The following is a 115,343-nucleotide window of genomic DNA, read 5'->3' on the forward strand; positions in this document are numbered from 1 at the left end:
CTTCTCCATCGGTGTGGCTTATGACAAACACTGCGCGATGGGGATTTGCTTTCTGGATGAATTCCCTTGCCTCTTCGCAGAAAGTGGCTATTCCACATAATCTGGGAGGATATGAGCTAATCATGATAATGGGCTTATTTCGCAATGGCAAATCCCTCATTGGTGTTTTCAAATTTGTTGGAAAATTTGTTCTCTAATTTGTCCTCAGCCTCCACAGAAATCTGTACGCTCCTGATCTGGTACATCGTCATAAAGGAAAGAAAGCATGCCAAAGTTGATTCGGCGCCCTGATTACGGTTGGGTCCATCAGCATGGAGTCCGTCGCAACAACCACCTGTGCGGTGATCGTAGAGAGGTACGTTGAGATCGTTTCTTCCTAGGAACCATTCCAAACACAGCTGGGCTTTATCTATCCATCGGGGGTCCTTAGTAATGTTGTAAGCCTCTCTACAGGCGACAATGATATTGAAGGCCTCTATGGGCTGCTGATCAAAACGGGCCTTTGGACCTCCTTTGCAGTACCAACCGTTGTTTCCAATGGGAACAAAGTGCCCTTTTGAATCTGTCTGGATATCGATGAGCCATTCCAGTGAACGTAGACCAGCTTCTACCATATCCTGTCTTTGCATGGCGTGTCCCGATATAAGTAACGCGTGGGAGATCCTTCCATTCGCGTATGTCACTTTTTCTTCGATCCATGGCCAACCGTCGGAGGCATTTTGCTGATACAACTGAAATAGTTTTTCTGCAACTGTATCTCTTATACGACGTACTTCACTCGCCCCGCCGAATCTCTTCAAATATGCATTTATGCCCGTTAGTGCGAAGGCCCAAGCCCTAGGTGAGCTAAAATCCTTCAATGCAGGTAAAGCCATCTCAAATAGCATTTGTGCTGCACACCGAATGTCATCAGAATCGGAAATAGCAACTGTTTCTCCAAGTGCCCAAAGAGCACGACCGTGGCTATCTTCTGACCCGACTTCTTCCATCCATTGTCTGTCGTATCCCATGAAATTACGGAAACAGCGTTTCTCTTTATTGAAGGCATGGAGCAGGAAACTTAGGTAAGTGCAAGCCAGGTTCGTAACCGTGAGGCTATCAGCTATGAGATCGTTTGCCATGAGAACTGCAATTAAAGCTCGGGCATTGTCATCCGTGCAGTAACCGTAGTATCGGTCGGGCACGATATACTTGGCATGCTGCATGATGCCTACGTTGTCCGTTAGTCTAATTATGTGATCCAGCTTTATCTGTGGTATTTCCCGAGGTATTGCTGCCATGGTTTTGGTCTGGAAAACAGGTCGCGGGGTTCTTTCCCTTTCCTGTTTCACTTCACTCAGTACTTCGAGATACTTTCTCGCCACTTCTTTCCATACCATATTCCTGCAAAAAGTGTAGGCCCGCTTACGGACTGCGTGACGTTCTACTTCGTTTTGGAGAAGATCATTTACCTGCTCTGCAAGTGCTTCTGGATTCTGAAAGGGGACGAGGCGTCCCCGTCCTTGGGCAAGCATCTCCTCGGCGTACCAGTAAGGAGTGGAAATGGTTGCTTTTCCACATCCTAGGGCGTAAGCCAAAGTGCCTGAGACAATCTGTTCTTTGTTTACATATGGTGTCACGTAGATATCTGCTGTGCCTAAGAATTCGCACAGTTCTTTCAAGTCTACGAATCGGTTGTGAAAGATGATATGTTGAGCAACGTTGTTTTCCCGCGCTTTTCTCTGGAGAAACAGGCGATAAGCCTCACCTTGTTCTCTCTTTATATGCGGATGTGTTGCTCCAAGCACTATGTAAACAACGTCGGGGTGCTCTTTAACTATGTAGGGTAGGGCGTCTATCATGGTTTCGATTCCTTTACCTGGTGAAAGCAGACCGAAGGTAAGTATGACTTTACGCCCTTCAACACCAAACTGATCTTTGTAGAAATTTGGATCTATGAAGGGCACATCTGGGATTCCGTGATGTATCATCACAATCTTCTCTCGCGGAACTTTGTAGACGTCCATCAGGATGTCAATTGCTCTATTACTCATGACTACGAGTTTATCCGAAAATTGCGCTATGTGTTTCATTACGCTTAACTGACCTGGAGACGGTGAGCTTAAAACCGTATGAAGGGTTGTTATCACAGGCATTCTGAGTGTGGCCAGTAGCTCCAGTATGTGGGAACCGTACTCTCCTCCGAAAATTCCGTATTCATGCTGGAGACAAACAACGTCCACTCTGTTCATATTTAGAAAATCGGCGGCTAATCTGTACTCATCTAGCGCCCATTGATTCACTTCAAATCGTACCTGGGGTGGATATTGATAACCTTCGGGAATGTCATTCATAACTACCGCCCAGCATTCAAGGTAGGGATCTTCCTCCTTGAGAGCAGTGAGAAGATCGGTGGTGAATGTAGCAATGCCACAACGGCGTGGTATGAAGTTGCCTATCATAACTACTTTGCGTAAATTAGACTGATAAATCGAAGACTTCAGCATAGTGTTCCTCCTTGCGCATAGTAATGAGGAATCGTGTGTTTACACTACTAAAAGTGGAAGAACTCTATGCTTTATGATAGGCTCCAAGTGCAGTATGTCAAGGGTCGGCATACGAATTTGCAATTAGAGAAGAGTAGGACAAAGTTAAAATTGAACTTCACCCCCTTCACTCTCTAAGGGTTAAATTTCAGCGTCACATCTTAGACATCTACAGGCTTCTTTTATAGCTTTTTCTTTAGTGTACCCCAATTCCACCTCCGAGAAGTTCCTTTTTCTTTCAACGATAGAAAGTTCCGGCATTTTTTCCTGTGGTGATTCTATAGTTTCCTCATCTATTTCGAAGGGAATTTCTATTTTCTCTTCTTCTGGTTCCTCCCAGGGAGGTTCCCCTTTTGCCTTTCTTATCTCGGCATCGATTTCCTGGGCAGCCTGTTTACCAGCTGCTATTGCTTCAATTACCGTTGCGGGCCCTGTCACCGCGTCTCCGCCTGCGTAGAAGCGTGCTGATGTGGTTTTTGTTTTACTTCCAGTTTGGATCTCAAACAGGTTCCATCTATTTGTAGTTATACCACTTTCGGAGGGGACAAAAGATAAATCCGGTGACTGACCAATTGCGGCTATTACTGCGTCCACCGCTAGGGTAAATTCAGAACCCTTGATGGGGATAGGTTTACGGCGCCCGCTGTTATCAAAATCTCCCAATCGCATTCGCTCACAGGTGATACCTGTTACTTTTCCATCCTTTCCCTCAATCCTGAGGGGGGCCACAAGGAACTCTATTTTGATACCCTCTTCTTCTGCAGCTTTTACTTCTTCCTCTGCTGCCGGCATGTCTTTTCGTTCTCTGCGGTAGAGAATAGTGACTTCAGCACCGAGACGAAGGGCGACCCGTGCGGCATCTATAGCCGAGTTTCCTCCACCCACGACAGCCACTTTTGATCCCAAGGTCTTCTCCTTCTTCAACCACTGTTCTTCGTGTAGATTGAAATCTCTTAAGAATTCCACGCCACCGTAAACACCGTTCAGGTTCTCCCCCGGAACACCTAGTCTTTGGCTTTTATGAGCACCCGGTGCCATAAAGACGTAGTCATAATTCTCACTTATCTTTTCAAAGGGGATGTCTTTTCCTATGCGGGTGTTGCATATAATGTCCACGCCGAGAGCCTTAATATTTTCTATTTCCTTAGCCAATATCTCTCGTGGCAGTCGGTATGAAGGAATGGCCCATCTTAACATTCCACCTGGTTCTGGCAGCTCTTCGTAGACGGTAACTTTGTATCCTCTAATGGCGAGCTCACGCGCAGCGGTAAGTCCCGCCGGTCCAGCACCCACAATGGCGATACGCTCTTTCCGAGTTACAGGTACCGGTTGAACCACCGGAGGCTTTGCGTTGTCTGTGATGAAGCGCTTTAGATATTTGATTGCCACAGGTGCATCCAACTTCCCTCTCCTGCATTTTGATTGGCATTTGTGATCGCAAACCCTACCGCATACTGAGGGGAACGGATTTGTCCTTAAAAGTACCTTATATGCATCGTCGAAGCGTTGAGCGCGGATCAGTGCGATGTAAGCGGGAATATCCATTTCTACCGGACAAGTATGTTGACAGGGTGATTTAAACAGGGCTCCGCACACGGCAGCGTCGCAGTGGCGATATTTGATGTGATCTTCGTATTCTTTTCTGAAATAGCGAATAGTACTTAAAACTGGATTCGGTGCTGTTTGGCCGAGCCCGCATAGTGAAGTGGCCTTAATAGTTTGAGCCATTTCTTCCAAAAGTTCAATATCTCCTTCTTTGCCTTTACCAAGCGTAATGTTTGTGAGTATCTCCAACATACGTCTAGTTCCCTCACGGCAGGGAACACACTTGCCACAGGACTCATCTTGGCAGAATTCCATGAAGAATCTTGCCATGTCAACTGCACATGTGTCTTCGTTCATAACGATGAGCCCGCCGGAACCCATAATAGCGCCAAGTTCGGTTACCGTTTCGTAGTCGACAGGGGCGTTTAGATGCTGGATAGGAATGCATCCACCGGAGGGTCCCCCTAGCTGGGCCGCTTTAAATCTTTTCCCCTTGGGGATTCCCCCTCCAATGTCGTAGACTATGGTTCCCAGTGTCGTTCCCATGGGGACTTCCACTAGTCCTACGTTATTTACGTCTCCTGTAAGGGCGAACACCTTAGTTCCTTTGCTTTTCTCCGTACCCACGCTTGCAAACCAATGAGCGCCATGGCGGATGATAAGGGGAACGTTGGCAAATGTCTCAACATTGTTCAGGATGGATGGTTTCTGCCAGAGACCAGAAACGGCGGGAAAAGGTGGACGCGGTCTTGGCATGCCCCTTTTCCCTTCGATGGAAGTCATAAGGGCCGTCTCCTCACCACAAACAAATGCACCTGCCCCTTGATAGATCTCTATATCGAATTCAAATCCGGTTCCTAAGATGTCTTTACCTAAAAGACCAAGTTCCTTGGCCTGGGTAATGGCTATATTTAGACGATGGATGGCGAGGGGATATTCAGCACGACAGTATATATATCCCTGTTTGGAACCAATGGCTTTTGCCGCAATTATCATTCCTTCAAGAACAGCATGAGGATCTGCCTCAAGAATAGAGCGATCCATGAAAGCCCCAGGATCACCTTCGTCTGCGTTACATATGACGTATTTTATATCGCCTGGCGATGAAGCACAGAACTTCCACTTCAGACCCGTTGGGAAGCCTGCTCCTCCCCGGCCCCTGAGACCGGAAGCGGTAATTTCACTTATTATTTCTTCAGGGGTCATATCAGTAAGTGCTTTCGCGAGTGCCAGATAACCATCTCGCGCTATGTATTCTTCGATATTTTCAGGATCGATTAGACCTCTATTTCTTAGTACACGCAGTTCTTGAAGGGCAAAGAAAGGGATGTCACGCATTCTAGGTATAACTTCCTCTGTAGATGGTTCTTTATATAGGAGTCTTTCAAGAACCCGTCCTTTAAGGAAGTGTTCCTCCACCAGTTCAGGGATATCTTCGGGTTTAACCGTCATGTACACAATACCCTCGGGATAAACCACCAAGATGGGACCCATTGCGCAAAAACCGTTGCAACCAGTTTCAACGACTTTGATTTCTCTGGTGAGGTTTTTCCTTTCGAGTTCTTCGATCAACTTTTCTCTGATCTTGATGCTACCTGACGCATGACAACCTGTACCACCACATACAAGCACATGGGAACGAAACACTCTCATTTTTGATTTTGACCTCCTTTGCTATTTTTCCGTCTCTGTCCCTCTTGCCAGTGCAAAGGGTGTCTGAATCTCACCCCCCAAGATGTGTCTTCTGAATACCTGCCGCATTTTGTTCGCATTCATAAGTTCGTATTTAATGGGTTCTTGACCGCGAATCTCCACAGTAACAATTGGTTCACGACTGCAAAGACCTATACATCCCGAGGTTGTAACAATAATATCCGTTGCCCCTGCCTCCTCAATTTCCTGCATAAGTGTATCAAGTACTGTTTTTGCCCCTGCTGCAAGTCCACATGTTCCCATATGGACGGTGATCTTCACTCGTTTGCCATCTTCTCGGAGGGAGGTTTGGGCCTGTATCTTTTCTTTTATCTTTTTCAAATCTTCAATGGTTATTTTAGCCATGGCGTTACCTTTCTTTTCTTTACGAATATTGGCTTAGTATGTCTTTTACTTTTGCGGGTTTTACGCGGCCGTGCACGTCTTTGTCCACCAATATAACAGGGCCTAGACCACAGGCTCCGAGACAACGCACCGTTTCAAAGGTGAATTTTCTGTCGGGCGTTGTTTCTCCTTCTTTGATTCCGTATGTTTTTTCTATGGTTTCGGCAATTGCTCTGCCTCCTCTAACATAGCAGGCCGTGCCGAGACACACCCTCACAGTGTGACGCCCTCTAGGGGTTGTGGTGAAAAATGAATAGAATGTAACCACTCCATAAACACGGCTGGGAGGTAACTTCAGTTCTTTTGCGATTACCCTTTGAACCGAAACGGGGAGATATTCTAAAGCTCCCTGTGCTTCTTCAAGCAAGGGTATAAGCCCACCTGGCTTACCTTTGTATTTTTCTATAATTTCTTTTAGCTTGAGTACCTGATCTTCCGTAAATTCGCCGAGTAGTTCCTGATATCCGTTTTTCATGTGGTGCCCTCCTCACTGACATATGAGACCCTATTCAGGTTTCTGCCCCGATTTTTCGCAGCCCTTCGTAAACACACTTTCTTATAAATGTCAACACTTCAGTCCTGTTTATGGGAATGTCATCCAGTATTTTTCTTATTTCTTTTGTGCTGAACGAAAAGCGTTCATCATCGCATATGTGTTCGTATTCGATGTCCATCTCAGGGTTTCCGGCTACGATGGCCATTATGACACCGGCCATATCTCCCATGGGTTGACGATCTATGTGGCTTTTTTGAAAGGAGAACTTCAGTTTTGTTCCCACATTTGGTGATGAAAATATCTCTAGAGTTCCTCCTGTCTGTTCTGTCGCTTGATTTATCATTGCCAGACCTAGACCGAATCTCCTCTCTTGCTTGGTGGTAAAAAAGGGATCTAGCGCTTCCTTTAGTGTATTCTCGTCCATGCCTCTTCCGTCGTCTTCAATCTCAACCTGTATGATGTCTCTTTTAGTGTTTTCCTCAACCTTTATGCGAAGATTTTTTGCTCCTGCTCTTGCGGAATTTTCTGCGAGATCTAGGATATGGAGGGCTATCTCCTGCACTAATAATCTTCCTCCACGTATCTGCCTTTTTTATTTTGTAGCGCCTTTGCTATCTCGTTGAATGTGGCTTTTTTAACATTGATGACTGTCGAATGCTTTCCTATGTCTTTTAGATAATGAGCGTCCGATGATTCTATAAGAGGAAAATGGTTTAACTCTGGATATTTTTGGCGAAAGCTTTTTCGGTTGCCTCCTGTAATCTCCAAGGCGTCAAAGTTCATTGTTTCGTCTATAAAACCTAGTTGTCCTATCACTCCAAACGCCTGTCGGTCCACATGGGAGGCGATTGCAAGACCTTTGAGGTGATGTATCATATTCACAACGTCTTGTAGTGAGAGGGTTGTGGCGCCGAGGAGAAATCTATCATTTATCTTTTCCACAAAATCTTTTTCGTTAACCACCGCTTGGCATCCGAATAGTTCCTCGTTGTTTTGTCCTGGCAGATGATCATATATGTACCTTTGGAAGGTTTGAAGTTGATAGATGGATTTGAATATCCCTAAGACGTGAACTTCCTCTTTTGTAGTCACCTCGATACCTGGCAGAATAAGGATACTTTCCCCTTTTGCGGCTTTCTGAACGTACTTTACGTTTTCTGATGCGTTATGGTCGCATATGGCAATGACATTGAGACTTTTTTCAATGGCTTTTTTAACAATTGCCCGGGGGGTCATGGAGAGGTCCGCACATGGGGACAAACAGGTATGAATATGAAAATCACATAGGAGACGATCGAGCATATTAAAGAATAATGCCGGTGATTTAATGTCCCAGTAACTTATAAAGTTTGCCGCCAAGCTCGAACGCGGACAAACTGGACGTCAAAATGGGTATGCCCTCTTTTTCGGCTTTTTCTATGGTTTCCCTTGTGGGTTCTAACCCATTGCAAATAACAATGGCAGTATGATCTTTGAGTGACGCTACAGCCACAATGTTCTGGTGCGTCTGACATGTTATCCATAAATCGCCTTCCTTGCTTGTTGCCATTACATTGCTCAAAAGGTCGCCGATATGACCTCCTTTTACAACGCTATTTCCTTTTTCCTTTCCACATCGGAACTGAAGATCCAGTTCTTTTGCAATAGTTTCAAGAGTTTTCATGTTTTTCCACTGCCTTTTAAACTAAATTTATTACCATTTTTAATCTGGTTCCCCGTCCGTATTCGGATTTTATTCTGAAGAAATTAGAATAATTCTGTATGTTTGGCAGTCCCATACCCGCGCCGAACCCCATTTCGCGGATTTTATCCGTTGCCGTGGAGTAACCTTCCTGCATGGCGAGTTCAATATCAGCGATACCTGGTCCTTCATCTTGGGCTTCTATTATTATTGAGTCTGGCATGACCTTTATGTTGATTGTGCCAATATATGCATAAGAGACGATGTTTATTTCTGATTCGTAGGTAACAAGTACCGCTCTCCGGACTATTTCAGGGGGGAGATTGAATTTTTTTAAGATATTTTTGACTTTACCAGCTACTTGTCCTGCTTTGTCGAAATTACCTCCCTCAACTGTGAAAGTCTGGTCAAGAATGACCGTTCCGGAATTTTGATTGTTCATTTTATTCAACTTTCTGGATACAACCGACTATGCCTCTGGTATAAAGACGTCCGCAAGATTCGAAGAGGATATACTTCGTGGCGAGTAGTGGAATATGGAGTTCTTCTGCCAGCCTTATCGTTTCAATTGGTGGTCTTTTTCCGCGAACAAATATTATCGCGGCGATATCCATAACATCTGCGGTTCTTACAACCTGAGGGTTTGTCAGCCCTGTGAGAAGCATACTACCTGGTTTGGCAAACGCAAGTACATCGCTCATTAAATCAGCGCCAAATCCAGTGGAAACTTCTTTCTCTAATTGATCGTGGCCGACGAGAACATCAGCCTCTAGTATTTCTTTTACGTCGCGAAGGGTTAGCACTTTACCTTTCTGTTTCGGTGGACTTGATGGTAAGGGTTACCATAGGAGTGCGACTCTGTCAATTGTAATGTATACGACAGGTTGTTAATTGATGATGCTAAAACGAACTTTCTTCTTCCGGCAGGTATTTTCCCATTTCAGGAGGTACGCTGATAGGGTATTTCCCTGTAAAGCAGGCAAGGCAAAATCCTTTTGGATCAAGTGTTGTCGCCTTAAGCATACCTCTCAAACTCAGGTAGTATAGAGAATCGAGACCAATGTATCTTGCAATTTCTTTGGTGTCTTTCTCCGCAGCTATTAGCTCGCTTCTGGAGGAAAAATCTATCCCGTAGGGGCAGGGGAAGCGTGTTGGTGGACAACTGACAGCCATGTGTATCTCTCTCACTCCTATGCTTCTTAGATGTTCCACTCTGCTTTTGCTTGTGGTGCCTCTCACTATAGAATCATCGATAATGAGTATTTTTTTGCCCTTTAAAATGGATTTAACCGGATTAAGTTTAATCTTTGTGTCGATATCACGGATCCGCTGCGATGGTTGGATAAAAGTCCTACCTACGTAGTGGTTTCTTATCATACCCATTTCAAATGGTATATGACTCTCTTCGGTATAGCCGAGTGCTGCATAAGTCCCTGAATCAGGGAACGGCATGACTAGATCAACGTCTGGACGGTATTCCTGGGCCAGATACTTCCCCAGGTTTTTTCTAACGTTGTAGACGTTTACTTCGAATATTGTGCTATCCGGACGGGCAAAATAGATCAGTTCGAATATGCAAAACGAACGTCCCTTTTCTTTAAATGGTTTGAGGCTATTCAATCCTGAAGAATCAATGATGATAATTTCTCCCGGTTCCACATCCCGCACGTACGTCGCACCAATAAGGTCAAGCGCACAAGTTTCAGAAGCTACTATCCAGCCGCCATGGAGTTTCCCTAAACATAGTGGGCGAAAACCCCTAGGATCACGAATGGCAAACAGTTTATCCTCTGTGAGTAAAGTGATACTATATGCTCCCCTTATCTCTTCAAGGGCTTTGATAAGCGCTTCCTCTAATTCATTTCTCAAATTGTGAACCATTAGGTGGAAAATGATTTCGCTATCCACAGTGGACTGGAAAATGGACCCCTTTCTTTCCAGTTTTTTTCGTAGTTTTTTGGCGTTTACGATGTTTCCATTATGAGCCAGGGCGAGGGATTGGTTTCTGTGATGTATTACGATTGGTTGTGCGTTCGCGAGAACTGATAGACCTGCTGTTGAGTAACGGGTATGTCCAATGGCTATGTGGCCGTGTAATTTACAGAGGATTTCTTCATTAAAAACTTCGGATACAAGTCCCATACCTTTGTGGGAAGCTATCCGTTTCCCGTCTGCCACCGCAATGCCTGCACTTTCCTGACCACGGTGTTGAAGGGCAAATAATCCGAGCATGGCTAGGCGTGCTGAGTCTAAAGGTCCGTATACACCCACTATTCCACATTCTTCCCGTGGTTTATTAGGGCTGTGGAAACTCTCAACTCTTATCATTGCTATCTGAGTGTGTGTGATATTACATATGAGTTATTAATTTGTAATATTCCTGAAGCGACTTTACGTTCCATTTTTTGTGTCTCAATGCGGAAAGTGCTTCCGTTAAAGCCCATGCACCAGCTATGGTTGTGAAGTAAGGAATGTTATACATAAGTGCGCTTCGGCGGATGTGGTAGCCATCGAGTGATGACTTTCGTCCCATCCCTGTGTTAATGACTAGATGTATGTCTCCGTTTTTAATGTGATCTACAACATGAGGACGACCTTCACTTATTTTGGGGATAATTCCAACCTTTATCCTATGTTCACGAAGTACCTGCCCTGTTCCCCGCGTAGCCAAGATGGAATAACCCATTTTTCTAAGTTTTTTAGCTATGGGTACGATTTTAGTTTTGTGAGAGTCGTGTACGCTAATGAACACCGTTCCACGAAGGGGGAGGTTCATGCCTGTTGCCATCTGTGATTTGGCGAAAGCTATACCAAAGTCGCTTCCTATCCCCATGACTTCCCCTGTTGATTTCATCTCCGGACCTAGTAGTACATCTACGTTTGGGAATCTTTTAAATGGGAAAACAGCTTCTTTAACGGAAATGTGTTTTGGCCATACTGTTTTTGTAAAACGGAGTTCCTCAAGGGATTTCCCCAGCATGATCTTTGTGGCGATCTTCGCAAGAGGTATACCAGTAGCCTTACTGACAAATGGTACCGTCCGCGAGGCCCGGGGATTCACTTCGAGTACATAAACATCGCCGTTTTTAATGGCGTATTGAACGTTCATAAGGCCGATTACATTCAGTTCTTTCGCAATGAGTTTCGTTTGCCTTTCGATTTCAGCAATTATTTCGCGAGGTATAGTTATGGGTGGTAGAACGCAAGCACTGTCTCCGGAATGGATACCTGCTGCCTCGATATGTTCCATAATGCCGCCAATTACTGTGACTTTTCCATCACTAATCGCATCCACGTCAACTTCAATTGCATCTTCGAGAAATTTATCTATGAGGACGGGACTGCCTGGCGAGACAGTGATTGCTCTCTCCATGAATGTGGTAAGTGTATGAGGATCGTATATGATATCCATCGATCGTCCACCCAGTACGTAAGATGGCCTTACCAGAACAGGGTACCCTATTTTTTTGGCAACTTTCAGTGCGGAATCCACATCGTTAACTGCGTCACTATCCGGCTGTTTGAGCTTAAGTTTTTGGACTATTTCCCTAAAAAGTTCCCTATTTTCCGCACGATCGATACTTTCTGGCGATGTTCCAAGAATTCTGATATCCCGGAGAGCAAGACCTTTGGCGAGATTAAGTGGTGTCTGACCACCGAATTGTACAATGACTCCCAGAGGATTTTCTTTCATAACGATGTGAATAACATCCTCCAATGTGAGAGGTTCGAAGAATAACCTGTCGGATATGTCGTAGTCTGTACTTACTGTTTCCGGGTTGGAGTTTACCATTATACTTTCAATTCCTTCTTCTCTTAGGGCAAGTGATGCGTGAACGCAACAGTAATCGAATTCAATACCCTGACCTATTCGATTTGGTCCACCACCAATAATGAGCACCTTTGGTTTTGTTGATGGGATGATTTCGTCTTCCATTTCGTAGGTAGAGTAGTAATAAGGGGTGACTGCTTCGAATTCGGCCGCACAGGTATCCACCTGTTTGTAGACTGGAACGATGTTTTCCCTTATGCGCATTGATTGGATTTCCGTTTCAGATTTCTTCCAGAGCTCACCGATCCTCTTGTCGGAAAATCCCATTTTCTTTGCTTCTCTAAGTGCTGTTGCCGAAGGTTCAACTTTTTCAAAGTTTCTTTCTGCCACCACCAGTTCTCTAATTTGGTACAGGAACCAGGGGTCTATTCCGGTTAGCAATGAAATTTCCTCAATTCCCATACCCAAGTTTATAGCTTCCGCTACATAAAAGATGCGCATGGAATTAGGGGTACGGAGTTTGTTTATGAGGAATTCTTTAGTGAACGATGGTTGAGATGGGAGGTTTAGGAGTATATCGAATTTACCTATTTCAAGAGATCTTATTGCTTTTTGCAGGGCTTCCTTGAAGGTTCTCCCAATGGCCATGGTTTCTCCGACTGATTTCATAGAAGTTGTGATCACGTCTTCAGTTTCGGGGAATTTTTCAAACGTCCACCGAGGGATTTTTACCACACAGTAGTCTATGGTTGGCTCAAATGAAGCCTTTGTTTTTTTTGTAATATCGTTTGTGATTTCGTCTAGGGTATAGCCTACGGCCAATTTGGCGGCTATTTTGGCGATGGGATAACCTGTAGCCTTCGATGCAAGAGCTGATGAGCGTGAAACCCGAGGGTTCATCTCGATAACCATCATTTCTCCCGTTTTGGGATTAATGGCAAACTGGACATTAGAACCTCCTGTGTCCACACCGATTTCCCTCATAATAGAGATGGCGGCGTTCCTCATTTTTTGGTATTCCACATCTGTTAGTGTTTGGGCTGGTGCAACAGTTATGGAGTCACCAGTGTGAACACCCATAGGATCTATGTTTTCAATGGAACAAATAACAACTACGTTGTCTGCTCTATCTCTCATCAACTCAAGTTCGTATTCTTTCCAGCCTACAAGGGATTCCTCCACCACTATTTCGCCTGACATACTGGCTTCAAGTGCGACTTTTGCAGCATCCAGGAGTTCTTCTACGTTGTACACGATCGCACTTCCTGTACCGCCCAATGTAAAAGACGAACGAAGAATAAGGGGGAATTTCATTTCTGTTAACAGTGACTTTACTTCACTTATGTCTTTTACGATTTTGCTCTGCGGAACCTTCAACCCGATAGCTTCCATTGATTCCCGGAAGAGTCTTCTGCTTTCCGCTTTACGAATGGCCTGAAGTGAGGCCCCTATTAACTGGACTCCATATTTTTCAAGAATCCCGTTTTCGGCCAAGGCGACCGCTGTATTTAATCCAGTTTGACCTCCTACCGTGGAAAGTATCGCATCGGGATGTTCACGTTTGATTATTTTTTCCAAAACTTCGGGAGTTATGGGTTCAATGTAGGTTCTATCTGCCATTTGGGGATCAGTCATTATAGTAGCGGGATTACTGTTGATGAGGATCACCTCATACCCCTCTTCCTTGAGGGCTTTGCAGGCCTGCGTGCCCGAGTAATCAAACTCACATGCCTGGCCAATTACGATGGGGCCTGAACCGATGATGAGGATCTTTTTTAGATCATTTCTTTTGGGCATTTGTTCCTCTGTTTTTTATCAAGTCGATAAAGATTTCAAAGATGTACCTTGTATCGTGCGGCCCGGGGGCTGCTTCAGGATGATACTGGACACCTATGGCCATGATCTCTGGGAAGTATATACCCTCCACAGTTTCGTCATTGAGGTTCATGTGTATTATGCTGCTTTTTTGAAGGGAAACGGGGGTCACTATGAAACCATGGTTCTGGGAGGTTATCTCAATTTTTCCTTTCAATTGATTCAGCACTGGTTGATTGAGACCACGGTGACCAAATTTTAGTTTTTCTGTTTTTCCACCCAACGCCAACCCTAGAATCTGGTGGCCGAGGCATATGCCAAAAATAGGAACTATTCCCAATAGTTTTCTGACTGTATCCACTACGTAAGTTAGTGCTGCTGGATCACCGGGACCGTTGGAGAGCAGCACACCGTCCGGTTCGGAAGACAATATCTCTTCTGACGACGTATGCGCAGGAACCACTAGTACTTTACAATCCAGTGCCTCTAAACAGCGGAGAATGCTGAATTTAACCCCACAATCAACAACGACAATTAAGGGTCTTCCCAACTGTTTGGAGATGCTTTTCAGATCATATTCTATCCATTTTCTGGTTCCCCGTTCCCATAAGTACGGTTTAGGAGTCGTAATGGGAGACACAAGATCTTTTCCTACAAGGCTAGGGTAAGCCTTAAGCTTTTCAAGGAGTGCGTTTACATCTGTGGTTTCTGTGGAGATTGCCCCTTTCATGGCTCCTTTATCGCGTATCCTGCGGGTCAAAGCTCTCGTATCTATGTCCTCTATACCGATTTTCCCATGTGCTTCTAAAAACTCACCTAGTGTTCTCTGGGAGCGCCAGTTACTGGGATAAGGTTGGTATTCCTTTACTATGAATCCTTCCATGTAGATTGTCGCTGATTCCATGTCTTCATCGTTAATCCCGTAATTACCTATTAACGGGTAGGTCATCGTTACGATCTGTCCGTAATAAGAGGGATCTGTGAGGACTTCCTGATAGCCGGTCATCCCGGTGTTAAAGACAACTTCCCCGAAAACCTCTCCTCTTCCAGCAAATGCTTTTCCCTCGAAGACGCTCCCGTCTTCAAGGACAAGCAAAGCTGGAAGAGTGAGTTTTTTCATGTTCATTCGTTTTAACTATTATAGCATCGGCAGGTATTTTTCAATCTCATACTGACTCACGTGTGTTCTAAAACGGTCCCACTCAACCTTTTTGTTTTCGATGAATTTATCGAAAATATGATCACCAAGGGCTTCACGAACTAGATCGCTCTTTGAAGTTATCTGTAAAGCTTCGTAGAGGCTTCCAGGAAGGGATTCTATACCAGCTTTTTCCCTTGCTTTTTCATCCATTTCAAAGATGTCCTCTTCTATCGGATCCGGCAGTTCATATTTCATTTCTATACCTTTTAGGCCCGCAGCAAGCATCACTGCAAAAGCCAGGTAGGGGTTGCAAGCCGGATCGGGAGATCTGAACTCTATTCTGGTTGCCTGTTCTTTTCCAGGTTTATACATGGGAACACGAATCATCGTTGACCTGTTACGCCGTGCCCAGGATACGTATACAGGAGCTTCATATCCAGGCACGAGACGTTTGTAGGAATTGACCCACTGGTTGCATACCGCTGTGATTTCTCGAGCATGTTTTAGAAGGCCTGCAATGTATTGTTTTCCCACTTCTGAGAGGTGATACTTGTCTTGTGGATCGAAAAAGGCGTTTTTATTTCCCTTGAAGAGGGATTGATGTGTGTGCATCCCGCTTCCGTTCTGTCCAAACAGAGGTTTGGGCATGAATGTTGCGTAGACCCCGTTTTGCCTTGCTATTTCCTTAACAGCTGTTCGGTAAGTCATAACTTTATCAGCCATAGAAAGAGCATCGTCGTACCGTAAATCTATCTCGTGTTGGCTGGGGGCAACCTCGTGATGGGAGTATTCAACCCTTATTCCCATGTCTTGAAGCGCAAACACTGTCTGTCTGCGAAGGTCTGTTCCTCTGTCAATTGGCAGCCCGTCAAAATAGCCACCTTTATCTAGGATCTGGGGAGAATCGTCACTCACAAAGTAGAAGTACTCGAGTTCAGGACCTACGTAAAAAGTGTAACCTTTCTCTTCTGCTTTTTTTAACGCTCGTTTTAATGCATATCTAGGATCGCCCTCGTAAGGTGTTCCATCAGGATTGAGTATATCACAAAACATGCGTGCAACAGGCCTGTCCATTGGTCTCCACGGGATAATCTGAAATGTTGTAGGATCTGGTCGAGCGATCATATCGCTTTCCTCTATCCTGCAAAATCCCTGGATGGATGAACCATCGAACCCCATTCCTTCTTCGAGTCCTTCTTCCAGTTCGGAAGGTGTAATGGCGAATACTTTCAACATTCCGAGTATATCGGTGAACCAGAACTGGATAAAACTGACCTCACGCTCTTTGACAACTTTTAAAACGTCCTCTTTTGTTTTGCATGCTAACATTGGTAAACCTCCTTGTGTTATTTGGGTAAAAGCAATAGGTTGTGATCATTCCACCGGTGTGTTTTCTATGAGACACCAAACTCCTGTGGGACACGCGTTTACGCAAAAACCACAGCCTATGCATTTTTCATCGTTTGTTTGGTATTCGAATTCGTTGCCATTCTTTTGGGTTCTCGTTATTGCCCCCTGGGGACATATCGATTCGCAAACACCGCAATCACGACACACACCACAGGAAGCACAGTTTTCTGCCCATAACTCTAAACTGTTGATTGTAGGATTGCGCGCCTCTAAGTACTCCAGTTTTACCCTTTTGGGATCCACTGTAAGTTTTTGTTCAAAAATTTTCCTCTTATCCCTGATGATACCGTCGATTATTTCTGCGACAAACCGACCGGCCCCTATCGCTTCTGTTAGAAGACCCTGTCTCACTACATCACCAATCGCAAACACCTGGGGATCACTGGTTTGATAGTTTTTATCCACTACGATGAAACCTTTCGAAGTAGGTATTTCTGGGGGTAGAAAATCGAGATCTGGTTGATCGCCTATGGCTACGACAACTGTGTCTGCAGCGATGAAGCTTCCGTCTTTTAAGAATACGCCTTCATCGGTTATGCGATCTGTGAAACAAGGCCAGCGGAATTGGGCACCCACTGCTTCCGCCGCTTTACGTTCCTTGCCGAAGGAAGCAGGTTGCTGTATATCTATTAACGTGACTTCTGTGGCTCCTCCGCGAATGGCCTCCACGGCCACGTCACAACCCACGTTACCGGCACCGATCACCACCACCTTTTTGCCCACTTTGATGTTTCCTTGTTTACTCTGTTTGAGAAAGTGCGTTGCAGGGATGCTCTTTTCAATTCCAGGTACGGGAAGCATCCGGGGCTTCTGAGCTCCTGCAGCGATTATGACAAATGTGTATTTTTCCTTAAGCATTAAGAATTTTTCTTTAGTTACGTGGAAATTGGTGTGAATACGTATCCTCTCCTCTATTCGTTTCAACTCATGTGCGACAACTTCCTCTGGTATGCGACTCGTGGGAATTAGGGATGTGATTTTTCCTCCTATTGTTTCTGATTGTTCGAAGATTTCAGGTTCATGGCCTTTCATCCAGAGTTGCCAGGCGACAGACAAACCAGCTGGACCTCCCCCAATGACGGCTATCTTGTGACCACTTTTGGGCAAGGGTGAAGGCGGCTGTGCCTCTAAGCTCGCTTTGCCAAGAACTGTGACATCCACCGGCGAAAACTTCATTGTTTTTCTTGTGCAGTTTTCCATGCACAAATTTGGGCAGAGATGCCCGCAGACTGTTGCGGGGAACGGAGTGTAGTGTAGAGATAGATCAATGGCTTCTTTTACGAGACCCTTGCGAATTAATTCCCACCTTTTTTGGACGGGTATTCCAGTGGGACAGTTTGCTTGACACGGAGGGAAATACTTACCGTTTTCCCAGACTGGGATGAACCTCCGTAGATCTCCAGTGGTAATCACCTCTATAGAACTTTTATCTATGTCTATAATATCACCTATTAGTCCACCTGTTCCTAGTTCTCTCTCCCAAACTTCTTCACGAAACTGCTTTATATTTTTTGCTATGTTCTGTTTCCTCTCATGGGGTTTTCTGGCTACCAGGACGAGCCAGTCGTTTCTTTTGGTACCCAGTTCATGGAAGAGCTCTGGCAATCCGATGATCTTTAGGAAATTCTGTAAATTATTAGAAAGCCAGTTCCACTCCTCATCATCCGGTTCCTTTATCATTGCATCTTCTTCGCTGTATCCTTTGTGTTTCCCACGGAAGAAGATCTTGCCACCAACCATTCCCACACAGGGACGATGACCCAAGATGTTGTCAACTCGGTCCGTGTTCCATCCACATATTACGGCAATCCCCCCTGCCATAAACTCAGCAAATGCGTCACCCACACTACCTAGGACCCAAAGTTCTGGTGGATCGTAGCGTGGGTTATGTTTTGTCATCGTCATACCCCGAGCACCAATATCACCGGCTACGAATATCTTCCCCTGCGCCATGGCGTTACCTGTTCCATTCGAGGCGTGACCTCTTATGACAATTTGAGCACCAGTATTTAACCACCCTACGTCGTCTGAGGCTGGCCCGTCCACTTCTATAAACGTATTGGGAGCTCCCATTGATCCTAGCCTTTGACCAGGTGCACCAGATATCTTTAGGAATACCTGATCCCTACCGGCAGACCATAAGCGACCACCTATCCCATGTTGACCGTACGCTATTACATGGATTTTCCGATGTCCTTCTTTAACTGCATTTTGAATGCGCTCCTCCAATACCCGGGAATCGACGCGCATTCCGTTCTCCATACCCGAAATTGTAATTGTATACTGGTTCGGTTCTTCTTTTTGTCTCATGTCTAAACTACATATTTTATTTCCAGCCTCTTTGCGGCATGGTAGTCTGAAATCCCAATGGCATCGGACATACCTATGGGAAGTGAAGTTGAACGCCCTAAGGGTGCTACGATTTTTTTTAGTTCGGTGTCAAAGCTGACAAATATGTCTACTGTGCGTTCCGCAACCTTTTCAGGGTCTAGACGTCTGTACAGTCTTGGATCCTGAGAAGTGATGCCTTTGGGACATTGACCTGTATTACAGATGTTGCAACGGTCATTTTCTGAGCCTACGCAGCCCCCTGCAGCTTGGAGTATGTACTTGCCTACCTGGACACCGCTTGCACCCAACATGATGAGTGCTGCGGCATTAGCAGCTAGGTTTCCTGTTTTTCCAACTCCACCGGCGGCGAAGAGAGGAATTTCATTTTGTTTGCCCACTTTAACGAGATTTAAGTAGGCATCACGTATATTACTCGCTATGGGATGGCCCATGTGATCAAGAGAGACGTTATATGCCGCGCCTGTTCCGCCATCCTCGCCGTCGATGGCTAGGGCGGCGGCGTATGGGTTTCTTGTGAGGTTGTTTAGCACTGCCAGAGCGGTGCTTGTTCCTGAAATTTTGGGATACACCGGCACCCTGAAACCCCAAGCCATGGCCATTGACTGGATCATTTTCGCTACAGATTCTTCTATGGAATACATCGTTTGATGTGTTGGTGGACTTGGCAAGCTAACGCCGCGAGGCACCCCCCTTATTGCGGCGATTAGTTTATTCACCTTGTACCACTCCAGTAACCCACCATCTCCGGGCTTCGCCCCCTGACCGTACTTTATCTCCACTGCACATGGGTCCTCCACCATGTCCGGTAGTGCATGGATGATCTCGTCCCAACCGAAATATCCACTTGCAACCTGGAGGATGAGGTATTTCAAAAAGCGGGATTTCAGAAGTCTTGGAGGACAACCTCCTTCTCCGGTACACATCCTTACGGGCATGCCCAGTTCTTCGTTCAGGTAAGCAACGCCCATCATAAGGCCCTCCCACATGTTTGGTGAAAGTGCACCAAAGGACATGCTACCAATGATGAGAGGATAAATTTCCCGAACCGGTGGTATCCAACCGTCTTCGCTTTGAATCCTGATCATCTCTTCAGGTGGAAGAATTCTCCCGAGAAGCGTGCGTAGCTCGAATTCGTGACGTCCCGCATCGAGAGCAGGGTCGGTTAACATGGAGATACGGATGAATTTTATTTTGTCGAGAGTACTGTCGGTCGCGTTTCTTCTACCCCCCCTTCTTCGCGGTGAACCACCCAGGTTGTTGTGAAAACGCCATTTATCAATTTCCTCACTATGAACGGGGAAGATAGCGTTATTAGGACAGACCAGGTTGCACATGCCACATCCGTTACAGGCGCGATTTGGGTCGGTATGTTGATCTATGCCGTAGTAAATTCCGTAAACATTGGAGGGCCTCTGCAAGAGACCGATAGAGATATCTATGACCCTTTTTCTGTGCACGGCAAGTTCTATAGCCCTTACGGGGCAAACCGCTGTGCACCTGCCGCAGAGAGCACATATCTCTTTATTCCAGATGATTCTCCACGGGAGGTCTCTTGTCCCCAGTGTTGACGGGGCAACTTTTCCCACTGGCTCCATTTTTCGAGTTTCCTCCTGTCTTTTCTTACAATTGCCATGTCGTACTTGAGTGGTTGGAAGTCTTTCTCTTTATCACGGTGCGGTATTGCTGCTTCCAATCCACACATTTCTGATGAAAAAACAAATATTCCCGGTATTCCTCCTGCTACACCCGGACGCAATTTCTTGCTATCCTGGACCATGAACAGTGTTTTATCGGGTGTGCAGCCTATGACACAGTTTGGACCATCGATAATGAGAGGGCGACATGCTATCTTTAGCATGCGCAGCCAATTACCATCTTCGTGCTGTCTCAGTTCCTCATCTGTTAGTGGTGTTATAATGTGCTTGAACATTTCCAAACTTAGCCCAAGATGCTTCATCGTGTAATGCAGAATGTGGGTAAACACCTCAGAATCTGAATAGTATCCGGTGTATCCTGGGAAATCCCGCGATTTCAGAAATTCTTTTATGGGTACGAAAGCTGTATTCTCTCCGTTCGTCATTGTAGAGAATCCCTGTATGAAGAAGGGATGACAGGCGTAAATGTTGATGGAATAATTTGTATTCTGACGACCTTGGGCTAAGATAATTCGAGCAGATAGTTCTTTACGATCCAAAGAGAGATATTCCGCGATGGTTAGGGGATCTCCAACCTCTTTGATCATGATCACATCCGGCCAAAAGCTGAAGACAAACATAGAACCATCATCTAATCCCCTCTTTTGAAGGTGAAGGCGGATTCTCAAAAGATGAAATTCTCTTTCTTCGCTCCCAAGTTCATTCCAATTTGGAGGGCAAGAGTAGACCCTTATCAGGTAAAGATCCCTTTTCGGTGTTCCAGGAGGTGGATCTCTTCTTGGGTATATAGAGATTTCATCCACCAAATTAAATTGATGTTCGTTCATGAAAGAATCGAGATATTTGACACCTTCCCTTGAGAAAGTTCCTGAGAGAATGGGATAATCTCTCAGCTTTTCGAAATCTCCGGACAGGTCCGTCATGAACAAACCCACACCTGACCCGTCGTGTCCCTCGCGCATAACGTCGAGTGCATTAAAGGCAAACATTGGCGAAAGAGGGTTTTCACTTGTGACTGCAAACAATCTGCACATACTGGATCCCTAAGCTATGTTCTCGTTGTTTTGTAATCTGCTAATGTTGTGCCAGGCTTTGCAGATTTATCATTGAAATGAATTTATTAACATTTTAGGCCTTTTTTGGAAGTTACATTTATGGGACTTCTAGTTAGACTGATGGAAAAATTACAAATTTGTATCTTAATTTTTTTCGTTTTCTTTTTTTACAGGTAAAACATGGGAATCTCTACTAATTTTAAGAAAGTAACATTTTTGTTTTCTTTCCTTTCGGGGTGTGCAAAAATGTTTCCAATTCTGGGAATAGTTTGGTGTTTATATATTGCTTTGATTTCTGCGAGGTCGGAACTGCCACGGGTCAATACCCAGTTTTTGGATCTTGTAACGCAGTATTCTTTTGGTTGTTCCCAAGATTCTAGCGGCTTCTGATTGATTTCCATGCGTCTCTTTGAGGGCGTCTATGATAAGGTTGCGCTCTTGCTTTTCTATCACCTGTTTTAGCCGGCCTGAGATTTTCTTTTTTCCTTTTTGAGTATCTTTTGTGGTGTAAGACTGGAGTGATGGGGGCAGGTGAATGGTTTCTATGGACTCACCGTCCGCTAACAGTACGGCCCTCTCAATACAATGCTCCAATTCTCGGACATTTCCCGGCCATGGGTAATTTAGAAGTGTCTCCAGAACCTCAGCTGAGATACGTTTTACAGGTCTATTGAACTCCTTTGCGTATTTTAGGACAAAATAGTCAGCGAGTAGTATTATGTCGCTGCCTCGTTCTCTTAAAGGCGGTAGATATATAGGAAATACATTGAGGCGATAGTATAGATCAGACCTGAATTTTCCTGATTTTACATCGTTTTCGAGATCTCGGTTGGTCGCCGCTATTATTCTCACGTTCACTTTAACAATCCTTGTGGAACCCAGTGGTTGATACTCTTTTTCCTGTAGTACCCTCAATAGTTTAGCCTGGGCACTTGCCGAGAGTTCCCCCACCTCATCGAGGAAAATAGTTCCACCGTCTGCTTCCTCGAAACGGCCTTTTTTACGGGTTACAGCACCAGTGAAGGCCCCTTTTTCGTAACCGAAAAGTTCGCTTTCGATTAGGGTGTCGGGAATAGCCGCACAATTGATGCTTACAAGGGGACCTGATTTTCTCGAGCTGTTTAGATGTATGGCTCTGGCTACCAGCTCTTTCCCCGTTCCTGTTTCCCCGTGTATGAGCACATTTGTACTCGTGTTGGCAACTACGGAGATCTGGCCATAGATTTCTTTCATTGCTTTAGAATTACCGATTAATTCAGGTAAGAGAGATTGGGTTCGGCCTATTATCAATCTCAAACGTCTATTCTCTTCTTCGATTGCCCGAGTGTGAACAGCCCTCGCTATTAGTTCGGCAACTGAGGACAACATGGCCAATTCTTGGTCGAGATTGGATACGTTCTGCGCGACCTTGTCGGCTGATATTACACCTACAACTCGATTGTCGTATTTTATGGGAACGCAGAGGAACGCAAGTTCGGATCTATTGAGGGAACGTCTTGCTCCCGTGCGGTCTAAGAAAAGTGTTTCTTGTCCAAGGTTAGCAACAGCTATGGGACGTCCAGTTTGAGCGACCATTCCGGTGATGCCTTCTCCCGGTCTGTATCTAACCTCCACATTTTCAATATCAACATCATGGGCTACGTCCAGCCAAGCTTCACCTGTTTCCCTATCCAATATGGAGATCATTCCCCTGTTCATTCCTAGTCGGTTGCTCAACTCGTTCAATATTTCTTCCAGCTGGTCTTTTAGGTTCCCCGGTTGTGCCAAAATCCGAGCAATGGCATGTAGAGCGGCAAGTTCTTCGTATGTGTGGATGCTCATAGTCTTGAAATGCATTGAAAAGCAAATTTTTTTAAAATTTTATTTGTTTTTGTACTGGTTGTCAAAACGTATCATATACTTGCGATGAGTCATGCACTTTGTAAAAGTGAATTAGTAATTTTTCATCGGCTTGCCTAATCAAAGGACAGCAAATGGTGTGCCAATGGATGTAACTACCATGTGTCTTAAAGTCTCCGTGATTTTGCGGTTTCTCCTGGGACGATGTTTTAGAAGGTGAAATTTTCATTTACCTTTGATGGCTTGCTATATCGCATGTAAGGTGTTATTTTTAACACAAAGATTTCTCTTGGGTTACTTTTGATGTACGATCTAATAGATGAGTATTTGAATTATCTCACAGTGGAAAAAGGTGCCTCCTCTAATACCCTTGAGGCTTATAGTAGGGATATTATGCGGTTTGTGGATTTTATGGTCAGCAATGGACGTAAGTCTTTGGATGATATTACCTCGGAGGATGTACTGCTGTATCTTTTGTTTCTAGGGTCTATGGGTTTATCCCCTGTTACTGTTAACCGCAATCTTGCTGCTGTTCGAGGGTTTTTCCGGTATCTCCTTGGGGTGGGTAAGGTTAAGGCTTCACCATTTTCCGCGGCAAAGTCGATGAAAATGGGGTTTCGTCTCCCTGGTGTGATCAGCAAGGAAGAGATGTTCCGTTTGCTTTCTACGCCTACGGGGGAGTCGCCTGTTGATCTCAGGGACAGGGCGATTATGGAGCTTATGTACGCCACTGGACTTCGTGTTTCGGAAACAGTTTCATTGGAGCTTAAGAACATCAACTGGCAGGTGGGCTACCTTCATATAACCGGCAAGGGAGGGAAAGAAAGGATCGTTCCGGTGGCGAGATCGGCATTGGAGTGTGTCAGGATATATATAGAGAGAGCCCGTCCCGTATTGCTGCGTGGACGGATAAGTAACGTACTATTTATAAATAAGTCTGGCAGGCCGTTTAGCAGGCAGGGACTTTGGAAAGTAATTAGAAAGTACGCTACGAGAGTTGGTTTGGGGAAACGAGTACATCCCCATACCTTTCGTCATTCCTTTGCAACACACCTTTTGGAAGGGGGAGCAGATTTACGTTCTATCCAGCTCATGCTGGGTCATGCTGATATTTCTACCACACAAATCTACACCCATGTTACAGGTGAAAGAATCAAGGAAGTACATCGTAAATACCATCCGCGGGGATAGTTTTCTTAAGATCTGTGGTTATGAAGTGGTTGAAGTTTTCAGGTAATGTAAAGTTAATAAGGGTATTTTTGATCTTTGTTTTGGTTGTGGTGACTTTCACGGTCTCAGTCCTCGTTTTATTTTCTGCGGGAACTCTTGATTTTAATCTTTCGTTGAAACGAATGGTTGGTGCCTTTTCATCCACGTTTTTAGGAAGAGCCCCGACGGTTTACTTTCTATACGGTGAGAAAAATGGGTTGGAGTTCAAGAGTGATCTGAAAGATCCACTGGAGATCTCATCTAATGATCAGTTTGTCATAAAAGGGGTGGTAACAGATGTACTTTTCGGTGGGGATGTGCGGGTGGAAGTTCCAGGTTTAGTGGATGGTGATTGTGTTGGAAGGTTACTGAAGGGGATCGATTTTGTGAAAAAGAGCATGGAGTTGTCATTGGAAAAAGCAGGGGGTACATTTTCTGAAGGATTCTTCAGGATTTCTGTGAAGCATGGTGGCAGAGAAATTGGTTTTTTGACGGTGAAGGTAGTTATAAAACCTCAAGATATCGTATATTATGCAGCAGGAGTACAGAAAGACGTAAAGGACCAGATTGAATACCTAAAAAAACTACTCGAGAGAGATCCCGACAGGTCTGACCTGCGCAAGTTGCTGGCTTCGTTATATGTTAAAGAGGGTCAGCTTGAAGAGGCGACAAAACAGTTAAAAATGGTATTGCGGGACCGCCCCGATGATAGGGGTGCTCTCATGGCTCTTGCTGAGGCGGAGATGTCGAGGGGTGATTACAAAGAGGCAATTCTTCATTTTAAAAAACTTGTTTCCATGAATCCTAGAGATGAGATGGCCCTTGCGGGTATGGCGACGGCTTATAGAAATATGCGTCAATGGGAGCAGGCTATCCACTACTACCAGGAAGCTCTGCAACTAGCACCGCATAATAGGACTATTCGTATCCTTCTTGCTGAGACCTTCGAATTTGTGAATCGTTGGAATGAAGCGGCGGAGCAGTACACTCTGGTGCTGAAAAGTGATCCTGAGGCGTTGGATGTCATGGCTGCCCTTGCTTCCGTCTATATAAAGTTGAGGAATTACGATGGGGCTATAAATCTGTATGAACGAGTCGCCAGTAAGCGGAAAGATGCCGCCGTGTACGCCAACCTTGGTTTAGCGTATGGAGCTAAGGGGAATGTTGCGGCGGAGATAGAGAGCTATCAGAAAGCCCTAAATTTAGATCCCGCAAACGCTGTTGTTCATTACAACCTGGCCCTGGCGCTAGAGAAGCAGGGAAAGATGGAGGAAGCTTATCGATCTTTTAAAAAAGCGCTTGAGTTGAGACCAGACGATAAAGATACGCTATTGAAGTTGGCTGACATGGAGATGAAACGCAAAAATTACGGTCAGGCCGTTGGATATTATGAAAAGGTTATGGGAAAGTACGGGCTAACCCCGCTGGCTTACGTTAAGGCAGCTCAGGCATACAGCGAGTTGAGGCGCTATGAAAAGGCTGCATCTATGTATGAAAAAGCGGTAAGTATGGGGGTTCGAGAACCAGAAGTTTTGTCCAGTTTGGGCAGGATTTACGAAAGATTAGGTAAGAGCAAAAGGGGAATTAGTTTTTTTGAGAGATACGCAGGTAAAAATCCCCCTGAGGAAATACTAATGCAATTGGTTTCTTTCTACATCGATGAACGCCGCTACGATGATGCCATAAGAATTTACGAAAAGTTGCTAAAGCGAGGATCAAACAAAGCGTCATATTACTGGAATCTGGGTAGATTGTACGGGTTGAAAGGTGATATTGACAGAGAGATCGAGTTTTACAGAAAAGCACTCTGTATTGATGCGGAGGATGACAGCTTGTGGGTGAGTTTGGGTGAGGCTTATGAGAAAAAAGGGATGGTGCGAGAAGCTTTAGAGTGTTATGTTAAGGCGTACGAGTACAATCCAGAATCGGTAAAGGCGATGCGACGCATCCCGGTTCTGCGTATAAAGTTATTGGAGGAGAGGCAAAGTAAGGGATCATGAAGAAAATCGATATGGGAACCTTTAGAATAGGGGGTAATGAACCTCTCGTTTTAATCGCCGGTCCGTGTGTGATTGAGGATGCGTCAAGAACACGGGAAATCGCGTTTGCCCTAAAGGAGATCACGACCCGATTGAATATGCCGTTTATTTTCAAAGCGTCTTACGATAAGGCAAACCGGACCTCGTTTCGGTCTTTTAGGGGTCCTGGTCTGGACAAAGGGTTAGAGATTCTTATCGGAATTAAGGAAGACCTTAAAATCCCTATTATTTCTGATGTTCACCGGTTTGAAGAGATAGAACGTGCGGCTGCGGTTTTGGATGTGGTTCAGATCCCAGCGTTTCTATGTCGCCAAACGGATTTTGTCATGGAAGTTGCTCGGGCTTCAAGAGTTGTGAATATCAAAAAGGGACAGTTTCTGGCCCCTTGGGACGTAGTTCATATAATCGATAAGGTTAAGCACACGGGAAACGAAAATATAATGATTACGGAAAGAGGGACAACATTCGGCTATAATAATTTAGTGGCAGATATGCGTTCACTGAGAATCATTAGAAAATTTGGATACCCTGTGATTTTCGATGTTACCCACAGTGTTCAATTACCGGGGGGCGCTGGAGATTGTTCTGGTGGTGAGCGCGATATGGTACCCGTTCTGGGAAGAGCTGGGGTTGCGGCTGGTGTTGACGGTATCTTTATGGAGGTTCACCCCGAACCTGATAAGGCCTTTTGCGATGGGGCTAATTCCGTTCGTCTTGATGAGTTAGAATCACTTTTGTCGGTAATTTTGGAAATAGACGCAGTCGTTAGAGAAAAGGTAGGTAGAGATGGCTGATAGTAAGTCAATTTCTATGCGGGATGATATTGCTCAAAGATTGAGGAATGTGCGGGTATTGATGCTCGATGTTGATGGGGTCTTAACTGATGGACGTATAGTTATGAATGACAGGGGCGAAGAACTGAAATTTTTTGATGTGCGAGACGGGCATGGGATAAAGATGCTTATCAGGCATGGGATCGAGGTTATTTTCGTAACAGGTAGGGAGGCGCCAGTTGTAGAACACAGAGCAAAGGATCTAGGTGTGAAGGAAGTGTATCAGAAAGTTTGGGACAAATTGAAGGTATTTGAGGAAATCTTAAAGGACAAAGGTTTGGCTGGCGACCAGGTGGCTTTTGTCGGGGATGATATTGTCGATGTACCTGTTTTAAGACGCGTTGGTTTTGCTGTTGCTGTGCGGGATGCACAGCATGAGGTCAAAAATGTTGCTCACTACATTACTAAGAAAAGGGGGGGTAGGGGTGCCGTCAGGGAGGTCTGCGAAATGATTCTTAAGGCCCAGGGGTATTGGGCTGGTATAGAGAAGAAATATGATTTCTATTGAAGGTTTGCTTAATTACGTAAGGGGTGTTATACTTACAAAAAATAAGAGTAGGGTTGTACTGGTTCTAGTAACCGTTCTTGTTGTTTCTGCATTGGCAGTTTTTTTTCTTTATAAGCAGCGGGAAGATGTTGTCACTCCAGAGCCTTTGAACGGGCAGTATGACGTATTCTTTAGGGACGTTGTGTTTACGGAGACGGTTAAAGGTGGAAGCCGATGGGAGGTCAAGGCAGCGGTGGCTAAATTTCTGCAGAAGGAAAATGTTGTTAGTCTGGAGAAGGTTTCTGCGAAACTTCTGATGCCCGACGGTGGTATTTATGTGTTAAGGGGTGATGAAGGGAAGATATTTAGGGAGACGCGAGATATATTTCTGAAAGGAAACGTACTTCTCACTTCGGATAGAGGAGAAAGGATAACTACAGACAATGTATGGTACAGAGTGAGGGAAAAGAGGATCCTTACTGATTCACCTGTAAAAGTGGATAGCGAAAAGGTTAGGATTAGAGGGTCAGGACTGATTGTGGATCTAGCAAGAAGGTCCATTGTGGTGAAAGGTAATGTAAAAGCAACGGTGAAGAGCCAGTAATGACGGTGAGAGCTTTGCGATTATCATTATGTTTTGGTTTTGTTTTTACCCTGCTTTTACTCAGGTTGATAGGTTGTGACACAACGTATGGAGCTGGAGTGAAGGAGGGGGATTCGGAGAGTATTCCAATAACTGTTACGTCCGATAAGATGGAGGTGTTTGAAAAAGATCAAGCGGTAATCTTTACCGGGAACGCCCAAGCTATTCATGGTGACCGTATCTTAAGGGCAGAAAGTATCTCCCTCTTTTACAGAAAGAAGTCACAGGAGAAAAAAGTGGATATTGGGTTAAGTATTGAAAGTGGTGCGGAGTTGGAGAGGATTGTAGCTAAGGGGAAGGTTAGATTGATAAACGACCGGCGGTTGATATCAGGTGATACCGCAATTTATATTCCCGGAAATCAAGTAGTGGAAGTTACAGGAAATGCGCTGATGTGGGATGGGGAGAATGTCATAAAAGGGGATAAAATTACTTTTTACCTTGGGGAGAAAAGAGGGAAGGTCGAGGCGTTTTCCAATGATAGAAGGGTAACAGCTGTGTTGATACCATCCAAAAGGGAAGGTGTCCGGGGTTTTGTGAGGTAACGGTGAGAAGCAGTGAATGTAATGGTCTCTTAGAGGCTAGGAAGCTCTTAAAGGTGTACGGTGGTCGAAAAGTGGTCAATGGTGTAAGTTTGCGAGTAGCTCCAGGTGAGGTGGTTGGTCTTTTAGGGCCGAATGGGGCGGGAAAGACGACAACATTTTACATGATTGTGGGGCTTGTACGGCCGGACGAGGGTACAATCATACTTAATGGAGAGGACCTTAGTGAAACGCCTATGTACAAGCGGGCACGGAAGGGATTGAACTACCTTCCTCAGGAACCCTCGGTTTTCCGGAAACTAACAGTAGAGGATAATATAATGGCGATCCTCGAGACTCTGGACTTATCCCGGGAAGAGCGAAGAAGAAGGTTGAAGGAACTACTTGGAGAACTCGATCTTGTTGGTTTGGCAAAAAATTACGCTTATTCACTCTCTGGCGGTGAACGACGAAGGGTAGAGATTACACGAGCTTTGGTGACCGAACCTCGATTCATGCTGCTTGATGAACCTTTTGCGGGTATCGATCCACTCGCGGTGTCTGAAATTCAGCGAATTATAGAAAAATTGAAATCCAGGGGGATTGGTGTTTTGATATCAGATCACAATGTCAGGGAGACCTTGGCTGTTTGTGACCGGGCCTATATAATACACGAGGGAACGGTGCTTGTGGAAGGAGAACCTGACGAGATTGTCCGGTGTGAACGGGCAAAGAAGATCTATTTTGGAGACAATTTCGTTCTTGTGTAGAGGAGAGATGGTTTACGAACTAAAACAAAACCTGAAATTATCCCAGCAGTTGGTAATGACACCTCAACTCCAACAGGCGATAAAGCTGCTTCAGCTTTCCCGTTTGGAGATTGAACAAGTGATTCTTAGGGAGATGGAAGAGAATCCAGTACTGGAAGAAACACCTACAGAAGATGAGATTTCGGAAGAAGCTGGTCTGGTTGATTTGGGAGCTGTAGAAAAGACAGATGTAGTTGTAAGTGAAAAGACAAGAGAGATAACTGGAGAGGGTGATGGTAAGGACGAGTTTGATTGGGAAAGTTATCTCGAAGATTTCGGTCCTGTTGGGGTGGCCTACGAGCGGGAGGAGGAAGAGAGAAAAGCATGGGATAACTTCTTAACAAAAAGCCCATCCATGTTGGACCATCTGATGTGGCAGCTTAGGTTGTCGCCTTTTACTGAGAGGGAGATGCGGATAGGAGCTCAGATAATTGGTAATCTCGATCCAAATGGTTATCTTGTGGTGACTGTCGAGGAAATAGCGCAGCAAGAGGGTGTGGGTGTAGATGAAGTGGAGGAAGTTTTAAGGAAGGTTCAAGGATTTGACCCCCCAGGTATTGCAGCTCGGGATCTTAAGGAGTGTCTTCTGATCCAGGCGGAAGCACTGGGTATTCGTGAGGGGCTTGTGGGAAGAATAATCCAGGAACACCTTAAGGATCTGGAGACAAAAAACTACGCAATTATTGCGAAAAAACTCAAAGTTTCTGTGAAGGCAGTTCTTGAGGCTGTCTCTATCATAAGTAATATGGATCCTAAGCCGGGGCGGATGTTCCAGGAAGAGAGGGTTCAGACGATAATTCCGGATGTTTTTGTTATTAAATCTGGTGATGATTTCAAGATAGTCCTCAATGAGGATGGTTTACCGAGATTGAGGATCAGTAATTACTACCGGGAACTCATGGCCGGTCTCATAGATAACAGTCCGGATGCAGAGAAGGGTAAAAAGTACATAAAGGAAAAAATTCAATCGGCTACATGGTTGATAAAGAGTATCCAGCAGCGGCAGAGAACGATATACCGAGTGGCGGAGAGTATCGTGAAATTCCAAAGGGAGTTTTTTGAAAAGGGGATTCAATATTTAAAACCCCTAGTGTTGAGGGATGTGGCTTCAGATGTGGGAATGCATGAATCAACCATAAGCCGTGTGGTAACTAACAAGTATATGCAAACGCCCTTTGGGGTGTTTGAAATGAAGTATTTTTTCAGTAGTGGTCTTCCTATGAGTGGTGGAGGGCCTGTTGCTTCAAAAAGCGTTATGGAGGAAATACGTCGCATCATAGGTGAAGAAGACCCTGCGAAACCGTTGAGTGACAGTGAAATAGCCCAGACGCTCAAGAAACGGGGTGTTAATATAGCGAGGAGAACAGTTGCTAAATATAGAGAGATGATGAACATTCTCCCATCATCAAAAAGAAAGAGGATTACTTTAAGATAATGTTTGACTTTTATATCGGAGATAAATATAGGCACCTTTCTTCGAGATAGTTTAATGGAGGGTTCAGATGAAAATATCACTTACATTTAAAAACATAGAAAGCGAAGACTGGTTCCGAAAATACGTGGAGGAACGTTTGGGAAAGCTTTCTAAATACCTTGGTGGACCTGTGGATGTTCATGTGGTTCTGTCTGTGGAAAAATTTAGGAATGTGGCAGAGATCAATCTTTCCGATGATGGTTTGATGTTTTTTGCAAAAGAGGAAGCCAAAGAGATGGTGTTGGCCATTGATGAGGCTGTGGAAAAGATAGAGCGTCAGCTCAAAAAACACAGGGAGAAAGTGAGAGGTTATAAGGTTACAAACCGTAATACCCTGGCAGAAGGGCTGTCCTCACCGGATAGAGAAATGGAGGGTGAATCGAGAATTGTGGAGACGCGGCGGATAGTTTTGGAACCTATGTCACATGAGGATGCTATAATGAAGCTGGAAACGTCAAAGAATCGATTCGTGGTGTTCAGAGATGCGTCAACAGAAGCGGTTTGTGTCCTGTACAAACGGGACGACGGACATTATATGATGATACAAACCGTAGGTTAATATCCTCGCGGGGGTATTTATGGAAATCGCGGAGATGTTAGATAGGAAATGCATCCTAGATGATATGAAAGCCGCTACTAAACGGGAAGTTCTTTATGAACTTTCCGAAACTCTTTTGTCAATCGCCCCTGATCTTGACATCGATGAAGTGGTAAACGTGCTTTTGGAGAGAGAGAAATTGGGTAGTACGGGCATCGGTGATGGGATAGCAATCCCTCATGGGAAGTTAAGCAGATTAGACAGAATTCTCCTTGCTTTTGGCCGAAGCAAACAAGGGGTCGACTTCAATGCTATGGATGGGAGACCTGTCCGCCTTTTTTTTCTCCTCCTTGCACCTGAAAACTCTGTAGGTCTGCATCTTAAAGTTCTGGCCAAGCTATCCCGGATGTTGAAGGATGAGAGTTTTAGAAAGGAACTTTTATCGGCACCGGGTAGTGGAGATATATACAGCATAATCAAGGCAAGGGATGAGCTCAGTTAGCACGTAAGCAAATTATTATTCTGAGATCGCCTAATTTTCGTGAGTAATTTCATGGAACCAATAAAAGTTGTGATTATTACCGGAATGTCCGGGTCAGGGAAAACCACTGCACTTAGAGCGCTCGAGGACATAGGTTTTTTCTGTGTTGATAACCTGCCTGTCGTTTTGCTACCCCGTTTTATCCAAATTCAGTCCGAAGCTGTTGATCGGATCTCCCGCTTAGCTGTTGTAATGGATCTTAGGGAGCGCCGTTTTCTGGAGAAGTATCCAGGGATATTCAAAAAATTGAAAGAGAAAGGTTATGGTGTTGAAATTCTCTTTCTTGATGCTAGCGACGATGCACTTATCCACCGGTTCAACGAGACGAGGCGTCTACACCCTCTTTGTAGAGGTTCTGTTGTAAAAGGTATCAGAATAGAACGGGAGAAACTTGCTTCTCTGAAAGAGATTGCAGATAAGTTGATCGATACCACTTCTTTCAATACACATCAACTGAAAGATGTTGTTCAGAGGATTTTCAGCGATGAGAAAAGCAGACGTCCTTTCTTTGTTAATATTGTTTCCTTCGGATATCGTTTTGGTATTCCCTCTGATGCGGATATAATCTTTGATGTCCGTTTTCTGCCAAATCCTTTTTTTGTTGAAGAACTACGGAATTTTGATGGTCACGATAGTAGAGTGAGGGAATTCGTTATGGAATCTGAAGACGCAAAGGTATTTATCGGAAAGTTGTTCGATATGATGTCTTATCTGATGCCACTCTATGAGAAGGAAGGCAAGATGAGAATCACGATCGCCCTGGGATGCACCGGTGGAAAGCATCGTTCAGTCGTTATAGCAAACGAGCTTTTCTCTTACTTCTCAGAGCAGAATTACGAAGTTGCGGTAAATCACCGCGATATTAGCAAAAGCTAGCAGCGTTCTTTTTTTGATCTTGCTATTAACGTTGTCCTCTATCCAATGAGGGTTCCACCAATCCTTAGGATCAACTACATGTCCCATAGATTAGTTGCGAATAGTTTGATGATCGCCTCATACCAACCGTGGGGTTCTATTTTCCCCTCTTATACTTTAGGCTGTTGGCCGCTTCCACAGGAGCAATGGTGCATAAGCAAGGTCGAACACTGAGATCTGTGTTTTTGCCGACCACATGCATAAGGTCACCGGTCTCCAAAATCTGCCATGGGGTAGATTATGTATCAGAAAATGTAGAATCCATTGTTATTTACGGAAGAAGATATACTTCGAAATTTAGGCACTTTTCTGGGAGGGCCATCCCGTGACTTAGTGGAGTAGTTTCAAGGATTCAGTAAGGTTCAGATGAAGTGCTCTCGTTACCCGTCGAATCCTGTACATTAATTGATAATCTTTGGTTCCTCATTGTGGGTTTAGCGGGATCTAGATGGTTATGTACCATCCGATTATAGACACTGAGAAAAATAAACCGGTTACACATGGAACTACTATTTTGGTGAATTGCTTTTTTTGGGTCATCGATGTTTTAATGAAAAATTTGGGGTGTGCAAGGTTTTTAGAAAGAGCTCTTGATATCTGGGGGTCTTCTTGTTACTATGAATTTTGTAACCATTTTTGGAGAAATAAAGAATGAATGCGAGAAAGAAAAATGTTTTACTTGGTATCTGTGGAGGGATCGCAGCTTACAAAGCGGCCGAATTAACCCGCTTGCTTTATCGTGAGGGTTTCAATGTCCGAGTTGTAATGACGAAAAATGCTAAGGAATTCATAACAGCTCTAACATTTCAAGTACTTTCTGGTAATCCTGTTTTGGATGACATGTTTGCAGGGGAGAGATCCGGCATTAATCATATTGCTCTTGCTGATTTTGCTGAACTTTTCGTTATTGCCCCTGCGACGGCGAATGTGATCGGAAAAATTGCCGCTGGTATCGCTGATGATCTCTTAACCACCACAGTGATGGCCGTTAAGTGTCCTGTAATAATCTGTCCTTCCATGAATGTGGCTATGTACGAGAATTCAGCCCTGCAAGAGAATTTGGAAATACTCCGGAAAAGGGGAATTTACATTATTGAACCTGTTGTGGGAGAACTCGCTTGCGGGGTAGAAGGCAAAGGGCGTCTACCGGAACCGAACGTGATACTGGAAGAGATAATTTATCATACAACGGAAAAGGACCTAACTGGAGAAAGGATTCTGGTTACGGCGGGACCCACGAGAGAGCCGTTTGATCCAGTTCGGTTTATCACCAACTATTCTTCGGGTAAGATGGGATATGCAATCGCTAGGGCAGCGAGAAGACGGGGGGCGAGAGTTGTTCTTGTAAGTGGGCCTACATCTCTGGAGGCACCCCAGGGTGTACGGGTGGTGAATGTGGAAAGCGCAAGGGATATGTACAGAGCTGTGTTGGAGAATCTTGACGATGCCACGGTGGTTATAAAAGCGGCTGCAGTTGCAGATTATAGACCGGCTGTGGCGGCTTCCTCGAAGATAAAGAAAAGATCGGGACCTCTAACACTTACGTTGGAACGCAATCCGGACATCATAGGGGAGATAGGGAAACGGAAAGGTAATCGTATCGTGGTTGGTTTTGCGATGGAAACGGAGAATCTTCTAGAAAATGCATTACAGAAGTTGAAAAACAAAGGAATGGATTTGATAGTGGCAAATGAGCTGGGCGTACCAGGTGCCGGTTTTCAAAGTGATACCAATGTGGTGAAAATAGTTATGAGGGATGGTTCAGTGGAAACTTTGCCTTTGTTGCCAAAGATTGAGGTGGCTAATGCTATATTGGATCGTGTTAAAATGCTCATTGAGAGGAGAACATAATCGATGGGTGAGCTAAAAGATATCCTTTTAGCTCGACGGATGTTCTATGAAAAGCTATAAAGAGGAGCTCTTGGAAATTGTTGTTTCTTTGAAATCTTGGCTTATGGATCCCCGGATTGAGAAGAGTTTTTTACCCCGGGGTAGATTGGTCGAGAGCATTGAGGAAACTCTTGAGGATATAAAGGTTGATCTGGAGTGTTGTCGCCGCTGCCAACTTCATCGGTATCGTAAAAACATCGTTTTTGGGGAGGGGAATCCCAAGGCAAGACTGGTATTTGTCGGAGAAGCCCCAGGGGCTGAGGAAGACGAACAGGGAAGACCTTTTGTGGGTAAGGCGGGTCAACTTTTAACCAAAATAATTGAGGCTATGAAGATGAAGAGGGATGAGGTTTACATTTGCAATATTTTGAAATGCAGACCGCCTAATAACAGGGATCCACTACCCGATGAAATAAGCGCCTGTGAACCATTTCTCATTCGGCAACTGGAAGTCATAAAGCCAGAGGTAATTTGTGCCCTTGGATCCATCGCTGCCCGCACACTTCTGAGAACAGAAGTACCCATTACAGCTCTGCGTGGTCGCTTCCATTCGTACAAAGGAATAGACCTCATGCCTACTTATCATCCCGCCTATCTTCTCCGTAATCCTGCGGCCAAGAGGTACGTTTGGGAGGATATGCAACTAGTAATGAAGCGTATTCGCGAAGGTAAGGTTCAATGACAAATTCTAGAAGTGTATTACTGTGGATTTTATTCCTTGCCGTTGTTCTGATACCTCTTAAATCGGCTGTCTGTGATGACGCGAAACCGGTGTTTGACGTGATATCGGTGAGTGGGCCTATAACACCACCGATAGCTGAGTACATGTTAACCAGCATCAGAGAAGCCGCAAAAGAAGGAAGGGAAGGTTTGATTGTGGTTCTGGATACACCTGGAGGGTTGGATCTCGCTATGAGGGATATAGTTAAAGGTATCCTGGCAGCACCACTGCCTGTTATAGTGTACGTGCACCCTGCGGGAGCACGGGCAGCATCGGCAGGAGTTATTATAACAGTAGCGGCTCATATTGCTGCCATGACACCGGGAACTAATATAGGTGCAGCTCATCCAGTTGCTGTGGGTTTCGGCAAGCTCGACAAAACTATGATGGAGAAGTTGGAAAATGATGCTGCCGCCTATGCCAGGGGTATTGCAAAGAGCAGGGGGCGGAATGAGGATTGGGTGGAAAAAGCTGTGAGAAAAAGTGCTTCTATCACCGCTGAGGAGGCTCTTAAGAGGCAAGTTATCGACATAATAGCGGCGGATTTACAAGATCTGTTGAAGCAGATTGAAGGTCGAGCTGTTAAGATTGGAGAGAAAAAGAAGATTGTGAGAACTGCAGGAGCCGTGGTGAAAGAAAAGAAAATGGGAACAAGGCATAGAATTCTTGCCACGATAAGTGATCCCAACATCGCGTATCTTTTGTTTCTCCTCGGTCTCGCAGGACTTTATTTTGAGTTTTCCCATCCTGGAGCTATTCTCCCCGGGGTAATAGGAGGTATTTCACTTATACTAGCCTTTTTCGCAATGCAAACCTTGCCCGTGAATTATGCTGCCGTTTTGCTTATCATACTAGCCATAATCCTTTTTATCGCAGAGATGAAGGTTGCAAGCCATGGCATATTGACCGTAGGTGGCATAATTTCTTTGATTATTGGTTCTCTTATGCTATTTGAATCACCAGAACCAGCACTTAGGGTTTCTATGAAGGTTATGATTCCTGCCTTGGTTATGATTTCTCTCTTTTTTGTGACAGTTATATTTCTTGTCATTAGGGCCCAGAGGAGAAAGCGTCTGACAGGTAAGGAGGGTATGATTGGTACTGAAGGTCTGGCAATTACTGATGTACATACGGAAGGTAGGGTTTTCGTCAAAGGAGAGTACTGGAATGCCTTCAGTGATAAGCCTATTAACAAAGGAAACAAGGTGAGAGTTACAGCTGTGGAGGGCTTGCGCCTACGGGTGGAAGGTTTGCCAAAAGATGGAAAATCCCAGCATTAAGTGGAATTAGTAAAAAATTTAGCAGTTATGAGGGAGGGTTAATATTATGGTGTACACAGTTACCATTTTGGTCTTGTTGGTAGTTATTTTTTTGGCCTCTGCCATTCGGGTTCTCAACGAGTATGAAAGGGCTGTAGTGTTCCGTTTGGGAAGATTAATAGATACGAAGGGGCCCGGACTCATAATTCTGATACCCATTGTTGATAAAATGGTTAAGGTGGATATGAGGACCATAACCATGGATGTTCCACCCCAGGATGTTATCACCAGGGACAACGTGTCCATAAAGGTCAATGCGGTCGTTTATTTTCGGGTGGTGGATGCTAATCTTGCAGTAACAGAGGTGGAAAATTTCCTGTATGCCACGTCACAATTAGCACAAACAACGCTCAGAAGTGTTTGTGGTCAAGTCGAGCTGGATGAAATTCTTTCGGAGAGAGAAAAGATAAACCTCCATATTCAGGAAATCCTGGATAGGAGTACCGATCCATGGGGGATAAAGGTTACTCTCGTTGAGGTTAAACATATAGATCTTCCTGAGGAGATGAAAAGGGCTATGGCAAAGCAGGCAGAGGCTGAGCGGGAGAGAAGAGCTAAGGTAATTAATGCGGAGGGTGAGTATCAAGCCGCACAGAGGTTGTTGGAGGCTGCCTCTTTAATGGCCAAGGAACCCATTGCAGTGCAGTTGAGGTATCTCCAAACACTGAGTCATATAGCTTCAGAAAACAATTCCACTACAGTGTTCCCCATTCCCATAGATTTATTCCGGCCTTTCTTGAAAGGAATGGAAAAGTAGAATACGTTGAGAGGGTGGTCATGGATAAAAGAGAAAAGTTCAACATCATCACGGGGGGGATGATTCTGATTACCTTGGGTGTTCTTATCATTCTCAATAACACCCACATATGGTCGTTCGGTCACAGTTGGCCCGTGCTTCTGATCATAATTGCGATTGGTGTTCTTATACAGCATGTAAAAGATATTGGTGGTTGGATAATCCTCTTTGTTGGATTTATTTTTCTTCTCACAGAAGGTTTTGGCATAGAAATCTACATGCTGGGTAAGTATCTACTTCCTGTTTTGCTTATAGTTATAGGTGCCAACGTGCTTATGAAATACAGAAAAAGGAAATAATAAAAAGGAGGGTACCATGGGTTATGAAAACATCATCGTTGAAGTTGAAGCCGGTGTGGAGACTATACGCCTAAATAGACCGCAGGCCTTCAACTCATTAAACGACGCGATTGGAGAAGAGCTGGAGGCGGAAATAGAAAACTGCGCTAAAGATCCTTCGATAAAAGTATTGATTATAACTGGCGAAGGAAAGGCTTTTTGTTCTGGCGGTGATATAACGTTTTTTAAGAAATACTTTGAATCTGATCCTTCGGAGCCTTTTAGGCAGCTTATAAAGAGACTTAATATCGTTATACTTACCATTAGGAAAATGCCCAAACCTGTTATTGCAGCCATAAATGGAGCTGTAGGAGGAGCGGGATTTAGTCTGGCAGCTGCATGTGATCTGAGGATATGTGCCTCTTCTGTTAGGTTCCGCCAGGCTTACACTTCCATTGGAATGACGGGTGATGGCGGCTGGTCGTTACTTGTTCCTCTTCTCATTGGTTTTGGTAAGGTTACGGAATTACTGCTTTTGGATCCTGTATTTGATGCTCAACAAGCCCTTGCATGGGGCCTGGTACATCAAGTGGTGGAGGATGGGGAGCTTGAAAGTACGGTTAAAGGTGTTGCGCGGAAACTAGCTACAGGTCCTTCAACGGCATTTGCAATAGCGAAAGAAAACTTAAACCAGGCTATGCTTGGTCTGCTGGAAAAACAGCTCGAGTTGGAGAGAATGGGTATGATTAGGGCGTCTTACACGTCGGATTATATAGAGGGTGTGCATGCTTTTCTGGAAAAGCGGGCACCAAGGTTTACCGGAGGGTGAGGATATTTGGGATTTAGCGTTTAGTGAAAATTTATTGACATGCATTTATATTTTTACTAAAATGAAATAAATTTAAAGGATGCGCGATGGATAGACCGCAACTCATTTCAACACGCTATTTTTGGTTTGGTTATTTTTACGTGGGGAGGTCTGCCCATTGCGCCCCGAGGTTTTTAACGTAAGGTAAGCTAAAAGAAAAAACCAAGGCCGTGGGCAGAGGAAAACTCCCCACGGCCTTTTAATTTTTCTGGTCGTAGGGAGTGTAAGGGTCCCGGCAGGCGTGGAGGTGATCCATGGTTATTGTAATGAAGAAAAACGCTACGGAACAACAGATTAACACAGTTATTGAGTGGATAGAGTCCGTTGGTTACAGGACCCATCTATCGAGGGGAGTGGAGAGAACCATCATTGGTGCCATTGGGGATAGCAGAGGTCAGAATCATCTGACGTATCTCAGCATTATGCCCGGTGTGGAGAAGGTGATGCCAATTCTGAAACCATATAAACTCGCCAGTCGGGAGTTCAAAGAAGAGGATACAATTGTAAGGGTGAGGGACATCCAAATCGGGGGCAACAGATTTACAGTGATCGCAGGTCCCTGCGCCGTCGAAAGTGAGGAACAGCTCATGGAATGTGCTTACGTAGCGAAGAAAGCGGGTGCTCATCTGTTGAGAGGAGGCGCATACAAACCACGAACTTCGCCTTATAGTTTTCAGGGTATGGAAAAGGAAGGATTGATCATTCTCAGGAAAGTGAGTGAATGCACTGGGTTACCTGTGGTTACAGAAGTGGTAAATACCACTGATGTTGACCTGGTCGAGGAATATGCAGACATCATCCAGATAGGAGCAAGGAATGTACAGAACTTTGCCCTTCTAAAGAGAGTGGGAATGGCAAGAAAGCCTGTCCTTTTGAAAAGAGGTATGATGACTACTATCGAAGAGCTTTTGATGTCAGCAGAATACATTCTTTCCTCAGGGAATAGCCAGGTGATTCTCTGTGAGAGAGGCATCCGGACGTTCGAAACGGCTACCCGCAATACACTAGATATAAGTGCCGTTTTGGTACTTAAGGAATTGAGTCACTTACCCGTTATAGTGGATCCCAGTCATGCATCCGGTAATTGGAGATACGTGATACCTTTAGCACGAGCTGCAGTGGCTGTGGGTGCCCACGGTGTTATCGTCGAAGTACACCCTGAACCGGAGAAAGCAGTGTCTGATGGTATGCAATCTCTGAAACCGGAGAAATTTTATAGATTGATGGAAGAAGTCACTTTTCTGGCACGCACTATAGGGAAGGAGGTGTAGGTTCTAGATGAACCGCATTAGGGTAAATCTATCAAGCCGCACAGCTGATTCCCATGAGATAATAATTGGTGCTCATATTCTTGACCGGGTGGCTTTTATTATATCCAGGAGTGGGTGGGGTAACAGATATGTCATCATAACTGACGAGAATGTTTTAGAGATCCATGGTTCGACTGTTCTTGATCATTTCCGGGCAGTGGGGATTCAATGTGATGTTCTCACTATTCCCCAGGGTGAGTGTTCTAAAACTATGCTTACATGTTTGAAATTGGCGGAACAGCTTGCGGACTTAGAAGCGGATCGGAAAACCGCACTTGTTGCCCTAGGGGGTGGGGTTGTGGGAGATATTACGGGATTTCTCGCCTCCATATACATGAGGGGTGTAAGTTACATCCAGATTCCTACGACATTGATGGCTCAGGTAGACAGTGCCATTGGAGGAAAAACGGGAGTTAACGATGAAACTGGAAAGAACATTCTGGGAACATTTTATCAACCGACGGCGGTGTTCATCGATGTTTCTTTACTGAAGACATTGCCTGATTGTGAGTTTCAAAACGGAATTGCGGAGATTGTCAAGTACGGTATTATAGAAGACCCCTCGTTGCTCGATCTGTTGGAGGAAAATTTTACTGAATTGAGAAGAAACGAGTCGATACTTGTAGAGACTGTAGCCCGTTGTTGCAAGATAAAAAAGGGAATCGTAGAGATTGACGAGAAGGAGCTAAGTATTAGGAGGGTTTTGAACTTCGGTCATACAGTGGGACATGCAATTGAGGTGGAATCGCAATTTTCAATTTCGCATGGGAGAGCGGTGTCCATAGGGATGTGGGTGGCTACTTGTTTGTCGGAAGCTTTGGGTTACCTCTCGTCTGAATCCCGCATAAGGGTCGGTGAGATCTTTGGTAAGCTTAACCTTCCTATGCAGATCCCCAGTTATATAAGTGTTGAGGGATTGATGGAAAAGGTAAAGAGGGACAAAAAGAAGGAAGGTGAGAAGATAAATTTTGTACTTCTTAAAAAACTGGGTATGCCTTTTATAAATGGAGGTGTTCCTATGGAAACTCTACGGCAGGTAATAGAGGGGAATATGAGCTGATGGAGATTACATTAGAAAGGATTCGGTTAGCCATACGGGAAGTTGATGAAAAAATAGTTAGTTTGCTTAATGAGCGGGCACGTCTTGCGGTACAGATTGGCAAACTGAAGGAAATTAAAAATGTAGATATTTTCGACCCTGTTCAAGAAATGAAGGTGTTGAATCATATAAGCAACGTAAACCATGGCCCAATGAGCGATGAAGACCTAAGAGCTATTTACAGGGAAATACTTTCCACCTCTCGAAAATTGCAGAAGCCTCTCACCGTTGCATGTTTGGGACCGGCTGGTTCCTTCAGTCATATAGCTTTGAGAAAGGTGTTCGGAAGTAGTGTGGAGGTGTGTTTCACACCGAATATCGGAAATGTTTTCGACGAGGTGGAGAAAGAGAAGGTAGATTACGGACTTGTGCCCCTCGAGAATTCTCTTGAAGGTTCTGTGACACAGACATTAGATCGTTTAGTAGTGACCACCCTCAGTATTAGGGCCGAGATTTGTCTTAGGATATCTCACTATCTTTTGTCTAATGAAAAATCACTTAGAGACATAAAGAGGGTTTATTCTCACCCTCAGGCACTTGGCCAGTGCCGCGAGTGGTTGTCAAGGAACCTTCCCCACACTACCTGGGTGGGTGTGGATAGCACGGCAGATGCTGCTCGTAAGGCAGGGGTTGATGAGGGTTCGGCAGCCATAGGAAGTTATCTAGCTTCAGAAATTTACGGTATTCCTATTCTTGAAAGAGGCATTGAGGACTACCCCCATAATATTACTCGATTTGTGGTTCTTGGCAGAGGAGAAACAGCACCTACAGGTATTGACAAAACGTCCATCATCATTGCTACACCTCATGTTCCAGGAGCACTGTACCGGGCGCTCGAGCCCTTTGCTCAGGAGGCGATTAATCTTTTGCGTATTGAATCCCATCCTAGCAGAGAACATATATGGGAATACAGGTTCTTTATCGATCTGGAGGGACATGTGGATGATCAGAAGGTCAGAAGATGTTTAGATGAGGTTAAGAGAAGGACAACACTACTTAAAGTTTTAGGATCGTATATGCAGGATAAGGGGGTTGTATGATCTGTGTTTCCATATTACCTGAAACAGAAGAAGAGGCAAAGGATCTGATCATACGTGCATCCGGAGTTGCAAAAGCTGTAGAGTTGCGGATCGATAGGCTTAAATTTCCCAATCTTGAACTATTAAGAAAGTTCTGTACCGGTTATCTGGTTGTGACAAATAGGCGTAGGGAAGATGGGGGGTACTTTGATGGAACGGAGGAGGAGAGAATTGAGTCTCTTAAGGAAGCTGTAATATCTGGGGCCGATTATGTAGATGTGGAATTGGGCTCGGATCATAAGCACATTGATGGCTTAAGGGAACTGATAGATCGTGAGGGTAACAGGACAAGATTGATCATATCCCATCATGATCTTTCGGGCACACCACCACTCAACGAGATGAAGAATATATATTCCATGTGTCGTTCACTGGGGGCTGATGTGGTAAAAATTGTAACAAACGCCCATTCTGTTGCAGATAGTCTACGTGTCCTTAATCTCATTACGTGGGCCCATGAAGCGGGCGAAGAGATAATCGCCTACGCTATGGGTAAGGCGGGTGTGATAAGTAGGGTTATGGCCATTCTCCTTGGGGGCCACCTGAATTACGTTTATCTGGATGGGGAATATTCTACAGGTACGGGTCAATTAAGTTTGACAGAAATGATTAAAATCCTCGAAATGGTAGGACGTGAATAAGAGTTCGGCAAAATACGGAGTTTTTGGAGACCCTGTATCTCATAGTTTGTCTCCTCTGATGCACTTAGCCGCTTTTCAGGCTTTGGGTGTTAATGCGTCTTATGAGGCTTACACAGTTTCGGATGCCGAGAGGTGCATGGAGATCATCAGGAAGCTTGATATTATAGGAGCAAGTGTGACCATGCCATTGAAGGAGAAGGTTTTGAAATACTGCGATCATGTGGATCGACATGCAGAAGTGGTTGGAGCGGTGAATACCTTAGTTATTTCGGGAAATAAAATAAGTGGTTACAATACAGATTGGATTGGGGTTAGAGAGGCTGTTGGGAGTAGAAAAAACGTTAAGGGAAATGTGGTAGTAGTTGTTGGTGCAGGAGGAGCTGCTCGTGCGGCGGTGTACGCTGTCATTCAGAATGGAGGTATTCCTGTGGTTGTGAGTCGCAGAAAGGAACAAGGGGAGGCAGTAGCCCGCCATTTTGGTTGCCAGTACTGTCCTTTAGGTGAGATTGGAGATCTGAAGGCCGATGGTATGATAAACGCAACCCCTGTAGGTATGACACCATTTACCTCTCATATGGTGGTTGAAAGGGAGGTACTTGCACGTTTTAACTGGGTGATGGATATGGTCTATAAACCTATTGAGACCAAACTTCTAAGAGAGGCCTCTGCGCTGGGCATCGAAACGATAGATGGTGTGTCCATGTTTGTGCATCAGGGGGCGGAACAGTTCAGGATGTGGACTGGTATGAACCCTCCTTTGAAGGTTATGGAACAGGTAGTCCGGTTGGCGTTGAATGATCTAGCTTCTAGTTGTGGGGAGAAGATTTAATGGAAATTAGATTTATAGCTCCGGAGCATAAGCGGGAAAGGACTGTGAGAGTTCCAGGATCTAAGAGTTTAACACAAAGGGCTTTTGTTATAGCATCGCTCGCTGAGGGCAATTCTCTCATAAGGAATGCCCTGCTCTCTGAGGATACGAGGCTGTTGATGGAGTCTCTTGCTCGTTTTGGGGCGGATTTTAGTGTGAGTGAAGAAGGTGTTTTGGTTAAAGGGACAGGTGGTAAGCTGAAATCTACAGATCGACAAATTTATCTCGGGAATAATGGGACGGCACTTCGTTTTCTTCTTAGTATCGCCGCCTTGGGGAAAGGTGTATACCGTTTTACGGGAGATCCGCGCCTTCAGGAGAGGCCCGTTGGTCCCCTTGGGGAGATTTTGGTAAAGATGGGTGCGCGTATTGAATATCACAAAAAAGATGGTTGTATTCCCTTAGATGTTCATCCGTTTCGGTTACAAGGTGGAAAGTTCCGACTGCAAGATATGGAGAGTAGTCAATTTGTTTCGTCATTGATGATAAGTGGTGTTTTTACAGGGAAAGGTTTGGAAATCGTATTGGAAGGCAAACTTTTATCCCTACCGTACATTCACATGACAGCGGAGGTCATGCGGGCTTTCGGTGTGGATGTGGAAGTGAGATCCAATAGGATAAAGGTGCCTGGAGGACAATGCTATAAGGCAAGGGAGTGGGCGGTTGAAGGTGATGCTACTAGTGCCTCGTATTTTCTGGCTCTTGCTCCCCTGTGCCAGAAAAAAATTAGGGTTGAGAGCATTTCAAGCAATTCGGTTCAGGGTGATATAGGATTTCTAAGGATTCTCGAGAACCTCGGTTGTGAAATCCAAAATGGAGAAAATTGGGTTGAAGTCAAAGGGGGGAAAATGCCCACAGGTCAGCTTGAGTTCGATATGGGTGATATGCCTGACCTCGTTCCCACTTTGGCTGTTATTGCCGCTGTTCGTCCGGGTAGGACTGTGATAAAGAACGTGCCTCATTTGCGCATAAAGGAGAGCGACCGGATAGCGGCACTGGCGAGAGAATTATCGAAGATGGGAGTTGAGGTCATAGAGAGGCCTGATGGTATGGTGATAAATGGTGGTAATCCACGTGGTACAGAAGTGGAAACGTATAACGATCATCGTATTGCTATGAGTTTTGCCGTTTTGGGAAAGGTCGTGAAAGGAGTGTCCATCAGAAATCCTCGCTGTGTGGATAAGTCCTTTCCCAGTTTTTGGATTCTTCTTGAGGGGTAATGGAAAAAATATTTTTGATAGGATACCGATGCACAGGGAAGACAAGTGTGGGTAGAAAATTGGCAGAGAAGCTTGATGTATCTTTTTTTGATAGTGATGAATTGGTGGTAGAAAGAGCTGGATGCTCGATTTGTGATATAGTGTCCAGGTGGGGTTGGCCTTATTTTAGGACTTTGGAGAAGGAAGTTGTGAAATATCTAGCAAAGGTGCAAGGTCCTGGGGTGGTGGCTTTGGGAGGTGGATCAGTTATGGATGAGGAAAATGTTGATGCGCTAAGAGGAAAAGGTTTCTTTGTGTGGTTGTATGCCGATGTCAATACAATTGTCAGTCGTATGATTAAAGATAAGAAAACGTCATCTACACGTCCTTCACTCACTGGAGATGACGTTTACGGAGAGACACAGCAAGTATTGAGTATACGTGAGGGTGTTTACAGATCAATAATGGATGCGAAAATAGATACGAGAGGGAAGGAATTGGAACGTGTCGTTGATGAAATAATCTGGGAGCGGGAGAAGTGGCGGGTAACACGATTGGACAGCTGTTCAAAGTAACCACGTGGGGTGAATCCCATGGGACTGCCTTGGGTGTTGTTGTAGACGGGTGTCCTCCGAGAATTCCCATTTCCCGTGACGAGATTCAGGAGGAACTGGAAAGGCGAAAGCCGGGAACCGGAGATGGAACTTCGCCACGGAGAGAATCTGACACCGTTGAGATTCTCTCCGGTGTCTTTCAGGGAATGACAACTGGAACCCCTATTGCCATGATCATAAGGAACGTAGACACCGATGTTACCCCATATGAGACTATGTCTCGCATCTTCCGCCCGGGACATGGAGATTATACGTACTGGAAGAAGTACGGAGTGCGTGACTACCGCGGTGGAGGAAGAGCGTCTGGTAGGGAAACGGTAGCCCGTGTTGCTGCTGGTGCTATTGCTAGGAAAGTAATAGGTTTAGCGGGTATTGAAGTTCATTCGTACACGATCTCTTTGGGTGGGGTAGTGGCAAGAGAATTCTGTCCTGAGGTCGCAAGGGGTAATGTTCTACGCTGCCCTGACGAGAAGGCGGCTGAAGCAATGCTTGATGTTTTGGAAAAATGCCGCAATCAGGGGGATACCGTTGGAGGTGTGGCAGAGATACGTGTTAGGGGATGTCCACCTGGGCTTGGGGAACCGGTGTTTAATAAGCTAGACGCAGACCTTGCGGCGGCATTGATGAGTATAGGGACTGTTAAGGGTGTCGAAATTGGTGCGGGATTCAAGGCTGCTTTTATGAGGGGTTCGGAGTGTAACGATGCTATGGAATCTGGGGGATTTTGTTCTAACCATGCAGGTGGTATCCTGGCGGGCATAAGTACAGGGCAGGACATAGTTATCAGGGTTGCTTGTAAACCTATTCCTTCCATTAGACTTGAGCAAAAGACGGTGGATATAGAAGGGAGACCGGTAAAGATCAAGATCGAAGGACGTCATGATGTTTGTGTACTGCCAAGGATTCTCCCTGTATGTGAGGCTATGGTATGTATCGTTTTGGCTGATCATCTTTTACGACAGAAGGCTCTGGGATTGGTGGAGTAGATTTATACGATGGGTTTGGGTTTTGATAATGCGACCATTGGAGTAGTAGGCGGCACCCGTGGCATGGGACGTTGGTTGGCTGATTTTTTTCGTGAAAGGGGTTTCTGTGTTTACGTCTCGGGTCGGAATACGCCCGCTGATTCTAGTACATTGGCCGAGTTGTGCCAAGTGATAATTGTTGCTGTGCCTATTTCAGTAACATGCGATGTGATAAGGGAATTAGGACCTCGTCTCCCCGATGACAGGTTGCTCGTAGATGTTGCCTCACTGAAGAAGAGGTCGGTAGAGGCAATGCTGGAGAGTTCTACCTGTGAGGTAGTCGGTGTTCATCCTCTTTTTGGGCCAGCTGTTGAGTCAATAGCGGGAGAAAATGTGGTGGTATGTCCGGGAAGAGGCCAATCGGGTATGGAATGGATCTGCCGTACGTTTGTGGAAGCAGGAGCACGGGTGACAGTGACAACCCCAGATCACCACGATCGAGTTATGGCTGTAATTCAGGCAATTAACCATCTGAATACAATGATTTTTGGTAAAGTTGTCAGGGAGTCGGGTTTGTCCGAGGAAGAATTAGAGCGTTATTCTACTCCTTCTTTTCGTCAGAAATGGGAGCTCTTAAAGAGGATAGACGAACACCCCGAATTATATAGAGACATTATCACTCACAATGAGTACGTGGAGTCCATTGGGGCGCTTTATCTTGATGCAACTTTAGAACTGATGAACACACTCATAAAAGAGATTGACATAGCGGGCAAATTTTAGTATATTTAGAATAATATGAAATGTGTAGAATTAATACAAAGAGAATCAAGCTGGTGGTGGTGCTCCGAAAAATAGGGGCACCCCACAGCTAAAAAGTTAAGAAAATAAATTGCCGTGGGGACCCCAAGGGGAGGTGCTCCGCGGCAGTTTTTTATGAATTTGAAAGGCCGTGCTTAGGAGCACGGCCTTTAAATTTGGAATTGAGTGAGGTTTATAGATGATTGAACCATCATTTGCAGAATTTGTGGAACTCTCTAGGAGGGGCAATATCATACCTGTCTACAGGGAAGTATTGGCGGATACAGAAACTCCTGTCACTGTTCTTTTTAAGTTCTCACAAAATGATCCGGTGTTCCTTTTGGAAAGTGTTGAGGGTGGAGAGAAGTGGGGAAGATACTCTTTTTTGGGTTTCGATCCCCGGATGGTTGTTACGGTTGGTGATGAAGAGGTAAGGATCAGAGAGTACGGTGAAGAAAAGGTCCACAAGCATAACGGAGACCCGTTTGGCTTTCTGCGGAAATTTTTCAAAAAATTAAAAGTTGTGAGTGTTGGGGAACTCCCGCGATTTTGTGGTGGCGCAGTGGGTTACATTTCCTATGAGGCGATTCGTTTTTTTGAAAGCAGGTTGAGTAAAATCAAAAGGGCAGGTGATGGATGGGATTACGCCGCCTTTATGATAACCGACACGCTTGTTGTGTTTGACCATGTTAAACATACGTTGAAGGTTGTCGCACTGGCGTATGTGGATGGTGGTGATTTGAAGTCACTTTATGAAACGTGTGTGCAGAAGATTGATAAAGTAGTCCGCAGATTGAGAGATGAAGGGATCTCAGGTTTCTGTACCGTTCCGGTTGCTGAATACAAACCAGAGTTTAAGTCCAATATGGAACCAGAAGAATTTAAATCGATGGTGGAAAGAGCAAAAATGAATCTAGTAAATGGCGATATAATTCAGGTGGTACTTGCTCAGAAGTTCACCGCTGTATGTGAGTTGTCGCCGGTGAACCTGTATAGAGCCCTTCGTTTTATAAACCCTTCACCTTACCTATTTTTCCTCAGGTTCGGTGACAGATATATAATTGGTTCATCACCTGAGGTGCTCGTACGTCTCGAGGGCTACAACGTAGAGCTCCGCCCCATAGCGGGGACCAGGCCAAGAGGAAAAACGGAGCAAGAAGATCGCAAATTGGCTGACGAACTTCTTAAGGATATGAAGGAGAAAGCTGAACATGTAATGCTCGTTGATCTGGCTCGAAATGATCTAGGGCGAATTGCCAGGTTGGGTAGTGTCCAGGTTACTTCTTTTATGAACGTGGAAAGGTACTCTCATGTCATGCACCTCGTATCAACTGTGGTGGCAGAACTTGATGATGGGAATGATGCCTTTGATGTTTTCAAATCTGTGTTTCCTGCGGGAACCCTGACAGGTGCTCCGAAGATAAGGGCAATGGAAATTATAGATGAACTGGAGCCTGTAGGTAGGGGTCCTTATGGTGGTGCGGTGGGTTACTTTTCATTCAACGGTGGGATGGATTTTGCCATCACCATTCGCACGATCCTTATGAGTGGTAATCAAATATGTGTGCAGGCAGGTGCGGGTATAGTTGCGGATTCCGATCCGGTTGGAGAGTTCGAGGAGACAATGAACAAGGCGGCGGGCATGATCACAGCGGTCCAGATGGCGGCCAGTGGTCTTGACTTAGTTACTCTGCAGAGGGGGGATGTAAAGTGATTCTCATTATAGATAACTATGATTCATTTACTTACAATCTACTTCAATATGTAGGCCAGCTTGGTAAGGATTGTTTAGTAAGGAGAAACGATGAAATTACATTGGAAGAGGTGGAATGCTTGAACCCGGGGGCGATAATAATTTCACCAGGGCCGGGTACACCCGAACAAGCGGGGATTACTGTTCCCGTTATCTGTAAATTCTACAAATTGATACCCATTCTCGGGGTGTGTCTTGGGCATCAGTCTTTGTGTTATGCATTCGGCTCAGAAATTACAAGAGCGTCATCATTGATGCATGGAAAGACATCCTTAATCAAGCACGACGGACAAACTATTTTTAAGGGTTTGCCTAATCCTTTTATAGCGGGGCGTTACCATTCCTTGATTGTCAGAAAAGAGAGTGTACCTTCCTGTCTGAAGATAAGTGCCGAAACTGAAGAGGGAGAAGTTATGGCTGTAAGGCACAGGGATTATCTTGTCGAAGGGGTACAGTTTCATCCGGAAAGTGTCCTTACACCACAGGGTAAGAGGATTATCAGAAATTTTTTGGATCTTGTGGATGAACGAGGGAGATAAGGGGGTGTCTATGATAAAAGAAGCGCTTGTTAAGCTTGTAAATCGCCAGGATCTGGCGGAGGAAGAAATGGAGTTGGTTATGACAGAAATAATGGAGGGCAAAGCGACGGATGCACAAATTGCATCTTTACTCACAGCTTTGAGGATGAAAGGGGAAACCGTTAAGGAGGTGAGTGGAGCTGCACGAGTGATGCGAAGAAAGGCTTTGCGTATTGATGCTCGTTCGTCGGTTGTTGTGGATACGTGTGGAACAGGCGGTGACAACCGGGGGACTTTTAATATCTCAACAACGGCAGCTTTCGTCGTGGCCGCTGCAGGCATAACGGTGGCCAAACACGGGAATAGAGCTGTTTCCAGTGGGTGTGGCAGTGCCGATCTTTTGGAGGCACTGGGTGTGAACATTGAAGCGACGCCTGATGTTGTGGAAGAGTGCATTCAACAGGTAGGTATAGGTTTTCTTTTTGCACCTCGATTGCATGGGGCAATGAAGTATGCCCTCGGTCCCCGAAGAGAAATGGGTTTTAGGACCATATTTAACATGCTGGGCCCTCTTACGAATCCTGCATCGGCAACAGCTCAGCTCGTGGGAGTATATGCACCAGAATTGACAGAGATGTTTGCCCATGTACTCAGGAACCTTGGGGTTAAGAGGGCTTTCGTTGTCCATGGTTCTGATGGGTTGGATGAGGCCACTGTCACAGGGGAAACGAGGGTTTCGGAGTTGAGGGAAGGTGTCGTTACAACATATAACATTGATCCTATTCGTTATTTTGGGGAGTATTACAGTTTGGAAGAACTCCGCGGTGGCGATGCTTATACGAATGCAGAAATAACAAAATCTATACTCGCCGGGGAGGATGGGGCAAAGCGGAAGATAGTGATTCTTAACGCAGGGTTAGCTATTGTAGCGGCAGGAAGGGCGAGTACTCTTGAAGAGGGGATTAAGATTGCGGAAGAACGTATAGATGATGGATCTGCTCTTAGGAAACTTCGGGAACTTATAGATGTGAGCAATTCCTGAGAAGGTAATATGATTGCAAACATTCTGGCTAAAAAACGGGAAGATGTCGAGGAGGCGAAGAGGAGGAGGCCTATAAAGGAAGTTATTAGCGGGTGTGGGCAAAATAGGATCAGAAACTTCCCATTTGAAAGGGTACTTGAGGAAAAACCTGTAGCCATAATTGCAGAGATAAAGTTACGTTCGCCATCGGTGGGAACGCTGAGAGAAAATGTGGATGTGGTCCGTATTGCTGAATTATATGAAGCGTGTGGTGCTGCTGCGATTTCTGTGATAACTGAACGGCATTTTTTTAGAGGAAGTGATGATTACATCACTTCTGTGCGAAACAGTGTAAGTGTACCTTTACTTAGAAAAGACTTTATCATCGATGAGTACCAGTTGTATGAGACACGTTTTCTTGGTGCGGGTGCCTTGCTGCTAATTGTTGATATTTTGGATGACGAACAGCTTAGTGATTACATTCAACTTGCTGATGAGTTGGGTTTATCCGCCGTGGTGGAGATTCACAATGAAAGAGGACTACATAGAGCTTTAAAAAACGGTGCGAGGATCATTGGGATAAACAACCGGGATCTTACTACCTTTAAAACGGATTTGAACACCACTTTTAGACTGGCACCTCTAATTCCGCCGGGGAGGTGTATCATAAGTGAAAGCGGAATCGAGGATAGAGATGATATAGAGAGTCTTCTGGCAATAGGGGTCAAGAATTTTCTCATCGGTGAAGCACTGATGAGAGCTCCGGATATTTCTTCGAAATTGAGGAGTTTTATAGATGCACTGCGTTGACAATAGGATGGGTGTCAAGATCAAGGTGTGCGGTATTACAAGAAAACATGACGCGCTTTTGGCTGCTAGTTTGGGGATACACGCCCTGGGATTTATATTCTATCTTGAGAGTCCCCGTAATGTCGAACCAGAAGCAGCAAGTGAGATAATAAAACTGGTTCGTGAGCTTTATCCTCATTGTCAGAATTTCCTTCCAGGCGCGTTGAAGATGGAAGAGAGACCTCTTTTTCGTCCTGCGTTTGTTGGTGTGTTTGTTAATGAGGATCCCTTTAGGGTAAAGGAGATAATGGATTACTGTGGTTTAGATTTTATTCAGCTCCATGGTGATGAATCACCCGATTATTGCCGTTTTTTTCCAAAAGATAAGGTGATAAAGGTATTTACACTGCGATCGAAGGATGATCTTTATCTTATAGAGAAGTACGATTTAGAGGTGGTTATGATAGATAATCGTACTGAACATCTCTATGGGGGGACGGGGTTAACGGCGGATTGGGACCTGGCAAAGTTTGTGGGAGCCCGCTACCGTTTAGTTCTCTCGGGTGGTTTGAACTCCGGGAATGTAGCGGATGCTATCCGTAAGGTTTTACCTTTTGCAGTGGATGTAAATAGCGGTATTGAAAGTTCCCCAGGAGTAAAGGATTCGTTTTTAATGGTGGATTTTGTCTTGAAGGTAAGGGAGATCTGCAAGGAGATAGGTTATGAAGCGATATCGCTTACCGGATAAAAGAGGTCATTTTGGTACCTTTGGTGGGCGTTACGTAGCAGAGACGCTCATGTCTGCTTTGCTCGAGCTTGAAGAAGAGTATAAGAAGTTCCGCGTGAATAGAGAATTTCGAAGGGAGTTGGATGACTATTTGCGTGATTACGCAGGGAGGGAAACACCCCTATATTACGCAGGGCGTTTGACGGAACGCATTGGGGGAGCAAAGATTTATCTCAAAAGAGAGGATCTGAACCATACAGGTTCCCACAAGATAAATAACACCATAGGTCAGGCCCTGCTCGCAAAAAGGATGGGGAAATCTAAGATAATTGCTGAAACTGGAGCAGGGCAACATGGAGTGGCAACGGCCACTGCTGCTGCTCTTTTCGGCATGGAATGTAAGATCTATATGGGAAGGGAAGATATGCGTAGACAGGCTCCAAATGTGCACAGGATGCGGATTTTGGGTGCAGAGGTGATTGCTGTAGATTCTGGCACTGCGACTTTGAAAGATGCTATGAATGAAGCTATGAGAGCGTGGGTCACAAATGTGCGGGATACGTTCTATATAATTGGCTCCACTGCAGGTCCCCATCCCTATCCCATGATGGTCAGGGATTTTCAAAGTGTGATTGGCAGGGAGACGAAACGTCAGATCCTGAAAAAAGAGGGGAAGTTGCCGGATGTGCTTGTGGCGTGTGTGGGTGGTGGTAGCAATGCTATGGGTCTTTTTTATCCTTTCCTTGAGGATGATGTAGCCCTCGTGGGTGTAGAAGCGGCGGGTAAGGGTATAGAAACAGGAAAACACGCCGCATCTGTGACTGCAGGAAATTTGGGGGTTCTCCACGGTAACAAAACGTACCTACTTCAGGATGAATATGGGCAGATCAAGGATGCCCATTCCATTGCTGCCGGGTTGGATTATCCAGGAGTGGGTCCAGAACATAGCTACCTGAGGGAACAGGGAAGGGCAAGTTACGTGGCTGTTAAAGACGGTGAAGCATTGGAGGCCTTCTTTACTTTGTCACGTTTGGAGGGAATAATCCCTGCGTTGGAAAGTGCCCATGCTCTCGCATATGCTATGAAACTGGCTTCAGAAATGGGAAGGGATCGTATCGTTGTTGTCAATCTTTCTGGCAGAGGGGATAAGGATACGGGTATAGTTGTGGAGATGATGCAAAATGGGAAGGATTGATACTCGTTTCGCCACATTAAAGGGGAAAGGTGAAAAGGCTCTAATTGCTTATATAACTGCAGGTCACCCTGACTTAGAGATAACTGAAGCCGTGATACCTGCGCTTGCTGATGCAGGAGTAGACGTTGTAGAAATTGGTGTTCCTTTTTCAGATCCAACAGCGGATGGACCCATTATCCAAGGGTCGTCTCAAAAGGCTCTTCGATCCGGAACGACTCTTCCGTCCATTTTGGAAATGATAAAGAGATTCAGAAATCGTGTTGCTATACCCCTAGTTTTGTTTAGTTACTACAATCCGATCTTTGTTTTTGGTGCGGAAAGATTTGCGAGAGTTGCAGCTGAAAGTGGAATTGACGGTATACTTGTCGTTGATTTGCCCCCTGAGGAGGCTTGTGAGCTCAGGTGTTATACGGACAAGGCTGGACTTGATTTTATACCTCTGGTTGCGCCGACAACGAGCAGTAAAAGGATGAGACTCATTGTAAAAGAGGGATCAGGTTTCATTTATTACATAACTCTAACCGGGGTAACGGGTACGGGCCGACCTTTTGTGGAAGAGGTTAAGGAAAGAGTCCTTGAGATTAAGTCATTTTCCCCTCTCCCTGTGGTAGTTGGATTTGGTATCTCAACTCCTGAGCAGGCTGCGGAAATTGCGTCTTTTGCCGATGGTGTTGTCGTTGGCAGTGCATTTGTCAAGCTGATGGATAGTGTTTCGAGAGAAGATTTGGTGGAAAAGGTTTGTAAATTCGCATCCTCAATTAAACTCGCAATGGATAACTCTAGATGAGAATTAAAGAAGTCTCGATAGTTTTGAAGAAAGATCACCCAACAGATCGTGACAGGTCATATCAAATTTGAGGGGTGTAACCGTAATGTATCCATTACTTAGAGCCACTATATCCGTCTCTGGATCATCGTTGTTGTCTATTTTCGTTTCACCCATAAGCCAGTAGTAGGTATTTTCCCTTGGATCGATTCTTTTATCGTAGCTCTCTTTTATCCTTGTATAACCTTGTTTCACGACTATTACACCTTTTATCTGTTCAGGGGGTAGATTCGGGATGTTCACGTTGAGAACCACACCAGGAATGGGATTCTGAACGATAAAAGCGGCCATTTTTCTTGCAAATCTTGCAGCAAAACTATAGTCGGCATCCTTGTATGAGTCGAGGGATACTGCGAGTGATGGTATGCCGAGTATTGCGCTTTCGGTTGCTGCGGAAACCGTTCCAGAGTAAAGAACATTTATGCCCACGTTCGCACCTCTGTTTATACCGGATACAACGAGGTCTACAGGACCACCCGCAAGTTCTCTAACGCCTATTTTAACGCAGTCAGCTGGAGTTCCCGCCACGGCATAGCCATAAAAGTAGCCGTTTTTTTTGGCGGGACGAACCATAAGTGGTCTTGTGATGGTAATGGCATGTCCAACAGCACTCTGTTCCACTTCTGGAGCTACGATGAGACATTCTGCGTCTTTGGATAGTTCCTCATGAAGAACTGCTAAACCCCTTGCATATATGCCGTCGTCGTTTGTAAGCAAATATCTCATACGTGCTAACTCCGCTCCTTGTTTTGTAGTTCGTGCAATAAAACACCCGGAAGGATATTGATCCCCCAGGTGCTAAGTTTTATTGTTTTACTCAGATTTTACTTTACCTCTTCAAAATCAGCGTCAACCACATCATCGTCTTTCTTTCCCCCCGCGTAAGTGTCGGTCTTACTGGTTCCTGCACCTGACTGTTGAGCAGTTGTCCGTGCGTACATAGCTTCTGCCAGACGATGGGATGCGGTGGTGAGTTCTTCCTGAGCTGCTTTTATAGCGTGGATATCATTCCCTGCCATAGCCTTTTTGACCTTTTCAATTGCCGCTTCTATGCGTGCTTTCTCTGAGGCATCTATTTTATCGCCGAATTCTCTTATGTTTTTCTCCACACTGTACACAAGGGCATCTGCCTGATTGCGAGCCTCAACCAATTCTTTCTTTCGTCTATCTTCTTCTGCGTGCATCTCTGCCTCTTTGATTAATCTCTGGATTTCCTCTTCAGTTAAACCGCTGGAAGCTGTGATCCTTATGCTTTGCTCCTTTCCAGTCCCTAGATCCTTGGCTGATACGTGGACTATACCGTTGGCATCAATATCAAATGTCACCTCTATCTGCGGTATACCCCTGGGGGCCGGTGGTATACCGATGAGTTCAAAGCGTCCCAGAGATCGGTTGTCGGCTGCCATGGGACGTTCACCTTGGAGGACGTGAATGGTGACGGCAGTCTGATTGTCCGCAGCGGTGGTGAATATCTGACTCTTCCTTGTGGGTATGGTGGTATTTTTTTCTATGAGTTTTGTAAAGACACCACCAAGTGTTTCAATACCTAGGGATAGGGGGGTCACGTCCAGAAGGAGTACATCTTTGACGTCTCCCGCCAAGATTCCGCCCTGGATCGCCGCACCGATTGCAACGACCTCGTCAGGGTTCACCCCTTTATGGGGTTCCTTCCCAAATATCTCTTTAACCTTTTGCTGAACGCGGGGCATCCTTGTCATGCCTCCCACAAGGATCACTTCGTCAATATCCTTGGGAGTGAGACCTGCATCTTTGAGTGCCGTGCGGCATGGAGGTTCCAGTTTCTCTATTAAATCCTCCACAAGGGCCTCCAGCTTTGCCCGTGTCAGTTTCATATTCAGATGCTTTGGACCAGATGCATCTGCGGTTATGAAAGGAAGGTTAATCTCCGTTTCCAACGCTGTTGATAATTCTATCTTTGCTTTTTCTGCGGCCTCTTTCAGACCTGCAAGGCCATACGATCGTTGCGTAAATCTATCCCGTAGTCCTTCTTAAACTCATTTGCAAGGTAATCGATGATTCTTTGGTCGAAGTCTTCTCCACCCAAGTGGGTATCACCATTTGTTGCTTTTACCTCGAAAACACCATCTCCGAGTTCCAGTATGGATATGTCAAATGTTCCGCCACCGAGATCGAATACTGCTATCTTTTCGTCTTTCTTTTTATCAAGGCCGTATGCTAGTGCTGCGGCGGTAGGTTCGTTTATGATTCTTACCACATTAAGACCCGCGATACGTCCTGCATCTTTTGTTGCTTGTCTCTGGGCATCGTCAAAATAGGCGGGTACTGTAATTACTGCATCTATTACCTTTTGACCGAGATAATCTTCTGCTGTCTGTTTCATTTTAGTAAGTATCATTGAAGATATTTCAGCTGGGCTGTAATTTCTTCCCTTTACCATTACATGAGCGTCACCGTTTGGTGCTTCAACGATTTTGTAGGGCAGAATTTTTTTGTCGTATTGCACTTCCTTTGAGTTATACTTTCTTCCGATAAGCCTTTTAACGGCGAAGATGGTATTTTCAGGGTTAGTTATGGCTTGTCTCTTGGCAGCTTGTCCTACAAGGCGCTCACCGCTGTCGGTGAAGGCCACCATGGACGGTGTTGTTCTGCTTCCCTCCTGATTTGGTATAACAACAGGGTCTCCCCCTTCCATTATCGCTACACAGGAGTTCGTGGTGCCCAGGTCTATTCCTATTATCTTTTTACCCATTGTTTTCATCCTCCTTGAGTTTTTTAAGCTTTTTCTTCTTCGCAGGCGCCATTATTCGAACTGCGTTTTTTGCATATTGCAACCTTAGCAGGTCGTAACAACCTCCCATTCAAAAGGTACCCTTTCTGGTATTCTTCGACAATCTCATTTTCTTCATGATGTTCGCTTTCAACCTGAGCGAGAGCTTCGTGGTAATTAGGATCGAAATAGCAGTTCAAACAATCGATAGGTTCCACGCCGTACTTCGCTAAACATGACATCATTTGAGATCTGACCATCTTGAGGCCTTCTTTGAAAGCTGCGAAGTTTTCTGTTTTTTCCGATTGTTCTATCGCTCTGTCGAGGCTATCCAGAACTGGTAACATATCCCGTATCAGATTTTCCTGACCGAATTTTATTACCTCTGCTTTCTCCCTAGCAGATCTTTTTTTGTAATTTTCCAAATCTGCCAGTGCACGGAGGTATTTGTCATAGTTCTCCGCCGCCTCTTTTTCTTTTTGTTTTAGCTTCTCCTGAAGTTCTTCCCCTTCATACGGTTTAACTTCAGGTAATGATGATACCTTTTCTTCAAAGGTTGTATCCTGTGAAGATATTTCCTTTTTTTCTACTATTTCTTTTTTCTCCATTGCTTTTCCCCAATAGGTTAGTGTGTTTTTTATTTAATGTCCGGCATCTGGAAGAGCTTCATGTCCACCAACTGACATATGACATGACCAACGGTTATGTGTACTTCCTGGACACGTGGCGCAAGTGATGATGGCACATTTAGATGATAATCCACTATATCCTTGACATCCCCTCCATCACCACCTGTTAGGCCAATTGTTATAAGTCCCATTTTTGCTGCCTGTCTGAGTCCATTCACCACGTTTTTTGACCTTCCGCTGGTACTAATACCCCATGCTATGTCACCCGGGTTTCCTAGGGCCCTGATCTGTTTACTGAATATTTCTGAGAAGTCGTAATCATTACTGATACTAGTAAGTACAGAAGTATCTGTACTGAGAGCTATCGCGGGAAGAGGAGGCCTCTCTATTAAAAAGCGATTTATAAATTCTGCCGCAAGATGCTGAGCATCCGCTGCACTACCTCCGTTACCGAAAAGCAGGATTTTGTTTCCCGCTTTAAGTGCATTTGTTACAACCTCCACTACTTCCACTATTTTCAGGAGGTTCTCGTTGACAAATACCTCTTTTAAGTGATTACTTTCTTTGAATATCCTAACTATTAAGTCTTCCACTTCGAAGCTCTCTTTTTTCTAAGCCGGCGCTAATATATTTATCCGTACAAGGTGTGTCAAGGTTGCTACTGTGAAAAGGTATTTGACTGTTTTTTCGATGTTGAAAGGGAAAATTTAAACGTTTGTATTCGAGGTGTCAGGATGTGTTTTGAGAACCCGTTCGGCTGCTTTAGCGATTTCTACATCATGGTTGTGGTTCAGTGAGAAGATTCTAAGGTGAATTATGCGTGCAGGAATAGATTTAAACATCTCGATTAAAGGCTCACGGGATATCTTTCCTGTGCTGGGATCGAATACGTTTATTTTACCTGAATGAGCCATTGGGTTTACTGGCCGGGGGTCTTGAGTGACCATATCTATGACAAGGGGTATTCTTTTCAGGTGCATGGGAAGGTAGTGGCGTAGCAATTGTTCGTACTCAGCTGCTTCTGCCATTCGTGTTCCTCTTTGAAGCTCATCTAGAGAAATGTCTGTATAATAGGACATTTTCCATTTGACTTTGCGGTTATAAAGTTTAGCCCATTCTCTACCTAGTTTTCTTTTTTTTTGATCTGTTTCATCATACCAGTTCGTAACTGTTGAAAAAAGTTTCCATTCATCCAAATGCAGATATTTTCCAAGATGTTTTATGGGGTGATAAGGGAAGATAATGTTCATGGTGTCCCTGAATATTTCCTTGAGATGAAGGTCAATAGCCCTCGTTGTTCTGTGAAAATATACGTTTGTGTAGAGACTCAAACGGGCGTTAAGAAATCGCCTCAGTGCTGACAGTCCTGCTTGGTGGAGTGTTAAGCCTTCGTCTGTGTAAAACGAGTAGTATTTCAAACGGTCGATATCAACCATGTCTAAAGAGAAACCTGTCATGTATGCGTCACGCTGTACGTAGTCTAGATTGTCTACGGTGTATATACCCGAAAATAACTGTCTTAGTTTCTTCAACCACGGGGGGGCATTGTATTTATCTTCCGTTTCTGTTTCTTTTTTGATTAGAAATGCCACGTGTTCAGGGTTTAATGTTTCATCTTCATCGAAGTATCCCGAAGGGCTACGTCTTATTGCTTTAATTGTGAATCCCAGTTTCTTCTTGATTATTTCCTGACCTATGTCTTCGTGGGTTAACTTGTACTGAGAGAGGAACTGCTCGTCGAAGAAGTGCCCGTATGGTCCGTGTCCCACATCGTGGAGTAGTCCAGAAATTCGCATGAGTTCTTCAACATAGTTTGCCGATGGTGAGTCGGGGTGAATCTCTTTCAAACTGGGATAGAGAACTTTTGTAAATTCGCCGGCAAGGTGCATAGTACCCAGAGAGTGCTGAAATCTGGTATGTTCTGCGGAGGGATAAACCCAGCGAGCACTCTGCAACTGGTATATACGCCTCAACCGCTGTAGCCATGGTGAGTCTATGATGTCCTGCTCTGTTTTTTCATCTTTTTTTTCTGGTGAGGGTATTGTAAATACGATGTATGAATAGATAGGGTCTGCAATGAGTGCAGTCCCCTGATAGCGAAAACGCGGGTAGAAGCTTTTTTCTATAGCCATGGTGTTTTTATAACGTATGCCGAAAGGTGTATCAATAGGATTTTAGAAACCATATCCCGGAGTTAACGATCGCCATTACGGGGTAAAATTTTATGGTAGGAAATAAGAAGGTTTTAGCCGTATGGAATCTTAAAGGAGGTGTGGGAAAGACTACATGTACTGTTAATATCGGTGTTGCTTTGGGTATTTTAGGCAAGAAGGTATTGCTTATAGATATGGATCCACAGGCGCACCTGGCTTATGCTTTGGGTATTTCATCTCTGCAAATGAAATGCTCAATCCTTCATTTTCTCGAAGGAAGTGTCCCCTGGCGAGAGATTTTAGTATTGAAGGAGGGGGTATGGGTTATTCCATCGTCATCTGATCATTTTTTTGATGGGTTTTTAAGTAGGAGTGCTCCGGAAGATGAGGTTATCCTTCGAGAGAGGATCTCTGGAATAACTGGCTTTGATTTTGTACTTATAGATTGCCCGCCTGCTTGGAATGTCTTGACGGTAAACGCCCTGGTTGCTGCTAGTGATCTTCTGGTCCCCATCCAGGTGGAATTTATGGCCTTGAAAAGCCTGGGTAGACTGTTTGCTTTTGTGGAAGAGGTTAAGAGGAGGCACAATGGTGACCTGAAAATCGGCGGAATTATTGGTAATAGGTACGATGGTCGCAAAAAGTTAGATAGAAAAATGGTGGAAAGCCTCAACCGTCGGTTTGGAGGGATGGTTTTCTCAACTTTGATTAGGGAGAACGTTAAGATCGCGGAGGCTGCAGGTTATGGCCAGTCCATTTTTTTGTATGCCCCGAAAAGTAGGGGTGCAAGGGATTTTCTTGCTTTGGCACGTGAAATAGTTTCTCATAAATCTTTTGCTGTTGAAAAGAAACCTGATATGGATTAACCAATGTGCGTTGTGAACTTTTTGTCTATGTGAAGGAGTAGAGATGATACGGGAAAGCAAAGGCGAAATAGTCCCAGGTTTGTATGCTATAGGAATTCCAGATCTACCAGCTTATCTTATCGTTGGCAAAGAACCGACTCTGTTTGATGGTGGTATTACTTTTATGGGTCCCACGTACATCAATGATTTGAGAAAACTCCTTGGTGATGAAAGGCGATTGTTGTACAACATACTCACACATTCCCATTTTGATCATGCAGGTACAACTCCTTTTCTCAAAAGAAAGATTCCCCGTATGAAAGTAGCGGCCCATTCGCTTGTGGCAAGCACATTGAGAAAGAAGAGTGCTGTTGATCTGATAAGGTCGCTTTCGTCTGAGTTTGAAGTGAAATACAGGGATTTTATCGGTGATGAAAATGTATCTTTTTCTGAGGTGGATGTAGATATCACTTTGGAAGATGGTATGACCATTTACTTAGGTGGTGGTGTGGAGATTTTGGTAATTGCCACGCCGGGACACACGAGAGATTCAATGTCTTATTACATTTTGCCATTTAAGGCCTTGGTCACTGGTGAGGCAATTGGTGTTTTTGATAAAAACTATTCGATTCAACCTGAATTCTTGACAAGCTATAAGAACTATCTTGCTTCCTTGGAAAGGCTTGCCCAGTTGGATCTAGAAATAATTATGATGAGCCATTATTTTGTTCTTACTGGGGAAGATGCTCGTGAATACATACCCCGATCTATAGAAGCCACAAAGCGTTTTCGTGATAGAATTGAGAGGGCACTTAAGGCTAATGGGGGAAACCAGGAGGCAGTGGTGAGAAAGATATACGAGGAAGATTTCATAGGAACGGGTGCAGTGATGCAGGAAGAAAGACCTTATCTTTTGAATTTGCAGGCGAAAGTAAGGTGTATAGCTGAGGGGCTGTGATGGAGTTCTTATTTTTGCATCTTAACACCGTAATGCTCTTCAATCCAACGTTGGTACTCACCGCTTCTCACACGATTTGCCCATTCTATGTTTTGCAGATACCAGTTCACAGTTTTCCTAATACCTGTAGCGAATGATTCCCGGGGACTCCATCCTAGTTCATTGTGAAGCTTGCTGAAATCTATGGCATATCGTCGATCGTGACCGGGACGGTCTTTAACAAATGTGATAAGAGACTTTCTATGAAGGCCACTGACGGGTGGTACGTATTCATCTATCAGATCGCATATCGTTTCTACAATGGTGATATTTTCCATCTCTGCATTGCCACCTATGTTGTAGGTCTCTCCCCGTTTGCCTCTCAACATGATGAGCCATATGGCCTCACAGTGGTCAGTGACGTAAAGCCAGTCCCTTACGTTCTTCCCGTCCCCATAAATGGGTAGAGGTTTATTCTCTAGAGCGTTCAGGATCATGAGGGGTATAAGTTTCTCTGGAAATTGATAGGGACCATAATTGTTAGAGCAGTTGGAAATTGTCACAGGTAAACCAAATGTACGGTGGTAAGCTCGAACTAGATGATCTGCTGCTGCCTTTGATGCAGCATAGGGACTGTTGGGGCGATAAGGTGAATCCTCTGTAAAACGGCCCTGAGGACCGAGACTGCCGTAAACCTCGTCAGTACTGACATGATGAAATAGTTTAAAACTATCTCCTCTCTGACGGGAAAGTTCCAACAGGTTGTATGTTCCCACGATATTGCTTTGAATGAACCCACCGGGATTTCTTATAGAACGATCAACATGGGATTCCGCAGCAAAGTGACACACAGCGTCGATGTTGTTTTTTATAAAAACCTCCCGCATCTTACTTTCGTCACATATGTCTGCCCTTATGAAGGTGTACTGTTCCGGGAATTTTTTCTCAATGTCAGAGAGATTCTCGGGATTCCCGGCGTATGTAAGTTTATCCACATTTATAATACGTCCTTCGAAAGAGGCGTTTTCTAGAAGATATCGTATGAAATTACTTCCTATGAATCCACAACCTCCAGTAACTAGAAGATTTCTTATCCTCATTTTTCGTGCTTATCCCGTTACTTATTATTTTAAAAAACTCTGAATAATGCGGTTCACGGCCTCCTCGTATGTGAGACCAAGACTCATGAGTTTTATGAGCTGATCGTCCGCTATTTTTCCTATGGATGCTTCATGAGTCAGCTCCGCTTCCGGGTGAAGGGCCCGCAATGCTGGTATCGTTTCGTTTTTCCCATTGTCCATGAGAATTGCATCACATTCTATGTGACCAAAAGATGGTGCAGTAGACTCCATGGTTGCGTAGAAATGTTGAACCGAGTCCCCTTTTATAACCGAGCGTGATATGAGATTGGCCCTGCTGTTATTTCCTTTAAGGTAGATGGTGTTTTTTGAAACTGCTTTTTGATTGGCATCCGTCAATACCCGTTCTGTTATAAGGAGTACCCCGTTTGTTTTAACTGTTGCCTCATTTTCTCTTTGAGCTTCGTCCACGCCTCCTAATTGGACTAATTCCATTTCTGCTGATGCACCTTCTTCGAGGAGAACTTTTGTTTTTGGGTTTAGGATACGTCTTCCCCTCCCCGGTCCTGTTGCGTAGTGACGCTCGATGTACTTTACGCGAGCTCCTCTTTCTACATGGAATTCATGGAGCCCTTCATGACCTTCCGGTTCCACACTTGCGCAGTGAATGCCGCATCCGGCAATGATGGTTACATCTGACTCTTCTCCTATGAGGAATACGTTGCGCACAATATCGTAAAGACCAGCGGCACTTACGATGACGGGGATGTGAACGGACTCGTTTATGGTGCGGGGTTTGATGCGAACGATTATACCCTGACCATCTTCTATGCTTTCAATATCGATGTTTGCAGTAACTTGCCTGGAGAGTAATTTGCCGTCTTTTCTAATGTTATATGCCCCTTTGGGCAGTCCTTCTAACTCCGCAACTGTTTTGAGAAGGTGTTCATCGATAGCATTTAACATCTTCGGCGCCTCCCTTACAACTTCTGTATCCACATACGCTCAAATCTACTAGCATAGGTAACGCCTTTTCCAGGCTTCCCTCATAGACTATTTTACCCTTGTTCATGATGAGAATTAAGTCTACAGTCTCTAGAAAGTCTCTGTTGTGACTGACCACAATGGTTGTGGTTCCCCTTTCCTCACATTCTTTTTTGAGAAGATGCACCATAGGGTTTATTGTCCAGAGATCAATACCTGTGTCTGGTTCATCGTAGATTGCAAGTTTGGGATTTCGTGCAATAGTTGTAGCAAGTTCAATTTTTTTTATCTCGCCGCCGGAAAGTTTTGTATCAACTGGACAGTCGAGATAGGATAGAGAACATATACCCACTCGACGCAAGAGGGCGAGTATTTGTTCCTCTTCATTCGTACCAGCGGCTATAGATAGAAGTTCTCGAAACGTGATACCTTTAAAGCGTGCCGGCTGCTGAAAACTGTAAGCGATTCCTCTTTTTGCTCTCTCTGTTATCGATAAGTTTGTGATATCCTGTCCTTCAAAAAAGATGGACCCTGAAGTTGGTTTATTAATACCCATTATGAGTTTTGCTAGGGTAGTCTTTCCTGATCCATTCGGCCCTGTGATACCGTAAAACTTTCCCTTCTCAAAAGTGTATGAAAATCCTTCGATGATTGTCCGTTCCCTTTGCCCATTGTTGGGATCACCGATAGTTACTTTGTATACCACATCTTTTAATACCAGCATAATGTTACCTCCTTTTTATCGGCGAGTGCTTTGCCTCCCGTGCCTTATGTGATAAATCCGACAGAAAGTCAAGTTAGTCAGATTTATTATAGGTAGCTTCTAGCCCCTACGTATTTTCTAGCATAGAATTTGTTATTAAGTGAGTCAATTCGGATTTTTTTGCCCTGTCCAGGTGCGTGGACGAATTTGCCATTGCCGAGGTATATACCCACGTGAGAAACTTTTTTGCCTCCCCGTGTAGCGAAGAAAACAAGATCCCCCTTTTTTAGGTCCTCAGAGTTTACCGGTTCGCCAATTTCGAATTGCATCTGCGATGTTCTAGGTAGATCAAGTCCGTTTAATCTATAGACCGTCATAGTGAAACCACTACAGTCAAATCCTTCTTCCGGTGAAGTTCCACCCCATAGGTATGGAATTCCTATGAATCTCTTGGATGTTAATGTGATTTCCTCTCTGAGATAATCTTCTCCCAATGTTTGGGCTTTTGTGGCAGCGTACTGTTCAGGACTTACTATGTAATAGTCGTCTATGACACCAACTGATTTTAAAATAGCAGCAACACTCTCAGCGTCAGTGCGATCTTTGAAGTTGCCGAATGTGACACGATATAATCCTTTCTTTGTTACAAAATATGTGGCATCAAGCCCTTTTTGTCTCAGCTTATCGGCGAAAAGCACCGCGTTTTCAGCTTCCGCGAATGCACCTGCTTGTATGGTGAACCCGAGAATGGGTATCGTTCTTTCACGTTTGCGTACGTGCATTTTTTGTGGAGGTCGCTTTGCGGGAGGAGAGATTTCAAAATGTGGTTTGCGTGGGGCACAGTTTTCGCACGTGATGAGTATGATCAATATTAATGTAACCCAGGGAGTCTTATTGAACATAGAGTAGCAGTCCCTTTAGATACCTACCCTCTTTGTGTGCAAGAAGTGTTGGGTGATCCGCACCGGGTCCCAGTTTTTTTAGGAGACGTGCCTGCCTTCCCGCATCATTAGCGGCGGCGAGTACTATTTTTGTAAAGAGTTCTTCATCGATGAACGTCGAGCAGGAAAATGTAATTAAAAATCCACCAAGTGTTAGTTGCTTGAAAGCATGAAGGTTAATGTCTTTGTAGCCCCTAGCTGCCTTTTGCACGTCATTTTTGGTACGTGAAAATGCAGGAGGGTCGAGAATGATTAAGTCATAGGTCTCTCTTGTGTTTCTCAGGAAAGAAAACATATCTTCTTTAATAGTGGGATGGTCTGCTGGAGAAAAACCGTTTTTCTTCAAGTGATAGTTGACCATGTTACATGCAGATTCCGATGAATCGACAGATATTACTTTTCGTGCTCGACCACCGCAGGCGTAGACGGTGAAAGCCCCTGTGTATGAGAAACCATTTAGGATTTTCAAGCCTGATGATAGGTTCTGAACGAGATATCTGTTATCTCTCTGGTCCAAAAAGAATCCTGTTTTTTGACCTTTCATAATGTTCACTGAAAATTCATAACCTGATTCTCTGATATCTACAAACTCGGGTGGATCTTTCCCCCATACTGTGCCTGTTCTGTCGTTTAGACCTTCCTTTGATCGTGCTGGGCTAGCACTTCGCTCGTAGATGGATATAGGATTTATTTCTTTGATGATAGCCCCAATAAGTTTCTCATATTCCCTTTCCATTCCTGCCGTTTCTACAGAAAGCACGCAATACCCATTGTAATAATCGAGAATAACACCCGGTATGCCATCGCCTTCTGCGTTTATAAGTCGGTAGGCATTTGTGTGTGGAGGTATGATCCTCTCCCTGAGTTGTTTTGCCCTTTTAATGAGAGTTCTCCAGAAGGTCTCATCGATACGGACTTCTGTGTTAAAACTTAGAACGCGGAATGCGATGTTCGATTTGGTATTGAGGAAACCTAAGGCCAGAGGTCTTTTCTCATGACTGAGTAGGCAGACTACAGAACCTGGTTCAACATCCGTGGGGTATTCCGCAATGGCTCCCGAGTATATCCATGGATGTCCCTGGATAAGAGATAGTTCTCTTCCACGTTTCAGAATGACTTCGGGATAGAGCTTGTTTGGCATGTTCTACTTATTCCCGATTGACAAGTTTATGTACTTCTACCTATACTGTTAAAGAAAATCATGATCAACAACAAAAGGAGAAAATATGACAGCTGCGGAGACGACTTCTTCCACAGATTTTATAAGGGAGATTATAGAACGTGAGTTAAAAGAAGGAAAACACGAACGAATAGTTACAAGATTTCCGCCGGAGCCCAATGGGTATTTACACATCGGCCACGCTAAGAGCGTCTGTCTAAATTTCGGAATTGCGGAGCAGTTCGGGGGTATCTGTAACCTAAGAATGGACGATACGGATCCAAGTGGAGAGTCAATGGAGTTTGTGGACTCTATCATCAATGACGTCCGTTGGCTTGGTTTTGATTGGGAAGACAGATTGTACTTTGCCTCTGACTATTTCGATAAGCTCTACGATTACGCGGTGGAATTGATAAAAAAGGGGAAAGCGTATGTGTGTGCTCTTACGCCCGACGAGATAAGGGAGTACAGAGGAACGTTGACAGAGCCGGGCAAGGAGAGCCCGTACAGGAATCGCCCGGTAGAAGAAAATCTTGAACTCTTTGAAAGGATGCGCCGCGGTGAGTTCGATGATGGTGCGTTGGTTTTGCGGGCAAAGATAGACATGTCATCCCCTAACTTGGTGATGAGGGATCCTGTTATTTACCGAATTAAACGGACTCCCCACTACCGAACAGGTACAAAATGGGTAATTTATCCTATGTATGACTTTGCCCATTGTTTGTCTGACTATATTGAAGGCGTGACACATTCTATTTGTACACTGGAGTTTGAGAATAATCGTCAACTTTACGACTGGTTTTTAGATGAGTTGGTCACGGGAAAGCGGCCTCGCCAGATAGAATTCGCTCGGCTGAACCTGAGCTATACTGTTCTGAGCAAAAGAAAGCTAAGCGAGCTTGTGGAAAAAGGGATAGTCAGCGGTTGGGATGATCCCCGTATGCCGACGATTGCCGGCATGAGGCGCCGAGGTTATACACCTGCAGCGATACGTGATTTTGCAGCGCGTATAGGTGTAGCGAGAAGTGACAGTTTGGTAGACGTATCTCTTTTGGAGTCTTGTGTGAGAGATGATTTAAATAAAACGGCTGTGCGAGCAATGGCTGTTCTTAAACCACTTAGACTTGTGATCGATAACTACCCGGAAGGTCGGGTTGAAGAATTTGAATGTCCGAAAAATCCACTCGAGCCCATGATGGGAACTAGGAGAGTTCCTTTTTCCAAGATACTTTTTATCGATGAAGAAGACTTTATGGAGGATCCTCCAAAGAATTTTAAGCGATTGGCACCAGGGAGAGAAGTGAGGCTTCGGTATGCGTACATAGTTAAATGTAAGGATGTGGTCAGAGACCCAAATACGGGAAAGATTTTGGAGGTTCGTTGTACATACGACCCATCTTCGCTTAATACAGCCACGGGAGAAGCTAGAAAAGTAGATGGGGTTATCCACTGGGTTTCGGCGGAACATGCAGTGTCCGCTGAGGTACGGCTCTTCGATAGGTTGTTTACTGTGCCAGATCCAGGCAGTGAGGAAGATTTTCTAAAATACGTTAATCCGGATTCTCTAAAGGTTCTTACTGGTTGTTTTGTAGAACCAAATTTGAAAGATGCTTCTCCTGAGGATCGTTTCCAGTTTGAGAGAGTGGGTTACTTCTGTGTGGATTTGAAAGATAGCAGGGATGGAAAACTGGTCTTCAATCGCACGGTTACTTTGAAAGATTCGTGGAGTAAGATTGCAAAGAAGCAAACTTCAATGTCTTAAAAAGGCGAGGAGCTCTTCAAGGGGAAGGCAATTTAGTATATGAGATTTTTCACACCAACCCCGCCGGGCAACACCTAAACCAAATCTCATTAGGTGAAGTTGATGGATATTGTGGGCGTCAGTCCCGAGGGCTAACATAACCCCGGCCTCTCTCGCTTGGAAAACATGGAGGTCCTTTAGATCTAACCTGTCGGGCATAGCATTTATCTCTAAAGCTTTACCCATTTTTTTTGTTTCTCTGAAAATGGCATCTAAGTCCAATTCAACTGGGTTTCTTTCACCGATAAGACGGCATGTAGGATGTCCGATTATATCCACATGAGGATTTCTCAAAGCCATCAACATCCGTTTTGTCATTTGCTCGGAACTTTGGCGAAATGAAGAGTGAATGGCTGCGATAACTATGTCAAGTTCCGCAAGAATGCTGTCTGGTAGATCTAAAGTTCCGTCTGCCCGAATGTCCACTTCAATCCCTGTAAGAATGCGAAATGGTTGAAAGAATCTATTTAAACGGTTTATCTCTTCCATTTGTTTTCTTAAGCGGCTTTCATCAAGACCGCGCATACCACCTCTACCACGGGAATGGTCAGTGACAGCCATATATTCGTAACCGCATGCGATGGCAGCTTCGGCCATTTCTTCTATGGAGTTGATACCATCACTCCAATGTGTATGCACATGCAAATCCCCTTTTATGTCTGAGAGACTGACCAATTTGGGTAGAGCTCCGCTTTCTGCAACTTCTATTTCTCCTCTCCCCTCTCGGATTTCCGGGGGTATGTATTGCATACCAAGGCGGTCATAAAAAGCTTCTTCCGATGAAAATTTTTCTATTTTGTTTTGTTTGATTTCTGTAATACCGTACTCGCTCAGTTTGAGGCCTTTTTTCTGGGCCTTTGTTCTTAGCTCGATGTTGTGTTCTTTGCTACCGGTGAAGTACTGAAGAAGAGAACCGAAAGCATCGGGTTCCACAATGCGAAGGTCCATCTGAACATCTGGATGGACAATTATACTTGCTTTTGTGCTCCCTTTGGCAACGACTTCTTTTACATCTGGCATAGAGCAAAAAATTTCGATAACTTCCCGCGGATCTCGGGCGGTGCCCATAATATCTATGTCTCCCACAGTTTCTCGGAAGCGTCTTAAACTGCCTGCAGGCAACAGTTGCGTGACACCAGGGACTTCCTTTAGTTTTTTAATCACATCTTCCACAAGAGGCAGGGCTTCACCTATGGGGATACGGCGATCCTTGCGGCGAAGAGAGTGAATGTGTTGGAGAATGTTTTTCGCGCTTTTCTCACCCATTCGGAAGAGGTGGGATACTCTTCCCTCCAGTATTGCTTTTTCTAGTTGATCCACTGATTCTATGTTGAGTTCAGTAATCAACCGATAGGCAGTTCTAGGTCCAATGCCGGGAATTTCCATAAGTTGGAGGATTCCTACTGGAAATTGGGATTTCAGCTCTTCGTAAGCATTGAGCTTACCTGTGTATATTAGCTCTTGGATTTTTTTAGCAATGGCTTCCCCTATTCCTGGGATTTTTTGTATATTTTCACCTTCTTCCAGCATCGTTTTCAGTTCTTTAGGTAAATGTTCGATGATATGGGCAGCTTTCCTGTACGCTCTGATTTTGAAAGGGTTTTCTCCTTTCAGTTCAAGGAGATCTGCTATATCTTTGAAAGCTTTGGCTATTTCAGCATTTCTCATTAAGATACCTCTCTTTTTATGTTCACCACCATCTACCACGGGATTCGTATGTTTTGATAAAGTTCTCTATTGTTCTATTGTAGGTTTTTTCCACGTCTTTTGGAAAAAAACAGGCGGGGAATTGTCCTTTGCGAAGATGGTAGTGAACGCACTCACAGCATATTCCCTTTCTGCTGCAGGGTTCATACGTACATGTACATAAATTTTTGTTTTTCTGAATGTTGCACTCCTTCATTTTCGCCTCCTAAAGGGTTTTGTATTTATATACGATAAACTGGAGATGATTGCCATACACAAAGGATTGTGTGTTTTTTGCGGGCTTTATATAGAGTTAAATAGTTCTGGATGTTTCGTTGACAGTTGAAATGACAAACAATATATTGATTGATTAGTTTTTGAGTGTATATGAGATGTTAGCAATAAGGAGAACATGGATTATCCTCTTCTAAGACCTATCGAAATGATACCTTTTTGGGAGAGTGGAAGGCAACGCGTTCTTTTGCGTGACCCCGAAGGAATACTTGAGGAACCACTTGTTGTTTCTAAAGAGACGGCAATTATTCTTCTGCTAATGGATGGCACGAGATCTCTGAGGGATATCCAAGCAGATTATATGAGGAAGTATGGGGAATTACTGTACATTGAAAAACTTCAAGAACTGGTTGTTTTCCTTGAAAATAGCAATCTTCTGCTAAGTGAGAGATACAAGAGTTATGTGGAGTCCCTGCGACTAGATTACGAACGAAAAGAGGTGAGGCCTCCATTTCTTGCGGGGAAAAGTTATCCTGCTTCCCCGAGAGAGCTTGAGGAGTATCTGACGGGATTACTGGAATTAGATCAACTTGAGCAATCTGACAAATTACCTCACATTAGGGGCATACTCTCTCCTCATATAGATTACAGTAGAGGAGGTAGAGTGTATGGTAAGGTCTATTCCTTTCTTAAAGGAGTTGATGTAGATCTTGTAATTATACTTGGAACTTCTCATAGACCATTGCGTAGACTGTGGGCAATATCTTTGAAGGATTTTGCTACGCCATTGGGCAGAATTGCTGTTTCTGAGGAAATGAAAAGTTTGATATATGGTTCGTCTGTTTTAAAAAATTACGTTGACGAGTGGCCACACAGGGTGGAACATTCTGTGGAATTGCAATTACCCTTTCTTCAAATGACACTTGGCAATAATTTCCAAGTGCTCCCCATCCTTACAGGTGGTATGGAGGAATTTGTGAGAGGCGATAGGATCCTTGATGATCCAGAAGTGGCAGCTCTTGTGGAATCATTTAGGTCTTGCCTTGATAAATACGGAGAATCGTATATAGTTGTATCAGGTGCAGATCTGGCGCACATCGGTTATCAATTTGGCGATGCCTTTCCTGTAAGTGAATCCGCTCTCGATTATTCGCGCAGGAAGGACGAGCTTGTACTGGATATGATTGTTAGAGGTAATGCCACAGGTTTTTTTGAAGTGGTGAAAGAGGAAAAGGATGCACGTCGTATTTGTGGATTGAGTCCAATTTATTTTCAGCTTCGTTTGTTGGAGAAGTGCAGGGGGAAGGTTGTGGCTTATGAACAATGGGTAAACGGAGGATCATCAGTAAGTTTTGCAGGAGCTGTTTTTTTTGAAAGTAGTGGATAATATTTGGGAGATAAGTGAATGTTCTTTTTTTTCTAAGTTTTGTTTTTATTCGTTGGAGGGAAGTTTATGGCGGAAATTCGGATCGGTATCGTCGGGGTGGGAAATTGTGCCAGTTCTTTGATTCAGGGTATTCATTACTATGCTGATAAAAAAGATGCCATAGGGCTCATGCATTACAGTATTGGAGGATATGAACCGGGTGATATAAAGGTTGTTGCTGCATTCGATATAGATGCTAGGAAGGTTAACAAACCCCTCCATGAAGCCGTTTTTGTGCTGCCCAACTGTACAAAGAGATTAGTGCAGAGTTTGCCAGATCTGGGTGTTAAAGTAATGATGGGTCCTGTATTTGATGGTATTGCACCTCATATGCATGATTATCCCCCCCACAGAACATTTATTGTAGCTGAGGAGAAACCAGTTGATGTTGTTGAAGTTTTAAAGAATTCCGGTGTGGAGATCTTGATAAATTACCTTCCAGTGGGATCTGAAGAGGCAACCCGTTTTTATGCGAATTGTTGTCTGGAGGCGGGAGTTAGTTTCATCAACTGTATTCCAGTTTTCATTGCTTCTGATGATTTATGGGCCAAGAGATTTAAAGAAAAAAATATCCCGTTGATAGGGGATGATGTTAAATCTCAGATAGGGGCAACTGTATTGCACAGAACACTTGTTAGATTGTTTAGGGAACGTGGAGTTAAGTTGAATCGGACATACCAGTTAAATACTGGGGGTAATACCGATTTTCTAAACATGATGAATCACCAGAGGATCAAATGGAAACGTATCTCAAAAACAGATGCTGTCCAATCCCAATTGGAAGTCCCCCTCCCAGATGAAGATATCCATATAGGTCCTTCGGATTATGTACCCTGGCAGTTTGATAACAAGGTGTGTTTCATAAGGATGGAAGGGAGGATATTTGGAGATGTGCCGGTGGAACTGGAACTTAGACTGTCAGTGGAAGATTCACCAAATAGTGCAGGATGTGTGATAGATGCTATAAGATGCTGTAAACTTGCTAGGGAACGGGGGATAGGAGGTGTTTTGGAGTCTGTGTCTGCATTTACAATGAAACGTCCTCCAAAGCAGTACACTGATTCGGTGGCACGAGTGATGATGGAGGAATTTATCGCGGGTCGTAGAGATATATAATCGGGTGTTAAGTTGATTGCGGCGAAAATAGGTCATACGCTTGATCCATATATTCTGAGGGTTTATCGGTTTTTATTTTTGGGTAGGTCTGTTAACCCAAACTCGTTGACGATTTTTAGTTTTCTATGGGCATTAATAGCCGCAGTATTTATAGTGCAGGAGCGGTTTTTTTTAGGGGGACTATGTTTAATGGTCTCAGGTTTTTTTGATCTTGTTGACGGAGCCGTTGCAAGGAGCACTAATCGTGTTTCCAGTTTCGGAGGGGTTTTGGATTCCGTTCTCGATAGGTACAGTGATTTACTCGTAACTATAGCCATTGCTGTTTCCTTTATCCGCAAGGGTGATCAATTTCTTGCTGCTGTATCCCTTATCGCGGTAATGGGCGTTGCCATAATACCCTATGTTAAGGCGAGGGCCAATGCTGAGGGAATTACATGTGAGGTGGGAATTTTAGAAAGGGCAGAGAGGATCATTCTTCTCCTTGTGGGATTAATGGTTGATTTGCTTTCCCTCACCATGATAGTTATGGCCGTTCTTTCCCATGTCACTGTAATGCAGAGGGTACTCCATGTGAAAAGATTTCTAACCAGATAGTTTTCTAAAAAGTGGAAGTCTTTTATGGTGAAGGTCGGGAAGTAAGGGGTTAGTCTTGAAGGAAAGGGTACGTACACAGAAAAGGAGAATGATGTGAGTGAATGAACAATTCCGCAGCGTTAAATGGACGATCTTTTCCTTCTCTTTGGTATTTGAGGTATGTTTTTTAGAGACGTGAATCAGGTAATACCCCAAAATTTGTATCTCCAGGTATCAAGTGACAGTGTGGATCTTTAGCTTTAAACATTACAACTGTCGGGAGAAGGCGTGAGGTTATTCTTCCTGGGCACAAATGGGTGGTACGATACAAAGACAGGTAATACCATATGTGTGTTGCTACGTACTGAACGATGGGATATTATTTTTGACGCGGGAAATGGCCTCGCAAAGATGGATAAGCTAAGAAGCGTTGATGATAAACGGCAGGCATTTATCTTACTGAGTCACTTTCACCTGGATCACATAGAGGGACTACACACCTTGGTTAAGATACCTTTCTACAGTGGGCTAACTATATGTGGACCAGAAGGAACAAAGAGCATTCTGGGAAAGTTGATCAATCAACCTTTCACTATTCCAATGACAGATCTCCCGTATCCTGTTTCCCTGATGGAGTTGCCCGCCGAGGAGAACGAATTACCATTTAACGTTATGGCTTTACCTCTTCGTCATGTATCTTTGACTTTAGGTTATAGAATTGAGGTAGAAGGGAAGGTAGTGACCTATTTACCAGATACCGGTTACTGTGAGAACGCATTAAGATTGGCAAATGATGCGGATATTCTCGTTTCGGAATGTGCATATCCTTCAGGGAAGGGAAATGAGGAATGGCCGCATCTCAATCCTGAAAGTGCCGCGAGGATTGCAAGAGAGGGAAATGTGAAAAAGCTCATACTTGTTCATTTTGACGCCTTTCAGTTTCCCACTTTGCGTGATCGCAAAAAGGCAGAAATGGCAGCCAAAAAGATATTCCCCAATACAGTGGCTGCCAAGGATGACTGGGAAACGATGTTTTCTTAGAATGTTTTCTCTCTTTACATAGGTCTTGGATTTCTCTCTTTACCCTTTACAAGGGATATAAAGAGAAGGAAGGCTCCGATGGAAATGGCGGAGTCAGCAACATTGAAAGCGGGCCAGTGGGCATTCCCTATGTGAAAGTCCATAAAATCTATAACTTCTCCAAATCTCACTCTGTCTATCATGTTTCCGAGGGCACCTGCGAGGATAAGGGAAAGGGATAACACAGTTAGCGTGTCGTTTGTTTGCTGGAGTTTGAGGTAGTAAAGTATGAGTAATATGGCTGCAATACTTACCCCTGTGAAGAAGGTGTAACGTAGGAAATGGGGAGCTTCTGCCAGAAAACCAAAAGCTGCCCCTGGATTCCGCACGTGAGTTATATTGAAGAAACCGGGAAGTACAGTTACTGTGTGGTTAAGATCAATGGAGATGTAGATGAGATATTTCGTTAGCTGATCGCAGATTAGAACCACGATTACAGTTAGCCATGTGATCCAGTATCTCTTAATCATTTGGCGGTTAAGGTAAGTTTTCTTTGCACTTCTTGCATATTAACGGATAAGCAGGGTCTGATCCTACATCTTCGCTATAAATCCAGCATCTTTCACATTTGTTTCCTTTTGCTTTTGTCACTTTTATTTTAAAGTCTTTGATCTCCGAACTTTCGTGGAAGTCCCCATTGATTTCATCTGCTATATATAGCTGCGATACGATGAGCAACGCCCTTAGATCCTCAATTTTGTCCTTGAGGAAAGCTTTTATGTCTTCCGGGAGACAAAGATACACTGCTGCTGCCAGTGGGTGACCGATGATTTTGTTTTTTCGAGCAACCTCTAGAGCTTTTGCAACTTCACTTTTTATTTTCAGCATTTTTTTCCAGTTTTCCGCCAGAGTCGGGTTAATGAACTTCTCATCAACCTCTGGGAATTGGGTTAGATGCACACTTTCAGGTTTTCCTTCGTAGTTGGGCAGGGCTTGAAACACCTCCTCGGCGGTAAAGGTCATAATAGGAGCTAGAAGCCGGCAAATGGTATCAAGAATGATGAACATTGTAGTCTGTGCGGATTTTCGTCTCGGAGAATTCGCTTTATAGGTGTACAGTCGATCCTTAGAAACATCGAGGTACAGAGAGCTCAAGTCCACTGTGCAGAAGTTGTGAAGTGTGTAGTGAACGATGTGGAATTGGTATCTATCGTAGGCATCCCGGACCCTTTTTATGATTTCTTGTAGGCGATGAAGCACCCACCTGTCTAATTCCTCCAACTGGTCGTACGGAACAGCATCCTTTTGAGGGTCAAAGTCGTAGAGATTACCGAGGATGTACCTGCAGGTGTTTCGAATACGACGGTAAGCCTCTACAAGACGGTCAAGGATTTCCTTGGAGATTCGGATATCACTTGTGTAATCCTCCGCTGCGACCCACAATCTTAGTATCTCGGCTCCATATTCGTTAATGATTTCCTGTGGTTCAATAACGTTGCCCACTGACTTGGACATTTTTCTTCCTTCACCGTCGACAACAAACCCGTGGGTTAGAACCGTTCTGTATGGTGGTCTGTTTCTCGTAGCTACACATTCAAGAAGTGATGAGTGGAACCAACCTCTATGTTGATCGCTTCCTTCCAGGTACATATCAGCTGGTGAACGATGATCTGGTGTGGTTTCCAGTACAGCGGCATGGCTTACACCGGAATCGAACCAAACATCGAGAATGTTTGTTTCTTTGCGGAAGTTTTTCCCTTTCTTGCAAACAGGGCATACTGTGTCTGGGGGTAGGAGATCTTCAACCTTCCATTCAAACCACACATCGGCTCCGTATCTCCTTATCAGTGAAACGACGTGATCCAGTATTTCTTGGGTCAAAAAATCGCTGTTACAATTATCACAGTAAAATATGGATATGGGCACTCCCCACACACGCTGACGTGAGATACACCAGTCTGGACGGTTCTCTATCATGGAGTATATCCGATCTCTTCCCCAAGATGGTATCCATTCTACTTTATTTATTGCTTCTAGTGCTTTTTTCCTTAAATCATTTTTTTCCATAGAGATGAACCACTGCTCTGTGGAACGAAATATTATGGGTTGTTTGCAACGCCAGCAGTGTGGATAGGAGTGTTCTATGTCAACTAGAGCAAGGAGATTACCTACTTCTTCTAATTTTTTGTTTACTGCATCGTTGGCGTCAAATACGAATTGACCTGCGAAAAAAGGTACGTCGGGTGTAAAACAACCATCCTCATTCACGGGAGCATAGTTGTCGAGGCCATACTTCATGCCGATCTCATAGTCTTCTTGACCATGACCAGGAGCGATGTGTACACACCCCGTTCCCGCATCAAGGGTCACAAAAGGAGCGAGGATTAGAAGACTTTCTCTCTCCAAAAAAGGATGTTTTGCTTTAAGTCCCTCGAGAACTGAACCTGGAAATTCATCAAGTATTTCGTAGGATATTCCTCTATAACCAAAGGCATCGAGACAATAGTCTATCAGTTCTTTTGCGAGCACAAGTACTTCCCCTTCAGTTTTTACGGCAGCGTATGTAAAAGACTCATGTACCGCGATGGCTAAATTCGCAGGTAGGGTCCAGGGGGTAGTGGTCCATATGACAATACTTACTCGCTCACCTGCAAGGTTTGGTCTTATGGCCCCGATATCTGATATTAATGGAAATTTTACGTAGATGGATGGTGTTTTGTGATCACCGTATTCGACTTCTGCTTCTGCAAGAGCAGTTTTGCAGTGGGCACACCAGTAAACCGGTTTTTTCCCTCTGTAAACCCCACCACTAAGGTAGATTTTACCAAATTCGGCCACTGTTATAGCTTCATAGTCAAAACTCATTGTGAGATAAGGATTTTCCCAGTCTCCAAAACATCCCAACCTCTTGAATTCATCCCTCTGGATGTTTACAAACCGTTCTGCATAGGCCCTGCATAGCTGTCTCTTTTCAGCCTGTGAAATACGATTTTTTTCGCCACCAATTTCTTTATCTACCTGATGTTCAATTGGAAGTCCGTGACAGTCCCAGCCTGGTACGAAGAGACTGTTGAAACCTGACATGTTTTTTGCTTTTATTACGATGTCCTTCAGTATTTTGTTCAGAGCGGTACCGAGATGTATATGGCCATTTGCGTAAGGAGGGCCATCGTGGAGTATATATATCTCTCGACCTCTCGATGCTTCTCTTATGCGTTTGTATATGTTGATCTTGTCCCACCACGCGATCATCTCTGGTTCTCTCACGGTAAGATTAGCCTTCATGGAGAAGGATGTTTTGGGCAAATTTAAAGTGTCTCTGTAATCCATAATTACTTCTCCTAGAGAGAGATGAATAATGATAGGGAATCTTGCTCGAGTTTTCTATAATGAAGAGAGAAAAATGTAAATCTTTTTTTTGAAAATAAAAACCCCCAGATTTCTCCTGGGGGTTTTTATTTTGGGTTTTAGTTACTTTCAAAATCCTGAGGGCATGCCGGGCATTTGTTGTTTTTCCTCTGGTTTTTCAGCGATCATGCACTGCGTAGTGAGCATGAGAGATGCAACTGAGGCAGCGTTCTGAAGGGCAAATCGTGCAACCTTAGTCGGGTCTATAACTCCGGCGGAGATAAGGTCTTCGAATTCCTCCTTCTGGGCGTTGAATCCGTAGGCACCCTTTTTGGCTTTAACTTTCTCTACCACTACTGATCCTTCCCATCCAGCATTAGCTGCGATCATACGCAAAGGCTCCTCTAGAGCTTTTTTAACTATGTTGACACCAACCTGCTGATCTCCCTCCAACTTTAATTTTTCCAAAGCGGGAAGGGCTCGTAGGTAAGCTACTCCACCACCCGGAACAATTCCCTCTTCCACGGCTGCCCGTGTAGCATTGAGTGCATCTTCTACGCGAGCTTTCTTCTCTTTCATTTCTGTTTCTGTGGCGGCACCTACCTTAATGACGGCGACACCGCCCACGAGTTTGGCGAGCCTCTCCTGCAGCTTCTCCCGATCGTAATCAGAGGTAGTCTCTTCTATCTGAGTTCTGATCTGTTTTACCCGCGCTTCTATATTTTCCCGTCTGCCAGCACCGTCCACTATTGTGGTATTTTCTTTATCTATTATTATTTTTTTGGCTTGTCCGAGGTCTTCGAGCCGTATGTTCTCTAGTTTTATGCCCATGTCCTCTGCGATCATTTTCCCTCCGGTGAGAATGGCAATGTCCTCTAACATTGCTTTGCGCCTGTCACCGAAACCAGGAGCTTTTACTGCAGCTACCCTAAGGGTTCCCCGCAGTTTGTTGACAACCAACGTCGCCAATGCTTCACCCTCAACATCTTCTGCAATGATTAGCAATGGTCTTCCGCTCCGCGCTACTTGTTCAAGGATCGGCAAGAGGTCTTTCATACTGCTTATTTTTTTCTCATGGGCAAGTATGTAAGCATCTTCAAGTTCTACGGTCATCTTGTCTGTGTTGGTCACAAAGTAGGGTGAGAGATAGCCTCTGTCGAACTGCATTCCTTCCACTATCTCCAACTCTGTTTCCAGACCTTTTGCTTCTTCCACTGTTATCACTCCTTCTTTCCCCACTTTGCTCATGGCCTCAGCAATTATATTTCCTATAGCTTCGTCATTATTGGCAGAGATGGTTCCAACCTGGGCGATCTCCTTCTGGTCTTTTGTTGGTTTGCTTAACTTTTTCAGCTCCTCAACAACTACTTCGACGGCTTTATCAATACCCCTTTTGATATCCATGGGATTGCTGCCTGCTGCTACGGCTTTAACACCCTCCCTGTAGATGGCCTGGGCAAGAATTGTTGCAGTTGTTGTTCCATCACCAGCCACATCGGAGGTTTTACTAGCTACCTCCCTCACCATCTGGGCACCCATGTTTTCGAATTTGTCTTCCAGTTCTATCTCTCGGGCCACAGTAACGCCATCTTTTGTGACCACAGGTGAACCAAAGGTTTTATCCAGAATGACGTTTCTCCCTTTAGGTCCTAAAGTTACCTTTACGGCATCAGCGAGAGCGTTTACTCCGTTTAGTATTGCTTTTCTTGCCTCTTCATCATATTTTAATATTTTCGCTGCCATAGGTCTGATCCTCCTTACGTGTCACAGAGTTTATTTATCTTCGATAATACCGAGAATCTCGTCTTCTCGCATGATGAGGTACTCTTTCCCTTCTATTTTTACCTCCATTCCCGCGTATTTGCTGAACAACACCCTGTCTCCCTCTTTGACATCAGGTATTACCAGCTTCCCCTCATCGGTGTATCGACCTTTTCCTACGGCGATAACTTTTCCCTCCATTGGTTTTTCCCTGGCTGTATCTGGGATAATGATACCTCCAGCCGTTTTTTCTTCTTCTTCGACTCGTTCCACCACAACCCTGTCCTGTAAAGGTCTGATTTTCATATAACCCACTCCTTTCTGATTTTTTTGAGTTTTTTACACGTAAAGGCAAAAAGAATGCATTCTTTACTATCGGCGCATAACATATGCACGAAATCAACTATGTCAAGGTCGAGCAGGAATTTTAAATGCCCGTCTGCGCATTGAGGTGTTGATGTGTAACGGTGCTCTACTCCCGGATGATATGCTTTACTTCCACGGGTACATTTGCCAGTTCACGAAAACGTTCTGCATCTTTGAGTTCACCCACAATGTCCCCACAGTGAATGGGTATAGCTACTTCTGGTTGTAGTATCTCAGCCGCTTTGGCGGCTTCTTCCGCTGTCATTGTATAAGTTCCCCCAACTGGTAGGATGGAAATGTCAGCTTTTATATCCTTCATTTCGGGAATGATATCAGTGTCACCGGCATAGTAGATACGTTTACCTTCCGTGGAAATTATATAACCAAGCCACTTGTTTGCTTTTGGGTGATACGGCTTTTGGGGGTTATATGCCGGAACTGCTTCTACTTCTATGCCCAAAATTGAGATTTTGTCACCTGGTTTAACAGTAATGATTTCGCCTTTTAATTGTTTTGCACAATCAGAGGGAGCTACAATAACAGTGTCTGGTTTTCTTAGTTTGTCTATGTCAGCGGGTGAAAAATGGTCATAATGAGAGTGTGTTATAAGGATAATATCAGCTTTCGGTTTTCCACTGACTTTCCATGGATCAATGTAGATCACCTTTTCTCCCTCTATTCTTATACTTCCGTGACCTAGCCAAAAAATTTTTTCCTTCATATTGCTCCTCCTTTTGTATTTAATTGAACTTATAGCTGAATAGAGGATATAATTGCAAAAATAACCGCCGCAATAGTTGCAGAAAGTGGTATGGTAAGAATCCAGGCCCACAGGAGTTTCCCCGCTACACCCCATCTCACAGCGGTGAGCCTTTTTGTTGCACCTACTCCCATAATGGCTCCCGCTATAGTGTGGGTTGTGCTCACGGGTATACCACCTATGGAGGCTCCTATTATGGAAAATGCCGCTGCTGTTTCTGCGCAGAAACCACCTATGGGCTGCAGTTTTGTGATCTTTGTGCCCATCGTCTTTACTATCCGCCACCCTCCGAACATTGTGCCGAGTGCGATGGTAGTGTAACATATAAACTCCACCCAGTAAGGTATGTGGAATACTGGTCCTATCAAACCTTCACTGAACAGAACGGCTGCAATAACTCCCATTGTTTTCTGGGCATCATTCATACCATGTCCTAGGCTATATATGGCAGCTGAAACGAGTTGTAACTTACGGAACCTTTTTGTGGACTGAGCTATATTGGAATTACGGCTGAGGTTAAGGGTTATTACCATCAGAGTGAACCCCAGAATGAGCCCTATGAGAGGTGAGATAAAGATGAAGGAAAAAGTTTTTAAAAAACCACTCCACACTAGGACGTCTATACCCGATTTCATTACCCCAGCCCCGATTAGTCCTCCTATGAGAGCGTGGGAGGAACTACTTGGTAAGCCATAAGCCCAAGTTATTAAGTTCCAGATTATAGCACCAGCTAGTGCTGAGAATATGATGTTGTTGTCTATTATTTCAGGACGTATGATACCTGTGCCAATTGTTTTAGCAACTGGGGTTCCAGCTATTGCGATTGCTGCGAAATTGAAGAAGGCGGCCCATATAACGGCATAGCGTGGTGATAGTACCCGAGTGGACACTATTGTTGATATAGAATTAGCTGCATCATGAAACCCGTTTATGAAATCGAAGATCAGCGCAACAATTATTAGGATGATTAAATAACTCATAGGAGGCGCATAGGAAATGTTAAGGAGAGTCGGTTCTGCTCGACGGTAGTTTAAGCATTTTTCAGTACGATTCCTTCCACAATGTTCGATACGTCTTCGCAGACATCCAGTGCTTCCTCAAAGCGTTCAAAGATTTCCTTCCACTTAATTACTTCGAATGGATCGGTTTCTCGTTCGAACAATTTGGCCATTGTGCTTCGCAGTATAGAATCTCCAGCATTTTCAATAGTGTTTATCTCTATACAGTTCTTCAGGATGGAGGGGGCATTTTTCATGTCTCTCAAATCTCGAACTATGGTTTTCACTAAACGGGTTGCTTCTGTTAATAATTTTGCCTGTTCTATTAGTTCCTCTGCGGGTTTTTTAACTTTATATAGGGACATTCGCACTGCCGAGGCCTCTGTCATGTCAAGAATACTGTCCATTTTGTTTACCAGCGCGTATATGTCCTCACGATCAATGGGAGTAAGGAAGGTTTTGTGCATCTTTTCGTATGTACGGTGTGTTATTATGTCTGCCTCATGCTCAATTTCTTTAAGTTTTACAAGACGTGGTTCGAACGTATCGTAATTGTAAAGCATATCGAGGAATAACCGTGCACCTTCGTCAATCTTATCCGCCAATTCCTCAAATAGATCGTAAAACTTTTCGTCTTTAGGAATGAGTCTCATTTAATACCCCTATCTTCAATAGTGAATCATCTAATAAATATAGGTTCAAAAAGCAATAAGTTTTGAATAAAAGATGGCCTTGAGAGTTTCTGACTGTTATGGACTACCCATACTTAAGTATAATACCTTCCAATATGTTTGATACGTCTTCACAAATATCTGTAGCTTCTTCAACATTTTCCAAGATGTCCTTCCACTTTAGCAGTTCCAGTGGGTCATTCATGGTTTCAAAAAGTACGGCTATCTCCTGGTGAAGTATTTGGTCGGCTTGATTTTCCTGGGAATTGATTTCCACACACAATTCCAGGATTCTAGAAGCTTGTGTTTTGCGCTTTCTCATAGCGTAAATCGCTTCTCGGATTAGACTTACTGAACTGAAAAGAATAGACGCCAAACTTAAAAGTCCCGGTGAGGTTTGCCTTATTCGGTAGATGTCCATTTTAATCATCGCTGACTCTATTCGATCAGCTATGTTGTCCATTTCGTTGGCCAGTGTGTATATATCTTCTCTATCTAGTGGGGTCATAAAACTTGTGTGAAGATCCTGGTATATGTTGTGGGTAATCATGTCCACTTCGTGTTCCAGTTCTGTTATGCGACTCAAAGAAGTGGAAAAGTGAGCGCTGTTGTTAAGTGTATCTAGGAGCAATTTTGCACATTCGATGAGCTTGTCTGCTAGTATCTCAAATTTATCGGAAAATTGGTGCTTTTTAGGTATGAAAATCAAAAATTTACCTCTTTTTTATTTTCTGCGTTCCAAGACAAAATCGGCAAGGACAAACATAGCCTCTCGGAATTCGCTGTTTGGGAAAGCCCCAAGGGCTTTTTTGCCAGCTTGTACAAATTCCGAAGCGCGGCATACAGCGTAGCTTATTCCTCCGTATTTGTTTACTAAAGTAGCAATCTCTTTCAGTTCCTCTTTGAGGTTCCTACGTTCCTGAATTACCTTTTTTATAAACGACTTTTCTTTAGGCTGACAGCGACCTAGGGTTACAATTAGGGGCAATGTAACCTTTCCCTCTTCTATGTCTTTTCCCAGGGATTTACCCCATTCCTTATCTTCGGCTATGTAATCCAATGTGTCGTCTATGATCTGAAAAGCGCATCCTATATTGGTGCCAAAATCTCTTAAAGCTGATATTTTGATCTCGTTTTCCCCGTTCAGCATAGCTCCAATTGTACATGTGGCACCCATCAGATGGGCTGTTTTCTTTTCGATGATGTTTAAGTATTCCGCTTCTGTCAGATGTATATTTCCCAGCTTCGCCAGTTGTAATACTTCCCCTTCTGCCATTGAGTTTGTGATTTCTGCGAGCAGGTTAAGTATCGCCATGTTTCCGTGTTTTGTTGCCAATTGAAAAGCTTTTGAATATAGATAGTCCCCCACGAGCACACTTGCTGCGTTACCCCATATGAAGTTTACCGATGTTTTTCCGCGACGGGTGTCCGCACCATCAACGACATCGTCATGGAGTAGTGTGGCTGTGTGAATAAATTCCACGACGGCAGAGAGGGGGTAGATCCGTTCATCACAGCAGCCACATAACCTTGCCGCAGCGAGTAGTAAAAGGGGACGAAATCGTTTTCCCCCACTGCCAATAATGTAGTGTCCAATTTCTGGGATTAGGGCTACATCGGAGTTCAGTGATTTAATCAACCACGATTCCACAATGTTAAGATCGAGCTGAAGGCTGTCGAGAACGTCTTGGAAGTTCATGCTAATCCGTATAGCGTTAAACTCCGTAAATGTCAAATTGTGTATCCGGGATGGTCAACGATTTTCCACTTCGCCGAATAGGTCGTATGTGTCGCTTCTAACAATCCTGCACGTTACTATATCTCCAGGTGAAAGGTTTTCTCCTTTCACGTACGTAACCCCGTCAATCTCTGGAGCCTGACGTCGACACCGGCCAAGATAAGGAAATTCAGGAATATCACTTTTCCCATCGATTATCACCTCCTGTTTTGTCCCGATAAGCCTGTTGTTTATCTCTGTAGAAATGATGGCTTGTTCTTCCATGATTTTTTGCCACCTACGCTTTTTCGTTTTATCTGGCACGGTGGATTTCATAAGTGATGCCGGTGTTCCCTCTTCTGGAGAATAGATAAACGCTCCAAGATGGTCGAATTGTACTTCCCTTATGAACCTTAAAAGCCTCTGGAAGTGGTTTCTCATTTCTCCTGGAAAACCAACTATTAAGGAAGTTCTGAGTGCCACATCAGGTATTAGCGTTCTGGTTTTGTCCACGATTTCTCTTATCTCTTTAACACTGCCTTTTCTATTCATTGCCTTAAGGATTGTGTCATCTGCGTGCTGCACAGGCATATCGAGATATGGACACAACTTGTCCATTTGGACTATGCTTTTTAGAAGATCATCTGAGATCTTTGTAGGATATGTGTAGAGCAAGCGGATCCACCGTATGCCTCGAATGCTGTTGAGTTTTTCCAGCAGGTCGATCAATCGCGATGTTCCCCAAATGTCTGTCCCATAGGCTGTGGTGTCTTGTGCTACGATGATCAGCTCTTTAACACCCATTGACACGAGATTCTGAGCTTCCTTTGTTATATCTTCGGGGTGTCTGCTTCGGAGAGGTCCTCTAATATCAGGTATTACGCAATAGGAGCACCGATTGGAACACCCATCCGCTATTTTTAGATATGCTATGTGGGCTGGTGTGAAGAGTTTTCTCTTAAAATGGCATGTCATAAGGAATTTTGGGGAACCAATGATGATTTTTGGTACCTCGTTTTTTCCTTTCATCAGCAGATTCACAAAAAGTGGAATGGCTGGCCATTCAGAGGTGCCTATGAATAGATCCACCTCTGGTAATGCATCAGCAAGGTCATATTTGTACCGTTGGGGGAGGCATCCAGTGACAATAAGCAAGCGACATCTTCCTTCCTTTTTTTTCTTTAGCAGTGCGGCCTTCAATATTTCTTCAATTGACTCTTCTTTCGCCGGGACTATGAAAGCACAGGTATTTATAATTACAATTTCCGCTTCCTTCATATTTGAAGTTTGTTGGAACTTGCTCTTTTCCAGTTCTGCAGCCATTACTTCTGAATCAACGAGATTTTTTGGACAGCCAAGGCTGATGATGTGAAACTTAATCGCTCTGTTCGGTTTTATTGCTTTGGGGAGCATGATTTACTGGTCTGGTTTCCTCAATGGGAATGACCGGGTTTTTTCTGTACTAAAACCTTTCGGGGCTTCACTCCATCGGATGGACCAACAATACCTTCAGCTTCCATCCGTTCAATTATCCTAGCCGCTCTGTTGTAACCTATTTTCAGATACCGTTGAATAAGGGAAATGGAGGCCTGTCCTAGCTCACAGACGAGGGACACCGCGGCATCGTATTTCTCGTCGTACTCCTCGGTTTTTGGGGCAGCTTTTTCCTCTTCCCACAAGATGATGGTTTCATCGTATGTAGGTTTTGCCTGGTTCTTCACGAAATCCACTACTTTCAAGATTTCACTATCTGAAACGTATGGTCCGTGTATGCGCATAAGTTTTGATGTACCGGGCGGCATGAACAACATGTCACCATCACCGAGGAGTGTTTCAGCTCCCAGTTGATCCAGAATGGTCCGTGAATCCACCTTTGAGGAGACCTGAAAGGATATCCTGGTGGGGAAGTTCGCCTTAATTACACCTGTTATCACGTCAACAGAAGGNCTTTGGGTGGCAATTATCAGATGGATTCCTGAGGCCCTGGCCATCTGTGAAATGCGTGCCAATGACTCCTCCACATTGCGCTGGGCCACCAACATTAGATCAGCAAGTTCGTCGATGAAAATTACGATATAGGGTAACGGATTTGGTGCAGAGGAACTTTTTTCAATTGTTTCATTATAATTATTTATGCTTTTCACCCCCAGTTCTCCCATTATACGATAACGTCTCTCCATTTCCTCAACAGCCCATCTGAGTACATTGGCGGCTTTCTTAGGGTCTAATACGACAGGATGGAGGAGGTGAGGTATACCTTCATACAAGGAAAACTCTAATCTTTTGGGATCAATGAGTATGAGTTTCACCTCGTTGGGAGATGCTTTAAAGAGTATACTCAAGAGCATGGCATTGAGGAATACACTTTTCCCCGAACCAGTTGTTCCCGCAATGAGTAGATGGGGCATACGGGTCAAATCGGCTATCACAGGGTTACCCACAATGTCTACGCCAAGGGCTATGGGAATTTTATAGGTTGTGTTGTGGAATGTTTCAGTATCCAGCGTGGTTTTCAATTTGACCTGTTCTCTTTCCGGATTTGGTATCTCAATACCGATGGCTGATTTTCCCGGTAGTGGTACAATCATTCGAATTGAGGTTGCTTTTAGGGCTAAGGCGAGATCATCGGATAGAGAGGTTATTCGGTTGATTTTCACTCCCGGAGCAGGTTCGAGTTCATACATCGTGATAACTGGTCCAGGATGTATCTCCACTACCTTTCCTAGTACGCCAAAATCAGCAAGCTTGCGCTCCAGTATCCTGGCATTGGCGAGAAGTGCCTCTCTTCTCATGCGTATTTCCCTTTTCCCTGGATCGTCAAGAAGTGTCAATGGTGGAAGTGTATATGCTGTTTCGTTTTCCTCTAAGGTTTTGTGAACCTCAATCTCTGCTTTTAACGTGTCTGGTTCTGCGATTCTTACCGGTGAGGCATCACCAAAGTTGAGTTCGGGCTTTTCTGGAAAAGTGGCAACATACACCGAAGTACTTTCCGAAATTTCTTCTTTTGTTTTGGTTAGAGTCTTCAATTTCACGTATGCATTCTTGAGGAAGTGTATGAGAGAGAAATCAAGCACAGAGAGAATACACAGTATAAGAAATACCACAGATATTAGAGCACAACCAACTGTGTTGAGATATGTTTTAAGGAAGTTCTTGACCAAATAACCAAACCATCCTCCAGTACGGATTTTCGTACCGTAGATACTTACGTATTCAGTTATTTGAGCGGTAAATGTAGAAAGAGCAATTATTAGACCGGCATAACAGAAAACAGCGGTCGGATTTATCGAGTATTTCTGCTTTGCGAAATAACGGTACGCAACTATAAAGGACCCTACGGGTAAAAGTAGAGAACTTATGCCGAAAAGCCGGATAAGTGTATCGGCAGTGTAGGAACCAAATGTGCCTATTAGGTTGTGGACTTTCTCAGGTTCTGCAACGAAATTTGTAAAAGATGGATCATGTGGGTTGTAAGATCCTAGGGAGAGTAGAAGAACAAGACCCACGGTTGAAAATATCAGCCCTTTTATCTCTTGAGGATTTCTGAACACCTTACTATCTTTTTCAGCCATCAGAATCGTTTTTATAGCCGGTGTTAAAGTTCTGAATAATGATATTCCTTACTTGTTCGATGAGCTCGTACCGCGTTTCTAAGGTGTAGGATGATACGTCAACGGGCTTATCTATTATTAGCTTTATTGTACCCGGTTTGACCGTAAGGGACCGTTTTTTCATAAGCTCTGCCGCACCAATTATAGTTATTGGCACAATGGGAACGCCCGATTGGATGGCAAGATAGAACATTCCCTGTTTGAAGGGTTTAATTGTTCCGTCTGCGCTGCGCGTTCCTTCTGGGAAACTCATGACAGACTTACCTTCTTTTATCTTCATTGCTGCCTCATTGAGGCTCTTCAGTGCTTCTTGTCTATTTTCTCTGTCAATGGGTATGTACCCAGCTTTTTTCATTGCTCTGCCGAATACAGGGATACGAAAGAGTTCTTTTTTGGCAATCCATCTAAATTGTCCCGGTACGTGAGCTAAGGTTATGAGTACATCGAGGTCACTTTGGTGATTGGCCATGAAGATCTGTGGTTTATCTGGAATTACATTTTCTTTTCCTTTAACATCCACTTTGATGTTTGCGATGCGGAGTAGAATTCTTGCCCATATCCTTGCTATTTTATGTATGGAGTTCTCCCCTGCCCCGATTAGGGCAAAGATCAGAGCATAAACTGAGAAAAATGCTGTTACAGCGACTGATGTGGTTACTATCAAAGCAGATCTAGCTTTTATTCCCATTTCGACCTTAAGCTTGTATATTGGTTGATTTTAGATTCTATTTACGCTAAAAATTACGGTTTATCAACGATAAAAGAGATTGTCGTTTTCTGAAAAATGTGAGTTGAATTTTTATGGTTTTATTCATCTACGGCTTTGGGATGTTCTTATGAGAGGTTATACAGTGCCACGGTCACGGGCAATTGGTCTTGTAGATAGATTTACCTGTGCGTCCGTTTTTGTTGTGGGAGATCTGATGGTTGATCACTTCATTTGGGGTAAGGTTACCAGAATTTCACCGGAAGCTCCGGTCCCTGTGGTTGAGGTGGAGTCGGATAGGCTGCTTCTCGGAGGTGGTGCCAACGTGATGAATAACATTTATGCCCTTGGTGGGCAGGTCTATGGCGCAGGTGTTGTAGGTGATGATGAAATGGGCCGGTATATTATAAATGAACTTAGGATGAGAAATGTCGATACGAATGGTGTTGTTATCGAACCGAACAGAAAAACTACCATAAAGACAAGAATTATTGCACATAACCAGCAGGTAGTCAGGTTTGACAGAGAGAGTCGCAAACCCATTGATGTACAGAGTGAGGAGCACATATTGGGAGTGTTGGAAACGCTTAGAGACAGAATTGGTGCTATTGTTGTTTCTGATTATGGAAAAGGAGTTGTAACAGAAACGCTTATGAAGGGTATCAGAGAATTGGTAAAGGGTAGTGGTATTGTCGTATGTGTTGACCCGAAGAAGAATAATTATAGTATTTATCGTGGGGCGGATGTGGTTACGCCGAATAATCATGAAGCTGAGCGGGTAGTGGGTTATGAGATCCGTGATCGAAGCACTCTTTTGCGAGCAGGAAATGAGATTCTAACCACCTATGATCTAAGGGCGGTTCTTATCACGCGTGGTGAAGAGGGTATGAGTTTGTTTGAGAAAGGAAGTGATACGATTCACACAGAGTTTCCTGCCAATGCCCGTGAGGTATTTGATGTAACTGGAGCCGGGGATACAGCGATAGGTGTTTTTGCTCCTTGCTTTGGCGGCAGGGGCCAGTTTCAAGGAGGCTGCGTTCCTGGCTAATAGAGCAGCGGGTGTAGCTGTTGGTAAGATTGGAACTGCAACGGTTAGTCCCCGGGAGTTAAAGAGAGTTCTGTGAGTGTTCTTAAGATATCTCCACCTGTGAAGCTTATCGTTAGTTTACTATCCAGGAATGTTGGTTTAATTGGAAAGTGTATTGGTATTCTAGCAGAGGAGTATGGAAGACCGGATTTCATAAGTGAGTTATTTGATTTTAATTACACGGATTACTACGAAGAGGAAATGGGGAAGGAATTGAAGAGAAGGTTTGTGTCTTTTGAATCGCTAATAATGCCCGATGTTTTACCAGAGGTGAAACGGAGGATGAACGAACTGGAAGACAGATGGAGGGTTGGGGAAAAGAGGCAGATAAATATAGACCCGGGGTATATCTCAGAAGGACATTTAATTCTGGCTACGGGAAAACCATATGCCCACCGGCCTTACATTGGCAAAGGAGTGTGGGCAGATTTAACTCTCATATTCCAGCACGGTGAATTTCGGGGATTGCCCTGGACATACCCGGATTATGCTTCATCGACTGTACGGCGGATGCTGGGGGGTATAAGGAGGAAGTATTTAGAGCAGTTGAGGTGGTTGAGGTCATGATTGCCAGTATGACTGGTTACGGTAGGGCAGAAGGAGTGGTGAGAGGTAAGAGAATTATTGTAGAGTTAAAATCACTTAATCATAGATTTCTAGAAATAGTGTTACGCCTTCCGCCTTCTCTTTCTTATTGGGAATATGAAATAAGGAAGAAACTTGCAGGCGCATTTTCCCGAGGTCGCATCGAGGTGACCGTTTGGATGGATAATTTAAGTGATGGAGGGGATTTAGAGACCCTCCCTTCTGTGAATATCCAGCTTGCACGTCGGTACTTGGAACTTTTGAAATTGCTTAAAACGGAGCTAAGTCTCGGAGGCGAAGTCGATGTTTCTCTCATCGCTCTTTTTAAAGATATTTTTGTTACCCCGGGTCACATGTGCTCGAGTATGTTCGAATGGAACGATCTGGAAGGGATTTTTCAGAGTGCCATATGTGCACTTAAGGAAATGCGTATTAGGGAAGGGGAATCATTGAAGGAAGACCTCATAGGTCGTGTAAATCAGGTAAGCGAGTATTTGGATTTCATAGAAGAACGTTCACCTTGGGTTGTTCGGGAGTACCGTGAAAGGTTAATAGATCGCATAAGGGAACTTCTTGATGCAAAAGACGTTGATGAAAATAGAATCTATCAGGAAGTTGCCTTTTTTGCCGAGAGATGTGATGTTACAGAAGAAATTGTCCGTCTTCGAAGTCACATAGATCAATTCCACAAATTGCTTGCAGATGGTGGGGTCATTGGTAGAAAGATAGACTTTTTACTACAGGAAATGAACAGGGAAATTAATACTGTTGGTTCTAAAAGCAATGATATAACGATAACTAAGTACGTGATTGATGTTAAGAACGAGATTGCAAAGATAAGGGAGCAAGCGCAGAATATTGAGTGATGGAAGGTAAAAGCAGTTTGTATATAGTTGTATCGGCACCCTCGGGGACAGGGAAAACGACAATGTGTTCAGAACTTTTGAAATCATGTCCGAACCTTGTGTTTTCCGTTTCCTACACCACCAGGCCAAAAAGACCGGGGGAAATTGAAGGTAGAGACTACCACTTTGTGTCCAAAGAGGAATTCTTGGCAAAGTTGGAAAGGGGTGATTTTTTGGAGTGGGCAGAGAATTTTGGATACCTTTATGGCACGGATGAAGTAGCTATTAAGGAAGCTCTGCTTCAAGGTAAGGATGTTCTTGTTGACGTGGATCACCGAGGTGCTAAGATTTTGAAGGAACGGTTACCTGGGGGTGTTTTTGTTTTTATTTTGCCACCCAGTTTTGAGGAGCTTTACAAAAGGTTGGCCCGTCGGGGTTGTGAAGCAAGGGAGACTTTGGAATCACGTTTTGCTAGGGCAAGGGATGAGATAAAGGAGGTTTTCTGGTATGATTATATTATAGTTAATGATGATTTGAGCGAGGCAGTGAGGAAACTGCGGGCTATTTATTTAGCCGAGAAGTGCCGCAGGGATCGTATGATGCGATTTGTTGAGGAACTTTGGGAAAATGAGTTCATTAATAATGGGAGGTTCTATGGCAAGAATAACAATTGAAGATGCTTTAGAGAAAGCCAAAAATCGGTTTGCCCTTGTGCATCTTACGACAAATCGGGCAAGGCAACTACTGAAGGGGGCAAAACCATTGGTTGATCCTAGGAACAACAAGGAAATAGTGGTGGCTCTGAGAGAAATTGCAGCAGGTAAGGTAACCTATGCTCGTCCTGAGTATCTTGTGGATGCCAAGGTTAACTACAGACACATTGAAGAAGATTATACAGAGTTTATAGGAGAGTATGACGAGTTGGAATGAGCGTTTGCTTAAAAGATGGATGAGTGGAAAATTGTGTATGGGAGGAACCCCGTAAGGGAATTGCTCATTGCTGCTCCCGAAAGGGTTTCTAAACTGATGGTTGCTTCGGGATCGAGATGGTCGTCCCTTGATGAGGTTTTAAATATTGCATTGCAAAATGGAATAAATGTTGAGTACAGTGAAAGACGCAATTTGGACAGGTTATCCCAAGGAGGTTCCCATCAGGGAATAGTTGCCTTCGTAAAAGGTTTTAAGCAGTTTTCTCTGCATGATGTGATAAGAGAGATTCACCCGAGGTTGAAGGGTAAGGTAGTAGTTGCTTTGGATGGTGTAACCGATCCCCAAAATCTGGGAGCAATTGTTAGGACGGCGCATTGCTTTGGTGTGAATGGGATTTTGATCCCAAGGCATCGTTCTGTTTCTGTAACCCCAGTGGTGGTTAAGACCTCTGCTGGTGCGATTAATTACACACCAGTTATTACAGTGACCAATCTGGCCAGTGCGATTGATTTTTTGAAGAAAGAAGGTTTCTGGGTTTACGGGGCAGAGGCAGATGCACCGTGGGAAATTGATGCGTTGCGATTTGATGGAGACGTGGCCCTTGTAGTGGGGGGGGAAGAGAAAGGGATACGGCCTCTCATCAGGGAAAAATGTGATTTTCTTTTTGCAATACCCATGGTAGGGAAAATAAATTCTTTAAACGTTTCAGTTGCGACTGGGGTTGCCCTTTATACAATTTTTTCCAAATTGAGGAAGAGTTAAGTATGCCTGTGTTTGTGTGGGAGGCGACAAATAGAAAGGGAGAGATAAAAAGAGGCGAACTTGAAGGTCCCGATGAAGCGGCGGTCAGGAATCTTCTCAGGCGCCAGGGGTTTCGGTCTATAGAGGTAAAGGCTAAGCCGAAAGATATTTCTGAGTATATTCCTTTTTTAAAACCGAAGGTCAAGGAAAAGGAAATTGTTGTTTTCGCGAGGATTTTTTCTACAATGATAAACGCCGGACTTCCTCTTATACAGTGTTTGGATCTACTTGCGCAGCAGGAGAAAAACAGGACGTTTAAGCAGGTGATCCTCACAGTGAAGGCGGATATTGAAGGCGGGATGACTTTATGTGAAGCCCTGAAAAAACATCCCAAGGTTTTCGATGAGCTTTTTGTGAATCTGGTAGCAGCTGGTGAAAGTGGTGGTATATTAGATGTGATTCTCCAGCGTCTCTCTAATTATATGGAAAAGGCTCTTAAACTGAAAAGCAAGGTAAAAGGAGCAATGACATACCCCATCAGTGTGCTTGTGATCTCTTTGGGTGTTGTGGCACTACTTCTTCTTAAGGTGATTCCTGTTTTTCAAAAGATGTTTGAGGGTATGGGTGGAGAGTTACCCGCACCAACGCAGTTTCTTGTTAACGCTAGTGCATTTACCCAGAAATACTTCCTTGTGATGGTCGGAATTGTGGTGGCGTGTAGTTATGCATTTAAACGCTTCCGATCCACCGAAAAAGGTAGGTTATTGATCGATAGTATGTTACTGAAGGCCCCCGTATTTGGTCCACTTCTAGGTAAGGTAGCAGTGGCAAAGTTCTCCAGAACTATGTCAACAATGCTGTCCAGCGGGGTTCCCATTCTGGAAGGTCTTAGCATTGTGAGCAAAACAGCAGGCAATGTGGTTGTAGAAAAGGCACTTATGGAAACAAGAAAGAGAATTTCCGAGGGGAAGAGCATTGCGGAACCATTAGCAGAAACTGGAATCTTTCCACCCATGGTGATTCAGATGATCTCTGTAGGAGAGGCTACAGGTGCTCTGGATACAATGTTGGCAAAGATCGCTGATTTTTACGACGATGAGGTGGATGCTGCTGTAGAGGCGATGACGTCTCTACTCGAACCGTTGATGATGGTTTTTCTTGGGGGTGTCGTTGGAGGCATGATAATTGCTATGTACCTGCCCATTTTCAAGATGGCCTCTGTTGTTGGGGGTTAAAAAATGGTCGGGATGGCGCGATTCGAACGCGCGACCCCTGCGTCCCGAACGCAGTGCCCTACCAGACTGGGCCACATCCCGATGTATTTAACATATAAAAAATGATTCTCGTTGTCCACATTTTTTTGACGGTGTAGGGAGATGATAATATACGATCTCAGTTGTGAAAAAGGTCACAAATTTGAGGGGTGGTTTCAAAGCAGAGTGGCTTTCGAAGACCAGAAAGAAAAGAAGCTTATTTTGTGTCCTGTGTGTGGAAGTTCTGAAGTACAGGTGCTGCCTTCTGCCTTGAGGGTAATCAGCGGAGATAGAGGAAGGGATGGGAGACAAGATACAGTAGAGATTACGCCTCTGGGTTTTTTAAAGATGATCCAGGATTATGTGGTGGAGAATTTCGAGGATGTGGGAGAAAGATTCGCTGAGGTAGCATTGAAGATACACAGAGGTGAGGAAGTGAGGAGAAATATTAGGGGTACAACAACACCGGAGGAAGAAGAACTCCTCCGGGAGGAGGAAGTTCCCTTTTTGAAAATACCTATAATCAAGTTCCATAGCTAAGACAGATCTGCAGGAGCTAGCCTTTTGCCAGTAATGTTAGGGAGTATACTGGAAACTATTGGAAATACCCCTCTTGTGGAAATCCGCAGGTTGAATCCTAATCCCCGGGTTAGGATCTTTGCGAAGCTTGAGTATTTTAACCCTGGGGGATCTATAAAGGATAGGCCAGCGTACGCGATGATCAAGGGTGCCGAGGAGAGAGGGGAATTGACAAGAGGGAAAATAATTCTGGAAGCCACAAGTGGGAATACAGGTATAGGATTGGCCCTTGTAGCGGCAGCTAAGGGTTACCGTCTGTGTTTGGTGATGTCTGAGGCGGTGAGTGAGGAGCGAAAGAAGATACTGAAGGCTATGGGTGCGGAGCTCATATTTACTCCTGCCGCGCTGGGTACAGATGGTGCGATAGAGTACGTTTACAACATGTTAAGAGAGAATCCCGATCGCTATTTCTGCCCTGATCAGTTCAACAATCCCGATAATGTGTTAGCCCATTACCATGGGACAGCGGAGGAGATTTGGCGTCAGACAGGTGGTAAAGTTTCTATGGTTGTTGTGGGTTTAGGAACAACGGGCACAGCCATGGGGGTTTCTAAGAAGTTAAAGGAGTATAATCCCTCTATTCGTATTGTGGGAGTGGAACCGTATTTACAGCACAAGATTCAGGGATTGAAGAATATGAAGGAGTCTTATAGGCCGGGCATTTTCGAGAAAGACCGCTTGGATGAGAAGGTGAATGTTCTTGATGATGATGCTTTTGAGATGGCAAGAAAACTAGCACGGGAAGAGGGTCTATTTGTTGGTATGAGTTCTGGTGCTGCGATGTACGTGGCTGTAGAAAAGGCAAAAGAACTGAGTGACGGATTGATAGTGGTTATATGCCCAGATGGGGGAGAACGGTATCTCAGTACTGAGTTGTTTACAGACAAACAGGAAACCACCATTAAGTTGTACAACAGCCTAACAAGATCCAAAGAGTATTTTAGACCACTCAAACCGGATGTAGTACTTATACATACGTGTGGGCCAACGGTTCATGAGATTCCCCATATAGGTAGTCTTAGGCGATTTGTAGTGTCTGATTTATTGAGGCGGTATCTGGAAGTTAAAGGTTACCGGGTGAGGAATTTAACAAATGTGGTGGATCTTGCTGATCGTTCCATTCAAGGAGCAGAACAGAGGGGAATGGATCTCAATTCTTATTCTAACTGGGGCACACAAATCTTTTTGGAGTCTCTCAGAAAATTACAGGTATTAACCGATGGCGAATATCCAAGATCTCTCGAAAATGTTGAGCGAATGGTAAAGATAGTTGAGAGGTTGATAGATAGAGGTTACGCCTATGAGAAATTGAGGTCTGTTTACTTTGATGTATCTAAGCTTGATGGTTATGGATGTTTGTCTCACGTGGATTTGAAGAGAGTCGATTACGGTCGTACTGTGGATCTTGACGACTATGAGAAGGACAGTCCTGGTGATTTCACGCTTTTTAAAAGGGCGACCCTTAATGAGTTAAAGAAGGGATACTACTTCGCTACCCCTTGGGGGAATGTAAGACCCAGCTGGCACTTACAGTGTGCAGCTTTAGGACTTACATGTCTGGGCGAGGAATACGATATTCATGCCAGTGGTACTGATGTTCTTTTCCCTCATTGTGAGAATGTTTTGGCGATCGGCAAAGGATTGACGGGTAAACGCATGGCACGATATTGGTTATTAACCGAACTTGTCATGGTCGGAGGAAAAAAGATGTCCCGTTCTGCAGGTAATGCCGTTACCATAGATGATCTTGAAAAGTATGGATACAAAGGCAGGGAAATCAGGTTTTTTTTGATAGGCGCTCATTACAGAAAACCCCTAAACTTCTCCTTTGGAGCTCTGGATACGGCAAAAAATACTGTGCGTAGATTAGATTCTTTTATACAGCGTTTGATCCGGCACAAAGGGGGTGATGAGGACCCAGAAGTGGAACAATACATATACGATGTGCGTCAGAGTTTTTTTGCAGCATTGGATGACGATCTTAATGTTGCCATGGCGTTTGCAGCACTTTTTGATTTTGTTAGGAAAGTAAGTAAACTTATGGCGCAGAATCGATTGGGTCAGCGCGCCCGTGATCGCGTACTTGATGTGATGATGCTTCTTGATAGAGTTCTTGGAATCATGAATTTTAAAGAAGTTATGATAAGTGATGAGGCAAGAAGACTTATCGAAGAACGAGAGTCATTGCGGAAGGCTGGTAATTGGAAAGAAGCGGATGAGATTCGAGAGAGATTGAGAAGTATGGGAATTGAGTTAGCGGATACCCCAGAAGGAACATTATGGTGGTTGGGTTAAAGGGGTTTCACAATGATAAGAAAGGCTATTTATGCCGGTACGTGGTATCCAGGAAACGAGGAAAGGCTAAGGATAAGCATAGAGAAATACCTTGCGGCCGTTCCGTTGCAGAAATTGCCAGGGATAACTAAAGGCATTTTGGTACCTCATGCGGGATATACCTATTCGGGACAGGTAGCGGCGTACGGTTACGCTGTGGTCAGGTATTTCTCGTATGACGCCATTATAGTCATTGCACCGAGCCATTATGCTTTTTTTCATAATGTCTCAGTTTTTACCAATGGAGCTTACGAGACACCCTTGGGACTTCTCCCCGTTGATGAGGAATTGGCGGAGAGATTAATTGTTGAAGGAAAGTGCTGTGTTTCTCTGCCTGAGATTCATGAAAGAGAACATGCGATTGAGGTTCAGGTTCCATTTCTACAGCTTGTGTTTAAGGGTACTCCCTTTGTGCCTCTGATTATGGGTGATCAATCGGAAGAGCTGTGTAAGGAGCTTGCCGAGACAATATACAGGGCAATTTCCGTTTCAGGAAAAAAAGTACTGATCGTTGCTAGTTCTGATCTATCGCATTTTTACGGTTACGATAGGGCGGTTAAGATGGACGGAGCACTGCTCAAGTATATTTCAGAAATGGATGATAAGGGTTTATTGGAGGCGCTCGCAAGAGGTACGGTAGAGGCATGTGGTGGTGGACCTATTGCGACACTGATTAAAGTGTGCAAATTTTGTGGTTCAAAAAAGGCAAGCATTTTAAAATATGCCAATTCTGGAGATGTAACGGGTGATAGAGGGGAAGTAGTTGGTTATGCAGCGGCAGCTTTCTATGTGTGACGAAGCAATTTTGAAAATTTTCTTGACATATTGAAAATAAAAAAATAGTATTTTAGTTTCATAATAGCAAAGTGAGTTCTTTGAAAGTGACATACTGGCTGGCGTAGCTCAATGGGTAGAGCAGCTGATTTGTAATCAGCAGGTTGCGGGTTCGAGTCCCATCGCCAGCTCCACTTTAGGTGATTCTGGAGGGGTTCCCGAGTGGCCAAAGGGAGCAGACTGTAAATCTGCCGGCTCAGCCTTCGGAGGTTCGAATCCTCCCCCCTCCATAAAGTTAATATTGAGGTAACAGGGGGGTGGGTTGGGACCTTGTGAGTTGAGAGCGGGAGTAGCTCAGTGGCTAGAGCATCAGCCTTCCAAGCTGAGGGTCGCGGGTTCGAATCCCGTTTCCCGCTCCACTGTTTGACATATAGTCAGATCTTGGTTGGTATATAGCCCACGTAGCTCAGTAGGTAGAGCACATCCTTGGTAAGGATGAGGTCGCCAGTTCAATCCTGGTCGTGGGCTCCATGCGAGAGGGGAGTTAAAATATGCGGATTATAATAACACTTGCGTGTACACAGTGTAAACAGAGAAATTATACGACTACGAAGAACAAAAGGACGATGCAGAATCGTCTCGAACTCAAGAAATATTGTAAGTTTTGCCGTTCTCATACACTTCATAGAGAAACGAAGTGATTATGTTACTAGGTGGCTTACAGCATGCAGGCCAGTAGCTCTAACGGATAGAGCGCCGGACTCCAAATCCGGATGCTGGGGGTTCGAATCCCTCCTGGCCTGCCATAAATTTAAGCTGACTCTTCAGGATCAAGGGTAAAAGCAGAAAGAGTTTTATGGATAAAGTTAAGGCATGGCTAATAAAGGCGAAGGTTTTTTTGCAAGAGGCGAGGGCTGAGCTTAGAAAGGTTACGTGGCCTACGCCAAAACAGGCGTTTACGTCCACAGCTGTGGTCATTATATTTGTTTTTATAGTGTCTACGTTTCTGGGCTTTGTGGATTTCTGGTTGACGAAACTCGTTAAACTGATCTTGGGTTAGGATGTCATGGCACATCGGTGGTATGTCGTACATACTTATTCGGGTTATGAGAATAAAGTAAAGATCTCGCTTCAGGAGCGCATTCAGGCGGCGGGAAAACAGGAGTATTTTTCCGATATGTTGATTCCAGAAGAAAATGTGGTGGAACTTGTAAGTGGTGAGAAGAAAACCACTAAGCGTAAGTTCTTTCCCGGTTACATTCTCGTTAGGATGGAGCTAAATGAGGAAACGTGGCACCTTGTAAAGAATACTCCTAAGGTGACAGGTTTTGTTGGTGGTAGGGATAAACCCCTGACCATTCCCGACAAAGATGTAGAAATGTTAAAGACTCGTATAAGCGAGGGGACGCTCAAACCGAAGCCAAAGCATAAGTTTGATGTGGGTGATCATGTGCGGATAATAGATGGACCATTTACGAATTTTGAGGGTGTGGTGGACGAAGTAAAACCTGAAAAGGGTAAAGTCCGGGTGATCGTGAGTATATTTGGGCGTTCGACCCCTGTGGAGCTTGATTTTATTCAGGTTGTGCAGAGCTAAAAAACTGTAAGGAGTTATTTGATTGTATGGCAAAGAAAGTTATAGCGAACATAAAGCTTCAGTTGAAGGCTGGTAAGGCGACGCCTTCACCGCCTGTAGGTCCGGCACTGGGGCAGCACGGGGTGAATATTATGGAATTCTGTAAGGCGTACAACGCTATGACGCAGCACCTAGAAGGTATGATTGTGCCTGTTGTCATTACGGTGTATTCGGACAGATCCTTTACGTTTGTTACCAAAACACCACCTGCTTCAGTTCTTTTAAAACAGGCAGCGAAGATTGCCAAAGGTTCCAGCGAACCGAAAAAGGAGATTGTAGGTAAGGTTACGGCCCAGCAAATAAGAGAAATCGCTGAACTAAAATTCAACGATTTGAATGCTCTAGATATGGATGCGGCGATCAGAATTATTGAGGGCACTGCCAAGTCGATGGGCATCGCGATTGAGAGATAATTAGGATTTAGAGGGTAAGGATATGGCTAAAAGAGGGAAGAGTTATTTGGAAGTGAAAAAAAAGTTGATTCCGGGCAAACGGTATACTTTGAAAGAGGCTGTAAATATTGTTGTCCAAACGGCAAGGGCGAAGTTTGATGAAACGGTGGATGTCGCTATCAAACTTGGTGTTAATCCGCAGCATGCTGATCAAATGGTAAGGGGCAGTGTGGTTTTGCCTCATGGGCTTGGTAAACAGGTTCGTGTGCTTGTATTTTCAAAGGGTGAAAAGGAGAAGGAGGCTTTGGAAGCGGGGGCGGATTATGTTGGAGGTGAGGAGTTGATAGAAAAAATTAAAGAAGGTTGGTTGGATTTTGACAGAGTTGTGGCTACGCCGGACATGATGGGAAGTGTGGGGAAATTGGGTAAGATTCTTGGACCACGGGGTCTTATGCCAAACCCCAAAATGGGCACTGTTACTTTTGATGTGGGGCGAGTGGTTAAGGAGTTAAAGGCTGGTAGGGTTGAATTCCGCGTTGAGAGAGCAGGTATAGTTCACACACCGGTGGGTAAAGTCTCCTTTGGTCCGGAGAAACTGCTTGAGAATATAATGGCGGTGTTGGAGACAATAATAAGGTTAAAGCCAGCTTCCAGCAAGGGGGCGTATCTCAGAGGAATTGCACTTTCGACCACTATGGGTCCTGGCATAAAAGTTGACCCATTAAGCGTTAAAAATCTGTGATTTTATGTCGAAGACAGCAGGTACTATGTGTTTAATCGGTGATCCGGCCTGCCGAGACGAAGGGATATATGAAGTCTTTTCCTGTATGATGTTTGGGCTTTTCGTTGAGATGATGTGATGCCTCGGCAGGATTTCTGAACGGCACTTGATTTGGGAAAGGAGGCTTAATTTTGGACCGTAAAAAGAAAAAACAAATTGTATCTGAATTGCATGAGAAATTGCAATCTTTTGACATGGCTGTGCTGACGACTTATAGCGGTTTAAATGTGGAGAGAATGACTGAGCTACGGAGAAATCTACGTAAAGCCCAGGCGGAGTTAAGGGTCGTCAAGAACAATCTGTTGCGCATTGCTTCGGAAGGAACGGAACTCGAAGTTTTGAGGGATAGATTTGAAGGTCCACTTGCACTTGTGCTTGTTAAAGGTGATGTCGTGGAACCTGCTAAGGTACTTGTGGACTTTGCCCGCAGAAACAGCGAGCTTGAATTCAGGATGGGAGTGATGGGTGGTAAAATAATGCAGAAAGAAGATCTTTTTGCATTGGCTACCCTCCCGGGGAGGGAAGTCCTGCTGGGCAAGGTACTAGGTGTTTTGTTAGCTGTGCCTACAGGTTTGGTGAACGTGTTGAGTGCTGTTCCTCGGGGTATCGTACAGGTTCTTGATGCCTATCGCCGTAAGAAAGAGTCAGATAATTAAAAATACAGGAAAGGATGGAGATCATGTCACAGACGATCACAAAAGAGGATGTAGTAAAGTTTATTGAGTCAATGACGGTTTTGGAACTTGCAGAATTGGTTAAAGAACTTGAACAGCGGTTTGGAGTTTCTGCAGCTGCTCCTGTTGCTATGCCAGTGGCAGCGACGCCGGGGGTTGAAAAGGCAGCTCACGTGGAAGAGAAGACGGAATTTGATGTGATTCTGACAGGTTTCGGTGATCAGAAGATCCAGGTGATCAAGGTGGTTAGAGCTATCACTGGTTTGGGGCTGAAAGAAGCAAAGGATCTTGTAGAAGGTGTGCCGAAACCCATTAAAGTGGGTGTTTCCAAAGAAGAAGCTGCGGATATTAAGAAAAAGATAGAAGAAGTTGGTGGAACGGTAGAGATAAAATAAGTATTTTTACCCCCGGAATTGGGATTGCATGACAGTTTATAGAGTAATGTTTTACATTGAAGGGCATCTTTTCCGGGGGTTGTTACTTTGAGAGAGGCTGTAGGGTGTTTATGTATAACGTGAAGAAAGATTTTAGAAGAATAAAAAAACTAATCGAGATTCCCAACCTCATCGAGGTCCAGTTGAAGTCCTATGAGAAATTTCTGCAGAAGGATGTGGACCCCGATAAACGCAAGAATTATGGGCTGCAAGGTGCATTTCGAAGCGTATTTCCAATTTCTGATTACAGTAGAAGATGTTCATTGGAGTTTGTGAGTTATCGAATCGGTGAGCCACGCTACGATGAAAAGGAATGTTTAGAGAAAGGATTAACCTATGCGGCACCAATGAGGATCGTTGTGCGTCTTCAGATCTTTGATGTGGATCCAAGTACAGGGGTTCGCCAGATTAGTAACATCAAAGAGCAAGAGATCTATTTCGGTGAGATACCTCTTATGACGGCCAACGGAACTTTTATCATTAACGGTACGGAGAGGGTGGTAGTAAATCAGTTACACAGATCTCCAGGAATTTTTTTCGATCATGATAAAGGTAAAACGCTGGCAAGTGGTAGGGTTGTTTACTCAGCAAGAATTATACCCATCAGGGGTTCGTGGCTTGATTTCGAATTTGATTCAAAAGATTTGCTTTATGTGCGTATAGATCGCCGTCGAAAGATGCCTGTGACGGTTCTTTTGAAGGCTCTTGGCTATAGCACGGAGTTAATCCTCAATTATTTCTATGACATTGAGACGGTTTTCTTCGAGGAGGATTCCATCAAGAGGGTGGTGGGTGAATCCCTAATAGGTGAAAAGGCGCCGGAGGATATTAAGGACCCCCGCACGGGAGAGGTTATTGTTAGAAAGGGGAGGAAGATAAACAAGCTGCTTTTGAAGAGGATTACCGATGCGGGTATCGAAAGGATTGAAATCGACGAACTAAGTCTGATCGGGAAAATCCTATCATCAGACGTAAAGGACCCGGAAACGGGTGAGGTCATAGCCCACTGCAACGAGGAATTAACACCAGAAATTCTGGAGGAGATAAAGAGTAAAGGTATAAAAGAATTAAATTTCATTCACATAGATGAAGACAGAAGCAATATTTCTATAAGGGAAACACTTCTAATTGATAGGGTGGATTCTCAGGAGGACGCCATTATTGAAATCTACAGAAGGTTAAGGCCGAGCAACCCTCCCACACCCGAAACAGCTCAGGCCTTCTTCCACAGTCTTTTCTTCGACCCGGCGACCTATGATCTATCTGATGTGGGGAGGGCAAAGATGAACTACAAGCTCCGGCTTGACATACCAACGGATGTAACAGTTCTCACGAATAGTGATATACTGGCAGCAGTAAAATACCTTTTGAATTTGAAAATGGGTTCTCCGGATTACAGTGTAGATGATATAGATCATTTGGGGAATAGAAGGGTGAGATCGGTTGGTGAGTTAATCGAAAACCAGTATCGTATTGGTCTGGTTAGGATGGAGAGGGCAATAAAGGAGAAGATGAGTCTTCATGATATCGAGACATTGATGCCCCACGATCTTGTAAATGCTAAGCCGGTGACAGCCGTTGTTAGTGAGTTTTTTGGAAGCAGTCAGTTGTCACAGTTTATGGATCAGACAAATCCTCTTTCCGAGGTTACTCATAAACGCCGTTTGTCTGCTCTTGGCCCTGGTGGTTTGACACGAGAGAGAGCAGGTTTTGAAGTGCGTGATGTGCATCCCACCCATTATGGAAGGATATGTCCAGTTGAAACTCCGGAAGGTCCAAACATCGGTTTGATTGTATCGCTCAGCACATACGCACGTATCAATGAATTCGGATTTGTTGAGACGCCATACTGGGTGGTGGAAAACGGGGTTATACAGAATAAGATCCGGTTCATGACAGCCATTGAAGAAGAAGATTATATCATTGCTCCTTCTGATTGCCCTGTTGATGAGAACGGTCGTTTGATTGGTGACATGGTTACTGCGAGGAAAGGGGCCGACTTTTTGACAGTGGCACCTGAGGAGGTAAACTACATTGATGTTTCACCCAACCAGTTGGTGAGTGTAGCGGCGACTCTCATACCTTTCCTAGAACATGATGATGCGAATCGTGCGCTTATGGGATCCAACATGCAGCGGCAGGCTGTACCTCTTTTAAGGCCAGCCGTTCCTCTGGTGGGCACAGGTATGGAATCGGTAGTGGCAAAGGATTCGGGGGCTGTGGTAGTGGCGCGGCGCGATGGAGTGGTGGAAAGTGTGGATGCATCTCGGATTGTGGTGAGGAGTGATGGAGCGGAGAAGGATGGCTTGGATATAGGGGTTGATATATATAACTTGACTAAATTCAAACGATCAAATCAGGATACGTGTTTCAATCAGAGACCCTTGGTGAACAAGGGCGACAGGGTACGTAAAGGTCAGGTGATTGCCGACGGACCTGCTACTGATAACGGGGAACTGGCACTGGGTAGAAATGTGCTTGTAGCCTTCATGTCTTGGGGTGGATATAACTATGAGGATTCAATTTTGGTGAGTGAGCGGTTAGTTAAGGAGGATGTCTATACGTCCATCCACATAGAGGAGTTTGAGGTGATGGCCCGGGATACTAAACTGGGCAAGGAAGAGATCACGCGAGATATTCCCAATGTGGGGGAGGAAGCTCTTAAAAACTTGGATGAAAATGGCATCATCAGGATGGGCGTTGCAGTTAAACCAGGAGACATCCTTGTGGGTAAAATAACACCAAAAGGGGAAACTCAGCTTTCGCCTGAAGAGAAGCTCTTGAGGGCGATATTTGGAGAGAAGGCCAGTGATGTCAGGGATACATCTCTGAGGGTGCCGCCAGGTGTTGAAGGTATTGTTATTGATGCAAAGATTTTTACGCGCAAGGGTATTGACAAAGACAAGAAGGCATTGGCTCTTGAAGAAGAAGCGAGGAGAGCTCTGCAGAAGGATCGTGATGATGAGATTAGGATAATTATGGATGCTGTACGTGACAAAATTAAAAGTCTTCTAGTGGGGAAGACGGTAGGAGCTAGGCTTTCAGATCCCAAGAAGAAAAGGATTTTCCTGAAGAAGGGTGATGTTATAACCGAAGATGTCCTCGATAAGATGCCTTTTGAGTACTGGAAAGAGATAACGTTGGAGGGTGATGCGGAAACAGAGGAAACTCTTAATGTGATTTTTACGAATTTGGAACGCCGTATTGACATGATAAAGAAACAGTATGAGGCTAAAGTGGAGCATCTAGAGGCGGGGGATGAATTGCCTCCTGGTGTGCTGAAGATGGTGAAAGTTTATGTGGCTGTTAAGAGGAAACTTTCCGTTGGAGATAAGATGGCGGGTCGTCATGGTAATAAGGGAGTACTTTCGCGAATTCTACCCGAAGAGGATATGCCTTACTTTGCCGATGGCACGCCGGTTGACATAATACTCAATCCACTTGGTGTGCCTTCTCGGATGAACGTTGGTCAGATTTTGGAGACACATCTCGGTTGGGCAGCTAGGGGATTGGGAGAAAAGTTAAACGAGTTACTGGAGAAGTACAGGAACATCCAACGAATTAGGGATGAATTGAAGCGTATCTATAAATCCAAGGATATTGCTGATTTTGTTGACACGGCGACAGATGCGGAAATTGAAGCACTTGTGCACCAAGTGAAAGAAGGGATTCCCATGATATCACCTGTGTTTGATGGAGCTCGGGAGGACGAAATTAGGGGGCTTCTTAGAGCTGCGGATTTACCCGAGCTTGGGCAAGCGGTGCTTTACGATGGAAGAACTGGGGAGCCTTTTGATCAAGAGATCACAGTGGGGATGATATATATGCTGAAGTTGCATCATCTTGTTGATGATAAAATCCATGCTCGCTCCATTGGACCATATTCGCTGGTTACTCAGCAGCCGTTGGGAGGTAAGGCCCAGTTTGGCGGTCAAAGATTGGGAGAAATGGAGGTCTGGGCCATGGAGGCATATGGAGCGGCGTATTCGTTGCAAGAATTTTTGACGGTAAAATCCGATGATGTGGTTGGACGTACTAGGATGTATGAAGCCATCGTTAAAGGTGAGCATACACTTGAGCCTGGACTTCCTGAATCCTTCAATGTTCTTGTCAAGGAACTTCAGAGTTTGTGCCTTGATGTAGAATTAATAGAAGAAGAAGAGGAGTAAAGGGAGGAAACCGTGGAAGATATATACTCTTATTTTGAAAAACCAAAAAATCCCATAAGATTCAACGCAATTAGAATATCTATAGCCTCGCCGGAGAAGATACTGGCTTGGTCCGCAAGGCCGAATACTAACGGTGAGGTGAAAAAACCAGAGACGATAAATTACAGAACGTTCAAACCTGAAAGGGATGGGCTGTTTTGTGCAAAGATATTCGGACCTGTAAAAGATTACGAATGCCTGTGTGGCCGTTACAAACGGATGAAGCACCGAGGTGTAATCTGTGAAAAGTGTGGTGTTGAAGTTACACAGTCGAAGGTTCGTCGAGAGCGAATGGGGCACATAAAACTGGCTGCACCGGTGGCTCATATCTGGTTCCTGAAGAGTATACCGAGTAGAATAGGAGCGGTTCTCGATTTGACTTTGAAGGAGCTGGAAAGGGTTCTCTATTTTGAGTCGTGGATTATCATCGATCCGAAGTATACGCCGTTGCAGAAAATGGCTTTGATCTCCGATGAGGAGTTGAATGAGCTGAAGGAGAAGTATGGAGAGGATGCTTTTGAAGCAGGTATTGGTGCGGAGGCGATTCGCAAACTTTTGGAGCAGGTAGATCTTGAGAAATTGGACGCAGAACTGAGAGAGGAAATTAAAAATGCCGTTTCGGATGCGAAAAAGAAGAAACTCATCAAGCGTCTTAAAGTAATTGAGGCCTTACGTAAATCGGGAAACAAACCGGAATGGATGATTTTGACAGTACTGCCTGTAATTCCTCCAGACCTCAGACCTCTTGTGCCACTGGATGGGGGCCGGTTTGCCACGTCCGATCTCAATGATCTCTACCGCCGTGTTATAAACAGGAATAACCGACTTAAGAGGCTTATAGAGCTCAATGCACCGGAGATAATTATAAGGAATGAGAAACGGATGTTGCAGGAGGCTGTGGATGTGCTTTTTGACAACGGCCGCAGGGGGCGTGCGGTGACAGGAACCAACAAGAGGCCGCTCAGATCTCTTTCGGATATGCTTAAGGGCAAGCAGGGTCGTTTCCGTCAAAATTTGCTGGGTAAACGTGTGGACTATTCTGGGCGTTCTGTTATAACTGTGGGTCCTGATCTGAGACTTCATCAATGCGGTTTGCCGAAAAAGATAGCTTTGGAACTCTTCAAGCCTTTTATTTACAATCGCCTAATCGATAAAGGTTACGTGACGACCGTCAAGAGCGCCAAGAAGATGGTGGAAAGGGAAACCTCAGAGGTATGGGATGCTTTGGATGAGGTTGTGAAAGAGTTTCCCGTTTTACTTAACAGGGCACCGACTTTGCACAGATTGGGGATCCAGGCGTTTGAACCTGTTCTTATTGAGGGGAAGGCCATCCAGTTGCATCCTCTTGTTTGTACAGCTTACAATGCTGACTTTGACGGGGACCAGATGGCTGTACACATACCTCTCTCTCTTGAAGCGCAGGCGGAAGCTCGGATTCTTATGATGTCAACTAACAATATTCTCTCTCCCGCACATGGGAAGCCCATAATACTGCCCAATCAGGATATAGTGCTGGGTATATACTACCTAACCAGGGAGAAGACAGGTGTAAAGGGTGAGGGTATGGTTTTTGCCTCGCCCGAAGAAGTAAGAAGTGCTGTGGACAACGGAGAGGTAGATATTCATGCTCGGATCACCGTTCGAATCAATGGCGAGAGGAAACAAACCACCGCAGGTCGCGTTATTCTCTCTGAGATAGTTCCGCCAGAGGTGCCATTCGACTATATAAATAAGGTGATGACGAAGAAGGAGTTGGCAAATCTCATTGACTACTGTTACAGACACTGTGGGGCAAAAACGACGGTGATCACAGCGGACAGGTTGAAGGATCTTGGTTTCAAGTACGCTACTATATCCGGGGCGTCCATTGCTATCCATAATATGGTCATTCCTGAGAGCAAGAAGGAAATTCTGGAAAAGGCCAATAAGGAGGTAATGAAGGTTCAGAAGCAGTACCTGGAAGGTTTGATAACGGACGGTGAGAGGTATAACAAGGTAATTGACATCTGGGCTCAAGCAACTGAGAGGATTGCTGCGGAGATGATGGCAGGTATAGAGGCTACAGTGGTGACTACACCTTCAGGAGAAAAGAAGAGGTTGGAGAGCTTCAACCCGATCTACATGATGGCTAATTCCGGTGCCAGAGGCTCTGCTGTTCAGATTCGCCAGCTGGCGGGCATGCGCGGATTGATGGCTAAACCATCTGGGGAGATTATTGAAACGCCCATTACGGCGAACTTCAGGGAGGGTTTAACGGTTCTCCAGTACTTTATCTCCACCCATGGTGCGAGGAAGGGACTTGCCGATACTGCTTTAAAAACGGCCAATTCAGGTTATCTAACACGTCGCCTTGTGGATGTGGCCCAGGATTGCATCGTAACTGAAATGGACTGCGGTACGATTGATGGGATATACGTTTCAGCACTGATAGAGGGTGGAGAAATAATTGAAACTGCAGGAGAACGCGTTCTTGGACGTGTGGCACTGGAGGATATAAAGGACCCATTCACAGGGGAGGTTATTGTTCGTGCAAACCAGGAGATCGATGAGACATTAGCGGAACGGATTGATAAAGCGGGTATTGAAAAAGTGGCAATTAGATCTGTACTGACGTGTAAGTCTAAATACGGTGTATGCGCCATGTGTTATGGCCGTGATCTTGCCCATGGACGTCTGGTGAATATCGGCGAAGCAGTGGGGATCATAGCAGCCCAATCTATTGGAGAGCCTGGTACGCAGCTGACTATGAGAACATTCCATATTGGTGGTACGGCGAGATTTGAAGAACATTCCACACTTCAGGCGCGTCACGATGGAACTATAAAATTCGTTAATCTGTCCACTGTTATATCTAGAACGGGAGATCTCGTAGTTATGAATCGGAATGGCGAGATCCATGTGCTTGATGAAGAAGGGCGCAGTCGTGGTAAGTACCCTGTTCCCTATGGTGCTCATCTTAAGGTGAGAGAGGGTGACTACGTTACTGGTCCAGGTAGAGATCCTAAGACTGGCGAGGAAAGGCAACCTACACTCATAGCCGAATGGGATCCGTTCTCCATACCGATTCTTGCTGAGGTGGAAGGTGTGGTTAAATTTGGGGATATTATTGATGGAAAAACAGTGCAGGAACAGGTGGATGAGGTTACAGGTTTGTCCCGAAAGGTTATCATTGACTTTAAGGGGACGGATCTTCGCCCACGCATTTCAATAAAGGATAAGAGAGGTAGGACGGCTAAGGTTCCAGGAACGAATGCCTTTGCCAGGTATATGTTGCCGGTGGGTGCCAACATTGTGGTTTCCGAAGGGGATGTTGTGAGTGCCGGCGATATCATTGCCAAGATACCCAGAGAGACGACGAAAACCAAAGACATAACAGGAGGTTTGCCTAGGGTTGCGGAACTTTTTGAAGCGCGGAAACCTAAGGAGTACGCAGTGATAAGCGAGATCAAGGGTGTTGTGTCATATGGAAAAGATGTGAAGGGTAAAAGAAAGATAATCATAACACCTGACAGTGGGGAACCAAAAGAATACCTTATCCCCAAAGGTAAGCATGTGAGTGTTCAGGAAGGTGACCGGGTACAGGAAGGCGAACCCCTCATGGATGGTGTGTTCAATCCTCATGACCTTTTGGCAATAAAAGGTGAAAAAGAGCTGGCCCGTTATCTAGTGGATGAGGTACAGGAGGTTTACAGATTGCAGGGTGTAAAGATCAACGATAAACATATGGAGATCATAGTTCGTCAGATGTTGCGACGAGTAAAGATAGTTGATCCAGGGGATACAACATTTATAGCGGAAGAAGAGGTGGAGAAACACCGTTTCCAGGAGGAGAATGAGAGGGTAATAAAACAGGGTGGAAGACCTGCAATTGGGAAACCCATTTTAATGGGAATAACGAAGGCCTCACTGTCTACTCAGAGCTTTATTGCAGCTGCTTCTTTCCAGGAAACCACAAGGGTTTTGACAGAGGCAGCGCTTGCAGGGAAAACGGATTATCTCCGAGGGTTAAAGGAAAATGTGATCATGGGTCGACTCATACCTGCAGGGACGGGGTTACCAATGTACAGGAAATTGGGTATCCTTGTTAAGGAAGGTAGCGAAGAACAAGGAAGTAAAGAGGATATTACTTTACATGAGAAAATTCTTGACATGGAAACCACAAGCTGATAGTAATCCACATTTCCATGTCGCTGGCATTTTCATTGCTGCAGATAGAATTACGAGTGGAGATTAGTAGATGCCTACAATAAATCAGTTGGTTCGTAAGGGGCGCACAAAGGTTGTTAAGAAGTCTACCACACCGGCTCTCGCAGGGTGTCCGCAGCGTCGAGGGGTGTGTGTGCGGGTTTACACAACGACTCCGAAGAAGCCTAACTCGGCGTTACGTAAGGTAGCTAGGGTGCGTCTGACGAGTGGATATGAAGTTACGGCCTACATACCCGGTATTGGCCATAATCTACAGGAACATTCTGTTGTGCTGGTACGCGGTGGTAGGGTAAAGGATCTTCCGGGAGTGAGGTATCATATAATTAGGGGAGCACTTGATGCTGTTGGGGTTCAAGATAGGAGGCAGGGTAGGTCAAAATACGGTACCAAGAAGCCAAGGTGATGTAAGGGTGTAGGAGTCATGCCTAGGAAAAGAGTGGTTGTCAAAAGAGATATAGCGCCTGACCCAAAGTTTAAGAGCAAGCTTGTGGCGAAATTTATAAACTGTTTGATGAGGGATGGGAAAAAGAGTATAGCAGAGAAGATCCTTTATGGGGCGTTTGAGCTCCTGGAGAAGAGGGCTAAGGAACCTCCGCTTCAGGTTTTCGAAAGGGCTATAGAGAATGTGAAGCCTTTGATCGAGGTAAAATCGAGGAGAGTGGGGGGTGCCACGTATCAGGTTCCCACGGAAGTACCTTCCAATAGAAGGCTTTCGTTGAGTATACGTTGGATCATTCATAGTGCCCGTGAGAGATCTGAGAAAAGCATGATTGAGAAATTGGCAGCGGAACTTTTGGATGCAGCGAATGGACGGGGAGCGGCTATTAAGAAAAGAGAAAATGTGCACAAAATGGCGGAGGCCAATAAAGCATTTGCGCATTTTAGATTTTAAAATTTACGGTCGAGGAACAAAGGGTCAAGGTAAATAACTCAGTAAGAAATTTTTGTTAGAGATGAAGAAGGAGGAACTTAGAAATGGCTAAGAAAAAATTTGAAAGAACGAAACCGCATGTGAATGTCGGTACAATTGGCCATGTGGACCACGGAAAGACAACGTTAACAAGTGCGATTACAAAACATTTGTCTAAGAAGGGACTTGCCGAGTATCGGCCCTTTGATTCCATTGACAACGCTCCGGAAGAGAAAGAGCGGGGTGTGACGATTAATATTTGTCACGTGGAATACGAGACGGCCAAACGGCATTACGCTCACGTTGATTGTCCTGGCCATGCCGACTACATCAAAAACATGATTTCTGGGGCCGCCCATATGGATGGAGCTATTCTAGTTGTAGCAGCATCTGATGGACCGATGCCTCAGACAAGGGAGCATATTCTTCTTGCGCGGCAGGTGCAGGTACCTTATATTGTAGTTTTTTTGAATAAAATTGATCTTGTGGATGATCCGGAACTTCTTGATCTTGTGGAATTGGAACTCCGGGAGTTGTTGAGCAAGTATGAATTTCCGGGTGACGAGATTCCTATAATTAGAGGTTCTGCGCTGAAGGCTTTGGAATCCGATGATCCTGATTCTGAAGAGGCGAAATGTATTTGGGAACTTTTAGATGCAATAGATAATTACATTCCTGAGCCTGTGAGAGTGTTGGACAAACCATTCCTCATGCCCATCGGTGATGTTTTTAGTATTTCCGGAAGAGGTACGGTGGTGACTGGTAGGGTGGAAAGAGGTACCATTAGAGTAGGCGATGAAGTAGAGGTTGTAGGTTTCCGGCCTACTTTCAAGACGGTATGCACCGGTGTGGAAATGTTCCGGAAAACTCTCGATGAGGGACGGGCTGGAGACGATATAGGAGTCCTTTTGAGGGGTACCAAAAGGGAAGAAGTAGAAAGAGGTCAGGTGGTTGCAAAGCCGGGTTCCATTACACCCCATACGAAATTTAAGGCGCAAGTCTACGTGTTGACTAAGGAGGAAGGGGGGCGTCATACGCCTTTCTTTACCGGGTATCGACCTCAGTTTTACTTCAGAACAACTGACGTCACAGGTGTCGTTCGATTGCCGGAAGGTGTGGAGATGGTAATGCCTGGTGATAATGTGGAATTAGAGATAGAGCTAATAACACCCATTGCAATGGAAGAGCAGCTCAGGTTTGCAATTAGAGAGGGTGGTAGAACAGTTGGTGCAGGTGTGGTTAGTAAGATTCTTGATTGAGAGAGTATGTCTCAGATGAAGGATCAGAGGATAAGAATAAGACTAAAGGCGTACGATCATAAATTGTTGGATCGTTCGGTGCAGGAGATTGTGGAGACAGCGAGGCAAACGGGTGCCCGTGTGGCAGGACCTGTGCCCCTGCCAACGGAGATCAATAGATTCTGTGTGAATCGTTCGCCACATGTGGACAAAAAGTCGCGGGAGCAGTTTGAGATACGGACTCACAAGAGGCTTATCGATATTATCGAACCAACACAGGCCACAATAGACGCCCTGATGAAGCTGGATTTGGCTGCGGGCGTGGATGTAGAGATTAAGTTATAGGTCTTGCGTTGGTGGGAGATGGATGAGTTATTCGAGAACCATCTCCTACTTTTTTGACTTTGGTAAGGGATATGGGAAAAGGATTGATAGGTAGAAAACTGGGGATGACGCAGATATTTGATGAGGAAGGCACCGCTATTCCCGTCACTGTTATTGAGGTGGAGCCTTCTGTGGTTATTCAAATAAAGACCAAAGAAAAGGATGGTTACGATGCTCTACAGCTGGGGTATGAGAGGGTGAAGAAGAAGGTCCTGACAAAACCACAGATTGGTCATTTTGACAAAGTGGGGAAGGGTTACTTCAGGTACCTCAGGGAGATAAGGTGTGATGTATCTGGGTACGAGGTTGGTTCTGAAATTCGTGTTGATATATTTAGACCCGGTGAGTACGTTGATGTGACGGGTATATCAAAGGGAAGGGGATTTGCCGGTGGTGTTAAACGTCATGGGTTCCGAGGCGGTAGGGCATCCCATGGATCCATGTTTCACCGGGCACCGGGTTCCATTGGATCCAGTTCTTTTCCATCCAGGGTTTTTCCTGGCAAAAGACTTCCAGGGCATATGGGTTGTGAGAGAAGGACGGTGCAAAATTTACGGGTAGTGGCTGTCAGACCGGAGGATAATGTTCTGCTTGTCAAAGGAGCTGTGCCTGGAGCGCCCCGCGGTATTCTGTTGATAAGGGAATCGGTGAAGAGAAGGTCATCATAAAGTTTTGAGGTATAGTACTATGCCAGTTGCGCCGGTATACAACATAAACCACGAAAAGGTAAAGGACATAGAGCTCAGCGATCAGATATTCGGGGCTGAGATTAATGAGGCAGTTATTTATGAAGTTGTGAAGATGCAACAGGCATGCAAGCGAAAAGGGACAGCTTCAACAAAGGAGCGGGGAGAGGTCTCCGGTGGGGGGAGAAAACCGTGGAGGCAGAAAGGTACGGGAAGAGCCCGAGTCGGAACGATTCGTTCTCCATTGTGGAGGCATGGTGGTACAGTGTTTGGGCCCAAACCCAGGGATTATTCCTATAGAGTTCCCAAAAAGGTGAGGCGGTTGGCATTGATTTCCGCATTAAGTATGAAATTTAAAGAAGATCGCATGATAATTCTGGATGATTTTCCATTGGATGAGATTAAGACCCGCAAGTTCAGAGAAGTTATAGATAGGTTTGGTCTTGATAAGGCACTAATCGTTGTTGATGGAGATCGTCCAGTTCTTGATAAGTCCTCAAGAAACTTAAGAAATGTGAAAATGTTAAGGGCTGAGGGTTTGAATGTATATGATCTTTTAAAATTTGATCACGTTGTTTTTCTGGAACCTGCAGTGAAGATTGTGGAAGGGGTGTTGCAGAAGTAATGGAAATTCATGATGTTATAAAAAGAGTGGTTGTGACTGAGAAAAGTACTATCCAAAAAGATGAGGAAAATAAGTACGTTTTTGAAGTGGATCGCCGGGCGAATAAGATAGAGATCGCAAGAGCTGTAGAAAAGTTGTTTAAGGTTAAGGTGGTCGATGTGCACACTATGAATTACCAGGGTAAGAAAAAAAGACTGGGAAGAATTGTAGGCGAAAGGCGATCCTGGAAAAAAGCAATAGTTACCCTTGCTCCAGGTAATCGTATAGAGATATTCGAAGGTGTTTGAGTGTTGAAGTTGTGTGAAGGGGTTTTAGCATATGGGTATTAAAGCGTATAAGCCAACGTCGCCAGGAAGGCGTTTTCAAACCTGTTCTGATTTTGAAGAGATTACAAAAAGTGAGCCGGAGAAGAGTCTGCTGAGGCCGCTTCCCAAAACAGGAGGAAGAAACAACTACGGGCGTATGACTTGTCGTCATATGGGTGGCGGTCATAAAAGGCTTTACAGGGTTATAGACTTTAAAAGGGATAAGGTGAGTATTCCGGCAAGAGTGGCCAGTATTGAGTATGACCCGAACCGGAGTTGTAGAATTGCCCTTCTCAATTACGTAGACGGGGAAAAAAGATATATAATTGCTCCTGACAAGCTTCAGGTGGGAGATGTAGTCGAAAGCGGCGAGAATGTTGATATAAAACCCGGCAATGCCTTGCCACTTAAAAACATCCCACTGGGAACTCTTATACATAATGTTGAGTTGAGACCTGGTAAAGGTGGTCAGCTTATAAGATCAGCAGGTTCGTTTGGGCAACTGCTGGCAAAAGAGGGTAGATACGCTCAGGTGCGTTTGCCATCGGGAGAGGTTCGAAAAGTGCTTCTGGAATGTCGGGCTACAATAGGTCAAGTTGGGAACGTTGAACACGAAAACGTGAGTATCGGGAAGGCCGGTAGAAGTCGATGGTTGGGTATAAGACCTAGAGTCCGCGGAGTAGCGATGAACCCGGTGGACCATCCCATGGGTGGGGGTGAGGGTAAAACTTCTGGTGGTCGACATCCTTGTACTCCATGGGGAGTTCCTACGAAGGGTTACAAGACAAGAAGGAAAAAATTGTCTGATAAGTACATTGTAAAGAGAAGGAGATAAAACGTGGCACGTTCGGTTAAAAAAGGCCCTTACGTTGATCCTAAACTTTTGGAGAAAATTCGCAAAATGGAAACGTCTGGGAGTAAAGCGGTAATTAAGACCTGGTCGAGAAGATCGACAATCGTGCCTGAAATGATAGGTTATACTTTTGCCGTGCATAATGGAAAAAAATTTATACCTGTTTTTGTGACAGAAAATATGGTTGGGCATAAGCTAGGGGAATTTGCACCTACGAGGACCTTTTATGGGCATGCGGGAG

109 protein-coding genes, 6 tRNA genes and 1 pseudogene (2 of these 116 cut by a window edge) are annotated in these 115,343 nt (G+C 44.5%); 73 read left to right on the forward strand and 43 right to left on the reverse strand.

Annotated elements, in window-relative coordinates; translation table 11 throughout:
• The 18 genes from N2317_03025 to N2317_03110 form a co-directional block, all read right to left on the reverse strand.
• Nucleotides 1–124, reverse strand: the 5' end (the start) of a protein-coding gene (locus N2317_03025) for a hypothetical protein (GenBank protein ID MCX7816473.1). 1,082 nt of this gene lie to the left of the window's left edge; only the first 124 of its 1,206 coding nucleotides appear in the window; it begins with the start codon at nucleotides 122–124; its stop codon lies beyond the left edge, outside the window.
• Between the two features lie 10 nt (nucleotides 125–134).
• Nucleotides 135–2,486 carry a glycosyltransferase family 4 protein gene (locus tag N2317_03030; GenBank protein MCX7816474.1) on the reverse strand — a complete coding sequence of 784 codons (2,352 nt, stop codon included), beginning with the start codon at nucleotides 2,484–2,486 and terminating at the stop codon, nucleotides 135–137.
• A gap of 180 nt (nucleotides 2,487–2,666) precedes the next feature.
• Nucleotides 2,667–5,723 (reverse strand): NADH-quinone oxidoreductase subunit NuoF, encoded by a 3,057-nt coding sequence (nuoF, locus tag N2317_03035; GenBank protein MCX7816475.1) that lies wholly within the window; start codon nucleotides 5,721–5,723, stop codon nucleotides 2,667–2,669.
• Between the two features lie 21 nt (nucleotides 5,724–5,744).
• A complete protein-coding gene (locus tag N2317_03040; protein MCX7816476.1) occupies nucleotides 5,745–6,128 on the reverse strand; it encodes a (2Fe-2S) ferredoxin domain-containing protein in 384 nt (127 codons plus the stop codon).
• Nucleotides 6,129–6,147: 19 nt separating this feature from the next.
• Nucleotides 6,148–6,642, reverse strand: coding sequence for an NAD(P)H-dependent oxidoreductase subunit E (locus N2317_03045; GenBank protein MCX7816477.1), 495 nt, complete (start codon nucleotides 6,640–6,642; stop codon nucleotides 6,148–6,150).
• A gap of 34 nt (nucleotides 6,643–6,676) precedes the next feature.
• Nucleotides 6,677–7,225: an ATP-binding protein gene (locus N2317_03050; GenBank protein MCX7816478.1), complete on the reverse strand. Its 549-nt coding sequence runs from the start codon at nucleotides 7,223–7,225 to the stop codon at nucleotides 6,677–6,679.
• Complete coding sequence (locus tag N2317_03055; GenBank protein MCX7816479.1) at nucleotides 7,225–7,965, reverse strand: PHP domain-containing protein; 741 nt, start codon at nucleotides 7,963–7,965, stop codon at nucleotides 7,225–7,227. Before N2317_03055 ends, N2317_03050 begins: the two co-directional genes overlap by 1 nt.
• A 22-nt stretch (nucleotides 7,966–7,987) precedes the next feature.
• Nucleotides 7,988–8,326, reverse strand: coding sequence for a DRTGG domain-containing protein (locus N2317_03060; protein MCX7816480.1), 339 nt, complete (start codon nucleotides 8,324–8,326; stop codon nucleotides 7,988–7,990).
• 16 nt (nucleotides 8,327–8,342) lie between these two features.
• Nucleotides 8,343–8,786 carry a hypothetical protein gene (locus N2317_03065; protein ID MCX7816481.1) on the reverse strand — a complete coding sequence of 148 codons (444 nt, stop codon included), beginning with the start codon at nucleotides 8,784–8,786 and terminating at the stop codon, nucleotides 8,343–8,345.
• A 1-nt stretch (nucleotide 8,787) separates the two neighbouring features.
• Complete coding sequence (locus N2317_03070; GenBank protein ID MCX7816482.1) at nucleotides 8,788–9,147, reverse strand: DRTGG domain-containing protein; 360 nt, start codon at nucleotides 9,145–9,147, stop codon at nucleotides 8,788–8,790.
• A gap of 97 nt (nucleotides 9,148–9,244) precedes the next feature.
• Entirely contained in the window at nucleotides 9,245–10,672 is a 1,428-nt protein-coding gene (purF, locus tag N2317_03075; GenBank protein MCX7816483.1) for an amidophosphoribosyltransferase, read from the reverse strand.
• Nucleotides 10,673–10,694: 22 nt separating this feature from the next.
• Nucleotides 10,695–13,913, reverse strand: coding sequence for a carbamoyl-phosphate synthase large subunit (gene carB / locus N2317_03080; GenBank protein ID MCX7816484.1), 3,219 nt, complete (start codon nucleotides 13,911–13,913; stop codon nucleotides 10,695–10,697).
• Nucleotides 13,897–15,051 carry a glutamine-hydrolyzing carbamoyl-phosphate synthase small subunit gene (carA, locus tag N2317_03085; protein MCX7816485.1) on the reverse strand — a complete coding sequence of 385 codons (1,155 nt, stop codon included), beginning with the start codon at nucleotides 15,049–15,051 and terminating at the stop codon, nucleotides 13,897–13,899. The genes carB and carA overlap by 17 nt, the downstream gene beginning before the upstream one ends.
• Before the next feature lie 18 nt (nucleotides 15,052–15,069).
• Nucleotides 15,070–16,401, reverse strand: coding sequence for a glutamine synthetase family protein (locus N2317_03090; protein ID MCX7816486.1), 1,332 nt, complete (start codon nucleotides 16,399–16,401; stop codon nucleotides 15,070–15,072).
• 45 nt (nucleotides 16,402–16,446) lie between these two features.
• On the reverse strand, nucleotides 16,447–18,792 hold the full coding sequence (locus N2317_03095; GenBank protein ID MCX7816487.1) for an FAD-dependent oxidoreductase: 2,346 nt from the start codon (nucleotides 18,790–18,792) through the stop codon (nucleotides 16,447–16,449).
• Between the two features lie 2 nt (nucleotides 18,793–18,794).
• Nucleotides 18,795–20,420: a glutamate synthase-related protein gene (locus tag N2317_03100; protein MCX7816488.1), complete on the reverse strand. Its 1,626-nt coding sequence runs from the start codon at nucleotides 20,418–20,420 to the stop codon at nucleotides 18,795–18,797.
• The gene (locus tag N2317_03105; GenBank protein MCX7816489.1) at nucleotides 20,309–21,523 is read right to left on the reverse strand and encodes a glutamate synthase; all 1,215 of its coding nucleotides are present in this window, start codon (nucleotides 21,521–21,523) and stop codon (nucleotides 20,309–20,311) included. The genes N2317_03100 and N2317_03105 overlap by 112 nt, the downstream gene beginning before the upstream one ends.
• A gap of 297 nt (nucleotides 21,524–21,820) precedes the next feature.
• Nucleotides 21,821–23,365: a sigma 54-interacting transcriptional regulator gene (locus N2317_03110; GenBank protein ID MCX7816490.1), complete on the reverse strand. Its 1,545-nt coding sequence runs from the start codon at nucleotides 23,363–23,365 to the stop codon at nucleotides 21,821–21,823.
• Nucleotides 23,366–23,686: 321 nt separating this feature from the next.
• On the opposite strand from N2317_03110, the gene xerD reads away from it, so the two are divergent.
• The 33 genes from xerD to trpA all read left to right on the forward strand — a co-directional run bounded on the left by xerD (nucleotide 23,687) and on the right by trpA (nucleotide 54,630).
• On the forward strand, nucleotides 23,687–24,574 hold the full coding sequence (xerD, locus tag N2317_03115) for a site-specific tyrosine recombinase XerD (GenBank protein MCX7816491.1): 888 nt from the start codon (nucleotides 23,687–23,689) through the stop codon (nucleotides 24,572–24,574).
• Between the two features lie 20 nt (nucleotides 24,575–24,594).
• A complete protein-coding gene (locus N2317_03120) occupies nucleotides 24,595–26,592 on the forward strand; it encodes a tetratricopeptide repeat protein (protein ID MCX7816492.1) in 1,998 nt (665 codons plus the stop codon).
• Nucleotides 26,589–27,425, forward strand: coding sequence for a 3-deoxy-8-phosphooctulonate synthase (kdsA, locus tag N2317_03125; GenBank protein MCX7816493.1), 837 nt, complete (start codon nucleotides 26,589–26,591; stop codon nucleotides 27,423–27,425). Before N2317_03120 ends, kdsA begins: the two co-directional genes overlap by 4 nt.
• Nucleotides 27,418–27,972, forward strand: a complete 555-nt coding sequence (locus N2317_03130) for an HAD-IIIA family hydrolase (GenBank protein MCX7816494.1) — start codon at nucleotides 27,418–27,420, stop codon at nucleotides 27,970–27,972. Before kdsA ends, N2317_03130 begins: the two co-directional genes overlap by 8 nt.
• The gene (gene lptC, locus N2317_03135) at nucleotides 27,959–28,555 is read left to right on the forward strand and encodes an LPS export ABC transporter periplasmic protein LptC (GenBank protein ID MCX7816495.1); all 597 of its coding nucleotides are present in this window, start codon (nucleotides 27,959–27,961) and stop codon (nucleotides 28,553–28,555) included. Before N2317_03130 ends, lptC begins: the two co-directional genes overlap by 14 nt.
• Complete coding sequence (locus N2317_03140) at nucleotides 28,555–29,139, forward strand: hypothetical protein (GenBank protein ID MCX7816496.1); 585 nt, start codon at nucleotides 28,555–28,557, stop codon at nucleotides 29,137–29,139. The genes lptC and N2317_03140 overlap by 1 nt, the downstream gene beginning before the upstream one ends.
• Nucleotides 29,140–29,141: 2 nt before the next feature.
• Nucleotides 29,142–29,885 carry an LPS export ABC transporter ATP-binding protein gene (lptB, locus tag N2317_03145; protein MCX7816497.1) on the forward strand — a complete coding sequence of 248 codons (744 nt, stop codon included), beginning with the start codon at nucleotides 29,142–29,144 and terminating at the stop codon, nucleotides 29,883–29,885.
• 7 nt (nucleotides 29,886–29,892) lie between these two features.
• Complete coding sequence (gene rpoN, locus N2317_03150) at nucleotides 29,893–31,359, forward strand: RNA polymerase factor sigma-54 (protein MCX7816498.1); 1,467 nt, start codon at nucleotides 29,893–29,895, stop codon at nucleotides 31,357–31,359.
• Between the two features lie 67 nt (nucleotides 31,360–31,426).
• Nucleotides 31,427–31,957 carry a ribosome-associated translation inhibitor RaiA gene (gene raiA / locus N2317_03155; GenBank protein MCX7816499.1) on the forward strand — a complete coding sequence of 177 codons (531 nt, stop codon included), beginning with the start codon at nucleotides 31,427–31,429 and terminating at the stop codon, nucleotides 31,955–31,957.
• Between the two features lie 19 nt (nucleotides 31,958–31,976).
• Entirely contained in the window at nucleotides 31,977–32,438 is a 462-nt protein-coding gene (locus N2317_03160) for a PTS sugar transporter subunit IIA (GenBank protein ID MCX7816500.1), read from the forward strand.
• A gap of 51 nt (nucleotides 32,439–32,489) precedes the next feature.
• Nucleotides 32,490–33,353 carry an RNase adapter RapZ gene (gene rapZ / locus N2317_03165; GenBank protein ID MCX7816501.1) on the forward strand — a complete coding sequence of 288 codons (864 nt, stop codon included), beginning with the start codon at nucleotides 32,490–32,492 and terminating at the stop codon, nucleotides 33,351–33,353.
• Nucleotides 33,354–34,043: 690 nt separating this feature from the next.
• Nucleotides 34,044–35,243 carry a bifunctional phosphopantothenoylcysteine decarboxylase/phosphopantothenate--cysteine ligase CoaBC gene (gene coaBC / locus N2317_03170; GenBank protein MCX7816502.1) on the forward strand — a complete coding sequence of 400 codons (1,200 nt, stop codon included), beginning with the start codon at nucleotides 34,044–34,046 and terminating at the stop codon, nucleotides 35,241–35,243.
• 46 nt (nucleotides 35,244–35,289) lie between these two features.
• Nucleotides 35,290–35,964, forward strand: coding sequence for a uracil-DNA glycosylase (locus tag N2317_03175; protein MCX7816503.1), 675 nt, complete (start codon nucleotides 35,290–35,292; stop codon nucleotides 35,962–35,964).
• Nucleotides 35,961–37,283: a nodulation protein NfeD gene (locus N2317_03180; GenBank protein MCX7816504.1), complete on the forward strand. Its 1,323-nt coding sequence runs from the start codon at nucleotides 35,961–35,963 to the stop codon at nucleotides 37,281–37,283. Before N2317_03175 ends, N2317_03180 begins: the two co-directional genes overlap by 4 nt.
• Before the next feature lie 46 nt (nucleotides 37,284–37,329).
• Nucleotides 37,330–38,079, forward strand: a complete 750-nt coding sequence (locus N2317_03185; protein ID MCX7816505.1) for a slipin family protein — start codon at nucleotides 37,330–37,332, stop codon at nucleotides 38,077–38,079.
• Nucleotides 38,080–38,099: 20 nt separating this feature from the next.
• Nucleotides 38,100–38,417, forward strand: coding sequence for a DUF5668 domain-containing protein (locus tag N2317_03190; GenBank protein ID MCX7816506.1), 318 nt, complete (start codon nucleotides 38,100–38,102; stop codon nucleotides 38,415–38,417).
• A gap of 16 nt (nucleotides 38,418–38,433) precedes the next feature.
• A complete protein-coding gene (locus N2317_03195) occupies nucleotides 38,434–39,225 on the forward strand; it encodes an enoyl-CoA hydratase-related protein (GenBank protein MCX7816507.1) in 792 nt (263 codons plus the stop codon).
• 293 nt (nucleotides 39,226–39,518) lie between these two features.
• Complete coding sequence (aroF, locus tag N2317_03200; GenBank protein ID MCX7816508.1) at nucleotides 39,519–40,535, forward strand: 3-deoxy-7-phosphoheptulonate synthase; 1,017 nt, start codon at nucleotides 39,519–39,521, stop codon at nucleotides 40,533–40,535.
• Between the two features lie 7 nt (nucleotides 40,536–40,542).
• Entirely contained in the window at nucleotides 40,543–41,634 is a 1,092-nt protein-coding gene (gene aroB / locus N2317_03205) for a 3-dehydroquinate synthase (GenBank protein MCX7816509.1), read from the forward strand.
• On the forward strand, nucleotides 41,634–42,713 hold the full coding sequence (gene pheA / locus N2317_03210) for a prephenate dehydratase (GenBank protein ID MCX7816510.1): 1,080 nt from the start codon (nucleotides 41,634–41,636) through the stop codon (nucleotides 42,711–42,713). Before aroB ends, pheA begins: the two co-directional genes overlap by 1 nt.
• Nucleotides 42,710–43,393, forward strand: coding sequence for a type I 3-dehydroquinate dehydratase (gene aroD, locus N2317_03215; GenBank protein ID MCX7816511.1), 684 nt, complete (start codon nucleotides 42,710–42,712; stop codon nucleotides 43,391–43,393). Before pheA ends, aroD begins: the two co-directional genes overlap by 4 nt.
• Nucleotides 43,386–44,222, forward strand: coding sequence for a shikimate dehydrogenase (locus tag N2317_03220; GenBank protein MCX7816512.1), 837 nt, complete (start codon nucleotides 43,386–43,388; stop codon nucleotides 44,220–44,222). The genes aroD and N2317_03220 overlap by 8 nt, the downstream gene beginning before the upstream one ends.
• The gene (gene aroA / locus N2317_03225; GenBank protein ID MCX7816513.1) at nucleotides 44,222–45,481 is read left to right on the forward strand and encodes a 3-phosphoshikimate 1-carboxyvinyltransferase; all 1,260 of its coding nucleotides are present in this window, start codon (nucleotides 44,222–44,224) and stop codon (nucleotides 45,479–45,481) included. Before N2317_03220 ends, aroA begins: the two co-directional genes overlap by 1 nt.
• On the forward strand, nucleotides 45,481–46,035 hold the full coding sequence (locus N2317_03230) for a shikimate kinase (GenBank protein MCX7816514.1): 555 nt from the start codon (nucleotides 45,481–45,483) through the stop codon (nucleotides 46,033–46,035). Before aroA ends, N2317_03230 begins: the two co-directional genes overlap by 1 nt.
• Complete coding sequence (aroC, locus tag N2317_03235) at nucleotides 45,999–47,060, forward strand: chorismate synthase (GenBank protein ID MCX7816515.1); 1,062 nt, start codon at nucleotides 45,999–46,001, stop codon at nucleotides 47,058–47,060. Before N2317_03230 ends, aroC begins: the two co-directional genes overlap by 37 nt.
• A 9-nt stretch (nucleotides 47,061–47,069) precedes the next feature.
• A complete protein-coding gene (locus N2317_03240; GenBank protein ID MCX7816516.1) occupies nucleotides 47,070–47,822 on the forward strand; it encodes a prephenate dehydrogenase/arogenate dehydrogenase family protein in 753 nt (250 codons plus the stop codon).
• Nucleotides 47,823–48,039: 217 nt separating this feature from the next.
• Nucleotides 48,040–49,554, forward strand: a complete 1,515-nt coding sequence (gene trpE / locus N2317_03245; GenBank protein ID MCX7816517.1) for an anthranilate synthase component I — start codon at nucleotides 48,040–48,042, stop codon at nucleotides 49,552–49,554.
• On the forward strand, nucleotides 49,551–50,132 hold the full coding sequence (locus N2317_03250) for an aminodeoxychorismate/anthranilate synthase component II (protein MCX7816518.1): 582 nt from the start codon (nucleotides 49,551–49,553) through the stop codon (nucleotides 50,130–50,132). The genes trpE and N2317_03250 overlap by 4 nt, the downstream gene beginning before the upstream one ends.
• A gap of 10 nt (nucleotides 50,133–50,142) precedes the next feature.
• The gene (trpD, locus tag N2317_03255) at nucleotides 50,143–51,153 is read left to right on the forward strand and encodes an anthranilate phosphoribosyltransferase (GenBank protein ID MCX7816519.1); all 1,011 of its coding nucleotides are present in this window, start codon (nucleotides 50,143–50,145) and stop codon (nucleotides 51,151–51,153) included.
• A gap of 9 nt (nucleotides 51,154–51,162) precedes the next feature.
• Nucleotides 51,163–51,942, forward strand: coding sequence for an indole-3-glycerol phosphate synthase TrpC (trpC, locus tag N2317_03260; GenBank protein MCX7816520.1), 780 nt, complete (start codon nucleotides 51,163–51,165; stop codon nucleotides 51,940–51,942).
• Nucleotides 51,929–52,669, forward strand: coding sequence for a phosphoribosylanthranilate isomerase (locus N2317_03265; GenBank protein ID MCX7816521.1), 741 nt, complete (start codon nucleotides 51,929–51,931; stop codon nucleotides 52,667–52,669). The genes trpC and N2317_03265 overlap by 14 nt, the downstream gene beginning before the upstream one ends.
• Complete coding sequence (gene trpB / locus N2317_03270) at nucleotides 52,644–53,843, forward strand: tryptophan synthase subunit beta (protein MCX7816522.1); 1,200 nt, start codon at nucleotides 52,644–52,646, stop codon at nucleotides 53,841–53,843. The genes N2317_03265 and trpB overlap by 26 nt, the downstream gene beginning before the upstream one ends.
• Entirely contained in the window at nucleotides 53,830–54,630 is an 801-nt protein-coding gene (gene trpA / locus N2317_03275; GenBank protein ID MCX7816523.1) for a tryptophan synthase subunit alpha, read from the forward strand. Before trpB ends, trpA begins: the two co-directional genes overlap by 14 nt.
• A gap of 3 nt (nucleotides 54,631–54,633) precedes the next feature.
• Here trpA and surE read toward each other — a convergent pair whose 3' ends face one another.
• The 5 genes and pseudogenes from surE to N2317_03300 all read right to left on the reverse strand — a co-directional run bounded on the left by surE (nucleotide 54,634) and on the right by N2317_03300 (nucleotide 60,179).
• On the reverse strand, nucleotides 54,634–55,395 hold the full coding sequence (surE, locus tag N2317_03280) for a 5'/3'-nucleotidase SurE (GenBank protein MCX7816524.1): 762 nt from the start codon (nucleotides 55,393–55,395) through the stop codon (nucleotides 54,634–54,636).
• A 98-nt stretch (nucleotides 55,396–55,493) separates the two neighbouring features.
• Nucleotides 55,494–57,400, reverse strand: a pseudogene (gene dnaK / locus N2317_03285) (molecular chaperone DnaK).
• Between the two features lie 23 nt (nucleotides 57,401–57,423).
• A complete protein-coding gene (gene grpE, locus N2317_03290) occupies nucleotides 57,424–58,026 on the reverse strand; it encodes a nucleotide exchange factor GrpE (protein MCX7816525.1) in 603 nt (200 codons plus the stop codon).
• A gap of 29 nt (nucleotides 58,027–58,055) precedes the next feature.
• A complete protein-coding gene (locus tag N2317_03295) occupies nucleotides 58,056–58,640 on the reverse strand; it encodes a D-sedoheptulose 7-phosphate isomerase (protein MCX7816526.1) in 585 nt (194 codons plus the stop codon).
• A gap of 114 nt (nucleotides 58,641–58,754) precedes the next feature.
• A complete protein-coding gene (locus tag N2317_03300) occupies nucleotides 58,755–60,179 on the reverse strand; it encodes an HD domain-containing protein (GenBank protein ID MCX7816527.1) in 1,425 nt (474 codons plus the stop codon).
• Nucleotides 60,180–60,271: 92 nt separating this feature from the next.
• Between N2317_03300 and N2317_03305 the strand changes: the two genes are divergently transcribed.
• Together N2317_03305 and N2317_03310 are read left to right on the forward strand one after the other, a co-directional pair.
• Nucleotides 60,272–61,066 (forward strand): ParA family protein, encoded by a 795-nt coding sequence (locus N2317_03305; protein ID MCX7816528.1) that lies wholly within the window; start codon nucleotides 60,272–60,274, stop codon nucleotides 61,064–61,066.
• Nucleotides 61,067–61,109: 43 nt separating this feature from the next.
• Nucleotides 61,110–62,003 carry an MBL fold metallo-hydrolase gene (locus tag N2317_03310; protein MCX7816529.1) on the forward strand — a complete coding sequence of 298 codons (894 nt, stop codon included), beginning with the start codon at nucleotides 61,110–61,112 and terminating at the stop codon, nucleotides 62,001–62,003.
• Between the two features lie 8 nt (nucleotides 62,004–62,011).
• Here the strand turns inward: N2317_03310 and rfbB are convergent, their stop codons facing one another.
• From rfbB to N2317_03335, 5 genes are all read right to left on the reverse strand, one after another.
• Entirely contained in the window at nucleotides 62,012–63,082 is a 1,071-nt protein-coding gene (rfbB, locus tag N2317_03315; protein ID MCX7816530.1) for a dTDP-glucose 4,6-dehydratase, read from the reverse strand.
• Nucleotides 63,083–63,106: 24 nt separating this feature from the next.
• Nucleotides 63,107–64,027 (reverse strand): SufD family Fe-S cluster assembly protein, encoded by a 921-nt coding sequence (locus N2317_03320; GenBank protein MCX7816531.1) that lies wholly within the window; start codon nucleotides 64,025–64,027, stop codon nucleotides 63,107–63,109.
• Nucleotides 64,008–64,769, reverse strand: coding sequence for an ATP-binding cassette domain-containing protein (locus tag N2317_03325; GenBank protein ID MCX7816532.1), 762 nt, complete (start codon nucleotides 64,767–64,769; stop codon nucleotides 64,008–64,010). The genes N2317_03320 and N2317_03325 overlap by 20 nt, the downstream gene beginning before the upstream one ends.
• A gap of 86 nt (nucleotides 64,770–64,855) precedes the next feature.
• The gene (locus tag N2317_03330) at nucleotides 64,856–65,530 is read right to left on the reverse strand and encodes an NlpC/P60 family protein (protein ID MCX7816533.1); all 675 of its coding nucleotides are present in this window, start codon (nucleotides 65,528–65,530) and stop codon (nucleotides 64,856–64,858) included.
• 109 nt (nucleotides 65,531–65,639) lie between these two features.
• Entirely contained in the window at nucleotides 65,640–66,830 is a 1,191-nt protein-coding gene (locus tag N2317_03335; protein ID MCX7816534.1) for a class I SAM-dependent rRNA methyltransferase, read from the reverse strand.
• Nucleotides 66,831–66,915: 85 nt separating this feature from the next.
• Here N2317_03335 and N2317_03340 point away from each other — a divergent pair, with 85 nt between their 5' ends.
• Nucleotides 66,916–68,610, forward strand: a complete 1,695-nt coding sequence (locus N2317_03340) for a glutamine--tRNA ligase/YqeY domain fusion protein (protein MCX7816535.1) — start codon at nucleotides 66,916–66,918, stop codon at nucleotides 68,608–68,610.
• On the opposite strand, the gene polX is transcribed toward N2317_03340, so the two are convergent.
• Both polX and N2317_03350 read right to left on the reverse strand, forming a co-directional pair.
• Nucleotides 68,599–70,317 carry a DNA polymerase/3'-5' exonuclease PolX gene (polX, locus tag N2317_03345; protein MCX7816536.1) on the reverse strand — a complete coding sequence of 573 codons (1,719 nt, stop codon included), beginning with the start codon at nucleotides 70,315–70,317 and terminating at the stop codon, nucleotides 68,599–68,601. The two genes, N2317_03340 and polX, sit on opposite strands and share 12 nt — an antisense overlap.
• Nucleotides 70,318–70,339: 22 nt before the next feature.
• Nucleotides 70,340–70,552, reverse strand: coding sequence for a DUF6485 family protein (locus N2317_03350; protein MCX7816537.1), 213 nt, complete (start codon nucleotides 70,550–70,552; stop codon nucleotides 70,340–70,342).
• 195 nt (nucleotides 70,553–70,747) lie between these two features.
• Here N2317_03350 and amrB (N2317_03355) point away from each other — a divergent pair, with 195 nt between their 5' ends.
• The 4 genes from amrB (N2317_03355) to N2317_03370 all read left to right on the forward strand — a co-directional run bounded on the left by amrB (N2317_03355) (nucleotide 70,748) and on the right by N2317_03370 (nucleotide 74,725).
• Nucleotides 70,748–71,956, forward strand: a complete 1,209-nt coding sequence (gene amrB, locus N2317_03355; protein MCX7816538.1) for an AmmeMemoRadiSam system protein B — start codon at nucleotides 70,748–70,750, stop codon at nucleotides 71,954–71,956.
• A gap of 66 nt (nucleotides 71,957–72,022) precedes the next feature.
• Nucleotides 72,023–73,111 carry an inositol-3-phosphate synthase gene (locus tag N2317_03360; GenBank protein MCX7816539.1) on the forward strand — a complete coding sequence of 363 codons (1,089 nt, stop codon included), beginning with the start codon at nucleotides 72,023–72,025 and terminating at the stop codon, nucleotides 73,109–73,111.
• Between the two features lie 105 nt (nucleotides 73,112–73,216).
• A complete protein-coding gene (locus N2317_03365; protein MCX7816540.1) occupies nucleotides 73,217–73,705 on the forward strand; it encodes a CDP-alcohol phosphatidyltransferase family protein in 489 nt (162 codons plus the stop codon).
• Between the two features lie 267 nt (nucleotides 73,706–73,972).
• Complete coding sequence (locus N2317_03370) at nucleotides 73,973–74,725, forward strand: MBL fold metallo-hydrolase (GenBank protein MCX7816541.1); 753 nt, start codon at nucleotides 73,973–73,975, stop codon at nucleotides 74,723–74,725.
• A 14-nt stretch (nucleotides 74,726–74,739) separates the two neighbouring features.
• Here N2317_03370 and lspA read toward each other — a convergent pair whose 3' ends face one another.
• The 12 genes from lspA to N2317_03430 form a co-directional block, all read right to left on the reverse strand.
• On the reverse strand, nucleotides 74,740–75,234 hold the full coding sequence (lspA, locus tag N2317_03375) for a signal peptidase II (GenBank protein ID MCX7816542.1): 495 nt from the start codon (nucleotides 75,232–75,234) through the stop codon (nucleotides 74,740–74,742).
• Between the two features lie 7 nt (nucleotides 75,235–75,241).
• Entirely contained in the window at nucleotides 75,242–78,034 is a 2,793-nt protein-coding gene (ileS, locus tag N2317_03380) for an isoleucine--tRNA ligase (GenBank protein ID MCX7816543.1), read from the reverse strand.
• 147 nt (nucleotides 78,035–78,181) lie between these two features.
• Nucleotides 78,182–79,795: a chaperonin GroEL gene (gene groL, locus N2317_03385; GenBank protein MCX7816544.1), complete on the reverse strand. Its 1,614-nt coding sequence runs from the start codon at nucleotides 79,793–79,795 to the stop codon at nucleotides 78,182–78,184.
• A 30-nt stretch (nucleotides 79,796–79,825) separates the two neighbouring features.
• Nucleotides 79,826–80,119: a co-chaperone GroES gene (gene groES / locus N2317_03390; GenBank protein ID MCX7816545.1), complete on the reverse strand. Its 294-nt coding sequence runs from the start codon at nucleotides 80,117–80,119 to the stop codon at nucleotides 79,826–79,828.
• A 166-nt stretch (nucleotides 80,120–80,285) separates the two neighbouring features.
• Nucleotides 80,286–80,900, reverse strand: coding sequence for an MBL fold metallo-hydrolase (locus tag N2317_03395; GenBank protein ID MCX7816546.1), 615 nt, complete (start codon nucleotides 80,898–80,900; stop codon nucleotides 80,286–80,288).
• 29 nt (nucleotides 80,901–80,929) lie between these two features.
• Nucleotides 80,930–81,919 carry an inorganic phosphate transporter gene (locus tag N2317_03400; GenBank protein ID MCX7816547.1) on the reverse strand — a complete coding sequence of 330 codons (990 nt, stop codon included), beginning with the start codon at nucleotides 81,917–81,919 and terminating at the stop codon, nucleotides 80,930–80,932.
• A 50-nt stretch (nucleotides 81,920–81,969) separates the two neighbouring features.
• The gene (locus N2317_03405; protein ID MCX7816548.1) at nucleotides 81,970–82,590 is read right to left on the reverse strand and encodes a DUF47 family protein; all 621 of its coding nucleotides are present in this window, start codon (nucleotides 82,588–82,590) and stop codon (nucleotides 81,970–81,972) included.
• A gap of 103 nt (nucleotides 82,591–82,693) precedes the next feature.
• Nucleotides 82,694–83,317, reverse strand: coding sequence for a DUF47 family protein (locus N2317_03410; protein MCX7816549.1), 624 nt, complete (start codon nucleotides 83,315–83,317; stop codon nucleotides 82,694–82,696).
• Nucleotides 83,318–83,332: 15 nt separating this feature from the next.
• Nucleotides 83,333–84,343, reverse strand: coding sequence for a polyprenyl synthetase family protein (locus tag N2317_03415; GenBank protein ID MCX7816550.1), 1,011 nt, complete (start codon nucleotides 84,341–84,343; stop codon nucleotides 83,333–83,335).
• An 18-nt stretch (nucleotides 84,344–84,361) separates the two neighbouring features.
• Nucleotides 84,362–85,738 (reverse strand): 30S ribosomal protein S12 methylthiotransferase RimO, encoded by a 1,377-nt coding sequence (gene rimO, locus N2317_03420; GenBank protein MCX7816551.1) that lies wholly within the window; start codon nucleotides 85,736–85,738, stop codon nucleotides 84,362–84,364.
• Nucleotides 85,739–85,758: 20 nt separating this feature from the next.
• Nucleotides 85,759–87,897, reverse strand: a complete 2,139-nt coding sequence (locus N2317_03425; protein MCX7816552.1) for a DNA translocase FtsK — start codon at nucleotides 87,895–87,897, stop codon at nucleotides 85,759–85,761.
• The gene (locus tag N2317_03430) at nucleotides 87,890–88,624 is read right to left on the reverse strand and encodes a 1-acyl-sn-glycerol-3-phosphate acyltransferase (GenBank protein MCX7816553.1); all 735 of its coding nucleotides are present in this window, start codon (nucleotides 88,622–88,624) and stop codon (nucleotides 87,890–87,892) included. Before N2317_03430 ends, N2317_03425 begins: the two co-directional genes overlap by 8 nt.
• Before the next feature lie 148 nt (nucleotides 88,625–88,772).
• Here N2317_03430 and N2317_03435 point away from each other — a divergent pair, with 148 nt between their 5' ends.
• The 7 genes from N2317_03435 (at nucleotide 88,773) to N2317_03465 (ending at nucleotide 94,065) form a co-directional block, all read left to right on the forward strand.
• On the forward strand, nucleotides 88,773–89,690 hold the full coding sequence (locus N2317_03435; protein ID MCX7816554.1) for a PfkB family carbohydrate kinase: 918 nt from the start codon (nucleotides 88,773–88,775) through the stop codon (nucleotides 89,688–89,690).
• A 72-nt stretch (nucleotides 89,691–89,762) separates the two neighbouring features.
• The gene (locus N2317_03440) at nucleotides 89,763–90,296 is read left to right on the forward strand and encodes a DUF4416 family protein (protein MCX7816555.1); all 534 of its coding nucleotides are present in this window, start codon (nucleotides 89,763–89,765) and stop codon (nucleotides 90,294–90,296) included.
• A complete protein-coding gene (locus tag N2317_03445) occupies nucleotides 90,293–91,180 on the forward strand; it encodes a YicC family protein (protein MCX7816556.1) in 888 nt (295 codons plus the stop codon). The genes N2317_03440 and N2317_03445 overlap by 4 nt, the downstream gene beginning before the upstream one ends.
• Nucleotides 91,180–91,833, forward strand: a complete 654-nt coding sequence (gene gmk, locus N2317_03450; GenBank protein MCX7816557.1) for a guanylate kinase — start codon at nucleotides 91,180–91,182, stop codon at nucleotides 91,831–91,833. The genes N2317_03445 and gmk overlap by 1 nt, the downstream gene beginning before the upstream one ends.
• Nucleotides 91,814–92,089 carry a DNA-directed RNA polymerase subunit omega gene (gene rpoZ, locus N2317_03455; protein MCX7816558.1) on the forward strand — a complete coding sequence of 92 codons (276 nt, stop codon included), beginning with the start codon at nucleotides 91,814–91,816 and terminating at the stop codon, nucleotides 92,087–92,089. The genes gmk and rpoZ overlap by 20 nt, the downstream gene beginning before the upstream one ends.
• Before the next feature lie 15 nt (nucleotides 92,090–92,104).
• Complete coding sequence (rlmB, locus tag N2317_03460; protein MCX7816559.1) at nucleotides 92,105–92,851, forward strand: 23S rRNA (guanosine(2251)-2'-O)-methyltransferase RlmB; 747 nt, start codon at nucleotides 92,105–92,107, stop codon at nucleotides 92,849–92,851.
• A gap of 2 nt (nucleotides 92,852–92,853) precedes the next feature.
• Complete coding sequence (locus N2317_03465; protein MCX7816560.1) at nucleotides 92,854–94,065, forward strand: type II secretion system F family protein; 1,212 nt, start codon at nucleotides 92,854–92,856, stop codon at nucleotides 94,063–94,065.
• Nucleotides 94,066–94,069: 4 nt separating this feature from the next.
• Here the strand turns inward: N2317_03465 and N2317_03470 are convergent.
• Nucleotides 94,070–94,146 (reverse strand) — tRNA-Pro (locus N2317_03470).
• 60 nt (nucleotides 94,147–94,206) lie between these two features.
• Between N2317_03470 and N2317_03475 the strand changes: the two genes are divergently transcribed.
• The 26 genes from N2317_03475 to rpsS form a co-directional block, all read left to right on the forward strand.
• Nucleotides 94,207–94,623: a DUF1178 family protein gene (locus N2317_03475; protein ID MCX7816561.1), complete on the forward strand. Its 417-nt coding sequence runs from the start codon at nucleotides 94,207–94,209 to the stop codon at nucleotides 94,621–94,623.
• Nucleotides 94,624–94,656: 33 nt separating this feature from the next.
• Nucleotides 94,657–96,957 (forward strand): cysteine--tRNA ligase, encoded by a 2,301-nt coding sequence (gene cysS, locus N2317_03480; GenBank protein ID MCX7816562.1) that lies wholly within the window; start codon nucleotides 94,657–94,659, stop codon nucleotides 96,955–96,957.
• A 12-nt stretch (nucleotides 96,958–96,969) separates the two neighbouring features.
• On the forward strand, nucleotides 96,970–97,791 hold the full coding sequence (gene amrB / locus N2317_03485) for an AmmeMemoRadiSam system protein B (protein MCX7816563.1): 822 nt from the start codon (nucleotides 96,970–96,972) through the stop codon (nucleotides 97,789–97,791).
• Nucleotides 97,792–97,888: 97 nt separating this feature from the next.
• Nucleotides 97,889–97,964, forward strand: a tRNA-Thr gene (locus N2317_03490).
• 14 nt (nucleotides 97,965–97,978) lie between these two features.
• A tRNA-Tyr gene (locus N2317_03495) sits at nucleotides 97,979–98,060 on the forward strand.
• 53 nt (nucleotides 98,061–98,113) lie between these two features.
• Nucleotides 98,114–98,189: transfer RNA gene (locus N2317_03500), tRNA-Gly, on the forward strand.
• A 36-nt stretch (nucleotides 98,190–98,225) separates the two neighbouring features.
• Nucleotides 98,226–98,301: transfer RNA gene (locus tag N2317_03505), tRNA-Thr, on the forward strand.
• Nucleotides 98,302–98,321: 20 nt separating this feature from the next.
• Nucleotides 98,322–98,471 carry a 50S ribosomal protein L33 gene (gene rpmG / locus N2317_03510; protein ID MCX7816564.1) on the forward strand — a complete coding sequence of 50 codons (150 nt, stop codon included), beginning with the start codon at nucleotides 98,322–98,324 and terminating at the stop codon, nucleotides 98,469–98,471.
• A gap of 28 nt (nucleotides 98,472–98,499) precedes the next feature.
• Nucleotides 98,500–98,576 (forward strand) — tRNA-Trp (locus N2317_03515).
• A 50-nt stretch (nucleotides 98,577–98,626) separates the two neighbouring features.
• Nucleotides 98,627–98,830, forward strand: coding sequence for a preprotein translocase subunit SecE (gene secE, locus N2317_03520; protein MCX7816565.1), 204 nt, complete (start codon nucleotides 98,627–98,629; stop codon nucleotides 98,828–98,830).
• A 6-nt stretch (nucleotides 98,831–98,836) separates the two neighbouring features.
• The gene (gene nusG / locus N2317_03525) at nucleotides 98,837–99,367 is read left to right on the forward strand and encodes a transcription termination/antitermination protein NusG (protein MCX7816566.1); all 531 of its coding nucleotides are present in this window, start codon (nucleotides 98,837–98,839) and stop codon (nucleotides 99,365–99,367) included.
• A 26-nt stretch (nucleotides 99,368–99,393) separates the two neighbouring features.
• A complete protein-coding gene (rplK, locus tag N2317_03530; protein MCX7816567.1) occupies nucleotides 99,394–99,819 on the forward strand; it encodes a 50S ribosomal protein L11 in 426 nt (141 codons plus the stop codon).
• Between the two features lie 22 nt (nucleotides 99,820–99,841).
• A complete protein-coding gene (gene rplA, locus N2317_03535) occupies nucleotides 99,842–100,540 on the forward strand; it encodes a 50S ribosomal protein L1 (GenBank protein ID MCX7816568.1) in 699 nt (232 codons plus the stop codon).
• Nucleotides 100,541–100,710: 170 nt separating this feature from the next.
• A complete protein-coding gene (rplJ, locus tag N2317_03540; protein MCX7816569.1) occupies nucleotides 100,711–101,235 on the forward strand; it encodes a 50S ribosomal protein L10 in 525 nt (174 codons plus the stop codon).
• 23 nt (nucleotides 101,236–101,258) lie between these two features.
• Nucleotides 101,259–101,648 carry a 50S ribosomal protein L7/L12 gene (gene rplL, locus N2317_03545; protein ID MCX7816570.1) on the forward strand — a complete coding sequence of 130 codons (390 nt, stop codon included), beginning with the start codon at nucleotides 101,259–101,261 and terminating at the stop codon, nucleotides 101,646–101,648.
• Between the two features lie 110 nt (nucleotides 101,649–101,758).
• On the forward strand, nucleotides 101,759–105,856 hold the full coding sequence (gene rpoB / locus N2317_03550; protein ID MCX7816571.1) for a DNA-directed RNA polymerase subunit beta: 4,098 nt from the start codon (nucleotides 101,759–101,761) through the stop codon (nucleotides 105,854–105,856).
• 12 nt (nucleotides 105,857–105,868) lie between these two features.
• Nucleotides 105,869–110,062 carry a DNA-directed RNA polymerase subunit beta' gene (gene rpoC / locus N2317_03555; protein MCX7816572.1) on the forward strand — a complete coding sequence of 1,398 codons (4,194 nt, stop codon included), beginning with the start codon at nucleotides 105,869–105,871 and terminating at the stop codon, nucleotides 110,060–110,062.
• A 70-nt stretch (nucleotides 110,063–110,132) separates the two neighbouring features.
• Nucleotides 110,133–110,504: a 30S ribosomal protein S12 gene (gene rpsL, locus N2317_03560; GenBank protein MCX7816573.1), complete on the forward strand. Its 372-nt coding sequence runs from the start codon at nucleotides 110,133–110,135 to the stop codon at nucleotides 110,502–110,504.
• 18 nt (nucleotides 110,505–110,522) lie between these two features.
• The gene (gene rpsG, locus N2317_03565; GenBank protein ID MCX7816574.1) at nucleotides 110,523–110,993 is read left to right on the forward strand and encodes a 30S ribosomal protein S7; all 471 of its coding nucleotides are present in this window, start codon (nucleotides 110,523–110,525) and stop codon (nucleotides 110,991–110,993) included.
• Nucleotides 110,994–111,076: 83 nt separating this feature from the next.
• A complete protein-coding gene (gene tuf / locus N2317_03570) occupies nucleotides 111,077–112,270 on the forward strand; it encodes an elongation factor Tu (GenBank protein ID MCX7816575.1) in 1,194 nt (397 codons plus the stop codon).
• Between the two features lie 15 nt (nucleotides 112,271–112,285).
• Nucleotides 112,286–112,594, forward strand: coding sequence for a 30S ribosomal protein S10 (gene rpsJ, locus N2317_03575; GenBank protein ID MCX7816576.1), 309 nt, complete (start codon nucleotides 112,286–112,288; stop codon nucleotides 112,592–112,594).
• Nucleotides 112,595–112,665: 71 nt separating this feature from the next.
• Nucleotides 112,666–113,301, forward strand: a complete 636-nt coding sequence (rplC, locus tag N2317_03580) for a 50S ribosomal protein L3 (GenBank protein MCX7816577.1) — start codon at nucleotides 112,666–112,668, stop codon at nucleotides 113,299–113,301.
• 19 nt (nucleotides 113,302–113,320) lie between these two features.
• Nucleotides 113,321–113,944, forward strand: coding sequence for a 50S ribosomal protein L4 (gene rplD, locus N2317_03585; GenBank protein ID MCX7816578.1), 624 nt, complete (start codon nucleotides 113,321–113,323; stop codon nucleotides 113,942–113,944).
• Nucleotides 113,944–114,231 (forward strand): 50S ribosomal protein L23, encoded by a 288-nt coding sequence (gene rplW / locus N2317_03590; GenBank protein ID MCX7816579.1) that lies wholly within the window; start codon nucleotides 113,944–113,946, stop codon nucleotides 114,229–114,231. The genes rplD and rplW overlap by 1 nt, the downstream gene beginning before the upstream one ends.
• Before the next feature lie 31 nt (nucleotides 114,232–114,262).
• Nucleotides 114,263–115,084 carry a 50S ribosomal protein L2 gene (gene rplB, locus N2317_03595; protein MCX7816580.1) on the forward strand — a complete coding sequence of 274 codons (822 nt, stop codon included), beginning with the start codon at nucleotides 114,263–114,265 and terminating at the stop codon, nucleotides 115,082–115,084.
• A 3-nt stretch (nucleotides 115,085–115,087) separates the two neighbouring features.
• Nucleotides 115,088–115,343, forward strand: partial view of a 30S ribosomal protein S19 gene (gene rpsS, locus N2317_03600; GenBank protein MCX7816581.1) — the 5' portion only. It continues 26 nt past the right edge of the window; the window shows 256 of its 282 coding nt (coding positions 1–256); its start codon is at nucleotides 115,088–115,090; its stop codon lies beyond the right edge, outside the window.

The sequence above is a fragment of the Syntrophales bacterium genome, assembly GCA_026417625.1.
In the GTDB taxonomy this organism is placed as follows: domain Bacteria; phylum Desulfobacterota; class Syntrophia; order Syntrophales; family UBA8958; genus JAOACW01.

What these genes read in the sequence shown, in the direction of transcription:
- N2317_03030 (MCX7816474.1), bottom strand. Translation starts at nt 2,486, where the DNA reads ATGCTGAAGTCTTCGATTTATCAGTCTAATTTACGCAAAGTAGTTATG.
- nuoF (MCX7816475.1), bottom strand. Translation starts at nt 5,723, where the DNA reads ATGAGAGTGTTTCGTTCCCATGTGCTTGTATGTGGTGGTACAGGTTGT.
- N2317_03040 (MCX7816476.1), bottom strand. Translation starts at nt 6,128, where the DNA reads ATGGCTAAAATAACCATTGAAGATTTGAAAAAGATAAAAGAAAAGATA.
- N2317_03045 (MCX7816477.1), bottom strand. Translation starts at nt 6,642, where the DNA reads ATGAAAAACGGATATCAGGAACTACTCGGCGAATTTACGGAAGATCAG.
- N2317_03055 (MCX7816479.1), bottom strand. Translation starts at nt 7,965, where the DNA reads ATGCTCGATCGTCTCCTATGTGATTTTCATATTCATACCTGTTTGTCC.
- N2317_03060 (MCX7816480.1), bottom strand. Translation starts at nt 8,326, where the DNA reads ATGAAAACTCTTGAAACTATTGCAAAAGAACTGGATCTTCAGTTCCGA.
- N2317_03065 (MCX7816481.1), bottom strand. Translation starts at nt 8,786, where the DNA reads ATGAACAATCAAAATTCCGGAACGGTCATTCTTGACCAGACTTTCACA.
- purF (MCX7816483.1), bottom strand. Translation starts at nt 10,672, where the DNA reads ATGATAAGAGTTGAGAGTTTCCACAGCCCTAATAAACCACGGGAAGAA.
- carB (MCX7816484.1), bottom strand. Translation starts at nt 13,913, where the DNA reads ATGCCCAAAAGAAATGATCTAAAAAAGATCCTCATCATCGGTTCAGGC.
- carA (MCX7816485.1), bottom strand. Translation starts at nt 15,051, where the DNA reads ATGAAAAAACTCACTCTTCCAGCTTTGCTTGTCCTTGAAGACGGGAGC.
- N2317_03090 (MCX7816486.1), bottom strand. Translation starts at nt 16,401, where the DNA reads ATGTTAGCATGCAAAACAAAAGAGGACGTTTTAAAAGTTGTCAAAGAG.
- N2317_03095 (MCX7816487.1), bottom strand. Translation starts at nt 18,792, where the DNA reads ATGAGACAAAAAGAAGAACCGAACCAGTATACAATTACAATTTCGGGT.
- N2317_03105 (MCX7816489.1), bottom strand. Translation starts at nt 21,523, where the DNA reads ATGTGCAGATTGTTTGCAGTCACAAGTGAAAACCCTCTTTCGCCAATG.
- N2317_03110 (MCX7816490.1), bottom strand. Translation starts at nt 23,365, where the DNA reads ATGAGCATCCACACATACGAAGAACTTGCCGCTCTACATGCCATTGCT.
- xerD (MCX7816491.1), top strand. Translation starts at nt 23,687, where the DNA reads ATGTACGATCTAATAGATGAGTATTTGAATTATCTCACAGTGGAAAAA.
- N2317_03120 (MCX7816492.1), top strand. Translation starts at nt 24,595, where the DNA reads ATGAAGTGGTTGAAGTTTTCAGGTAATGTAAAGTTAATAAGGGTATTT.
- kdsA (MCX7816493.1), top strand. Translation starts at nt 26,589, where the DNA reads ATGAAGAAAATCGATATGGGAACCTTTAGAATAGGGGGTAATGAACCT.
- N2317_03130 (MCX7816494.1), top strand. Translation starts at nt 27,418, where the DNA reads ATGGCTGATAGTAAGTCAATTTCTATGCGGGATGATATTGCTCAAAGA.
- lptC (MCX7816495.1), top strand. Translation starts at nt 27,959, where the DNA reads ATGATTTCTATTGAAGGTTTGCTTAATTACGTAAGGGGTGTTATACTT.
- N2317_03140 (MCX7816496.1), top strand. Translation starts at nt 28,555, where the DNA reads ATGACGGTGAGAGCTTTGCGATTATCATTATGTTTTGGTTTTGTTTTT.
- rpoN (MCX7816498.1), top strand. Translation starts at nt 29,893, where the DNA reads ATGGTTTACGAACTAAAACAAAACCTGAAATTATCCCAGCAGTTGGTA.
- raiA (MCX7816499.1), top strand. Translation starts at nt 31,427, where the DNA reads ATGAAAATATCACTTACATTTAAAAACATAGAAAGCGAAGACTGGTTC.
- N2317_03160 (MCX7816500.1), top strand. Translation starts at nt 31,977, where the DNA reads ATGGAAATCGCGGAGATGTTAGATAGGAAATGCATCCTAGATGATATG.
- rapZ (MCX7816501.1), top strand. Translation starts at nt 32,490, where the DNA reads ATGGAACCAATAAAAGTTGTGATTATTACCGGAATGTCCGGGTCAGGG.
- coaBC (MCX7816502.1), top strand. Translation starts at nt 34,044, where the DNA reads ATGAATGCGAGAAAGAAAAATGTTTTACTTGGTATCTGTGGAGGGATC.
- N2317_03175 (MCX7816503.1), top strand. Translation starts at nt 35,290, where the DNA reads ATGAAAAGCTATAAAGAGGAGCTCTTGGAAATTGTTGTTTCTTTGAAA.
- N2317_03180 (MCX7816504.1), top strand. Translation starts at nt 35,961, where the DNA reads ATGACAAATTCTAGAAGTGTATTACTGTGGATTTTATTCCTTGCCGTT.
- N2317_03185 (MCX7816505.1), top strand. Translation starts at nt 37,330, where the DNA reads ATGGTGTACACAGTTACCATTTTGGTCTTGTTGGTAGTTATTTTTTTG.
- N2317_03190 (MCX7816506.1), top strand. Translation starts at nt 38,100, where the DNA reads ATGGATAAAAGAGAAAAGTTCAACATCATCACGGGGGGGATGATTCTG.
- N2317_03195 (MCX7816507.1), top strand. Translation starts at nt 38,434, where the DNA reads ATGGGTTATGAAAACATCATCGTTGAAGTTGAAGCCGGTGTGGAGACT.
- aroF (MCX7816508.1), top strand. Translation starts at nt 39,519, where the DNA reads ATGGTTATTGTAATGAAGAAAAACGCTACGGAACAACAGATTAACACA.
- aroB (MCX7816509.1), top strand. Translation starts at nt 40,543, where the DNA reads ATGAACCGCATTAGGGTAAATCTATCAAGCCGCACAGCTGATTCCCAT.
- pheA (MCX7816510.1), top strand. Translation starts at nt 41,634, where the DNA reads ATGGAGATTACATTAGAAAGGATTCGGTTAGCCATACGGGAAGTTGAT.
- aroD (MCX7816511.1), top strand. Translation starts at nt 42,710, where the DNA reads ATGATCTGTGTTTCCATATTACCTGAAACAGAAGAAGAGGCAAAGGAT.
- aroA (MCX7816513.1), top strand. Translation starts at nt 44,222, where the DNA reads ATGGAAATTAGATTTATAGCTCCGGAGCATAAGCGGGAAAGGACTGTG.
- N2317_03230 (MCX7816514.1), top strand. Translation starts at nt 45,481, where the DNA reads ATGGAAAAAATATTTTTGATAGGATACCGATGCACAGGGAAGACAAGT.
- N2317_03240 (MCX7816516.1), top strand. Translation starts at nt 47,070, where the DNA reads ATGGGTTTGGGTTTTGATAATGCGACCATTGGAGTAGTAGGCGGCACC.
- trpE (MCX7816517.1), top strand. Translation starts at nt 48,040, where the DNA reads ATGATTGAACCATCATTTGCAGAATTTGTGGAACTCTCTAGGAGGGGC.
- trpD (MCX7816519.1), top strand. Translation starts at nt 50,143, where the DNA reads ATGATAAAAGAAGCGCTTGTTAAGCTTGTAAATCGCCAGGATCTGGCG.
- trpC (MCX7816520.1), top strand. Translation starts at nt 51,163, where the DNA reads ATGATTGCAAACATTCTGGCTAAAAAACGGGAAGATGTCGAGGAGGCG.
- N2317_03265 (MCX7816521.1), top strand. Translation starts at nt 51,929, where the DNA reads ATGCACTGCGTTGACAATAGGATGGGTGTCAAGATCAAGGTGTGCGGT.
- trpB (MCX7816522.1), top strand. Translation starts at nt 52,644, where the DNA reads ATGAAGCGATATCGCTTACCGGATAAAAGAGGTCATTTTGGTACCTTT.
- trpA (MCX7816523.1), top strand. Translation starts at nt 53,830, where the DNA reads ATGGGAAGGATTGATACTCGTTTCGCCACATTAAAGGGGAAAGGTGAA.
- surE (MCX7816524.1), bottom strand. Translation starts at nt 55,395, where the DNA reads ATGAGATATTTGCTTACAAACGACGACGGCATATATGCAAGGGGTTTA.
- grpE (MCX7816525.1), bottom strand. Translation starts at nt 58,026, where the DNA reads ATGGAGAAAAAAGAAATAGTAGAAAAAAAGGAAATATCTTCACAGGAT.
- N2317_03300 (MCX7816527.1), bottom strand. Translation starts at nt 60,179, where the DNA reads ATGGCTATAGAAAAAAGCTTCTACCCGCGTTTTCGCTATCAGGGGACT.
- N2317_03305 (MCX7816528.1), top strand. Translation starts at nt 60,272, where the DNA reads ATGGTAGGAAATAAGAAGGTTTTAGCCGTATGGAATCTTAAAGGAGGT.
- N2317_03310 (MCX7816529.1), top strand. Translation starts at nt 61,110, where the DNA reads ATGATACGGGAAAGCAAAGGCGAAATAGTCCCAGGTTTGTATGCTATA.
- rfbB (MCX7816530.1), bottom strand. Translation starts at nt 63,082, where the DNA reads ATGAGGATAAGAAATCTTCTAGTTACTGGAGGTTGTGGATTCATAGGA.
- N2317_03320 (MCX7816531.1), bottom strand. Translation starts at nt 64,027, where the DNA reads ATGTTAAATGCTATCGATGAACACCTTCTCAAAACAGTTGCGGAGTTA.
- N2317_03325 (MCX7816532.1), bottom strand. Translation starts at nt 64,769, where the DNA reads ATGCTGGTATTAAAAGATGTGGTATACAAAGTAACTATCGGTGATCCC.
- N2317_03330 (MCX7816533.1), bottom strand. Translation starts at nt 65,530, where the DNA reads ATGCACGTACGCAAACGTGAAAGAACGATACCCATTCTCGGGTTCACC.
- N2317_03335 (MCX7816534.1), bottom strand. Translation starts at nt 66,830, where the DNA reads ATGCCAAACAAGCTCTATCCCGAAGTCATTCTGAAACGTGGAAGAGAA.
- N2317_03340 (MCX7816535.1), top strand. Translation starts at nt 66,916, where the DNA reads ATGACAGCTGCGGAGACGACTTCTTCCACAGATTTTATAAGGGAGATT.
- polX (MCX7816536.1), bottom strand. Translation starts at nt 70,317, where the DNA reads ATGAGAAATGCTGAAATAGCCAAAGCTTTCAAAGATATAGCAGATCTC.
- N2317_03350 (MCX7816537.1), bottom strand. Translation starts at nt 70,552, where the DNA reads ATGAAGGAGTGCAACATTCAGAAAAACAAAAATTTATGTACATGTACG.
- amrB (MCX7816538.1), top strand. Translation starts at nt 70,748, where the DNA reads ATGGATTATCCTCTTCTAAGACCTATCGAAATGATACCTTTTTGGGAG.
- N2317_03360 (MCX7816539.1), top strand. Translation starts at nt 72,023, where the DNA reads ATGGCGGAAATTCGGATCGGTATCGTCGGGGTGGGAAATTGTGCCAGT.
- lspA (MCX7816542.1), bottom strand. Translation starts at nt 75,234, where the DNA reads ATGATTAAGAGATACTGGATCACATGGCTAACTGTAATCGTGGTTCTA.
- ileS (MCX7816543.1), bottom strand. Translation starts at nt 78,034, where the DNA reads ATGGATTACAGAGACACTTTAAATTTGCCCAAAACATCCTTCTCCATG.
- groL (MCX7816544.1), bottom strand. Translation starts at nt 79,795, where the DNA reads ATGGCAGCGAAAATATTAAAATATGATGAAGAGGCAAGAAAAGCAATA.
- groES (MCX7816545.1), bottom strand. Translation starts at nt 80,119, where the DNA reads ATGAAAATCAGACCTTTACAGGACAGGGTTGTGGTGGAACGAGTCGAA.
- N2317_03395 (MCX7816546.1), bottom strand. Translation starts at nt 80,900, where the DNA reads ATGAAGGAAAAAATTTTTTGGCTAGGTCACGGAAGTATAAGAATAGAG.
- N2317_03400 (MCX7816547.1), bottom strand. Translation starts at nt 81,919, where the DNA reads ATGAGTTATTTAATCATCCTAATAATTGTTGCGCTGATCTTCGATTTC.
- N2317_03405 (MCX7816548.1), bottom strand. Translation starts at nt 82,590, where the DNA reads ATGAGACTCATTCCTAAAGACGAAAAGTTTTACGATCTATTTGAGGAA.
- rimO (MCX7816551.1), bottom strand. Translation starts at nt 85,738, where the DNA reads ATGCTCCCCAAAGCAATAAAACCGAACAGAGCGATTAAGTTTCACATC.
- N2317_03430 (MCX7816553.1), bottom strand. Translation starts at nt 88,624, where the DNA reads ATGGGAATAAAAGCTAGATCTGCTTTGATAGTAACCACATCAGTCGCT.
- N2317_03435 (MCX7816554.1), top strand. Translation starts at nt 88,773, where the DNA reads ATGAGAGGTTATACAGTGCCACGGTCACGGGCAATTGGTCTTGTAGAT.
- N2317_03445 (MCX7816556.1), top strand. Translation starts at nt 90,293, where the DNA reads ATGATTGCCAGTATGACTGGTTACGGTAGGGCAGAAGGAGTGGTGAGA.
- gmk (MCX7816557.1), top strand. Translation starts at nt 91,180, where the DNA reads ATGGAAGGTAAAAGCAGTTTGTATATAGTTGTATCGGCACCCTCGGGG.
- rpoZ (MCX7816558.1), top strand. Translation starts at nt 91,814, where the DNA reads ATGGCAAGAATAACAATTGAAGATGCTTTAGAGAAAGCCAAAAATCGG.
- rlmB (MCX7816559.1), top strand. Translation starts at nt 92,105, where the DNA reads ATGGATGAGTGGAAAATTGTGTATGGGAGGAACCCCGTAAGGGAATTG.
- N2317_03465 (MCX7816560.1), top strand. Translation starts at nt 92,854, where the DNA reads ATGCCTGTGTTTGTGTGGGAGGCGACAAATAGAAAGGGAGAGATAAAA.
- N2317_03475 (MCX7816561.1), top strand. Translation starts at nt 94,207, where the DNA reads ATGATAATATACGATCTCAGTTGTGAAAAAGGTCACAAATTTGAGGGG.
- cysS (MCX7816562.1), top strand. Translation starts at nt 94,657, where the DNA reads ATGTTAGGGAGTATACTGGAAACTATTGGAAATACCCCTCTTGTGGAA.
- amrB (MCX7816563.1), top strand. Translation starts at nt 96,970, where the DNA reads ATGATAAGAAAGGCTATTTATGCCGGTACGTGGTATCCAGGAAACGAG.
- rpmG (MCX7816564.1), top strand. Translation starts at nt 98,322, where the DNA reads ATGCGGATTATAATAACACTTGCGTGTACACAGTGTAAACAGAGAAAT.
- secE (MCX7816565.1), top strand. Translation starts at nt 98,627, where the DNA reads ATGGATAAAGTTAAGGCATGGCTAATAAAGGCGAAGGTTTTTTTGCAA.
- nusG (MCX7816566.1), top strand. Translation starts at nt 98,837, where the DNA reads ATGGCACATCGGTGGTATGTCGTACATACTTATTCGGGTTATGAGAAT.
- rplK (MCX7816567.1), top strand. Translation starts at nt 99,394, where the DNA reads ATGGCAAAGAAAGTTATAGCGAACATAAAGCTTCAGTTGAAGGCTGGT.
- rplA (MCX7816568.1), top strand. Translation starts at nt 99,842, where the DNA reads ATGGCTAAAAGAGGGAAGAGTTATTTGGAAGTGAAAAAAAAGTTGATT.
- rplL (MCX7816570.1), top strand. Translation starts at nt 101,259, where the DNA reads ATGTCACAGACGATCACAAAAGAGGATGTAGTAAAGTTTATTGAGTCA.
- rpoB (MCX7816571.1), top strand. Translation starts at nt 101,759, where the DNA reads ATGTATAACGTGAAGAAAGATTTTAGAAGAATAAAAAAACTAATCGAG.
- rpsL (MCX7816573.1), top strand. Translation starts at nt 110,133, where the DNA reads ATGCCTACAATAAATCAGTTGGTTCGTAAGGGGCGCACAAAGGTTGTT.
- rpsG (MCX7816574.1), top strand. Translation starts at nt 110,523, where the DNA reads ATGCCTAGGAAAAGAGTGGTTGTCAAAAGAGATATAGCGCCTGACCCA.
- tuf (MCX7816575.1), top strand. Translation starts at nt 111,077, where the DNA reads ATGGCTAAGAAAAAATTTGAAAGAACGAAACCGCATGTGAATGTCGGT.
- rpsJ (MCX7816576.1), top strand. Translation starts at nt 112,286, where the DNA reads ATGAAGGATCAGAGGATAAGAATAAGACTAAAGGCGTACGATCATAAA.
- rplC (MCX7816577.1), top strand. Translation starts at nt 112,666, where the DNA reads ATGGGAAAAGGATTGATAGGTAGAAAACTGGGGATGACGCAGATATTT.
- rplD (MCX7816578.1), top strand. Translation starts at nt 113,321, where the DNA reads ATGCCAGTTGCGCCGGTATACAACATAAACCACGAAAAGGTAAAGGAC.
- rplW (MCX7816579.1), top strand. Translation starts at nt 113,944, where the DNA reads ATGGAAATTCATGATGTTATAAAAAGAGTGGTTGTGACTGAGAAAAGT.
- rplB (MCX7816580.1), top strand. Translation starts at nt 114,263, where the DNA reads ATGGGTATTAAAGCGTATAAGCCAACGTCGCCAGGAAGGCGTTTTCAA.